Source organism: Burkholderia sp. AU16741 (assembly GCF_002223345.1).
Taxonomy (GTDB): Bacteria; Pseudomonadota; Gammaproteobacteria; order Burkholderiales; family Burkholderiaceae; genus Burkholderia; species Burkholderia sola.
In genome coordinates this window covers 797,743-907,445 of sequence record NZ_NKEZ01000011.1, presented here as the reverse complement: position 1 = coordinate 907,445, position 109,703 = coordinate 797,743, and the positions used below count along the sequence as shown (strand labels likewise).

Here is a 109,703-nt window from a genome sequence, read left to right as displayed (position 1 = left end):
GCCGCGACCTGCGCCCGCACGCTCGTCAACGTGCGCGTCGCGTCGAGATCGGCGATGAACGATTCGCGGCCGGCCGCATAGAGACGATGCGTTTCGGCGGCGGAATTGCGGGCCGATTCGTACGCGGTGCGCAGCGCATCCGTGCGCTGCACGTCGGCCGCGTAAGTCGCGAGGCTCGACTGCGTTTCGCGCAGCGCATTCAGCACGACGCCGTCGAAGTGTGCGAGCGCGCCGCCGGTTGCGGCTTCGGCTTCGCGTACGCGCGCACGCTGGCCGTTGACGGGGAACGACCAGCTGATCAGCGGTCCGAACGACCAGCGATTCGTGGTGGACGAGAACAGGTCGGTGGCGACGCCGACCGAACCGGCCGACGCACCGATGCTGACGGACGGGTACAGCGCGGCGGTCGCCACGCCGATCCGAGCGGTCGCGGCGGCGAGCTGACGTTCGGCTTCGCGCACGTCGGGCCGGCGGCGCAGTAGCGCGGCGCCGTCGCCGATCGGAATCGGCTGACGCAGCCTCGGCAGGCGTTCGCATTCGGCAGCGGCTTTCGGCAGATCGGCCGGCGCGCGGGCGAGCAGCGCGGCGAGCTGGTACTGCGCGACCTTGCGGCGGCCTTCGAAGCGCGGGATGTCGGCGGAGAGCGTGCGCACCTGCGTCACGCCGCGCGTCACGTCGGTCTGGTTGCCGCGCCCCGCATCGCGCAGCCGCTGCGACAGCGCGACGCGCTGCTGCTGCAGCGCGAGCGACTGCTTCGCGATCGCCAGTTCGTCGCCGGCCGAGCACGCTTCGACATACGCGCGTACGACGTCGGCCACGACCGTGATGCGCGCGAGGTCGCCGGCCGCCTTGACGGCCTCGCTGTCCGCGCGTGCGGCTTCGACGCCGCGCCGCAGCTTGCCGAACAGGTCGAGCTCGTACGACACGTTGATGCCGACCGCGCCTTCGTTGACCACCGGCAGCTTGTTTTCGAGCAGGTATTGCTCGGCCGATTCCTGTGCGCGCTGCACGCCCGCGTCCGCTTTGCCCGAGAAGCCGCCCTGTTCGTTCGCGACCACCAGCGCCGCGCGCGAGCGCGCGAGGTTCGCCGCGGCGACGCGCAGGTCGGTGTTCGACTTCAGCGCATCGCGCACGAGCCCATTGAGTACCGGGTCGTCATACAGCTGCCACCAGTTGCCGGGCACCGCGTCGCGCGACACCAGTGCGCCGTTCGCGTCGTCGAGCGCATGGTTCGCGAGCGGCGCATTGACGTACGCCTGTTGCGGCAGTTTGTAGTCGGGGCCCACCGACTTGCACGCAGCGAGTGCGAGCGCAAGCGGGGCGAGCGTCGCCGCGACGCGCAGACCGGGCCGCTTCATTGCGATGCTCCCGTGGCGCTGGCGGGCGTACCGGACGTCGCCGAAACCGGCGCGGCCGCCGATGCGGTGCTTGCGCCAGCCGGTTTCGCGTCGTCGTTGCGGCGCGTGTCGGCGCCGCGCATCGACACGGTCGCGGTACGGCCCGCGATCATCCGGAAATCGTCGGGCACCTCGTCGAGCACGACGCGCACCGGTACGCGCTGCGCGAGCCGCACCCAGCTGAACGCCGGGTTCACGTTCGGCAGCAGGTTCGCGCCTTGCGTGCGGTCGCGGTCCTCGATCGCGGCGACGATGCTCTGCACGTGGCCGCGCAACGCATGCGGCTCGCCCATCACGATGATGTCGACCGGCTGACCGATATGGATGCCGCGCAGCTTGGTTTCCTCGAAGTAGCCGTCGACGCGGAACGAGTTGCGGTCGACGACCGACAGCACCGCGCGGCCGGCCGGTACATATTCGCCGACCCGCGGGGCGCGGTCGTTCAGGTAGCCGTCCACGGGACTCACGATCGTCGTGCGCTGCAGGTTCAGCTTCGCGGTATCGAGCGACACCTGCGCATCGGCGACGCTGGCTTCGTCCTGCTCGACGCGCGTGCGGCTTTCCTCGACCTGTTCGCTCGCGACCAGGTTGCCGAGCTGCAGGTTGCGCGCGTATTCGCGCTTCGCCTGCGCCAGCGTCGCGCGTCGCTGCGCGAGCGTCGCTTCGGCGAGCCGTTCCGCGAGCGCGTAGCGCGCCTGGTCGATCACGAACAGCACCTGGCCGCGCTTGACCTCCTGGTTGTCGGCGACCTGCACCGACGTGATGAGGCCCGACACGTCCGGCGCGACCTGGATCACGTCGGCGCGCACGTGCCCGTCGCGCGTCCACGGCGAGAACATGTAGTAGTTGATGATGCGCCACAGCACGAGGCCGGCCACGACGACGACGATCAGGGTGAGCAGGACTTGCCCTGCCGAGAGCCAGGTTTTTTTCACGTTAGGTAGCCACGAGTTGGTGGGACACGATCACGACGGCGGCCAGCACGAACACGTAGATGCCGAGGTCGAAGATCGAACGGTGCCAGACGAGGCGGTAGAAGCCGATGCGTTCGAGCACCGCGCGCACGACGATGTTGATCAGGTAGGCGATCAGCATCAGTACGAGCGGGGCCGGCACGAACACGCCGAAGATATCGATTTCGCCGATCATGGTCGCGGTTGGAGGGACAAGGTGGAAAGCCGGTTCATGCGCGCGCTCCGTCCGGCGCCCGCGGCGCTTGCGCGGCCGCGGCCGGATACAGCGACAGACGCATGCCGACGAGCGCATGCAGCGTGTCGCGCAGCCGGCGGTGCGTGGCCGGCGTCTCGGGCGTGGCTGCGCCGTCGGCCGGCGCGGCGGCCGGCAGGTTGCGGCTGGCCACGCGCCGCAGCGCGTCGTCGATCGTCGCGAGCAGTGCGGGCGGCGCGGGCTGGCGCGCGTTCGCGGCCGCGCAGCGCGCGTAGTGATCGGTCACGCCGGCCAGCACGCGATCGATCGCGTCGGGCACGTCACCCGACAGCCGGCGCCGCGAGCGGCGCAGGTCGAGCGCGTTCAGCGCGATGCGCAGGTCGCGAAAGCTTTCGATCGACGGGTGGCGATGATCGTCGGACGCGCCGAGGCGCGGCAGCAGTTGCGTGACGCGATCGAGCATCCGCGACGCGTGGTTGCGCTGATCGTCGAGCGGCTGCGTCGACGCCGAGCGCGCGACGTCTTCCCAGCCCGAGCGCAGCAGGCGCCGTACCGCGAGTTCCGCGCCGAACGGCCGCGTCGCGCGCGTCCACACGTACGCGAACAGCAGCCCGGCGACGCCCGCGAGATTACTGTTCAGGAACACGAAGAAATCGGCTTCGTATGCGCTCTGGATGCTGATGAAGGTGGCCGTGTTCACCGCGACGAGCATCGTCACCATGTTGAACTGCGGGCGCGGCAGCAGCGTGCCGATCAAGATGAACGGGCCCGCGAACATCAGCACGAGCATTGCGAAATCGTGCACGTGCGGCAGCACGACGAACAGGTACAGGCCGGCGAACACGACGCTCGCGGCGGTCGACAGGAAGAACTTGAACACCAGCGGCGCGGGCTCGTCGAGCGCGGCGAAGAAGCTGCACGACACGGCCACGAGCGTGACGGCGGCCGCGCCGTCGTGCCAGCCGGACGAGATCCACAGCCAGCACGCGAACACGATCGCGAACACGACGGTCAGCGTCGAGAACAGCATCATCCCGCGATCGAAGAAGCGCTCGGTGCCGCCGAGCCGCCAGTGCCGGTAGCGCGGCTGCCACACGCCCGACTCGTTCGCGATCAGCGCGCGCAGCGAGCGGCAGTCCTGCCAGATGTCGATGACCTGGCGCAGCCGCCACAGCGCGTTCGACAGCAGCGCGCCGTCCCAGCTCGCCAGCGCGCTGTCGGGCGGCTGCAGCAGGGCGATGCGTTCGCGCAGGTCGTCCGCGACCGGATCGTGGGCCATGTCGCCGTCGGAGCCGGTCTTCACGGCCGGCAGCGGCGCGTCGAACCATTTCGCGGCGTCGGCCAGCAGCGCGTCGAGCGCGGGCGGACGCACGTGCAGGTCGCGCATCAGCGCGATCAGCGGATCGGCGAGCGACGACATCAGCGGCAGGAACAGTTGCATCCGGCCCGCGAGCGCCTGCGCGCGAGCGAGGACGCGCGGATGCGCATGGTCGTAGCCCAGCTGGCTCAGCAGGAATTCGAGGCCGGTGATCGTCGCGGCAAGCCGCTGCCGGCACGCGGACAGCGCCTTGCCGGCCAGGTGCCCGGACAGCGTTTCGCGGCCGTAGAACGCGGCGTCCTTGAACCACGCGTCGGTGCGCTCGATCAGCGTCGGCGCGAGCCGGTTCGGGAACACCGTGCTGCCGACCACGCTCGCGCACACGATGCCGAGCACGATCTCCTCGGTGCGCGCGATCGCGACGTCGAACACGGTGGACGGATCGGTGACGGTCGGCAGCGCGATCAGCGGCATCGTGTAGCCGGCGAGCATGAAGACGTAGCTGCGCGCGGTGCGGTCGGAGATCGCGAGGTACAGCAGCGTGCCGCACCAGGTCGCGACGATGATGCTGAACAGGAGCGGCGTCTCGACGAAAGGCGGCACGAAGAAGATCGCGGCGGCCGCGCCGAGCGCGGTGCCGAGCGCGCGGTACAGCGCCTTCGAGCGCGTCGCACCGACGAACGGGTTCGACACGATGTAGACGCTCGCCATCGCCCAGTACGGGCGCGGCAACTGGAAATACAGGCCGAGGTACAGCGCCAGCATCGACGCGGCGAACGTCTTGCCCGAAAACAGCCAGTCGCGAAGGCTCGGATAGGTCATGTCGCGGAATCGGCGCTGTGGGACGGGTGCGGCGCAGGAGGCTGCGCGTCGGCTGCGTTGAACGCGTTCAGCACGCGCAGCGTCGCTTCGAGATCCGCGCGCGACACGCCCTTGAGCACCTGGGCGCGCAGCGCGCGAAGGTCTTCTTCCATCTTCGCGGTGACCGCGCGGCCGGCGGCCGTCAACGAGATCGTCTTCGCGCGGCGATCGTGCGGATCCTCGTCGCGGCGCGCGAGGCCGGCCGCGCACAGCTGGTCGAGCAGGCGCACGAGCGACGGCCCTTCGATGCCCACGTGTTCGGCGAGCGTGCCTTGCCGCACGCCTTCGCCGAGGCGCCCGGCGATCAAGAGCGGCGTCGCGCAGGCCTCGGAGACGTTGTATGCGGTCAGCACACCGTCGCTGGTGCGGCGCCACTTGCGCGCGGTGAGCACGAGCAGGCTGCTGACGGCGAGGCGGAGGTCGTGCAGGTTGGTCATGGACGAGATGATAGGGGCAAAAATATTCGATAGCAAACTATCGTTTTTGTCGCCCGGATGACACGTCGCATGTCGCGCGGCCGGCCGTGTGAAGCAATCCAGGTGGCGTGTCGGCTGTGATCAAGTTGTAAGGCTGGCGAACCGAATGCTCAGCGTATGACGTGGCGACTATATTGAATAGTCAGACGAGAGCGGGCCGGCGGCACGAAGCGCGGCCGCATGCGTCAGGGCAAATTCGAAGCCCGCGCGGCGTATTCCGCGCGGGTAGTGCTTGCGACGCCCCTCGAACGATAAAGGTGTGCGGGCCCGTTTCTGTTTGGGCACGCCGATTGCACAGTCCGATTCGCCCAGGAACGTCCTGCTTTCGCGCACGGTTGCGCCGGGACAATATTTTCCGGGTGCCTTTCCGCTCGACCGTGCGCAAGCCATGACGGAGACCCATGTGCGTGTCCGGTCTCCATGTCGGTTCGTCGGCTGGATATTCACTAGACGCACGGGTTATCGGAATTTGGGAAACGCTTGAGCGGGGGCCAACGGACCCGGTTCGAGCGGGACGAAGAAGCGTAAGGGCGTCGATTGTGTTCGAAGCGGACATTCGCAGTGCGGTTCGGCCGGGAACCCTTAGTCCGGTGGTAGCACCAATGCCCCGCACCCGGTATCTGCAACGAATGTCGCAAGCAATCGTGCCGGGCGCGCCGGATCGGGATTCTCGGCGAACAGGTGCAGTGCGCGCGGTGGCTCGAACCACGTTTGTCCACTCGCATAGTCGACTGGCGCTCCGCCCTCCAGTTGAGAGCGGATGGTTCCTTCCAGCACGACCGCCACGACCGAACCCGGGTGACGATGCGCGGGCGTAAAGCCGAGTGGCGGAAAGTCGACGACGGCCGTCGTCACCGACTTGCCTGGAGCGTTAGGCAGGGATTCGCACGACAGAACCTTGACGGTGGAAGCGGGCCGGTTCGTGGCGCCGGCATTCGGCGATGCAGTGGATAGCAGCCGCTCGCCGCCGCTACCGCAGATGTCCGTCAGCCAGTCGACGGCTGAACGGGGCGTCGCCGGGCCGAGCGTCAGCGCCGCCGCCGCCAGCGCGGCAAGCATCGTGGGCTTGCCGGCCAGGCGACGCCGGCGCGCCGGAAACGGCCATGCACGCGGGTTCATGCGTGCGTCGCCGATCGCATGTCCGGCGACCAACCGAGCTCACGCTTCGCCTTGGCGCTGCTCACCTCGGCGTCGTCCTGCGCGATGTTGAATACGCCTGCCGCGTCTCGTTGAAGCGCAAGCAACGCCGCATACGCAGCGGCTTCGACGTGCAGCGGGCTTGAGCCAGTGGGGGCATCTGCACCCGTGCCCGGCCCGTAGATCTGTCCGTACCTGAGTGCCGTACCCGTCAGCGGCGCCGTCGTCAGCACGTGCCGCTCCAGCGCGGCGACACCCCGTACGCTTGTCCCGCGCGGGCCTTGCGCATCGAGGTCGAGCGGGCAGTTTTCGTCGTAGGGCGTCACGCCTGGCCGATACGCCCACGCAATGCTTTGCGCGATCATCCGTTTGCTGCCGGCTGAAATGGCCGCTGCGACCAGGTTGCGTGTTCCCTCGTCGCGTATGCGGGCGTTCGCCGCCACCGCCCGGGCCATGAGGGCGGGGTCGAGTCCGGAGGGCAGGTCGGTCAATTGATGAATCACGCTGTGCGGGGCGATGCGAACCAGCGCGTCGCGGAGCGCGGCCGCATCGAATACATCGACGACGACCGGCGTGCCCCCTGCGTCTTCAAGCTTTCTTACGCGGTCCGCGCGCCGGGTGCTACCGAACACCGTATAGCCCGCGGCGATCAGCAGCGGCACGAGCGCGGTGCCGATGGCGCCGCTCGCGCCGGCTACAAAAACCCTGTGTGTCATTTCTTTCTCCTCGCTGCGATGGCGAGCGCTTGCAACGGTATGGCGCGCTTGCGACGAGGAGCAGGGTAAGGCTGTTAATGGTCTCGAAAAAGGTCCATTATTGCGATATTGACTGAGCCAATTTGAAAAGGTGACGATGCGTCGAGCCGAGCAGATCGAACTTGCACTGGCGCCGCGACCGCCCGGTACGTCGCTGCAACGCTGGCTCTATGACGAACTGCGCTCGGCGATCTTGACGGGCCGGTTGTCGCCCGGCGCGCGCCTGCCTTCGTCGCGTGATCTCGCGGCACGATTTGCGTTGTCACGCGGAACAGTCCTCAGCGTGTTCTCGCAACTCGATGCCGAAGGCTATTTGACGGCCGCCACCGGCCGAGGGAGCTTCGTCGCGCCCGAACTGCCGGACCGACGTATCGACAGCAACGATCGGGTATCGGCCAAAAAGCACGATGGACGATCGCGTGCGCAGGCGCGGGACGGCGATCACGATGGCGTTGCGCGAGCGCGTGGCATCGCGCTCTCGAGCCGGGGCCGTCTGCTTGCGCACACCCCTTTTCAGGTGAACGGCCGTGCTAGTCCGGCGCGGGCTTTTCGTGCCAGTCAACCTGACCTCGATGCGTTTCCGTTTGAACTGTGGGGCCGGCTGGCGGCGAAGCGCGTGCGTCGCACACGTCGAGATCTGCTTGGCGACGGCGAGGCGCAAGGTTATCGTCCACTGCGCGAGGCTATCGCCGCGTATGTCGGAATGTCGCGCGGTATTACCTGCACGGCGGATAACGTCGTGGTGCTCGGCAGTGTCCAGCAGGCTATCGATCTCGGCGCGCGTCTATTCCTCGATCCGCGAGACGCGGCATGGATCGAAGATCCGGGCTATCCTGGCGCGCGCTTCGTGCTCGAAGCCGCGGGCGCCAGGGTCGTCGGTGTGCCTGTCGATGCTGGCGGCGTCGACGTGGACTGGGCGCGGCGGCACGTCCCAGACGCGCGTCTCGCGTATGTCACGGCCGGGCGGCAAGCGCCGCTGGGGCCTCCGCTCGCGCTGGAAAGGCGGTTGTCGCTGCTCGAATGGGCACGGGATCGAGGCGCCGTGATCATCGAGGACGACTATGACAGCGAATTCCGCTTCGAGGGCCATCCGCTGGCCGCAATGAAGAGCCTCGACCACGATGGACACGTGATTTACTGCGGCACGTTCAGCAAATTGATGTTTCCGGCGTTGCGTACCGCGTATGCGATCTTGCCCGACCGGTTGGTCGATCCCTTCGTGGCCGCGTTGTCGTTGACGGCTCGGCATGTGCCACTGGATCAGCAGTCGGTGCTGCATGAATTCATCGCGGAGGGTCATTTTGGCAGGCACATCCGGCGCATGCGCATGCTGTACGGAGAGCGCGCCGAAGCGCTGAAGATGGCTGCCGCCCGGCATCTTTCCGGGCTGCTGGAGGTTCCGCGAATCATCGCGGGGCTCGATGCGGCGGCCTTCTTGCCATCCAACGTCGACGACGCCGACGTCGCGCGCCGTCTGGCGAGCGAGGGCATCGAGACACGACCGCTGTCGCTCTATGCGATCGACCGTCCAGGGCCCTCGGGGCTGGTGTTGGGTTTTGCAGCCGTCGGCAGTGACGCGATCCAATCGGGAGTGGTCACACTTGCGCGTGTGCTGGCGCGTTGACGGGGCTGAATCGTAGCCATCGTCAACGCGGGCACGTGTGCGACGTGTTGACTGCCCGCGCAGGCCGCAGCCGGCTCGCCGCAGCGCCGACCGGCGAACGGCGGTAAGCTGCGCGCTGCCACGCCGGAATCCCCGGACCTTGCCGCGCGTGGCGTCCCTTTTTTCACCCATCCTCAGGAGCGCATATCGTGGCGACCTACATCGTTTTTACACGGGAAAGCACGCAGGACCAGCATGAACTCGACCTCTACTCGAGCCAGGTCGGTGCGACCCTCGCCGGCCATCCGGTGAAGGTGCTCGCCGCCTATGGGCCGCAGGAAATCCTCGAGGGTGAAGGCCCGGAAGGCGTCGTGATCGTCGAGTTCCCGTCGAAGGAGGCCGCGCACGCGTGGTACCACGGCCCCGAATACCAGGCGGTCGTCCAGCACCGCTTCAAGGGCGCCCGCTATCGCGCGGTGCTGGTCGAGGGCGTCTGAACGCGGCGGCGCGCGCCCGTTACCGCACGTGCGGGAGCAGCGCGCGCAGCCAGTACGACACGGCCACCGCACCGCCATCCGGCGTGCCGATCGCGCGCTCGCCGAGATAGCTGGCCCGTCCCGCGCGCGGCGTCATGCGCGCCGTTTCCTCCGCGCCTCGCTCGGCCGCGTCGACAGCCGCCGCCCAGGCGCTCGCGGGCTCGCGATCGTCGTCGAGCGCGCGGGCGAATGCGTCGGCGGCCGGCACGAGCGCATCGAGCATCGTCCGGTCGCCCGCCTGGGCGCCGCCGAGTTCGCTGATGGCATCCACTGCCGCGTGGAACGCCGCGGCCCAGTCGCGCGGCGACGGCTCGGCGCGATCGGCGACATCGGCCAGCCGGCGCGACGCGCGCAGCAGCGCGGTCGCATAGAACGGCCCGGAACTGCCGGCGATCGCGCGCCGCAACGCGGCGCCGAGCCCCGCGAGCGCACCGGACGGCGTGCCGTACGCGGTGTCGGGCAATTCGAGGATCGCCTGCGCGGCGCGCCGCATGCTCGCGCCGAGATCGCCGTCGCCGGCTGCCGCATCGAGATCCGTCAGCGTCTGCTCGTGATCGATCAGCGTCTGCGCGACCGCGTGCAGCGCCGGTTGCAGGCGCGCGGCCCACGCGCGCCCGGCCGCATCGAGCGGTGGCATCGGCGCATCCTGCGACGCGTTCGCCGCCACGCGAATCCGCGTGTTCACGATGCCGCCGCCCGGCCATGCGCGCGCCTGCGTCGGCGCGTCGAGCAGCGCCGCACGCTCGTCGTTCAGCCGCAGCACCGAAATCGAGCAGCCCGGCATGTTCAGCGCGGACAGGAACGTGCCGGCCCACGCGCGCGCGACGACGATGCCGCGCCGGCTCAGGTTGTCGAACGCGGCGCGCAGCACGATCGCGAGCTCCATGTCCGGCGTCGCGCCGAGGCCGTTGACGAACAGCGCGACGCGTTCGTCGCGGTCGAGCACGAGATCGGCGACGATGCTCGACAGCAGTGTGTCGGCCAGCGCGTCGGCCGGCAGCGGCGCGCGGCGCTCGACGCCTTTCTCGCCGTGGATCCCGAGGCCGAGCTCGATTTCGTGATCGGCGAGGCTGAAGCCCGACTTGTCGGCGCCGGGGATCGTGCAGCCGTCGAGCGCGACGCCCATCGTGCCGAGTTCGGCCGCCGCGTCGCGCGCGATGCTCGCGACGCGGGCAAGCGGCAGCCCGCGCGCGGCCGCCGCGCCCGCGAGCTTGTGGATCAGCACGGTGCCCGCGATCCCGCGTCGCTGGCCGCGCTCGACGCGGCCGCGCAACGACACGTCGTCGGCGACGATGACGGTTTCGACCGGAATGCCTTCCGCGCGCGCAAGCTCGGCGGCGAGCCCGAAATTGAGCCGGTCGCCCGTGTAGTTCTTCACGATCAGCAGCGCGCCGTTCGGGCCGGCGCTTGCGCGGATCGCGGCGAGCACGGCATCGGTCGACGGCGACGTGAACACTTCGCCGCACACGGCCGCGCTCAGCATCCCTTCGCCGACATAGCCGCCGTGCGCGGGCTCGTGGCCGCTGCCGCCGCCTGACAGGATCGCGACCGGCCGCTGCGACGGCTCGGGCAGCGGCTGGCGGACGAGCACGTGCTCGTCGCCGAGGATCGCGAGATGCGGCGATTGCCGCGCGATGCCTTCCAGCATTTCTCGCACGACGTCGGACGGGCGGTTCACAAGCTTTTTCATGGCGACGGGTTCCGGACGGGTGAACGGGGCTCGGCCGGACGCGCACGGGCGCCGGACGGCTTTCGTGTTGCGGAGGATCGTGCGTGGCCTGTTGCCGGTCGCGGCCGGTCGCATCACGGCGACCGGATGCGGGGCGGGCAACGAAGCGTACGCTTCGCGCCACGATACATCAGGTTCGGACGTCGCGACACGGATCGCGGCGCGATGGCGCGATGGCGTCGGGGCGGAACGGCGGCGTGCGCCGGAGGCGGTTATTTCAGCGCGGTGATGGCCTTCGCGCGAATCAGCCGCGCGCGCAGCACGTTGCGGCTGATGCCGAGCAACTGCGCGGCCCGGATCTGGTTGCGATGGCTGAATTCGAACGCGACGCGCATCACGGTGTCCTCGATGTGTTCGAAGAGATTGCCGTGCCCGCCGTCGAACAGGTCGCGCAGCGCGTGTTCGAGCGCCGCCTGTGCATCGGCGGACGAATCGGCCACGGGTGCGGAAACGGCCGGCAGACACGGCGGCGCGATGGGCAGGTCGGTGTCCTGCAGCGCGTCGTGGCGGCTCACGAGCAGCGCGTGATGGATCACGTTTTCCAGTTCGCGGATATTGCCGGGCCAGCCGTGCGCCTCAAGCCGGCGCTCGGCGCGCGGATCGATGCGGCTCGGCCCGCCGCCGAGCCGGTCGCGGTACATGTCGAAGAAGTGATGCGCGAGCGGCAGGATGTCGCCCGGGCGGTCGCGCAGCGGCGGGACCGCGAGCTGCACGACGTTGAGCCGGTAGAACAGGTCGCCGCGAAAATGCCCGGCCGCGACGGCCTGCTGCAAGTCGACGTTGGTCGCCGCGACCACGCGCACGTCGACCGGAATGCCCGTGCGCGAACCGAGCCGCACGACCTCGCGCTCCTGCAGCACCCGCAGCAGCTTGACTTGCATCGCAAGCGGCAGGTCGCCGATTTCGTCGAGAAACAGCGTGCCGCCGTGCGCGGCCTCGAACCAGCCGGGCTTCGCGCTGAGTGCGCCGGTAAACGCGCCTTTCTCGTGGCCGAACAGTTCGCTGTCGACGAGCGTTTCGGAGAGCGCGCCGCAGTTCACCGCGACCAACGGTCCGTCGCGGCGGGCGCCGAGCTCGTGAACGTGGCGTGCGATCAGCTCCTTGCCGGTGCCCGTCTCGCCGACGATCAGCACGTTCGCGTCGCTTGGGGCGACGCGGCGAACCTGTTCGAGCAGCGCGAGCGAACGCGGATCGGCGAACACCTGCGCATGCGCGCGGGACGGCGCGTGACGTTCGGGCTGCGTGAGCACGGGCGCCGCGGCCTGAAGCCCGGCCGGGTCGCGGGAAGCGGTGACGACACGAAGATTGAGCGGGCGCGGCGATGCGGAAAGGGAAGTCATGGCGATGAACCGTTGGATGGCCGGGCAATGCGGGCCGGCGGCTGCTTGATCAGCAAAGTGTTGAACGTTTCGCCGCGCGCGAAAAGCATCGATTTCTGATAACCAAAGCGCGATTGCTGCGGAACCCGCAATGGCGCGGAAGAGGGGCGGGGCAGTGATGTCGCGGCATCAAATTCAGCGCTATCGCGTGCGATGCGCTGCTGCCTGACCAGCAGCGCATCAGCAGACCCGCTGCCCCGGATTCATCGCGTGACGGAATATCGATGTGACGCGCGAACGGGAACGCTTGTCGTTGTCGCGCATTAGGCCGAGCGCCCTTTCCGGCGGGCGATGGCGAAAAGGTTCGTGATGCAGAAGACTGTTCCGACACGCACCTGCACCAATGGCACGCTCCTTGCTGACCCGAACCGGTATCGCCGCGCCGCACGCGGCTCCATCACGGGAACGCATTGCATGAGCCACACCCTCAACGTCGTCGCGATATCGGGCAGCCTGCAGCGGCCGTCGCGCACGCTGGCGCTGACCGAAGCGATCGTCACGGCGCTCGGCGCCGCGCTGCCGATCGATACGCGGCTGATCGAACTCGGCGAGATCGGCAGCCGGCTGGCCGGCGCACTCACGCGCGCACAGGTGCCGGCCGATCTCGATGCGCTGATCCGCGCGATCGAGACGGCAGACGCGCTCGTCGTCGCGAGCCCGGTGTATCGCGCGTCGTACACGGGCCTCTTCAAGCACCTGTTCGACCTCGTGCGCCACGACGCGCTCGTCGACGTGCCCGTGCTGCTCGCGGCCACCGGCGGCAGTGAGCGTCATGCGCTCGTGATCGATCATCAGCTGCGCCCGCTGTTCAGCTTCTTCCAGGCGCGCACGCTGCCGATCGGCGTGTATGCGTCCGAAAGCGATTTCGATCGGTACCGGATCGCGAACCCGGCGTTGCGCGAGCGCATCGCGCGCGCCGTGGAGCGTGCGGTGCCGCAACTGCGCCCGCACGCGCTTTCCACCGCGGCCGCCTAAGCCGCTTTTTCATTTCCCCTTCGACCAGGACACCTTCATGAGCCTTCCCGACCCTTCCGCCGACGGCGTCAAATTCGCGTACTGGGTGCCGAACGTCAGCGGCGGCCTCGTCGTCAGCACGATCGAGCAACGCACCGACTGGAGCCTCGAATACAACCAGACGCTCGCGCGCACGGCCGAGGCGGCCGGCTTCGACTACGCGCTGAGCCAGATTCGCTTCACGGCCGGCTATGGCGCCGAATACCAGCACGAGTCGGTGTCGTTCAGCCAGGCGCTGCTGCATGCGACGACGAAGCTCAAGGTGCTTGCCGCGATCCTGCCGGGGCCGTGGCATCCGGCCGTGGTCGCGAAGCAGCTCGCGACGATCGACCACATCTCGAACGGGCGCATCGCGATCAACGTCGTGAGCGGCTGGTTCAAGGGCGAATTCACCGCGATCGGCGAGCCGTGGCTCGAGCACGACGAACGCTATCGGCGCTCGAAGGAATTCATCCAGGCGCTCAAGGGCATCTGGACGCAGGACAACTTCACGTTCAAGGGCGACTTCTACCGCTTCAACGATTACACGCTGAGCCCGAAGCCGGTGCAGAAGCCGCATCCGGAAATCTTCCAGGGCGGCAGTTCGCGGGCGGCGCGCGACAACGCGGCGAGCGTGTCGGACTGGTATTTCACGAACGGCAACACGCCGGAGAACCTGAAGGCGCAGATCGACGACATCCGCGCGAAGGCGGCCGCGAACGACCATCGCGTGCGGATCGGCGTCAATGCGTTCGTGATCGCGCGCGACACCGAGGAAGAAGCGAAGGCCGTGCTCGACGACATCATCCGGCACGCGCACGTCGAGGCCGTGCACGCGTTCGGCGATGCGGTGAAGCAGGCCGGCAACGCGTCGCCCGAAGGCGAGGGCAATTGGGCGAAATCGACGTTCGAGGATCTCGTGCAGTACAACGACGGCTTCCGCACGAACCTGATCGGCACGCCGCAGCAGATCGCCGAGCGGATCGTCGCGCTGAAGGCGATCGGCGTCGACCTCGTGCTGGCCGGATTCCTGCATTTCATCGAGGAAGTCGAGTACTTCGGCAAGCGCGTGCTGCCGCTCGTGCGCGAACTCGAGGCGCAGCGGCAGGCCATTGCCGCGTGACGCCGACCCGCCGCTCGCGCGCGGCCCGCGATCGTGCGGGCCCGCGCGGCGGCACGACGCTTACGCGATGCCCGCCATTTTCGATGCGTCGATCATCATCTCCACGCCGAGGCCGCCGAGCACCGCGCCCATGGCCCAGCGCTGCGCGAGCAGCAGCGTCGGACGACCGTGCAGGAACGTCGCGAGGCTACTCGAACAGATCGCCACCATCCCGTTGGCCGACGCGAACGCGGCAATCAGCAGCGAGCCGAGAAACAGCGACTGGCCGAACACGCTGCCTTGCCCGTAGTCGATGAACTGCGGCAGCAGCGACACGAACAACATCGCGAGCTTCGGGTTCAGCACGCTGGTCGTCGCGCCCATCGCGAGCAGCCGCAGCGGCTGCTCGTTCGGCAGCGTCTTCACCTCGAACGGCGAGCGGCCGCCCGGCCGCACCGCCTGCCAGGCGAGGTACAGCAGATAGGTCGCGCCGACCGCGCCCAGCACGCTGCCCGCGTAGGGCACGCTCATGAACAGCGTCGTGATGCCGAACGCCGCGGCGAACATGTAGAACAGGTAGCCGAGCATCACGCCGGCGAGCGAAACGAGCCCGGCCGCCCGCCCTTGCGCGATCGAGCGCGACATCACGTAGACCATGTTCGGCCCCGGCGTGACCGCGAGCATGCCGCCGATGACGAGAAACCCGTAGAGCGATCCGGACGTGTGCATGTTTTCCGCTTCCTGCGTCGAATGAGTGCTGACGGCGTTCATTGTCCGGCGCTGGAGGGGAACAGTAAAACGGGATAAACTGAATCGATTGATCAGTTTTTCTGAATAGAAATGAAGAAGCTCGACCTCGATGTGCTCGCGATGGTGGTGGCCGTCGCGGAATCCGGATCGTTCGCGCAGGGCGCGCAGATCGTGCACCGGTCGCCGTCGGCGGTGAGCATGCAGATCAAGACGCTGGAAGACGCGCTCGGCAAGCCGCTGTTCATTCGCGACACGCGCAACGTGACGGCGACCGACGACGGCAGGAGGCTGGCTGACTACGGCCGCCGGATGCTCGCGATGCGCGACGAGGCGTGGGCGTCGGTCGTGCGTCCTGAGATCCGCGGCCGCGTGACGATCGGCGTGCCCGACGATTACATCTCGTCGCTGCTGCCGCAGGTGCTCGGCAAGTTCGCCGCGATGCATCCGCGCGTGGAAGTGCGCGTGATCGGCCAGCCGAGCAACGCGCTCGTGCCGATGCTCAAGGACAACACGGTCGACCTCGCCTGCCTGACCCGCGTCAAGGGCGTGTCCGGCGAGCTGATCCGGCTCGAGCCGATCGTCTGGACGGGATCGCCGAAACGGAACGTGTGGGAGGAGCGGCCGCTGCCGGTTGCGCTGTTCTCGCACGGCAGCACGGCGCGCGATCATGCGATCAAGGCGCTGAACCGGCGGAAGATCCCGTACCGGATGTCATACGAAAGCCCGAGCTTTCTCGGGCTGCTCAGCATGGTCGAGGCCGGCCTCGCCATCGCGCCGCTCGCGCGCTGCTGCGTGCCCGATCACCTGCTGCAGTTGTCGGAGAGCCACGGGTTGCCGTCGCTCGGTGAACTCGAAGTCGTGCTCGCGCGCAGCGCGCAGTCGGCGCGGCCGCCGTGCGACTACCTCGCCGAGCAGATTCTCGGCCAATGGCGTGCGTGAAGCCCGCCTGCTCGCAGCGCGTCAGCACGACGCCAGCAGCCATTCGCGGAAGGCGACCAGCGATGGCAGCGTGTCGTTGCCCGGCGGGTAGACGAGGTAATAGCTGCGCTGGCTGGTAATCGCTTCGCCGATCGACACGAGTTCGCCGCGGCTCAATTCGTCCTCCACGAGCATCTTCGGCACCAGCCCGATTCCCATTCCCGCGCGCACGGCCTGGATCAGGTGCGACGTCAATTCGAAGCTCGGGCCGACGCGCATCTGGCGATGGTCGAGCCGATAGTGCGAGAACCACTCGGCCCAGGCCTGCTGATTGCTCGTCACGCCCAGCAGCGTCTGCTTCGCGGCCCAGGCCGGCCTGCGCGCGTCGGCCTTGCGGCCACGGCCGGTATTGGGCGGGGCGATCGCGACCAGGAACTCGTTGTACAGCCGATGCGCGTGCAGGCCCGGCCAGTCGCCCGCGCCGACGGTGATCGCCGCGTCGAGATCGTCGTTGAGGAAATCGATCGCGCCGATCCGTGAATGCAGGTGGACGGTCATGCCCGGATGCGCGGCGTAGAACCCGTGCAGGTGCGGCAGCAGCCATTTCGAGCCGAAGGTCGGCAGGGTCGCCAGCCGCAGCGAGCCGGCGCCCGCCTGATGCGACATCGCCTGCAGCGTCGCGCCGCGAATGCGCCCCAGCGCGCCGCTCAGCTCGGCGAAGTAACGACGGCCGACTTCGGTCAGCTTGACCGAGCGGCCCTCGCGCCGGAACAGCGGCACGCCGAGCTGATCCTCGAGCGTCTGCACCTGCCGGCTGATCGCACTCTGGCTCAGCGACAGCTCGTCGGCCGCGCGTGTGTAGCTTTCATGCCGCGCGGCGGCCTCGAATACGAGCAGCAGCGACATCGACGGGGTGAGGCGGCGGTAATTCATGAGTTTTATGCAAGTTTCGCCGGTCGAGAATTCGTTTGTTTCTGGTGGAATATCGAAAGATACTGGAAATCCCGGTTGCGCGGAAACTTGCCAAAAAATCATGTTTTGGCGCGCGAACCGGCCGGCTCCACCCCATTGCGTTTTTGCCCCATGTCGATCGTCCCGTTGCCTCGTCCAGCCAGCCCGTCCGCGAACGTCTATCGCGATTTTCTCGCCGCGCTGCAGGCGGCCGGCTTTGCCGGCGAAATCCATGCGGACCACGCGAACCGGACCGTGCAGGCCACCGACAACTCGATCTACCAGCGCCTGCCGCAGGCGGTGGTCTGCCCCGCGCATGCGGAGGACGTCCAGCTGCTGGCCCGGCTGCTCGCCGAGCCCGCGCATCGCGACGTCGCGGTCGCCGCGCGCGGCGGCGGCACCGGCACCAACGGGCAGTCGCTGACCGACGGCATCGTCGTCGACCTGTCGCGGAACATGAACCGGATCCTCGACATCGACGTCTCGCAGCGCCGGGTGCGTGTCGAGGCGGGTGTCGTCAAGGATCAGCTCAATGCGGCGCTGAAGCCGCACGGGCTGTTCTTCGCGCCGGAGCTGTCCACGTCGAACCGGGCGACCATCGGCGGGATGATCAACACCGATGCGAGCGGGCAGGGCAGCTGTACCTACGGCAAGACGCGCGACCACGTGCTCGAACTCGATGTCGTGCTGATGGGCGGCGAGCGGCTGCACAGCGACGCGCTCGACAATGAAGAACTGGAACGCCGCTGCGCGCGGCAGGACCGCGTCGGCAAGGTCTATCGCACCGCGCGGCGCATCAGCGACGACAAGGCCGCGCTGATCGACGCGAAGTTTCCGAAGCTCAACCGCTGCGTGACCGGCTACGACCTCGCGCACCTGCGCGAAGCGGACGGCCGCTTCAACCTGAACAGCGTGCTGTGCGGCGCGGAAGGCTCGCTCGGCTTCGTCGTCGAGGCGACGCTCAACGTGCTGCCGATCCCGACGTTTTCGGTGCTGGTCAACGTGCGTTACGCGGGCTTCATGGACGCGCTGCGCGACGCGCGCGCGCTGCTCGAACTCAAGCCGCTGTCGATCGAGACGGTCGACTCGAAGGTGCTGATGCTCGCGATGAAGGACTTCGTGTGGAGCAGCGTGGCCGAGTATTTCCCGCAGGACGACGCGCGTCCGACGCTCGGCATCAACCTGATCGAATTCAGCGGCGACGACGAACGCGACGTCGATGCGCGCGTGCGCGCGTTCGTCGAGCATCTGCGCACCGATACGAGCGTGGAGCGCCTCGGCCACACGCTTGCCGCCGGCGACGAGGCGGTGAAGCGCGTGTATGCGATGCGCAAGCGGGCGGTCGGGCTACTCGGCAACGTGCGTGGCGAGGCGCGTCCGCAGCCGTTCGTCGAGGACACCGCGGTGCCGCCTGAGAACCTCGCCGCGTACATCGCCGAATTCCGCGCACTGCTCGACGGCCACGGGCTGCAGTACGGGATGTTCGGCCACGTCGACGCGGGCGTGCTGCACGTGCGCCCGGCGCTCGACATGAAGGACCCGAAGCAGGCGGCGCTGGTGCGGCCCGTGTCGGACGCGGTGGCCGAACTCACACGGCGGCATGGTGGCCTTTTATGGGGCGAGCACGGCAAGGGCGTGCGCTCCGAATATGCGCCGGCGTTTTTCGGCGAGCTGTATCCGTCGCTGCAGCAACTGAAGGCCGCGTTCGATCCGCACAACCAGTTCAACCCGGGCAAGATCGCGACGCCGCCAGACTCGACGCTGCGGCTGCTGAAGATCGACGAGGTGCTCACGCGCGGCGACCACGACCGTCAGATCGACGAGCGCGTGTGGCAAAGCTACGGCACCGCGATGCATTGCAACGGCAACGGCGCGTGCTACAACTTCGATCCGGACGACGCGATGTGCCCGTCGTGGAAGGCGACGCGCGAACGCGTGCAGTCGCCGAAGGGGCGCGCGTCGCTGCTGCGCGAATGGTTGCGTCTGCAAGGGCTGGCCGGCGTCGACGTCGTCGCGGCGGCGCGTGCGCGGCAACCGTTGCTGCGCGGGCTGGTCGAGCGCTGGCGCAACAGCCGCAACGCGCGTCGTGGCGACGCGGATTTCTCGCACGAGGTGTACGACGCGATGGCCGGCTGCCTCGCATGCAAGTCATGCGCCGGACAGTGCCCGGTCAAGGTGAACGTGCCCGAGTTCCGCTCGCGCTTTCTCGAGCTGTATCACCAGCGTTATATGCGGCCGCTGCGCGACTACCTGATCGGTTCGCTCGAATTCACGATGCCGTGGATGGCGCGCGTACCCGCGCTGTACAACGGGCTGATGGGTGCCCGCTGGGTGCGGACGCTGCTCGAGCGCCGGGTCGGCATGGTCGACAGCCCGCTGCTGAGCCGCTTCGATCTCGCGGCCGTGATCCGCGCGTGGTGCGTGAAGCCGGCCGACCCGCACGCGCTTGCCGCGCTGAGCGATGCGCGGCGCGCGCGCAGCGTCGTCATCGTGCAGGACACGTTCACGCGCTATTTCGATACCGAGCAGCTCGCGACGCTGATCGAGCTGGCGGCGCGGCTGGGCTTTCAGGTGTGGCTTGCGCCGCTTGCGCCCAACGGCAAGGCGCTGCACGTGCAGGGGTTTCTTCGCGCATTCGAACAGGCCGCGATCCGCAACGCGACGCAACTGGCCGCGCTGGCGCGCTCGGGTGTCGCGCTGGTCGGCCTCGATCCGGCGATGACGCTCACGTATCGGCAGGAATACCTGAAGGTGACGGAGCTCGCCGACGTGCCGAAAGTCGCGCTGCCGCAGGAATGGCTGCTGGATGCGCTGCCGGAAGCCGGAGCGGGCGGGCCGACGGTTTCGTATCGGCTGCTGCCGCACTGCACCGAGAAAACCAACGCGCCGGACAGCGGCAGGCAATGGGCGCAGGTGTTCGCGCGTCGCGGGCTGCGCTTGCAGGTTCAGGCGACCGGGTGCTGCGGGATGTCGGGCACGTACGGGCACGAGGCGCGCAATCTCGCGACGTCGAAGACGATCTATGCGCAGTCGTGGGCCGCGCACGTCGACGGGGCGGACGCGGAAGGCGAGGCGCTGGCGACCGGGTATTCGTGTCGCAGCCAGGTGAAGCGCCTGTCGGCGAAGCAGGTGCGTCATCCGTTGCAGGCGCTGCTCGATCACGTGCGGGCGGTGGGGTGAGAACAGGGCGGTGCGGAGCGCATGGCCGGCAACGGGGCGTCGATCGCGTGTCGAGCGGCCATCCCCGTGCCGCTATCGACCTTCGCCGGCGCGGGTCAGGCGTCGGCTTTCGCCGCTTTCCGCGCGCGCGGTTTTTCGGCCGCGGGAAACACGCCGACACCGCGCGGCCGTTTCGGCTCGATCCGCATTTGCCGGATCACGCGCCGGAAGTCGATCTCGTGCGCGGCCAGCGTGCCGATCAGTTTCGCGATGACCGCGAGATGGGAAGGGACGGTGCCCTTGCTCGAATAGTTGGTGATCGAATTCTCGTTCATCCGGATCAGGCGGGCGAACTCGCGCGCCGTCAACTGCGCCTTCTTCAACTCCTGTTGGAATTCCGCATACGCCATTGCACACATGATGCTTCGTCTCCGTGAATCTGAAATCGGCCCGCGCGGCGCCGGCGCCGACGAGTGGCGTTCCCGTCGTGCCGGCGCCGCGTCGGGTTACATCTTCACCTGGTCGAGGAGGGTCTTCTTGCCGCTCTTGTAGCCGTAGATCGAGATGATCCCGTGCGTCAGGTCGCCCTTCGCGTCGAACGTCGTCGTGCCGATCACGCCGTCGTACTTCGTCGCGGGCATCGCCGCGAGAATCTTCGCCGGGTCGGTGGAGTTCGCGCGCTTCATCGCGTCGACCGCGATGTAGACCGCGTCATACGCGAACGGCGCGTCGAACTTGATGCCCTGGTTGAAACGCTTCTGGTACTTCGCGAGGAAGTCCGCACCGCCCGGCATCTTCTCGAGCGCAGCGCCTGCCTGCGAGCACAGCACGTTGTCGGCCGCCGGGCCGGCCAGTTGGGCCAGCGAGTCGGTGCACACGCCGTCGCCGGACAGGATCCTCGCGCGCAGGCCGAGCTGTTTCGCCTGCTTCGCGAGCGGGCCGCCGGTGGCGTCCATGCCGCCGTACATGATCGCGTCGGGGTTCTCGCCCTTGATCTTCGTCAGGATCGCGCGGAAGTCGACCGCCTTGTCGTTGGTCGCGTCATGCGACAGCACCTTCAGGCCGAGCGCCTTCGCCTTCTTCTCGAACTCGTTCGCGAGGCCCTGGCCGTACGCGGTCGAATCGTCGATCACCGCGACGCTTTTCACGCCCTTCGACTGCGCATAGCTCGCGAGCGCCGGGCCCTGCTGCGCGTCGGTCGCGACCACGCGGTAGGTCGTCTTGAAGCCTTGCTGCGTGTAGGTCGGGTTGGTCGCCGACGGCGAGATCTGCACGATGCCCGCGTCGCTGTAGATCTTCGACGCCGGAATCGACGTGCCCGAGTTCAGGTGGCCGATGACCGCGACGACCTTGTCGTCGACCAGCTTCTGCGCAACCTGCGTCGCCTGGCGCGGGTCGGCCGCGTCATCCTGCGCGTCGAGTTGCAGCGTGATCTTCTTGCCGCCGATCGTCAGGCCCTTCGCGTTGATTTCCTCGACCGCGAGGCGCGCGCCGTTTTCATTGTCCTTGCCGAGGTGCGAGATGCCACCCGTCGTCGGTTCGACGCTGCCGATCTTCACGACCTGGTCGGCCATCGCGCTCGACGCGGCCGCGAACGCGGCGGCAGCCAGTGCAACGGTGATCAGGGGTTTGCAGCGCATGCCGACAGTGCTTCGTTCCATCTGCCATCTCCGAATTGAATGTCTTTCTATTGGCGTCTCAGCCGGCCGGGGCCGGGCGGTCGGACGATTTTTACTACCCGCCATGGGCGTCGCTTGCAGGGCGTCCGGATACAGGAAATCGTGCGCGGCGGCGGCCCGCGGATTGCGGTTCGCTGTCGTCGGCCTTACGGCCGCATCCATTATTCGGCCGGTCGACACGGCGAAGCCATGGACACTGACTGGCGGTCAATCCGGAAGTGTTTGGTCGATTTGTCTGCACAGTTTGGTCGATTGCGCATCGTGTATCCGGTTTCATGGCCGCGCTTCATCGAGCGTGATTGAGGTTGTTATGCAACTAACGGTCAATTTCGGCAGCGCCAATGAAGGGGTGCCGATCGCACGGGCCGGATCGCGCATCCGGATCGGCAAAGACCGGGGGCGTTCCGGGACCGGCGTCGGTTCTGCCTTCGGATCGTCGCGTCGGCCACGCAATTCGCCGCCGTCTCGACCTACGACCGTCCGCGCAACGCGACGACGATCACCCCTGCAATCGCCAGCAGGCCGCCGCACGCCGTCGCGATGCCGGGCCGCTCGCCCGTCAGCATCACCGACAGCAGCGTCGCGACTGCCGGCGTCAGGTAGAGAAAGCTGGCCGCACGCGCCGCGCCGAAGTAGCCGAGCGCGAAGGTCCAGGTCGCGTACCCGAGCGCGGCCGGAAAGACGCCGAGCACCACGACGGCCAACGTCGTGTCGCGCGACCCGCCGCCGAGCGACACGAGCGCGCCGGGCAGCCACGGCGAGAGCAGCACCGCGCCGGCCAGCAGCGTGTACGCGGTGCACGGCAGTGCGCCGTACACGGGAATCAGCCGCCGCTGCAACACGAAATAGCTGGCCGAACACAGCGCCGCGCCGAGGATCAGCGTGCTCCCCGAGCCGAGGACGAGGCCGCCGGGCTGACCTCGTGCGATCACCGCGATGCCGGCCAGGCTGACCAGCGACCCGAGCCAGCCCCAGCGATTGAAGCGCTCGCGCAGAAACACGGCGGCCAGCAACGCGGTGAAGATCGGCAGCGTGTTCACGATGAAGCTCGCCGCGCCGGCCGACACGGTTTGTTCGCCGGTATTGAGCAGCGCGTTGTAGAGCGCGATGCCGAGCAGGCCGCATGCGAGAAAGCGCCACGCGTCGGCTTTCGTCGGCAGCGGCGGTCGCCGCCATGCGAGCCACGCGATCACGAGCAACGCGGCGGTCGCGAAGCGTGCGGCCGCGAGCTGCAGCGGCGCGAGGCCGTGCAGGCCGATCCGGATGAACGGGAACGCGGACGCCCACGAGACGATCGTGAACGCGACCGCCGCTGCCGCGACGAGCGGTTGTCGCGCGCGGCGCGACGTCGATGACGAAAGTGTATTCATGCAGCCATGGTGCGGTGTCGCAAGATGCTAAGCTAGCGCACAGATCAATACCCGGATATGAAAATGGCTCACAGCTCGGGGGCGCGACAGGCCGACGGTCCGGCGCATGTGCGCCCGGTAGCCGCCACGCCAATGCCGGCCCCGCGGCCGCCGCTCGCGAGCCTGGAGACGGTCTGCACGGTGGCGCGCGAGGGTTCGTTTCTCGCGGCCGCCGACGTCTCCGGCGTCACGCACGGCGCGATCAGCCGACGGGTGGCCGCCGTGGAAAACTGGCTCGGGATGGCGCTGTTCGAACGGCATGCGCGCGGCGTGCGCCTGACCCCGGACGGGCAGCGCTTCGTCGGCCGGATCGAGCAGGCGTTCGCGATCATCGACGGCGCGGCCGATCAGTGGCGCTCGCCGCGCACGCCGCGGCTGGTCCGGATGAGCGTGGTGCCCGCGTTCGCGCAGCTGTGGCTGCTGGAGCGGCAGCAGGCGCTGGAGAGCGAAGCGCCCGCGTTGCGCATCGAGCTCGGCATCGAACTGCGCAACGTGGATATCGCCGGCGGCGAAGCCGATCTGTCGATCCGGTACGGGCGCGGCAACTGGCGCCAGCTCGAAACCCGGCCGTTCATGCCGGAACGGCTGTATCCGGTCGCCCATCCGCGGCTCGCCGCGCAACTGGCCAGGATGCGCCGCGCAACGGGCGATGCCGCGCTGCTCGACCTGCCGTTGCTGCACGATTCCGACGTGACCGGCTGGCGCACGTGGTTCGATGCGCTCGGCATTCCGTTCAAGCCGCGTGCGCAGGATCGCCGGTTCGAGGATTACAACCTCGTGCTGGCGGCGGCCGAAGCGGGGCTGGGCGTGGCGCTTGCGCGAACGCCGCTTGCGGATGCGTATCTGCAGCGCAGCGCGCTCGTGCGCGTGAGCCGTCACGAGGTCGATTCGCTGCTCAGCTACCACTTCGTGCATGCGAAGGGCGAGAATCGGCCGGAGGTCCTCGCGTTGATGGAGCGGATGGTGAAGGCGCTGGGGTAGCGCGCATCCCGCTGTTCGCGCAGGCGAGCTCGTCGGCACGCGGGGCATGCGGGCAACGGGCCGCCCGTCCCCTTCGTCCGGCCTGAGCCGCCGAATCGTTACAATGCAGCCGCGGAATACGGCGAGATCGCCGAAGTGAGGCAGAATCGCGCCTTTGGCCTGCGGATGGGCCACTCTCCAACCATGACAGTACGGGTTCAAATTTGCAGAAAAGGGAACCGATGAACAGACCAGACAAATCGTCGAAAGCGCGTGCGGCGCTGGATCAGCTTTTTTCCGGCCTGGCGCCCACGGATGCGAAGCGCGAATCGCCGCGTCCGGGCAATCCGTTCGCAACGGACGACGAGGTGTCGAGCGCATCCGGCGGTCGCGGCGGGGTGGAAGTCACGCTGTCGACCCGCATCCAACTGCGCGGTTATCCGAGTGCCGACGCGTTCATGAAGCGCATGGCGCAAGCGTGGGGCCTCGAGTGGGGCACCTACGACAGCGTCCGCGCGGTAGCGACGCTGCCTGCGGGATGGCGCTCGCGCCGGCTTCCGGAAGTCACGCAGATCGTCGACGAACGCGACGTGCTGCGCGCCGAGAGCAGTCTGCAGGGCGGCGAGATGTCGTATCTGAAGGTGCACCCGCGCTACTACATCGATGCGCGCAAGCGTTTCGGGTGGAGCAAGTCGTCGAAGGCGTCCGACGATCCGGATCTCGACGGCCCCGACTGGAACTGCTTCGTGATCGATCGGGAAAAGTCCGTCGAAGTGCACGAACTGACGACGTCGTCGTTGAAGGCCGACATGGACAACGCCCGCGCGACGCTGTTGAAATGGCTGGACGAGCACTATCCGAAACATCGCGACCCGTTTGCGTACTGGTCGGACTGCGAAGGGGCGTAGTACGCCGGTTTGCACGGCGGTTCGCTTGATGCATCGATCGGCCCGCCATGAGGACGAGCATTGAAACGAGCGCATGTGGTGTCGATTCTCTGGGCTGCGTTTGGCGCGGCAGTCGCGTCGACCGTCGTCGAGTTGCTGCTCTGGGCAATCGCCGGCGATGACGCCGCCCGGAATCTGTTCCGCGACGCGCGCCTCACGGCCGCGATCGTGATGGGGCGAAGCGTGCTCGGTGCGTCCGGCGGCTTCGATCCGCTGGTGATGGGCGTGGCGACGCTCGTGCATGCGATGCTTTCGCTCGTCTATGCGGCCGTGCTGGCACGGCTGGTCCGCAGTCTGTCGGGCGCGGTCGCGCTGTTCGCCGGCGGCGCGTTCGGGCTCCTGCTGTACGGCGTGAACCTGTACGGGTTCACGGCGATCTTTCCCTGGTTCATCCCCGTTCGCGGCGCGATCACGCTGGTTGCTCATCTGATCTTCGGGATCACGGCAGCGGCTGTCTATTACGTCGCCCGGCGCGACGCTAGCCGCTAACACCCTGTACAGGCACGCATGCGGTGCGCGCCTGCCATGACGATCGTCGTGCGACGTGACGATCAGAACTTGTGGCGAATGCCGACGATCGCGAGTTCCTGCGTATCGGTGCCCGAGTTCACGCCGTACGAGCCGACCGACGCGGCCGCTTTCACGGTCGCCCCGCTCGCGTCGAGCGTGTTGCCGCTCGCCTTCTGATAGCCGAACAGCGCATACAGGTCGGTGCGCTTCGACAGCGCGTAATCCGCGCCGAGGTTGACCTGGTTGTAGTGCGCGGAAGCCGGGCCGGTCAGCGACGTGTAGTTGTAGCCGACACCGGCGCGCAGTGGCGGCGAGAACTGCCAGTTGAAGAACGCGGAGCCGTTGTTGAACTTCGCGTTCCGGTTGACGCCGACAGCGTGTCCGCGCCGTATTGCGTGTTCGAATATGCGAGGCCGAAGGTCGCCGGCCCGGCCACGTACTGACCGGCAACGCGCACGATCTGGATCGTCTTCGCGCTCGAGAAGCCCTGGTTGATCACGGTGTTGAACAGCGTGTCGGAGCTGCTCGACCACGTGTGCACGCCGTTCGCGTAGCTCGCGCCAAAGCTGTACGTGCGGCCGCTGCCGGCCGCGCCCGCGACGCCGCCGAAGCCGTACAGCGCCGCGAACTGGAAGCCCGCGATCAGCGGGCTCGTGTACTTCACCGAGTTGCTCACGCGCAGGCTGTTGTCGTAGTTTTCGAGATCGCCCGGTGTCGCGAACACGCCGCCGAAGTAGTTGTTCTGCGTGAGGCCCTGTACGAGATCGACGACCGGATCGTACTGGCGGCCGAGCGTCACGGTGCCGTAGGTGCTGCTCGCGAGGCCGACGACGGCGTTGCGGCCGAATTCGCGCTGGCCCGTCAAGGAAACCAATAAATTGTCGGATCGTTATGTGGCGGCGCGGTGATGGATGCGTACGCAACGAATCGACGGTCGCTGCGCGGCTCGCTCCTGCATCGTGGCCGGCGTGCCGTGCGCTTGCGGTATGCCGGTCAGCGGCGGCCGTCGCGCGATGCGAACAGGCGCGGCTGCGCGGCGTTCAATGCGTCGTCCGCTTCCGGCTGCCACGGAAAAATTCCGTTGCGGTCGGGCCACAGCAACTGCACGCACGGGAAGTCGTCGTTGCCGTAGAACCAGCGGTTCCAGCCGAGATGGGCTTCGTAGTGTTCCTTCTCGACCGGCATCAACAGTGCGTTCGCGTTGCCGTAGACCGCGGCCGTGACTTCCCCCAGCGGCGGCGGCGTGCCGGCCGCAACTTTCCGGTACACATCCCATAGCACGTCATGGACGATGCGCGCCGGCAACGAGAATACGATGATTTCCGGAAAACCGTGATTGACCCACAACCCGGTCGTGAACGAGAAGCCCGGTTCGTCGCCTTCCGCGAATATCTCCGTGCGGAACCATCCGTGCTGGCGAATCTGATGCACGAAGCGCTGCTCGTCTTCCTCGAGCACCGAATCGGGCGCGTCGAGTGCGGTGGCGATATCCGGCCGTGTTGTCATGCGGGTTCCTTGATTCCGTGTCGGGCGGCAGGGAGCAGGGCGATGGCGTCCTGCCGGCGGGAAAGCGATCGTCGTGCAACGCGCGTGCGATCGCCGTCCGCCATGTTGCCACGACGGTCCCGCTTACTGCGCGATGCTTTCCGCGTCCGCCGTTTCGCCGAGGAACCCGCCGCTCTGGTGCGCCCACAGCGCCGCGTAGATGCCGCCCGCCTGCAGCAACTGCTGGTGCGTGCCTTCCTCGACGATGCGCCCTTCGTCGAGCACGATCAGCCGGTCCATCGCGGCGATCGTCGACAGCCGGTGCGCGATCGCGATCACCGTCTTGCCGGTCATCAGGCTGTCGAGGCTGCGCTGGATCGCGACTTCGACCTCGGAATCGAGCGCGCTGGTCGCCTCATCCAGCACGAGGATCGGCGCGTCCTTGAGCATCACGCGGGCAATCGCGACGCGCTGCCGCTGGCCGCCCGACAGCTTCACGCCGCGCTCGCCGACTTCGACGTCGTAGCCGCTGCGGCCGTGGCGGTCGCGCAGCCGGTCGATGAACTCGGCCGCTTCCGCACGCACGGCCGCGTCCTGCATGTCGCGCTCGGTCGCGTCGGGGCGGCCGTACAGCAGGTTCTCGCGCATCGTCCGGTGCAGCAGCGACGTATCCTGCGTCACCATCCCGATCGCGGCGCGCAGGCTGTCCTGCGTCACGTGCGCGATGTCCTGCCCGTCGATCCGGATCGCGCCGCCGCCCACGTCGTAGAAGCGCAGCAGCAAGTTCACGAGCGTCGACTTGCCGGCGCCCGAGCGGCCGATCAGGCCGATCCGCTCGCCCGGCCGGATCGTCAGGTTCAGCCCGTCGAATACCGCGCGATCGTTGTCCTCGTGCGCGAACTGCACGTTGTCGAACACGATTTCGCCGCGCTGCACCGCAAGCGGTTTCGCATCGGGCGCGTCGACCACGCTGCGCACCTTCGTCAGCGTATTGATGCCGTCCTGGATCGTGCCGACGTTCTCGAACAGCTCGGTCATTTCCCACATGATCCAGTGCGAGTAGCTCGACAGGCGCAGCGCCATCGCGATCACGGCCGCGACGACGCCCGCGCTCGCCTCGCCGTGCATCCACAGATAGAGCGCGAGCCCCGCCGAGCCGACCAGCAGCAGCGTCGACAGCAGGTGGTTGACGATCTCGAACGCGCTGACGAGCCGCATCTGCGCGTCGCCGGTCGCCTTGAACGCTTCCATCGCGCGCCGCGCGTGGTCGGCTTCGCGCCGCGTATGCGAGAACAGCTTGACGGTCGTGATGTTCGAATACGCGTCGGTGATGCGGCCCGTCATCAGCGCGCGCGCGTCGGCCTGCCGGCTGCCGACGGCGCCCAGGCGCGGCACGAAATACGCACACGCCGCGCCGTAGCCGAGCGCCCACAGCACGAGCGGAATCATCAACCGCCAGTCGAAGCTGGCGGCGAGCGCGAGGATGCCGATCAGGTAGGCGGTAACGCCGATCACGACGTCGACCGACATGAATAGCGCGTCGCGCACCGCCAGCGCGGTCTGCATGATCTTGGTCGTCACGCGGCCCGCGAATTCGTTCGCGTAGAACGACAGGCTCTGGTCGAGCATCAGCCGGTGGAATACCCAGCGCAACCGCATCGGGAAGTTGATCGCGAGCACCTGGTGCTTGACCATCGTATGCAGCACGATCAGCAGCGCACTGCCGACGAGGATCGCCGCGAAACCGGCGAGCGTGCCGAAGTGGCGGCCGCCGAATCCGGCCGGCGTCGACGACGACAGCCAGTCAACCACGTGCCCCATCATCGCGAACAGCGCGGCTTCGTACGCGGCCAGCGCGGCCGACGTCAGCGCGATCATCAGGATCCAGCCGCGCGCGCCTTTCGTGCACGCCCAGACGAACGAGAAGAATCCCTTCGGCGGCGTGACGGGATCTTCGAGCGGGAAAGTCGGCAGGCGCCGTTCAAACCACGAATACATCGACTTGTTCTCCTTGTGCGGCCCGACGCGGCGGGCGGGCCGATGATGCCGGGCCGGACGCGATACGGTCATCGTGTGCCGGCCCATCCGTCCAGCCGCTGGACGTTGCGCCGCGATGAGCTTGGGCCGGCGTCAAGTGTCGCATCGATTCGATCGGGCTGCAGGCCGGTTGTAAGTCGCGCTGGCCGGGCGAATGGCGCCGCGTTTGCGCAGCGGGCTTGCAGACAAGATCATCACGCCCTTAAAAAACCTCTTGACTATCTATCTATGAGTAGATAAAGTTCGGTCCATGGAAACGAAACCGACCGTCCGCGAACAGATTCTCGACCACGCGATCACGCTGATGATGCAGCGCGGTTACAACGGCTTCAGCTATCGAGACCTGTCCGACCTGGTGGGCGTGAAGACGTCGAGCATTCATTACTACTTCCCGTCGAAGGACGATCTCGTGCTGGAAGCGGTGGCGGGCTACAGCGACGAAGTCCTCGCGGCCGTGCGGGCGATCGATCCGGCGTTGCCGGCCGACGTGAAGCTGAGCCTGTACACGAAGATGTTCGGCCGCACGCTCGGCGACGGCAACCTGATCTGCCTGTGCGGGATGCTCGCGGCCGACATCGAAACGCTGCCGGAGAACGTGCGGCAGGCGGTGCAGGCGTTCTTCAAGGCCAACGAAAGCTGGCTTGCGGAATTGCTCGCGCAAGGCGCGAAGGAAGGCACGCTGCAGTTCAGCGGCGCGCCCGAAACCGCGGCGCGCACGTTGTACGCGGCGTTCCAGGGCAGCGTGCTCGCCAGCCGGTTGTTTCACACTCGAGCGCGTCTCGAGGACGTCGAGGCCGTCTGGAAAACACGGTCCTGACGGCCGGCTCAAGCAGTGAGGCGGTTCGCCGCCTTTTTATTGAATGTCGCAATCTATCATGTAGTAGATAGATGTTTTGGCGCAGACGGATCATCTGTCTGCATTTTTTGGGAACGTTTGTCTATCTATGAGTAGATAAACCGATGCGGCGCCGATGCGGAAACCGCCGGCTCGCAGTCCCCGGTTCGAAGGTCGTTTCATTCATTTATTGAAAAGGAGTCTGTCATGTCGATCGAAAAAGTGCTGTACCGCGCCCATGCAAAAGCCACCGGCGGCCGCGACGGCCGTGCGACGGTGCCCGAGAGCGGCCTCGACCTGAAGCTGACCACGCCGCGCGAGCTCGGCGGCGCGGGCGGCGCGGGCGCGAACCCCGAGCAACTGTTCGCCGCCGGCTACAGCGCGTGTTTCATCGGCGCGATGAAGTTCGTCGCGGCACGCGACAAGATCGCGATCCCCGCGGACGCCGCGATCGACGGCAGCGTCGGCATCGGCGCGATCCCGAACGGCTTCGGCATCGAAGTCGAACTGAAGATCTCGTTGCCGGGCCTCGATCGCGACGTCGCGCAAACGCTGATCGACCGTGCGCACGTCGTCTGCCCGTACTCGAACGCGACGCGCGGCAACATCGACGTCACGCTTACGCTCGTCTGATCGGTCGCACTGCAAACCATTCATCGCCATTCGAAGATTCGACCAAGGAGTCGCACCATGAAGATCGTCAAGCCGCTGCTGATCGCCGCCGCCGTTGCAGCCGCACTGTCCACCGCACCTGCCGCGTTTGCCGCGGGCGCCGACGTCGTTGGCCCCGATGCGAAGACGAGCGCATTCCTCGCCGCGCTGAACGGCCAGAAGGGCCCGGGCCTCGAAACGCTGAGCCCCGCCAAAGCGCGCCAGGTGCTGGTCGACGCGCAGAACGGCGTGAAGGTCGATCTGTCCGGCATCGACGTGTCGAACCGCACGATCGAACAGGACGGCCTGTCGGTGCCGGTCACGATCGTGCGCCCGCAAGGCGTGACGGGCACGCCGCCGGTATTCGTGTTCATCCACGGCGGCGGCTGGGTGCTCGGCGATTTCCCGACGCACGAGCGCCTCGTGCGCGATCTCGTCGTGCAGTCGGGCGCCGTCGCGGTGTTCGTGAACTACACGCCGTCGCCGGAAGCGCGTTACCCGGTCGCGATCAACCAGGCGTATGCGGCGACGAAGTGGATCGCCGCGCACGGCGCGGAGATCGGCGTCGACGGCAGCCGCCTCGCGGTGGTCGGCAACAGCGTCGGCGGGAACATGTCGGCTGTCGTCGCGCTGATGGCGAAGGACAAGGGCGGTCCCGCGATCCGCTTCCAGGGGCTGATGTGGCCGGTCACGGACCACAACTTCAACACGGGTTCGTACAACGCGTATCAGCAAGGCCATTTCCTGACGCGGCCGATGATGAAGTGGTTCTGGGACGCCTATACGAAGAACGAAGCGCAACGCAACGAGATCTACGCATCGCCGCTGCGCGCGAGCGTCGCGGAGTTGAAGGGGCTGCCGCCCGCGCTGATCCAGGTCGCGCAGTTCGACGTGCTGCGTGACGAAGGCGAAGCGTACGGCCGCAAGCTCGACGCGGCCGGTGTGGACGCGACGACCACGCGCTACGACGGCACGATCCATGATTTCGGGCTGCTGAACGCGCTGGCCGACGATGCGCCGACGAAGGCCGCGACGAAGGCGATGGCCAATGAAATCGCGACGCGGCTGAAGTAACGCGATCGGTGGTCGTTCGAACCGGAACGACAGGACGGCGGGCATCTGCCCGCCGTTTTCGCATGCGGGCATTTCGTTCATGTCCCGGCAGCGTGCCGCGCAAAACGGTTGAAACGGTTGAACGGCCCTCGCGCCGTCGCACGATCGCGCCCGCGCCGGCGGCATTGTTGGTACGATCGGCCGTATCGTTCACGCCGGCGTCGCAAACAGCCGGCTCATCGGCCGCGCGGTTGCACGGTCGCGCGGCCACGTTCGGGAGAAGCGGTTCATGTTGCAGGCGTTCGCGGTCTTGCTGATCTTCCAGTGTCTCGGGGAAGGCGTGTCCTATCTGTTCGGCCTGCCGGTGCCGGGCCCCGTGATCGGCATGCTGCTGCTGTTCGGCTTCGTGATGCTGCGTCCGCAGGCGGCCAATGCGATCGAGCCGACCGCACTCGACCTGCTGCGTCACCTGTCGCTGCTGTTCGTGCCGGCCGGCGTCGGCATCATGGTGTCGGCCGACCGCGTGCGCGGCGACGCGGTCGCGGTCGTCGTCGCGCTGGCCGTCAGCACCACGCTCGCGATCGCGGTGACGGCGCTCGTCACGCGCGCGCTGCTGCGGCGCCAGCGCCGCGCGGGCGGCACCGCGGAGGGCGCGCGATGACGGCCTTCCCGAAGCTCGGCGCGATCTGGGTCTATCTCGCCGCGAGCCCGCTGCTCGGCCTGACCATCACGCTGGTCGCGTATCTGTTCGCGCAAGCCGTCTATGCACGGGCGCGTTTCAACCCGCTCGCGAATCCGGTGCTGATCGCGGTCGCGATGATCGTCGTGCTGCTGACGCTCACGCATACGCCATATCCGACGTATTTCGAGGGCGCGCAGTTCGTCCACTTCCTGCTCGGCCCCGCGACGGTCGCGCTCGCGCTGCCGCTGTACCGCCAGTGGTCGAAGCTGCGGCGCAGCGCGCTGCCGCTGCTCGCCGGCCTGCTCGCGGGTTCGCTGACCGCGATCGGGTCGGCGGTCGGCATCGCCGCGCTGTTCGGCGCGTCGCACCAGACGATCGCATCGCTCGCGCCGAAATCGGCGACGACGCCGATCGCGATGGCCGTCGCCGCCGAGATCGGCGGCATTCCGTCGCTCACCGCCGTGCTCGTGATCTCGACCGGGGTCTTCGGCGCGGTGTGCGCGCGCGGCATCCTCAATCTGTTGCGGGTCGACGAGGCGGCCGTGCGCGGTTTCGCGCTCGGCGTCGCGTCGCACGGGATCGGCACCGCGCGCGCGTTCCAGGTGAGCGAGGAAGCCGGCGCGTTCGCCGGGCTCGGGATGGGGTTGAACGGCGTGCTGACGGCGTTCGTCGTGCCGGTCCTGCTGCCGGTGCTGTCGCGCTGGATCTGAGCGCCGGCCCGCGCGCCCCGGGTAGCGGTTTCCCTGATGGCGCGCACGGCAGGCCGAAACGACCGCGCCCCCGGCGCACATGTATCGTTGACGTTATCAGGACAATTCAGGAACGCACACGGACATTTGCGCGCCGATCGGCTAACGTTGCATCGGCGCCGTTGTCGCAAGCCGTCGCGTGCACGCCGGTGTCCGACCCACACTCAACAATCGACAAGGAGATCGGCCATGAAGCAGTCTCGCGTGGTTTCGGTGGCAGTAGCAGTAGCGGCGTCGTTCGGTCTGTTGTTGACCGCCGCGCCGGCGGCATACGCGCAGGACGCGGCGTCGTCCGCGCCGACGCAGAAGCCGCTCGACAAGGCGCAGAAGAAGGCGGCGCGCAAGGCGGCCCGCGCGCGGCACGCGTCGGACCTGAAGGCGATCGGCACCGGCAGCGGCTACCGGTTGACCAACGACCAGAGCAACTATCCGCAGAACGCCGTGCAGAAGGCGCCCGCGACGAAGGCGGCGCCGGCCGCGCCGGCGTCGGGCCAGTAACGGTCTAACGTGTGGCACAGGACGAACGGCGCCGGTCGACCCGGCGCCGTTCGTTTATCCGCGCAACGGCGGGACAGCGGGCCCGCAGGCCCGCGAAGCCGCCGCGTTACGACGCGAGCTTGCTCGCGAGTTCCGCCACGTGCTTGCCCTGGTAGCGCGCGATGTCGAGCTCGTTCGCGCTCGGCTGGCGGCTGCCGTCCGCGCCCGCGAGCGTGGTCGCGCCGTACGGCGTGCCGCCGGTGATTTCGTTCATGTTGACGAGCCCGCTGCACGCATACGGCACGCCCACGATCACCATCCCGTGATGCAGCAGCGTCGTGTGGAACGACGTGATCGTCGTTTCCTGGCCGCCGTGCTGCGTGCCGGTCGACGCGAACACGCTGCCGATCTTGCCGACGAGCGCGCCTTTCATCCACAGGCCGCCGGTCTGGTCGAGGAACGTGCGCATCTGGCCGGCCATGTTGCCGAAGCGGGTCGGCGTGCCGAAGATGATCGCATCGTAGTCGGCGAGTTCGTCCACCGTGGCGACCGGCGCGGCCTGGTCGACCTTCACGCCGATCGCGCGGGCCTGGTCGACGGGGATCGTTTCCGGCACGCGCTTGAGCGTGACCTCGACGCCGGGCACCGATTTCGCGCCCTCCGCGATATGCTGCGCCATCGTTTCGACGTGCCCGTAGGACGAGTAGTAAAGAACCAGAACCTTGGCCATGTTGCGAATCTCCGATTAAAAGGGCCCCGCTCGGCGGGGCCCGGTTTCCCGAACGGGCGTCACGCCCATTCGGCCGTTACTTCGACCGGACGCAGATCGAACACCAGCACCTCGGCATCCTTGCCGGCGGCGATCGTCAGCGCGTGTTCGCCGCGGATGCGTGCGCCGTCGCCTTCGCCGAGCGTCACGCCGTTGACCGTCACGCTGCCGCGCGCCACGTGCACATAGGCAAAGCGGTTCGGATCAAGTTCCAGCGTCGCGCTTTCGTCGCCGTCGAACAGGCCCGCGTAAATCCGGGTGTCCTGCCGGATCTTCAGCGACCCGGCGTCGCCGTTCGGCGACACGACGAGGGCGAGCTTGCCGCGCTTGTCTTCGGCCGCGACGTTCGTCTGCTGATAACGCGGCTCGGCACCCTTTTCGGCCGGCCCGACCCAGATCTGCAGGAAGTGGACCGGCGTATCCGGCGAGTGGTTGAACTCGCTGTGGCGCACGCCCGTACCCGCGCTCATCAGCTGCACGTCGCCCGGCACGATCACCGAACCGGTGCCCATCGAGTCCTTGTGTTCCAGCGCGCCGTCGAGCACGTACGACAGGATTTCCATGTCGCGGTGCGGGTGCGTGCCGAAGCCGCGGCCCGGGGCGACGCGGTCGTCGTTGATCACGAGCAGGTCGGAGAAGCCGACTTGCTTCGGATCGTAGTAATTCGCGAACGAAAACGTATGACGGGAGCTGAGCCAGCCATGCTCCGCACGGCCACGTTGGTTTGCTGCACGGATATCGATCATGATTTTTGTCCTTGAAGTCGCCGGGCCTCGGAAGTGGGCTCGGCCGTTCGTTGAGATGAATCTTAGGTCAATCGATTTGACAAATAAATCGCTGTAGAGATAATGACTGTCGCTCTGGGGTGGACAATATGGAACTCAACGACCTGAGGATCTTCGTCGCGACCGTCGACGCAGGCAGTTTCACGGCGGCGGCCGATCAACTGATGCTGTCCAAGCAGTTCGTCAGCCGGCGCACGATGGCGCTGGAGGCATCGCTCGGCGTGCGGCTGCTGCACCGCAATACCCGAAATCTCGCGGTGACCGAATCGGGGCAGGAGTTTTATGCGCGCGCACAGCGGATCCTCGCGGAGATCGCCGACGCAGAACAGGCGATGTCGGTGCGCAGCACCGAGCTGCATGGTTCGCTGAAGATCAGCGCGCCGCTGTCGTTCGGGATCACGCACGTGTCGCCGCTGATCGCCGAATTCCTGTCCGCGCACCCGGCCGTGCGGCTGAACCTCGACCTGACCGATCGGCGCGTCGACCTGATCGGCGAGGGCTTCGACCTCGTGCTGCGGATCGGCTCGCTCGAGGATTCGACGCTGATCGCGCGTCCGCTCGGCGCGTGGCGGATGATCGCGTGCGCGAGCCCCGCCTACCTGAAGCGGCACGGCACGCCGCAGACGCCGGCCCATCTCGCCGGCCATACGTGCCTGCTGTACGGGCGCGAGCGGCGGGTTGGCTGGGAATTCCGCGTCGACGGCGCGGCGCGCACGTTCGACGTGCAGGGGCCGCTCGTCGCGAACAACGGCGAAGTGGTGCGTGACGCGGCGATCGCGGGGCTCGGCATCGCGCTGCTGCCGCACTTCATCGTCGGCGCGGCGCTCGACAGCGGTGCGCTCGTGCCGGTGCTCGACGCGTACGTGCCGCCGCCGATCACGCTCAACGCGGTGTTTCCGCAGCACCGGGAAGGCTTCGTCACGCTGCGCACGTTCATCGGGTTTCTCGCGGAACGGCTCGGGGAGCCGGCGGGCCGGGTGCGGTAGCCGGCTGTTTGCGGTGAATGAGGCGATTAATCTCCGCATAATTTGCGGAAATTATTGAGTCATGCGGAGAACGGGCGGATAATCTCCGCATGATGAGCGGAGATTGCACCTTTATCTGGGAATCGGCCGACTGGCCGGCATGGCGCTTCGACCTTCCGGCCCTCGCCGCGCCGCTCGCCGACGTCAGCCGTGCGCAAGGCATGCTGGTCGGCCGGCTGGCGGATGTCGGCCTGACGTTGCGCGACGAGGCGAGTCTGGCCGCGCTGACGGAGGACGTCGTCAAGACCAGCGCGATCGAGGGCGAGAGCCTGAATGTCGCATCGGTGCGGTCGTCGATCGCGCGCCGGCTCGGGGTCGACATCGGCGCGCTCGCGCCGGTCGATCGCCACGTTGAAGGCGTCGTCGACATGGTGCTGGATGCGACGACCCATTCGGGCGCACCGGTCACCGAAGCGCGGCTGTTCGGGTGGCATGCCGCGCTGTTCCCGACCGGCTATTCGGGGCTGTCGCGGATCACGATCGGCGGATGGCGCACGGATGCGAGCGGGCCGATGCAGGTGGTCTCCGGGCCGATCGGCCGGCAGCGCGTGCACTTCGAGGCGCCGCCGGCCCCCCGCCTGACCCACGAGATCGGGCGCTTTCTCGCGTGGCTCAATGCGCCGCCGGCCGAGCCGTTGCTGATCCGGGCCGGCCTCGCCCATCTGTGGTTCGTCACGCTCCACCCATTCGACGACGGCAACGGTCGTATCGCGCGCGCGCTCGGGGATCTGGTTCTGGCGCGCGCCGATCGAAGCCCGCAGCGTTTCTACAGCCTGTCCGCGCAGATCCAGCGCGAGCGCAACGCGTATTACGACGTGCTGGAGCGCACGCAGCGCGGCTCGCTCGACGTCACCGAGTGGCTCGCGTGGTTTCTGAACACGCTGGGCCGGGCCATCGATCATGCGCACACGACGCTCGATGCGGTGCTGATCAAGGCGCGCTTCTGGCAGCGATGCGCGGGCGTCGCGATGAACGCACGCCAGGTCAAGGTCATGAATCGCCTGCTCGACGGCTTCGAAGGGAAGCTGACGACCACCAAGTGGGCCGCGCTCGCGAAATGCTCGCAAGACACGGCGCTGCGCGACATCACGGAGCTCGTCGAACGGGGCATGCTGCGGCGCTCGGCGTCCGGCGGCCGGAGCACGAGTTACGAACTGGTGCCGTTCGACGGCTGACGTCATCGCCGGCTCGGCTCGTCCTGCGCGCGAAACGCGTCGTGTGCATGGCCGATGCAGCGGGCGCGATTGCCACGCGCGTGTGGCAGGGCGGCGCGCAGCGCATCGGGTTCTCGTCGATGGAAGACGACGGGTCGATCGGGTTTGACGGCGCTCGCGCGATCGTGTTCATCGGGACCATCGGTCGCGCGACGAACGCTGCCTGACGTGACGGTATCGTGCGCTGTGGCGCGGCCGCCGAGATGGTTGCGATGACATCGAACGTCGATTGATCGGCGTCGCGCAATCGGGTTACGCTTCGGCGGGCGGCGCCATGCGTCGCATGCCAGGCCGGGCGTTTTTACCTCGAATGTCGCGTGCAGGTAGCTTCTACGGGTGCGCGACCCAGCGACGATCAAGCCGATGACAACGAAAACCCAGAACCGATCGAATGCGCGCGAGCACGCCGCACGTTGCACAAGTGGCAAGCGGAGTACGTACCTGTCATCCGTCACGGCGGCCGTGCTGCTGATGTGGGTGCCGCCCGTCGCGCATGCGGCCGGCTTCGACTGCGCGAAGGCCGCGTCGCCGCCCGAGAAAACGATCTGTGCGGACACCGCGCTGTCGAAGCTCGACGGCAATCTGTCGGCGGCGTGGAAGCGGGCGCTCGCGAAGGGCGGCGATACGGCCGCGCTGAAGGCGGCGCAATTGAAGTGGCTCAAGCAGCGCGACCAGTGCGGCAGCGATGCGTCGTGCCTGGGCGACCGCTACCGCGAACGGCTCGCGAGCCTGAACGGCGCGCCGCTCGCCGCCGATCGCTGGCAGCAGACGTGGTATCTCGACAGCGACAACCCGTCGTTCGGCGGTGTGCTGAGGTTCACCGGCACGGTGCCACGCCTGCATTTCGAGCTGAGCGCCAACAACGGCGCGCATGACGGTGGGCTCGACGGCAACATCGTGCTGCACGGCGACGGCGGAACCTATCGCAAGGACACGTGCCGGCTCGATTTCGATCGCAAGGGCGGCCGCATCCACGTCACGCAACATGGCGCGGATTTCGATTGCGTCGCAGGTATGGGTGTCATGTACGAGGGCGACTACGTGACTGCCGCGCAGTTCCAGGCCAAACCGCCGGCCGATCTGCTGAGCCTCCGGGTTGTCACCGACGCGCAGCAGAACGCGGTCGCGCACAAGCTGCTCGGCGCCGACTATCAGACGCTCGTCGACATGGTCAACTCCAGCGCCGACGAAAAGGATCTCGACGGCCTCAACGCACACGTGACGTCGTACTGGGTGCTCGGCATCGCGCCGACGAACGCGGCGATCGTGATGCGTCGCGGCACCGATCTGTGGATCGGGCTACTCGTGTTCGATGCGAAGAACAACGTCCGGATGCGTTACTACTCGAACGTGCCGGCGTGGAAGAAAACGGTGCCGAAGACGATCAACGCGTGGCACGACAATCTCGACAAGACGCTGCCGATCGACGTGATGCAGTAAGCAGGTGCTGCCCCGCTATGTCTTGCTCTTGCGCGCCGGCGCCGCCGCCGATTCCCGTATGCGCAACTCGGGCTGGACCGCATGGCCGGGCCCCGTGGCGCCGTTCTCGAGCGCGTCGAGCAACGCATGCGCGGCCTGACGCCCGATTGCGTCGGTGTCGACCCACATCGTCGTCAGCGGCGGCTGGATCTCGCGCGCAAGCGCGACGTCGTCGAAGCCGGTGATCGACAGCTGCGCGGGCACGTCGATGCCGAGCGCCTGCGCTTCGAGCAACGCGCCGAGCGCGAGCGCGTCGTTGCCGCAGATCACGGCGGTCGGCCGCGTCGCCGCGTCGCCGTCGGCGATCGCGCGCAGGCTCGCCCGCCCGAACGCGATCGTGGCCGCGCCTTCGTGCTGATGCACGGGGCGCACCGCGAGCCCGTGCGCGGCCAGCGTGTCGTGAATGCCGCGCAGGCGGGCCTGCACGCGGTCGTTGTCCGTCGACGGCTGCATGATGATCGCGAAATCGCGATGACCGAGGTCGAGCAGGTGCGTGGTGAGCCGCGCGAACGCCGCGCGGTTGTCGAAGCCGATGCAGCAGTGCGGGCTGTCGTCGCGGTACGCATACGTGACGACGTACGGCACGCGATGCATCGCAAGGAGTTCGAACAGTTCCGGCGGATACGCTTCGCCGACCAGCGACACGGCTTCCACGCCGCGCGACAGCATCGCGCGCACCTGCGCGAGCGCCTGCGCGGGGTCGTAGTTCGAGCAGCCGAGGAACAGCGTGATGCCGTGCTCGGCCATGACCGTCTGCATGCCGGCGACCTGTGATGCAAACACCTGATCGTCGAGGGTCGGGATGATCGCGCCGGTGATATGGGTGCGCGTGGACGCCAGCGCGCGGCCGGCCGCATTCGGGATCCAGTTCAGTGCGCGCGCGGCGTCGCGCACGCGCTGCTGCACGTCGGCCGACACCTTGCCCGGATCGTTGTAGACGCGCGAGACGGTCGCGGTCGACACGCCGGCCAGTTTCGCGACGTCGCCGAGCACCGAGCGGCCGCTGCCGCGGCGGGCCCGCGGCGTGCTCATCGGCCGTCTCCGGGCAGGGCGGCCATGCCGCTGCCGTGTGTCGTCAAAAGCGTCATTGTTTACCCTCGATTCGTGATGCCCCCGCTTGCATTCTCCCCCAAGCCTGCGAGAATGTAAGCGCTATCTTTTTGCTGCTTCCCTATTATGTCAGACACTTGCGCGATCCGTATGGTGAAATTTTCCGAGATGATGACCATTCCGGTCATTTTGTCGACCGCGAATGTAAGCGGTTACATAAAGCAATGAGCGGCCTTAGGTCCCCGCGTATCGCCGTCGTCGGCAGCGTCAACATCGATCTCGTCACGCGTGCGCCGCGCCTGCCGGTGCCGGGCGAAACGCTGCTCGGCACGACGTTCGAGACCGTTCACGGCGGCAAGGGCGCGAACCAGGCGGTGGCGGCCGCGCGCCTGGGCGCGTCGGTCGCGATGATCGGCTGCGTCGGCGACGACGCGTTCGGTGCGCGCCTGCACGCGGCGCTCGCGGCGGAGCGCATCGACGTGACGCACCTGCACCGGATCGGCGGCACGGCGACCGGGGTCGCGACGATCACGGTCGACGACGCCGGTGCGAACAGCATCGTCGTCGTGCCGGGCGCGAATGCATGCGTCGATGCCGACCGGATCGACGCGGCGTGCGACGCGATCGCCGGGGCCGCGCTGCTCGTGTGCCAGCTCGAAGTGCCGGTCGCCACCGTGGCGCGCGCGATTGCCTGTGCCAGCGCGCACCGCACGCCGGTGCTGCTCAATCCCGCACCCGCGCAACCGCTCTTCGATGCGTTGCTGGCGCGGGTCGACTATCTCGTCGTCAACGAAACCGAGGCCGAGTCGCTGACCGGCATCGCTGTCGGCGACGACGCGTCGGCCGTGCGCGCCGCCGATGCGCTGTGCGCGAAGGGCGCCGGCAACGTGCTAGTCACGCTCGGCGCGCGCGGCGTCTGCTGGCGCGGCAGCGCGGGGAGCGGCCGCCATCGGGCGATCGCGGTGGCGGCCGTCGATACGACGGCGGCGGGCGACACGTTCGTCGGCGGGTTTGCAGCCGCGCGGGCCGGCGGCGCGTCGATGGACGATGCAATCGGTTTCGGCCAGCGTGCGGCCGCGATCAGCGTCACGCGCCACGGCGCGCAGACGTCGATTCCGACGCGCGACGAGGTCGGACGGTCGGACACCTGAATTCCGCATGCGACGGAACGGCCGAACCCGGCCCCTATCAGTGACATGGAGACAATCGACATGAACGACAACCAACCTGTTCCACACGCGCCGCCCCGGATTCGGCGCGGTCAACGCATCGCGCTCGCGCTGTTGATGGCGAGCGGGATCGTCAACTATCTCGATCGCGGCACGCTGGCCGTCGCGAGTTCGGCGATCCGCGGCGATCTCGGCTTGTCGCTCGCGCAGATGGGGCTGCTGCTGTCGGCCTTCTCATGGAGCTATGCGCTGTGCCAGTTTCCGGTCGGCGGGCTGGTCGACCGCATCGGCCCGCGCCGGCTGCTCGGCATCGGGCTGATCGTCTGGTCGTTCGCGCAGGCGTCGGGTGGCCTCGTGTCCACGTTCGGCTGGTTCATCGTCGCACGCATCGTGCTCGGCATCGGCGAGGCGCCGCAATTCCCATCGGCCGCGCGCGTGGTGAGCAACTGGTTTCCGCTGCGTGCGCGCGGCACGCCGACCGGCATTTTCAATGCCGCGTCGCCGCTCGGTACCGCGCTTGCGCCGCTGCTGCTGTCGGTTCTCGTGGCGTCGTTCAACTGGCGCTGGGCGTTCGTCGTGACCGGGGCGCTCGGCCTCGTCGTCGCCGTCGTGTGGTTCGCGCTGTATCGCGATCCGGTGCGCGCGCAACTATCCGCCGCCGAACGCAATTATCTCGATGCCGATGCACAAAGCGTCGCCGCGGCGCCGAAGCTGACCTTCGCCGAATGGCGCAGCCTGTTCTCGCACGGCACGACGTGGGGGATGTTGATCGGCTTCTTCGGCTCCGTGTACCTGAACTGGGTGTATCTCACCTGGCTGCCGGGCTACCTGACGATGGAGCGGCACATGAGCCTGATCCGCACCGGGTTCGCCGCCTCGGTGCCGTTCCTGTGCGGATTCGTCGGTTCGCTGGTCGCCGGCTGGCTGTCGGATTTCGTCACGCGCCGCAGCCGGTCGCCGGTCGTGAGCCGGCGCAACGCGGTGGTGGCCGCGATGCTCGGGATGGTCGCGTTCACGATTCCGGCCGCGCTCGTGCAGAGCAATACGGTTGCGCTCGCATGCATTTCGGTCGTGATCTTTCTCGCCAACGCGGCGTCGGCGTGCTCGTGGGCGCTCGCGACGGCGGCCGCACCGCCGAGCCGCATCGCGTCGCTCGGCGCGATCCAGAATTTCGGCGGCTTCATCGGCGGCGCGCTTGCCCCGATCCTGACCGGCATCATTGCGCAGAAGTGGTCGTTCGTGCCCGCGCTGCTCACGGCGGCGGCGATCGCGTTCGCCGGGGCGATGGCCTATCTGCTGCTCGTGCGCAAGCCGATTCCCGAACAGGCCGCGAACGCCGCGCCCGGACCGTTGCCGGCGTGATCGTGCAGCCTGCATTCGCATTCACTGAAGGAAGGAGAAACCGATGCAACATCCGCAGCAATCGAACGTGACCATCGAGGGGATCGTGCCGGTGATGCTGACGCCGTTCGACGACGCCGGCGCGATCGACTACGCCGGGCTCGAGCGGCTCATCGAATGGTATCTGGCGCACGGCTCGGATGCGTTGTTCGCGGTCGCGCAATCGAGCGAGATGCAGTTCCTGAGCCTGGCCGAACGCGCGGCGCTCGCGCGTTTCGTGGTCGAGCGCGTGGCGGGGCGCGTGCCGGTCGTCGCGTCGGGCCACATCAGCGACGATCTCGACGCGCAGGCTGCCGAACTGTGCGCGGCGGCCGAATCGGGCGCGCAGGGCGTCGTGCTCGTGACCAACCGGCTCGATCCGCAACGCAAGGGCAGCGCCGCGTTGCTCGACCATCTGCACCGGCTGCTCGCGCGGCTGCCATCGGATCTTCCGCTCGGCCTGTACGAATGTCCGGCGCCTTACCGACGGCTTCTGTCGGATGACGAACTGCGTGCGTGTATCGACACGGGCCGGTTCGTGATGCTCAAGGACGTGAGCTGCGATCTCGAGACGGTGAAGCGGCGCGTCGCGCTTGCCGAGGGGTCGCCGCTGAAGATCCTGAACGCAAACGCCGCGATCGCGTGGGACGCGATGAAGGCCGGGTCCGCCGGCTTCAACGGCGTGTTCACGAACTTCCATCCCGATCTTTACCGGTGGCTGCGCACGCAAGGCGAGTCGAATCCGGCGCTCGCCGACGAACTGTCGACGTTCCTCGTCGTCTCGGCGGTATCGGAGGCGCTGGGCTACCCGGCGCTCGCGAAGCTGTATCACCAGCGGATCGGCACGTTCGGATCGATCAAATGCCGTGCGATCGACTACGACGTGCGCGAACGCTTCTGGGCGCTCGACGCGGTGCTCGACAAGATCGTGGCCGGCACCGAACATTTCCGTCGGCGGATCGCCGCGTTATAACGGGGCACGCGCGCCGCGCCGGATCGCCGAGCAGATGCTGGTAATCGACGGCCTGAGGGAGTTCAGCCGAAAAAAATGACCATCCCGACGGGCCCGCGCGAGGCGCTGGAAGTCCTGACTCGGCGGCTATGACTTCGTGCACGATCAACTGGTGGAGGGTCGGGGTTGAAGATGCTATGCGCGATCGATGAATACACCCGCGAATGCTTAGCGATCGAGGTTGGCGCCAGCCTGCGGCCGCAGGACGTAAGCTTGACGCTATCGCGACTCATGCGGCTGTACGGCAAGCCCGCGTTCGTTCGGTCGGACTACGGCGCAGAATTTACCGCTGCCAAGGTCATGCGTTGGCTGCGAGACGCTGCAATCGGTCCGGCCTTCATTGCGCCTGGCAGTCCCTGCAAAACGGATTCGTCGAAAGCTTCAACGGCGAACTGCGAGACGAATTGCTAAACCGCGAATGGTTCCGCAGCCGCGCCGAGGCCAAGGTGCTCATCGAACGCTGGCGTCATTTCTATAACCGGCGCCGGCCCCACGGCGCTCACCACTACCAACCTCCGGCCACGGTCCGTCGAGTCTGGCTGGATTCCGATAATATCGACGCGAGGCTCACTGCCTGATTGGTCACAGAATTCCGCCGCGGGTCAGTCAAAAAGATAACGATTATTGTCCGCACTACACTGCACCGAGTCCCTGTCGACGGTCAGTATCCACCATGCCTGCTACCGCCCTGCAATTCGCGCTTCTCGCCAAGCATCAGGAAATCGCGTCTCTGCGCCACTTGGCCGAGCAGATCGAATTGGTTGACCTGCTCGGCCGCCTGATCCATGCGCTGCAGCGCGAGCGAGGCGCCACCAGCATCTATCTGGCGTCGAGCGGCAAGCGCTTTGTCGCCGAACGCGCGGCTTCGCGCGGCGAATCGGCGCCGCTCGTCGCGCAGTTGCGCGAACGCCTGGATCTGGAGTTGACGCCCGCGCGCGGCTCGACGTCGCGCCTGCTGTCGCTGATCGCCTGGGTGCTGCTCGACCTGGAATCGCTGGATGTGCTGCGCGAACAGATCGACCATCTTGCGCTGTCGGCGCCGGATTCCGTCCAGGCGTTCAGTACCGTGATCGGCGGCCTGGTGGAACTGATTTTCCAGTTTGCCGACAGTGGGGCGGATCCGTCGGTGTCGCGCATGCTGATTGCCCTCGTCCACGTCGTCGAGGGCAAGCAGGAAGCGGGGCAGGAACGCGCCGTCGGCGCGCACATGTTCGCGGCGGGCACGTTTTCGGCGGACCAGCAGCAGCGCCTGCTGTATCTGATAGCGGCGCAGGAGCGCAGTCTCGAAGTCTTCGCGAGCTTCGCAAGCACGGCGCAAAGCGCATGGTGGGAGACCCGCATGACGGAGCCGCACATGGCGGCGCTCGAGAAGCTGCGCCGCGTACTGTGCACGGCGCACGCCGGCGATGCGCTCGATGCCGTCCTGAGCGAAGCATGGTTCGACGCCGCGAGTGCCCGCATCGATGATCTCTGGCACCTTCAGATTGCGCTGACGCTGCAGGTGCAGGAAATGTGCAACGCACGAATCGACGACGCGCACCGAACGCTGCGCGACTCCGAGCGCCTGATGGCGCAGTTGCGGAACAATCCGCCCCCGCATACCCAGGCGCTCGCCCAGTTCTTCGCCGACGGTCCGTTGTCGGCGCGCGCGGCGGTTCACGAACTGCCGGGACGCCTCTCCGGCTCCGACCTGGGGACGCTTGCCAGCCTGAAATCCCTGCTGGAGTCGCAATCGGCGCGACTGGCCGGCGCGGAGGTCGAGCTCGACGCGGCACGTCGCACGCTCTACGAACGAAAGCTCGTGCAGCGCGCGAAAAATACGTTGATGACGCGCTTCGGCCTGCGGGAGGACGAAGCGTATCGGATGCTGCAGAAGGCGTCGATGGACGGCAACCGGCCGCTTGCCGATATCGCGGAAGACGCGCTGACGTCGCCCGAGCGATTCGTCGACGAGCACGCGCAGCCTTCCGCGCGACGCCGTACGCAGCGAAGCGCGCAGGAACCACCGCACGACGACGGCACGACCTGACCGGAACGCACCGCACCGCGCTTCACGCACCGCGCTTCACGCACCGCGGCGGCGCCCGAAGCGCATGCACGAAGTGCAGTTTGCACCGCGCGAGTGCGATTTGCTGCGATCGGCTACGGCCTTCTCTGCCGGCATTTCGCGTCCGTCCGGCCTGCATCGCGATATTCCCGTCACTGGTATAAAAATTGCGAACCTCTCGCTCGTCGGGCTAATGGCGGCCTGACGATCACGCCATGTCGAACCGTGGCGGCCGATCACGTGGATAACAGCGTCCGCGCCAGGCACTCGCATGTCGAGCGAGTGCCTGGCGCGTTTTTTTTGCCCGTCCAACTTTACGAGCGCATACCATGGCCTACCTCACGCCCAACGAATTCGTCACCAGGATGGTCGACGCCGGTGAATCGAAGCTGTCGATGTCGACCCGCGATACGCTGATTCGCGCGTACATGGCGGGCGCGATCCTCGCGCTCGCAGCCGCCTTCGCGGTCAGCATCACGATCAACACCGGCAACGCACTGGCCGGTTCGCTGCTGTTTCCGGTGGGATTCTGCATGCTGTACCTGCTCGGCTTCGATCTGCTCACCGGCGTCTTCACGCTCGCGCCGCTCGCGGTGATCGATCGCCGGCCCGGCGCGACCTGGGGTGGCGTGTTCCGCAACTGGACGCTGGTGTTCTTCGGCAATTTCGCGGGCGCGCTGACGGTCGCGCTGTTCATGGCGATCATCTTCACATTCGGCTTTTCGGAAGCGCCGAACGCAATCGGACAGAAGATCGGCGGCATCGGCGAAGCACGCACGCTCGGTTATGCGGCGCACGGCGCCGCCGGCATGCTCACGCTGTTCGTGCGCGGCGTGATGTGCAACTGGATGGTGTCGACCGGCGTGGTCGCCGCGATGATGTCGACGTCCGTACCCGGCAAGGTGATCGCGATGTGGATGCCGATCCTCGTGTTCTTCTACATGGGCTTCGAGCACTCGGTCGTGAACATGTTCCTGTTCCCGTCCGGCCTGATGCTCGGCGCCCACTTCACGATCGTCGACTATCTGCTGTGGAACGAGATCCCGACGGTACTCGGCAACCTGGTCGGCGGGCTGGTGTTCGTCGGCGCGGCGCTGTACAGCACGCACTACAAGACCGCGCCGAAACGCGCGCCCGCTTCGCCGGTGGGTGTCGTCGCGCGTAAGGCCTGATCGCGCTGCGCAAGCCGCAACCGAACGCCGGCGAGGCGCTGAAACGCGCACCGGGTGTTGGCGTTCGAAGTTTCTGCTAACAGTGACCACAGATACTGCTCATGGGAAAACTCGTGAAAGCGCCGGCTGCAAAGTCCGAGAGCCACGTTCTGTTCGTGTCCGCACGCGTTGCGCCGGTGCAGCAGTGATAGGGGCGCTGCGAAGATTCGGCTAATACGCCTTCGAGAGCTTGCGATCCAAGCACGAGAGCGTGGCATGCCGGGGTAAGCGCTTACCTTGCTCATGCCCGGATCGCGCTCGCGTGGTTGCTCGCGAAGCCGTATGTCACGAGCGTCATCATCGGCGCCAAACGGGTCGAACAGCTGGACGACAATCTCGGCGCGGCGGGCGTCGTGCCGACCGGCGACGAGCTTGCGCGTCTGGATGCCGTGAGTGCGTTGCCGCCGAGCTATCCCGGCTGGATGATCGCTGGTCAGGAGGCGGGCGGCCGCAGCCTTTTACGGGCGCCGCGTCGATCCAGCAGCGGTGACGTCGGGCCCCGCGCGCTCGCGATTCGATACGCGGCAGCGCGAAGCGTCAAAGCGATGCGCCGCCGCACATGACGATCTGCTGCCCGGTGATCGCGCTTGCGTCCGCGCTCAGCAGGAACGCGGTCAGCGCGGCGACTTCGTCGGGCGTGATGAATCGCCCAATCGGCGGCAGCTTCGGCGGTGTGGCCGCACGCGCCGGATCGCGCAGGAACGGCGTGTCGGTCGCGCCCGGTGCGACGACATTCACGGTAATGCCGTGCGGCGCGAGTTCCGCGGCCCACGATCGCGCGAGACCGACGAGCGCGGATTTGGTCGCCGCATACTGGCTGCGCGTGGCCGCGCCGTTCGCGGTGCGGCTGCCCAGCAGCACGATGCGTCCGCCGACCGGCATCCGCGGCACCAGGCGATCGGCGAGAAACGTCGCGGCTTCGACGTGCAGCCGCCACATCGCCGCGCCGTCGTCGTGCGACAGCTGACCGAGCGGCGCGGTACGCATGAAGCCGGCCGCATGCACGAGCGCGTCGGCCGCGCCCAGCGCGTCGCACACGGGCGCGAGCGCCGCAAAGTCGGTGACGTCGACCGGCACGATCGTCAGCGAATCGTGCGCCGTTTCGACGTGCGACCGGCACAGTCCGGTGACGCGCCAGCCGTCGGCGAGAAGACGCGCGACGATCGCGCGGCCGATCCCCGACGACGCACCGGTGACGACGGCATGACGTGAACCCGAACCCGAACCCGAACCCGATTGCTCCCGTTGCGCCACGATTTCTCCCTGTTACGTGTGAACCTGCGGTGAACCGCCGGATGCGGTCGTCGCGTTCGTGCTGACTGCATGAACCGTGATCCGCGCCTGCGCATGAAACGGTTCGAGCTGCTCGTGCAGCGCGCCGTCATCCGTCACGAGCGTCCAGTCGCGTTCGAGCGGCGTCCAGTGCTGCTGGCTCGCGCGCCCGAGCTTGTCGGCGGTCACGAGCACGAACACCTCGGCGGCCTGCCGCATCACGCATTCCTTCAGATACGACTGCTCGCTGCTCGCCTCGCACAATCCCAGCTCGGCGACCACGCCGTCGGCGCCGAGAAATGCCTTGTCGACGCTGAGCCGGCTCAGCGCGATCTGCGCGAGCGGCCCGAGCGTGCTCATGCTGGACGACCGCACGTCGCCGCCGATCACCGTCACGGGCACGCCCGACGACACGAGCGGGCTCACGACCAGCAGGTTGTTGGTGACCACGTGTATGTCGGTCCGGCCGGCGAGAAGGCGCGCGAGTGCCGCCGTCGTGGTGCCGCCGTCGAGAAACACGGTGTCGCCGTCCTCGACGAACGAACTCGCCGCGTGCGCGATCGCTTCCTTCTGTTCCTGCGAACTGACGCGCCGCTCCTCGAGCGACGGTTCCGGCTCATGGCCGCCGACCGCGGCGGCGCCGCCGTACGTGCGCAGGATGCGGCGGTCGCTCGCCAGCGCTCGCAGGTCGCGGCGCACCGTCGCCTCGGACATCCCGAAGTGCTCGCACAACGTCGCAACGTCCGTCATGCCGCCGAGCACGGCCTGCAGCATCGCCTCCCGGCGCCTGGTCACTTTCATGTGCGTGATTTCCTGGTCTGATCGCATCGGCGCGCGATCGCGCGCATCTCGATCGACAAGTTTATCGAATTGCCGCACTGACCGGCCAGTTGTCGCGGCGAGCGTCATCGGCCGCGAACCCACGCTTCGTCGACGCGCACGTACTTGATCTTCTGGCGGAACCACGTGAACGCGATGTGCAATGCGCCGTCCTGCGACTGCACGATCGACGGATACGAGTATTCGCGGTTGCGCTGGTCCGCCGAGTTGTTCGTCATGCAGTACCCGTCGCCGATTTCGAGGTTGCGGCGGCGCCGCCACGTCCTGCCGCCGTCCTCCGAGATGGCCAGCGACATCGGCGCGCGCGGCGCGCCCCAGAACGCGGTGCCGCGCACGGATGCCTTCTGGTCGCGCAGCTCGCCGCTGTCCTCCGAATCCTCGATGTCGTCGTACAGCGACGCACGGCGCGCCTTGCTGTGCGACGCGTCGCTTTCGTTGAACACGAGCGCGAGGTGGCCGTTCTGCAGCACCGTGAACTGGATCGACGAATTGTTGTTCGGCACGTCGGTGCGCTCGGGCGCGCTCCACGTGCGGCCGTCCGTCGAGCGGCTCGCGTAGACGAAGTCGGCCCAGCGGCTGCGGTAGAGCGCCAGCAGCGTCCCGTCGTGCAGCATGTGAACGTTCATGTGCACGCACCCGACGCTGTCCGGCACCTCGTGCAGCGTCCACGTGCGACCCTGGTCGTCGGACACCATGACCGCGCTGACGTCGTCGTTGCCGACCCAGCGCTCGCCGGGTTCCGTGCGGCACAGGAAGATCGGGCAGATCCACGTGCCGCTGTCGAGGGCGACGATCGGCTGGCGCACGAACGTCCCCGGCCGGTCGAACAGCGTTTCGACGGGGCCCCACGTGACGCCGCCGTCCGTCGACACGCGGCGGCGCACGATCGCGGTGTTCTGATGGCCGGACAGCTGTGCGGTGTAGATCAGCCACAGGCGGCCGTCGGGTGCGGTGAACAACACCGGGTTCTGTTCGGAGCGGGTCGGGTCGTCCGACAGCTTGCGCGGCGCCGACCATTCGTTCGTTCCGGCCGCAAGCCGCGACAGGTAGATCGACACGTCGGGAATGCCTTCCTGCGTACCGCCGAACCATACGCACAGCAGGTCGCCGTTGTCGAGGCAGTGCAGGTTGGCCGCATGGTTCTGCACGCACGCGGTGGGCAGAAACGCCTCTTGACGCTCCGCGTCGGCATAGGCCGTGCGAACGCAATGATCCGACGCGGCGCGCGCCGCTTCAACGAAATTCGTGCTCATGAAATCTCTCTGGGTGGGCGACGTCAGTGCGATTCGCGATGCGCGAGCCGCTTGTCGTGGAGGTCGGCGCCCTCGCTATGGAACAGCAGCTTGCCGAGCACCAGCACGATGGCCGGCGTCACGAGTGCGACGTACATGTTGTCGATGCCGAACGGGTTGCCGAGCAAGTACCAAAGCGTGGTGGCGATCGTGGCGACGATCAGGGCCCACACGGCGCCGCGCTTGCCGCTGAAGAACGGGAGGTAGATCCCGATCAGCGCGACGATCGACACGGACAGCCGCAGCGCGCGGCTGAAGAACGACAGCGCGAGAATCTGCGGGACGAACAACACGAAGATCAGCGGCAGGAAGCCGACGACCAGCGAGATCCAGCGCGTCATTCTGAGTTCGACGTCGGGCGTCGGATTGAAGCGCGGCACATAGAAATCCTTCACGATCAGCGACGCGATGGCCAGCGCGACGGTACACACGCTGACGAAGATCGATGCAACGAGCGACGTCGTGACGACGCCGGCCAGGATCGGGTTCATGTGCTGCAGGAACACCGGCAGCGCGTACAGGCTCTTGACGCCGGGATACAGATACTTGGCCGCCACGCCGATGAAGCCCAGCGCGAGCGCGATGGGCACGCACAGGAACGCGGCGATCAGCGACGACGCACGCGCGCCCTCGGGGCTGCGAGTGGCCGAAATCGCCTGGATGATGAACTGCGTCGAGAAGATCGCACCGGCCGTGCCGATGATCCATGCGCCGATCGTGCCGCCCGACAACGCGCCGGTCCACGTGAAGTAGTGTGCGGGCATGCTCCGTGCCATCGGCGCGATGCCGCCCGACAGCTTCCACGCGACGCCGACCAGAATGGCGATGCCGAGCAGCTTCACGGCGCTGTGCACGACCGTCAGGTATGCGACGCTCTTGAGGCCGCCCCATACGAAATAGATGGTGCTGACGATCGCGGTGATGACGGCGGCCGTCGGCAGGTTGATGCGCATCACCGTCGAGATCGCCGCCGCGCCGCTCACGTAGTTGCCGACGTTCACGACGAACAGCGCGTAGATCATGATCGCGGAGACCGCGAGCTTCGCGCCGTGCCCGTATCGCTGCGCGATGAATCCGGAGATGGTGAATTCACCGGATGCATACAGGCGCTTTGCCATGAAGAGACCGAAGAGGAGAAAGCCGATGGCGGCCGCGAGCACCGACCACGATGCGGCGATGCCGGCCGAGAACGCCTCCTGCGACGTGCCGACGGTCGATTTCGCGCCGATGAATTCCGACATCAGCAGGATCGCGACCACCAGCGCGGGCATCGAACGCCCCGCCACCATGAATTGTTCGGAATTGCGGCTGCGTAGCCTGATGCTGACCACACTCGTAATGACGATGTAGGCGATCACCATCCCGATGATGGTGGCGGTATCCCAATAACTGAAGGTGGCCATCGCTTGTCTCCACGTTACCTTCGGTTGATGTGCGTTCGATGCGTCGGGCAATCCGGCCTGTGCCGGCCGGTATCGCTCGACGGTGCTGCGTGTCGTTGCGTGCGGACCGCTTACGCGACGCGTGCGACCGGCGACGGCTCGTTGCGCCGCGTCGCGAGATCCACGGCCTGGCGGAACGCTTCGAGCAGGCTGCGTTCGTCGGCGATGCCCTTGCCCGCGATGTCGAACGCGGTGCCGTGATCGACGGACGTGCGGATCACGGGCAGGCCGACCGTCACGTTCACGCCGGCTTCGAGGCCCATCACCTTGACCGGCCCGTGTCCCTGGTCGTGATACATCGCGACGACCACGTCGAAGTCGCCGCGGCCCGCGCGGAAGAACAGCGTATCGGCCGGCAGCGGACCCTCCACGTCCCAGCCGCGCGCCTGCAGGACTTCGACCGCCGGTACGATCTTCTCTTCCTCTTCGCCGTAGCCGAACAGGCCGTTCTCGCCGGCATGCGGGTTGATCCCGCACACGCCGATGCGCGGATTCGCGATGCCGGCGCGCACCAGCGTGTCGTGTGCGCGTTCGATCGTGCGTTGCACGAGGCCCGGTTCGATCTTGCGAATCGCGTCGAGCAGGCCGATGTGCGTCGTCACGTGGATCACGCGAAGATTGGGTGCGACCAGCATCATCGACACTTCGTCGATGCCGGTCAGATGCGCGAGCATTTCCGTGTGGCCGGGGAAGATATGGCCGCCGGCATGCAGCGCCTCCTTGTTCAGCGGCGCGGTGCAGATCGCGTCGAGCTCGCCTTTCGAGGTCAGCTCGACGGTGCGCGCGATGTATTGGTACGCGGCGTCCCCCGCGATCGCCGACAGCTTTCCATACGGCAGGTCGGCTGGAATCAGCGCGAGGTCGATGCAATCGACGACGCCCACACGGAACGCGCCTTCGGACGGCCGGCCGACCGCGCGCACCTGGAGGTCGACACCGGCTCTGCGGCCTGCATCGCGCAGGCGCGCGGCGTCGCCGACGACCACGGGCCGGCACTGCTCGTACACGGATGCATGCGCGAGGCTTTTCATGATGATTTCCGGTCCGACGCCGGCCGCGTCACCCATGGTGATGCCGATGATGGGACGGTTGTCCATGGCGATTCCCTTCACAAATTGGTTTGAGCCGTATCGGCCGGGTTGCCTGTGTTCGCAAGCCGGCGCCAGGCGTGATAAATCGATTCGGGTCGGCCGAAGCCGCCCGCCTTGGTCACGACGGGCAGTGCGCTATCGTGCAGCCGGCATTCGAGCAGCGGCATGCCGTCTTCGATTTCGTCGACCACGCGCAGCGCGCTCGCGCCGGCCGCGGTGAGCAATGCGCGCGCCGTTTCGCCGCCGGTCGCGAAGATTGCGCCGGCGTGGCGCACGGCAGGCGCGAGCAACGCGGCGAGCCGCGTGCAGAACAGCAGCCCGTCGTCGACGTCGCCGCGTTGCGCCTGGCTCAACGAGACGACAACATGGCGGCCGCGACGCAGCGCGTCGCTTACCACGGTCGTGACGTCGCCTTGCGAGTCATCCAGCGCCGACACGGCGACTTCGAGTGCAACGAGATTGGGCCCCGCGTTCGACTTGAGGCAGTCCAGTTGCGCGTGCGAAATGCTCGACATGCTGCCGACGACCGTCAGCACGGGCCGTTGCGGAGGCGGATGGCCGATCGCCGTGCCGCTCGTCCTGCGCGGCAGATCCAGGGCTTCGATGACGGCGGGCGCCAGCCCGGCCGAGCCGACCCAGAACACATCGCCGAGCGCCGCGGACGCGCGGGCGATGCACTGCAGGTCGCCGTCGGATTCCGCGTCGCACACGACGGCTTGCACGCGGTCGGATTGCAGGTTGCGCAGATGCGCGGCGAGTGCATCTGTGTTGCCGTGCACCGTGGCGATTGCCGCGCAGGCGACACGCAGATCCTCGGCAGACAGCAATGCAACGAGGTCGGCCTCGCCCGTGATGTGTTCGTTGCGCCAGTATTCGCTCGCTTCCACGGGCACGCCGCGTACCCATTGGCGGCCGTCCATGGTCGTGCGTCCCGAGGCCGGGTAGGCTGGGCACACGATCGCCATGCCGACGCGTGAGGCCAGCGCGGCGACTTCCGCCGCGAAGTTGCCGCGCAGCGTCGAGTCCATCTTCTTGTAGACCCGCGTGCCGGTGCCCGACAGCGACGCGACGGCGTCGACGGTGCGCCGGGCGGCCACGTCCTTCGGTGCGCGGCGCGAGTCCACGTCGATCGACAGGATGTCGACGCCGTGCGACTGCGTCGCCGCGTGCGTGGCGTCGAGCACGACCATTGCCGTCAGGCCGTGACGCAACCCGGCGACCGCGCAGTCGGCCGCGCCCGACATGTCGTCGGCGACGATCAGGAGCCGTGCCGCGGGCTGTGCGGGTGCGTTCACGGCAGCAGGCGCCGGTAGATGGACTTCATGTCGTCGAGCGTCAGCGCCTTCGGATTGTTGCCGAGCAGGCGCTTGACCTTCGACGCGGCGACCGCGAGCGCATCGAGATGCTCGTCGGACACGCCGAACTTGCGCAGATCCTGAGGAATGTCGACGGCGGCGGTCCATTCCTCCATCTTGTCGATCAGCGTGCGGGCCGCGACCGCGTCCGTGTCGGCGTTCGATGCGAGATCGAGTGCGCGCGCGACGTTCGACAAGCGGCCTTCGATCGCGTCGAGATTGAACGCCATCACGTGCGGCAGCAGCATCGCGTTCGCGACGCCGTGCGTGACGTTGAACATTCCGCCGAGCGGGTACGCGAGCGCGTGCACGGCCGCGGTGCCGGCCGCGGTGAGCGCGAGGCCGCCATACATCGAGCCGAGCATCATCGCTTCGCGCGCCTTCAGCGACTGGCCGTTTTCATAGGCTTCGACGATGTTCGCGCCGATCAGCCGCATCGACTCCATCGCGTACATGTCGCTGATCGGGTTCGCCTTCGTCGAGATGTACGATTCGAGCGCGTGCACGAACGCATCCATGCCGGTCGCGGCCGTGATCGGCTTCGGCAGGCCGAGCGTCAGCTCCGCATCGAGAATGACGATTTGCGGCAGCAGGTGACGGCTGACGATCCCGACCTTCAACGATTCGTCCGGCAGCGTCACGATCGCGTTCGGCGTGACCTCGGAGCCGGTACCGGCTGTCGTCGGCACCAGGATCATCGGCACGCCGGGGCGCTTGATCAGGTCGATGCCGAGCCAGTTCCGCAGCGGCTCGTCGTTGGTCAGACGGACTGCGAACAGTTTCGCCGCATCGAGCACGCTGCCGCCGCCGATCGACAGGATCGCCTGCGGCGCGAACGGCTCGATCTGCTCGTTGAACACGGCCTCGACGTTGCCGATCGTCGGCTCCGGCTCGACGCCGCGAATGACGCGCACGTCGACGTCCTTCGCGTTGAGCGATTCGATCACGCGATCGACGATGCCGAGCGCTTCCATCGACGGTTGCGTGATCAGCGCGATACGCTCGACCGGCGTATCGAGCAGCGCGAGCTTGTCGGGAAGCGTCGCGAGGCTGCCGGCGCCGTGAACGATGTGCTTGACTGTCTGGAAGTGGTGAGTCGTCATGCTGGGACCTGTTTCAGTGGCCGCGCGCGGTGTCGCGGTAGACGGAGAGCGCTTGCGCGAGGCGCTCGCGGGCGTGGTCGTCGAGCGGCTGCGCGGGCGCGCGCGCGGGGCCGGCCGGCATCCCGAGCATCTGCGCGGCGGTTTTCAGCACGACGGGCATCGTGCCCAGTGCGAACGCGTCGCGCAGCGCGCGCAGCGATTCCTGCGCGGCGCGCGCGCCGGCGATATCGCCGGCGTGGAACTTGTTCCAGATCGACATCACGACATCCGGGACGGCGTTGGTCGTCGCGGCGACCGCGCCGTCGCCGCCGGCGATCAGCGTCCAGAGGATCATCGAATCGGTGCCCGTGAAGACCGAGAAGTCGTCGCGCCGCAGGTTGATCAGTTGCAGCAAGCGGTCGAAATCGCCGCCGCTGTCCTTGATGCCGCGGATGTTCGGAATCTCCGCAAGACGGCGCACCGTATCGACGGTCAGCGTGATGCCGGCTTTCGCCGGAATCGTGTACAGCATGACCGGCAGCGGCGTCGCGTCGGCGATCTTCTTGTAGTGCGCGTAGAGCTCCGGCTGCGTCGCACCGTTGAAATACGGCGTGATGACAGACACCGCGTCGACGCCGGCATCGGCCATCTTCCGGTTCAGGTCGATCACGTCACGCGTTGCATACGCGCCGGTGCCCGCGATGACCGGGACGCGCGAACGCGCCTGGCTGACCGCGATCCGCGCGATGCGCAGCTTCTCTTCTTCATTCAGCGCGATGAATTCGCCATTGGTGCCGAGCACGAAGAGCCCGTGTACTCCGGCCTCGATCAGCCGCTCGACCAGCGCACGCAGACCGTCTTCATCGACGTTCTCGTTCGCCGTCATCGGCGTGATCAGCGCGGGAACGATTCCCCTGAACGAAATTGACATGCAGGCTCCATCGCGGAAGGGACGGCGGACGGAATCGCCGTCTCGTGGGTTGTGTCTCGTGTCGATAGCGGCTCGGAGCGCGCGCTTGCGGTCGCGACCGCGCCACTCCGTACTCCAGCCGGCGCAATTCGTATGACGAAACGGGGTGGCCGGTACGTTCGCCGGCTCAAATGCTCGATTCGATCAATTGGATTGCTCGGTGTGTGCATTTTAGCCGATATCATGATCGGATCAGTCAATGAAAACCCTGATATGACTAATTCAGTCATTTTTGGTCGCCGCGGCGCCCCAAAATGCGCGAACGGTTCAGTTTCGGCCGCCGGTGCTATCTGGTGCGCGCAAGCGGCCGGTGCGGCGGTGGCCCGGCGGACGGCCCGCATGACGGCGGGTTACGGTGGGGGGAGTGTCGACGTGCCAGTGCGCAGCCGGTTACGCAAATACTGCTTGCCCGAACCGGCTTAAGCTGCCTCCATGTTCGCGCAGATTTCTGAGCAGAAATCCAGGAAGGCCTCGACCGCTGCAGGCGCCAGCCGGCGCGAGGGGCGGGTGACGTACAACGGGTAGGTTTCGCCTGGCCACTCCGGGAACAACTCGATCAACGCCCCGTCGGCGATCAGATGCGCGACATTGAGGGCGAGCACCTGAGCAATGCCGGCGCCGTTCACACAGGCTTGGACCATGAAATCCACATCGGTCGTAGTCAAATGGCCGCGGGTATCGACCGGCAGTACTTCCCGACCGCGATGGAATTCCCATGAGAACGGCTTGCCACGACGCGGATCGATGTATTGGATGCACTCGTGATCGAGGAGCTTTTCCGGTCGCTTGGGCCGGCCACGCCGCGCCAGATATTCCGGCGACGCCACCGTCAGTACGCGCGTCTGGAGCAGCAGTCGTGACGTCATGGTTGACGGCGGCTGCGGTCCGAACCGCACTGCGACATCGATGCCCTCGGTCACCAAATCGCCCACGTCCGGTTGCTGCACGATCGTCAGCTCGAGACTCGGATGGCGTTCGCGCAGGAGGGGGAGTTTCGGCGCCAGGACATAGCGGGCAAAGATCGGGTTCAAGCCGACCCGCAATGCTCCGCGCACCGAGATGGCGGCACCGGAAACATAGCTGGCCGCCTCCTCGATGCCCTCGAGGTGCGGCACAGCGCGTTCATACAGGCTCTTGCCCTCGCTCGTGAGGTGCAGCGTGCGCGTCGTGCGGTTCAGCAAACGCACGCCGAGCCTTTCCTCCAGCCGGTCTATCGATCGGCTCACGCCAGAGGCCGACAGCCCCAACACTTCGCCTGCGCGGCTGAAACTGCCGGCCTCGACTACCGCGGCCAGCACACTCATTCCCGACAGCAATCGTCCGTCGAAATTCATCACGCCTCCATCTTTGAGTTTTAGCAAAAATAATGTGAATGAATCTACCTTTATCAAAGATGGCGCGCAACCTATCGTGTGAACCGTGACGTTACGAACCGCGGTTTTCCTTGGGGCGACACCCACCGAGCGGACCTCGTGGCGACCGGTCCACCGCAACTTCCAAGGAGCATTCCATGACGACGCAGCGCACTCTTTTCAAAGGCGGCACCATCCTGACGCTGGATGCCAAGGTTCCCAATCTCGCCGTGGGCGACGTCCTGGTCCAGGACGGTCGCATCGCCGCGGTCGGCGCTGCCTTGCAGGCGGACGACGCCCAGGTCATCGACGCGGCGGGTCATATCGTCATGCCGGGTCTGGTCGATGCCCATCATCACATGTGGCTCGGCGTGATGCGCCGCATGATGCCGAACGTGGACGATCTGTTCGCCTACATCGATGTGGTCGCCGAGCAGTTGGGCGCCCACTATCGCCCGCGGGACATGTACCTGAGCACGAAGCTCACGGCCGCCGCCTCGCTGGATGCCGGCATCACCACGATCATCGATGCCAGCCACAATTCGCGCAGCCCGGAACACACCGACGCCGCGCTCGATGCCCTCGAAACGACCGGCATCCGTGCATTGCACATGGTCGGCGCGGCGATGGACAAGAAAGCCTTCGCCGCGCACTTGCCGGGCGACCTGCAGCGGCTCGCGCACAATTGGAACAACGCAGGCAGCCTCGTGCGCGTGGGCCTGTTCGGCCAGCTCAATCTCGACTGGTGGAAGGTCGCACGCGAGCTGGATATGCGCATCCTGACCGAGTTCATCGGTGATCTGGCGAAGCTTGGCCCGGAATTCGCCAAGCCGGGCGTGCTGGGCACGCACAACATCTTCAATCACTGCACGCGCGTGCCGCAGGAGACATGGAAGCTGCTGGCCGATGCAGGCGTGAACGTTACGGTCAACCCGCGCTCGGACGCGCTGTTCGGCTTCGACGACGAAACCTTCGCCTATCAGCAGGCCGTGGACCACGGCCTGACCCCGGCGCTGGGTATCGATCTGGATACGGCATTCGGCAGCGACATGTTCGGAGAGATGCACGCGCTGTTCGGACAACAGCGTTCGGCCATGCGCTACCGGCGTTTCCGCGGCGAAGCCGCCGCGCCCGCTCCGATCTCCGTCGAAGCGGTGCTGAAGGCCGCAACGGTCAATGGCGCTCGCGCGGCCGGGCTCGAAGACCAGATCGGCACCCTGACGCCGGGCAAGCAGGCCGACATCATCATGGTCCGTACCAACGGGGTGGCCGTTTTCCCGGTGACCCACGCAATCGGGACGGTTGTGCAGGCTGTCGAGCGGGCTGACGTGGACACCGTGATGGTGGCCGGCCAACTGCGCAAGCGTGCAGGCCAACTGATCGGCGTCGACCTGGCCAAGCTCAACGCAGATGTCACGGCCTCGCGCGACTACCTGATCGAAGCCAGCGGCTATCGCACGGATCTCTTCACCACGGCCTGACGACGGAGGGGCCCGGCGCGCCGGGCCGTTCTGCCGCATTTTCATGCGCATCTCACTGGAGGCTTTCATGCAAGCTTTCGCCAACAAGCAGGCGGTGCAGGCCGACACCGCACCTGTACTCCTGTCGCGCCCGGCAACGGGCATCATTGCCGCGCTGTTTTGCGGCTACCTGGCAGTCGGCCTGCCATTGCCGGTGATTCCGCTGTTCGTTCACGGCCACCTTGGCTTCAACAACGTGGTTGTGGGCCTGGTGATCGGCATTCAGTTTCTCGCGACCGTGCTTACTCGCGGCTACTCCGGACGGGTGGTCGACCATCAAGGCGGCAAGCGTTCCGCACTACAAGGCGCTGTCATTTCCGCGTTGGCGGGGGGCTTGTATCTGGTGGCGTCCGTGCCCGGCTTGTCGTCCACCACTAGCCTGGGCATCGTGGTGGCCGGCCGTCTCATGGCCGGCTTCGGTGAAAGCCAGTTCGTCACGGGTTGCGTGTCCTGGGCGATCGCGTCGGTTGGGCCTCAGCGCGCCGGCATGTCGATGTCCTGGACCGGCATCGCGATGTTCGCCGCCCTGTCCATCGGTGCACCCGTGGGCATGGCGCTGTATCAAAGGCATGGCTTGGCGGCCGCGATGATCGCCTGCATCGTGGCGCCGGTTCTTGCCGCGCTGATCACATTGCGCTCAACCGCGTATCTGTCCCCCGGCGGTGTGCGACTGCCGTTCTATCGCGTGGTCAATCGCATCTGGCGGGAAGGGCTTGGACTGATGTTGCAGGGTGTAGGACTGTCCGGTCTCACGGCGTTCGCCTCGTTGTACTTCGCGGCACGCCACTGGGGCAATGCAGGGCTGGTGATGACGGCATTCGGCATCGGCTTCATCTTTGTTCGAGTCGTGCTGGGGCATCTGCCTGACCGCATGGGTGGCTATCGCGTCGCGGCGTGGTCGCTGGCGGGCGAAGCCATCGGACAGGCGATGTTGTGGCTTGGGCCGAATGAGTGGACCGCGCTTGCCGGCGCATTGGTGACGGGCCTCGGTTGCGCGCTGGTTTTCCCGGCCTTGGGTGTCGAAGCGCTCAAGCGCGTACCGCCGGCCAACCGTGGCAGCGCGATGGGCGCCTTCGTGGCCTTTCTCGACATCGCCTACGGCATTTCAGGGCCAGCCGCCGGCCTGATTGCCGGGCAATTCGGTTATGCCGCCGTCTACTTGTTCGGCGCTGCCTGCGCGCTGCTGGGCGTCCTGCTCGTGGCCGCTGCTCGCGGCCAGCAAACTTGAACTTCAATCAGCGCCGCATGGGCAGCGCCCAGCGGCTCATTTCGGGAGAAACAACATGTCTCGCGTCTTCATTTCCGGTTCGTCCACTGGCCTCGGCCTGATGGCCGCCGAACTGCTGGTACAACAAGGGCACGCGGTCGTGCTGCACGCGCGCAATGCCAACCGCGCAGAAGACACACGGCGCGCATTGCCCCAAGCGGAGGCGGTCGTTGTCGGTGATGTGGAAACGATTGCTGGCGCCAAAAACGTCGCGGAGCAGGTCAACGCCTTGGGTCACTTCGACGCCGTAATCCATAACGCCGCGGTCGGTTACCGTGAAGGGCATCGCGTCACGAGCGACGGCCTGCCGCACGTCTTCGCGATCAACACGCTGTCAGCCTACATACTCACTGCGCTGATCGAACCTCCGCGGCGTCTCGTCTATTTGAGTTCAGGCATGCATCACCATGCGCAGGCCAATCTCGACGATATTCTTTGGCGCAAGCGTCGTTGGAACGGCTCAGAAGCCTATGCGGAGAGCAAGCTGCACGACGCGATGCTGGCGTTCGCCGTTGCGCGCCGCTGGCCGGAAGTCCGCGTCAACAGTTTGGAGCCCGGCTGGGTTCCCACGAAGATGGGCGGGCCGGGCGCGCCGGACGACATGGATCAGGCGCATCGAACGCAGGTCTGGCTTGCCGCTGGTGACGATCCTCGCGCAAATGTGACCGGCGAATACTTCTATCATATGAAACGCATGGCAGCGAATCCTCAAGCGCGCGATGCTGCCTTGCAGGACCCACTCCTGCGCATATGCGAAGAGCTGTCGGGCATCGCGCTTCCGCGATGATGAGCGATCGACCGATGCTCGCGTGCATCGGTCGATCGTGGCACCGTCGACGTGCCAGCAACGCCTCATGTCCTGGCCGGACGCGAGCCGCGATGGCGGTGTGACTTATGACCGGCCGATGCGGAAACCTTATTCCTACAGAAGTCCGCAAAGGCTCGAAACGCGGCTGAAGGAAGACGCTGCCGTGGATAGTACAGGGCGTGCCCCTCGAATGGCGGCGTCCACTTCTCCAAAACCCGGACCAAGCTGCCGTTGCCGAGAAATGATTCAGCCTCGCGTGCCTCGACGAAGGCCAGACCCGCACCACCGGCCGCAGCCTTGGCGGCGAGTTGCGTGGTGCCGATCGTCAATCTTCCCGCCGTTTTTATCCACGTTTCCCCGGAGCCTTTGGCAAGCTCCCAGCGCATCAGCGATCCACTCGGCAGGCGCGCCTGTATACATGCGTGGTTAACCAGATCTCCAGGCGTTTTCGGCGTGCCGTATTTCTTGAGATAGTCCGGGGAACCAACGATTACCAACGCCTCGTCAATCTCGAGGGGCAGAGCGATCATGTCTTCCGGCACGAGCGAAGCAAGACGTAATCCGGCATCGAATCCCTCACCGACAATATCCACCAGGCGTCCCTCGGTAACGAGGTCGATCCGCACGTCCGGGTATTGCTCCATGAACTCAAGAACGAAGGGCAGTATTCGGTCGGCTGCCCACGTCGAGGCATTGAGACGAATCAAGCCGGCAGGATGATCACGCAACTGGTGGACGCCTTCCACCGCCTCGGTAATTTCCTTCAATGCCGGCCGCACCTTCGCAAGAAAGGTCTCGCCTGCCTCGGTCAAAGACTGTTCGCCGTCTTCGAGGGCGCGTCGGACGATGCGATTCGGCGGCAGTTCGACGTGAACGTTTTTGGCCCGATGGATGTCGTTCGTGCCATCCTGCCGCATTTCCGCGCGAATGGTGCGGGCACCATTATCAATGTCAGTTCGGGCGCTGGCGCTATCGGATTCCCGATGGCCTCGATCTATAGCGCGTCGAAGTTCGCCCTGGAAGGATGGTCGGAAGGTCTGTCCTATGAACTCTCTGCCCTCGGGATCAAGGTGAAGCTCGTTGAGCCGGGCGGTGCACCTCAGACTAACTTCATGAGCCGCATGGGCGCGGAAGCTGCCGGTGTGCAGGCAATCGACGCCTATGAGCCGTTCCTCCAGCACGTGGGGCAACTTTACGGAGGCATGGCCAGCACCGCGCAGCCGGACGCCGTCGAGAAGGTTGTCGGCGCAATCTACGCAGCCGCTACCGATGGCTCCGATCGACTCCGCTCTGCGCCGACCGAGGACATCCATCCGTTGCTGAACGCTCGCCGCAGTAGCTCGGAAGACGACTATCGTGCGCTCACGCTGAGTCTGTTCGCCCCAAGGCTCGAGGAAGACTAACCAATGTCGAACCTTCAACGCACCTGGTTGATCACCGGTGTCGGCAGCGGCCTCGGCCGAGCGCTGGCGGAACAGTTGCTTGCGTGCGGAGACCAGGCGGCCGGCACGCTTCGCACGCCCGGCGCACCGGCTGATCTGAAAGCCAACTATGGCGACCGTCTTTGGCGGGCGCAGCTGGATGCTACGGACACCATCGCCATCAGGGAAGTGACTGCCCACGCCTTCGCAGATCTCGGCCGGATCGATGTCGTCGTGAACAATGCCGGCTATGGCGTCCTTGGCGCCGCCGAGGAATTAACCGACGAGCAAATCGATCGTCTGATCGCAACCAACCTTGTTGGCTCGATGCAGGTTGCCCGCGCCGTCGCTTTTTTCGGGTGACGGAGCGTTCGGTGGCGTGCCGAGGCACGGCGTACAGCGCACCGGCTCGTGGCCGGAATCCACGTCGCGGATCACGCATTGCGTGGAGCCGTGGGCCGGCGCGAAATGGGCGAAGAACGGGGCGCATGTTCGAGACCGGATGCGAGTCAGTAGACCGAAGCGTTGCGCGGCGATCGTTCCTGCCATCCAAGAGGCTCGATAATACGTTCGTTTCCTGTGATTTATCGCCACCATGCCAAACCCATTCCCGTCGACCCCGCGCAATACCATCCTGCTCATCGGCGCCTCCGGCCTGCTCGGCCGCGCGGTTGCGACCTGCCTGGCTCGCGAACCGTCGCTGACGCCGCTGGCCACCATCCGGAACCCGCAAACCGCCGGCGCGAAACTTCTCGCGCTGCCGCCGGAAAACGTCGCCGAGCTCGACGTCCTCGACCAGCCGTCCCTCGAACGCGTCTTTGAAACTCACCGACCGGCGGCGGTGATTCTTTGCGCGGCCGAACGCCGCCCCGACGTCTGCGAACGCGACCCGGCCGCGGCCCGCGCCATCAACGTTGTCGCGCCGGCCCGCGTCGGCGCGCTTGCCGCGCGATACGGCGCATGGACGCTCGGCATTTCGACCGACTACGTCTTCGACGGCAAGGCCGCCCCCTACGGCGAGGACGCCACCCCGAATCCGCTGAACATCTACGGCCGCACCAAACTGGAAGGCGAGGCTGCGCTCCTGGCCGCGTCGCCGCTGTCGTGCGTGCTGCGCCTGCCGCTGCTCTTCGGCCCGATCGCCGACTGGAGCGAATCGGCCGTCACGACCCTCGTGCCGGCCGTCGTCGCGTCGGCGCGGCCGGGCGCGGACGCGGTCGGCATGGACGCATGGGCGATCCGTTACCCGACCTACACGCCGGACGTCGCGCAAGTCATCCGCGACCTGACGCTGCGTCATCTCGCGGGTGAATCCGTCACGGGCATTCGCCATTGGTCGGGCGAGGAGCCGATGACGAAGTACGACATCGCGCAGCGCATCGCGGCCGCGCTCGGCATCGACGCGTCGCTCGCGCCGATCACCCAGCCGACCGACACGACGCCGCGCCCGTACGACTGTCATCTGGATGCGGCGCGCGTGCGCGCGCTCGGGATCGATCACGCGACGCCGTTCGATACCGCGTTGCGGGCCGTGCTGCGCGATGCGCCGCAGGCGCGGTAGCCCGCCGACATCCATTCGCGAATCCGCCGCGGGTCGTGCAGCGGCTCAATCCCTCTCCGGGAGTCACGCGTGCTGCCGCCCGATCTTCATTGACCCAACGCGGCCCCCGCGCCGCTGACGATGGTGGGCCGCTCGACCCCGATGCAGAGGCCGTATTGCGCGTCGCCATCCCATTCGGCCACGCGCAGCACCCGCGAGCCGCCATTCCTCAGACATGTTTCGTGGTCGAGCGGGCGTGCGATCGAATTCAAAATTTGTCTAGTCATCCGTGAGATTCGATCACTCGAATTGCACCAAACATGTGCCGGGATTCCCCGCAACGATGCACGCTAGGCCCTTGAAATTAGGGGATTTCCCGCGTTTACCCGGTTTTTATTGACCACGACTTGCTACGCCGTTTTTGTTCTTGCATGCTTGTATAGACAAATTCCTGAGGCGGCTTGCTGCACCGAAGGGATGGCGAACCTCAACGCAAGGAGAAATCTCGTGAACGGCAAGCGCATCAAGTGGGCAATCAGGACGATCGGCGTCATCGCGGCTGCGGCGGCAACGCTCGCGGCGCCGGTCCAGGCCAAGGAATGGAAGACGGTGACGGTCGCGCTCGAAGGCGGCTACGCGCCGTGGAACCTCACGCTGCCGGGCGGCAAGCTGGGCGGTTTCGAACCGGAGCTGCTCGCCAACGTGTGCGAGCGGATCAAGGTGCAGTGCAACATGGTCGCGCAGGATTGGGACGGGATGATTCCCGGCCTGCAGGCCGGCAAGTTCGATGTCCTGATGGATGCGATTTCCATCACGCCCGATCGCGAAAAGATCCTGCTGTTCTCGCGTCCGTATGCGGCGACGCCGGCGACGTTCGCCGTCACCGATACGAAGATTCTGCCGAAGGCCGCGCCCGGCGCACCGATCGTCAAGCTCACGGGTGACGCCAACGCGGACAAGCCCACCGTCGACATGCTGCGCAAGCAGCTGAAGGGCAAGACGATCGGTATCCAGTCGGGCACCGTCTACACGAAATTCATCAACGACAGCTTCAAGGACATCGCGTCGATTCGCGTGTACAAGACGTCGCCCGAACGCGATCTCGATCTGGTCGCGGGGCGCATCGATGCGTCGTTCGACGACGTCACGTACTACGCGGCGAACAACGCGAAGAAGGACAACGCATCGATCGTGCTCGCGGGGCCGAAGCTCGGCGGCCCGATCTGGGGGCCGGGCGAGGGGCTCGCGTTTCGCAAGCAGGATGCCGACCTGAAGACGAAGTTCGATACGGCGATCGCCGCGGCGCTCGCGGACGGCACCGTGAAGAAGCTCGCCGACAAGTGGTTCAAGACCGACGTCACGCCGTAAGCGCGCGTTCGGCCGCCGCCGCGTAAGGTCGTCGAACGACGCGCGGCGGCACGCATCCAGCGGATTCATTCAACGCATGCAGGGAGGCACGCATGGAGATTCTTGAAATGCTCGGCTTCGGTACCGAAGGCTGGGGCGGTGTGCTGCTTCTCGCCGCATTGATGACGGTCGCGCTGACGCTCGCGGCGCTCGCGGTCGGCGCCGTGATCGGTGCGGCGATCGCGGCCGCGAAGCTGTCGCGCTACCGCAGCCTGCGCCTGCTCGGCGATCTGTATACGACGGTATTTCGCGGCGTGCCCGAACTGCTCGTCATCTATCTGTTCTACTTCGGCGGCTCGACGCTCGTGACGGCCGTCGGCCAGTGGTTCGGCGCAGAAGGCTTCATCGGCGTGCCGCCGTTCGTGATCGGTGCGCTCGCGGTCGGGATGATCTCGGGCGCCTATCAGGCAGAGGTCTATCGCGCGGCTGTGCTCGCGGTGTCGAAAGGCGAGCTCGAAGCGGCGCGCTCGATCGGCATGCCGCGCGGCATGGTGCTGCGGCGCATCCTGGTGCCGCAGGTGCTGCGCTTCGCGCTGCCCGGTATCGGCAACGTGTGGCAACTGAGCCTGAAGGATTCCGCACTGATCTCGGTTACCGGTCTCGCCGAGTTGCTCCGCACGAGCCAGATCGCCGCCAATTCGACGCACCAGTACTTCGTGTTCTTCGTCGCGGGCGGTGCGCTGTATCTGCTGATGACGGGCTTGTCGAACCGCGTGTTCAACCGGGCGGAAGCGATCGTCGGCCGGTCGTTCCGCCGCAATTTCGCGCGCAACTGACGGAGAACGGGCATGTCCATCGATTTCGCTTTTCTCGTCGATACGCTGCGCCAGCTGCTCGCGGCCGTACCGACCACGCTCGGCCTGTTCTTCGCATCGCTGGTGCTCGGCGGCCTGCTGTCGCTCGTGATCGTCACGATGCGCGTGTCGCCGCGCTGGCTGCCGAACCGCTTCGCGCGTGCGTATATCCTCGTATTCCGCGGCTCGCCGCTGCTGATCCAGATGTTCCTCGTGTATTACGGGCTCGGCCAGTTCGGCGTGATCCGCGAGAGCTTCATGTGGCCGCTGCTGCGCGAACCGTACGTCTGCGCGGTGCTGTCGCTTGCGCTGTGCACCGCCGGCTACACGGCCGAAATCCTGCGCGGCGGGTTGATGGCCGTACCGGTCGGGCAGATCGAGGCCGGCTATTCGATCGGCCTGTCGGGCTTCGCGCTGCTGCGGCGCGTGATCGGCCCGATCGCGCTGCGCCAGTGCCTGCCCGCGTATTCGACCGAGGCCGTGCTGCTCGTCAAGTCGACCGCGCTGGCGAGCCTCGTCACGGTGTGGGAAGTGACGGGCGTCGCGCAGCAGATCATTCAGCAAACCTACCGGACGACCGAGGTGTTCGTCTGTGCGGCTCTGATCTATCTGGGCCTGAACTTCATCGTCGTGCGCCTGCTCGGCGCGCTCGAATGGCGGCTCTCCGGGCACCTGCGTGCGCCGAAGCCGTCCGGTGCGCCCGCCGCGGCGGCGCGCAATCCTCAGCGCGCCGCCTCCTGAGCGTCCCCGTCCTTTCAAAGAGAATCCGATGAACACCACTGCTCCCGTTGCGCTGTCGGTCAGAAACATCCACAAGTCGTTCGGCGATCATCACGTGTTGAAGGGCATTTCGCTCGACGCGCACGAGGGGGACGTCATCTCGATCCTCGGCGCGAGCGGATCGGGCAAGAGCACGTTCCTGCGCTGCCTGAACCTGCTCGAGACGCCCGACGACGGCTCCGTCGCGCTCGCGGGCGAAGAACTGGCGATGAAGCGCGCGCGCGACGGCAAGCTGCATCCGAGCGACCGGCGCCAGGTCGACCGGATCCGCTCGCAGCTCGGGATGGTGTTTCAGAACTTCAACCTGTGGTCGCACATGACGGTGCTCGACAACCTCGTCGAGGGGCCGCTGCGCGTGCAGAAGCGCAGTCGCGCGGAAGCGGTGGAGGAGGCCGAGGCGCTGCTCGCACGCGTCGGTCTCGCGGACAAGCGCGGCTACTATCCCGCGCACCTGTCGGGCGGCCAGCAGCAACGCGTCGCGATTGCCCGCGCGCTGGCGATGCATCCGAAGGTGATGCTGTTCGACGAACCGACGTCGGCGCTCGACCCGGAGCTGGTCGGCGAGGTGCTGCGCGTGATGCGCTCGCTGGCGGAGGAGGGGCGCACGATGCTGGTCGTCACGCATGAAATGGGTTTTGCACGCCACGTGTCGAATCGCGTGATGTTCCTGCATCAGGGCGAGGTCGATACGGACGGTACGCCCGACGAAGTGTTCGGCGGGCAGACCTCCGAGCGCTTCCGGCAATTCGTGTCGAGCCACCACGACCGCACCGCGAACTGAGGCTGCCATGACCGTATTCCGTGCGGCGCAGCCGCTCGACTGGCGGCAGGTTGCGGCGGTGGCGGCCGGCGAGCCGCTGGCGTTGGCCGACGATGCGCGCGCGCGCGTCGCGGCCGCTCGCGAACTCGTCGACGAGATCGTTGCGCGCGGGATTCGCGCCTATGGCGTCAATACCGGCGTCGGCGCGCTGTGCGACGTGATCGTATCGCCGGCCCAGCAGAGCACGCTGTCGCACAACATCCTGATGAGCCATGCGGTGGGCGTCGGCCTGCCGCTCGGCGCGGCCGAAACGCGCGCGATCATCGCGGCCGCGATCAACAACTATGCGCACGGGCATTCGGGCGTCCGGGCCGACGTCGTCGAACAGCTCGTCGCGCTGCTCGAGCACGATTGCCTGCCCGAAGTGCCGGCCCACGGCTCGGTCGGGTACCTGACGCACATGGCGCACGTCGCGCTCGTCTGCGTCGGGCACGGCCATGCGCGCCTGCGAGGCGAACGCATGCGCGGCGACGAGGCGCTGCGGCGCATCGGCCGCGCACCGCTCGTTCTCGGCGCGAAGGAGGGGTTGAGCCTGGTCAACGGGACGCCGTGCGTCACGGGGCTGGCGGCATTCGCGCTGGCGCGCGCCGAGCGGTTGCTCGACTGGGCCGACTGGATCGCGGCGATGAGCTTCGAGAATCTCGGCGGGCAACTCGCCGCATTCGATCCGGCTTCGCTCGCGTTGCGGATTTCGCCCGGTATCGGTCAGGTCGGCGGCCGTTTGCGTGCGCTGCTGGCGGACAGCGGCATGCTGGCCGCGGCGAGCGGCCGGCATACGCAGGATCCGCTCAGCCTGCGCACGATTCCGCACGTGCACGGCGCGGCGCGCGACGTGTTCGACGTCACGGCGGAGGTCGTCGATCGCGAACTCGCGTCCGTCACCGACAATCCGATCGTCGCCGGCACGCGGGAGGCGCCGGCCGTGCATTCGCAGGCGCATGCGGTCGGCGCCGGCATCGCACTCGCGATGGACAGCCTCGCGGCGGCGATGGCCCAGGTCGCGGCGATTGCCGAACGGCGTCTCGACCGGCTCGTGAATCCGCTCGTCAGCGGGTTGCCGGCGTTTCTTGCCGCACCGGGAGGCAGTTGTTCGGGTTTCATGATCGCGCAGTACACGGCGGTCGCGCTGGTCGCGCAGAATCAGCGGCTTGCCGCGCCGGCGAGCCTCGACGGCGGCATCACGTCGGGGCTGCAGGAAGATCACCTGTGTCACGCGACGCCGGCCGCGCTGAAGGCGCTCGACATCATCGAGAATACGACGCGCGTGCTCGCGATCGAACTGCTGGCGGCCGCGCAGGCGTACGACCTGCAGCCGGCCGGAACGGCGCGGGCCGCGTCGACCGACGCGCTGTGGCGGCATGTGCGCGAACGCGTGCCGGCGTATCACGACGACCGGCCGCTCGCGGACGATATCGCGATCGCGGCCGGCATCGTCGCCGGTGCGGCGCCGTCGTTGCAGTGACGACGGTCAAGGACGGGCCGATTGCCCCACATTCATCCGGTCGAGGGCGCATGAGCGAAACGGAACGCAAACTTTCCGCACGGCAGGCGTCGGCATCGGCCGACACCGTACCGGCGCGGGCGCTGCCGGCCTATCAGCAGATCAAGCGCTACGTCGTCGAGCGGATCGCGAAGGGCGACTGGAAGCCCGGCGCCGCGATCCCGACCGAGGCGGAACTGGTCAAGGAATTCGGCGTGGCCCGGATGACGGTGTCGCGCGCGCTGCGCGAACTGACGGCCGAGCGCGTGCTGACCCGCATCCAGGGTGCCGGCACGTTCGTCGAGCGCCGGCATTACGAGTCGACGGTGCTGGAGATCCGCAACATCGCGGACGAGATCGCCGAGCGCGGCCATCGGCACAGTGCGCGCGTGCTGATGATCGAGCGCAGCGTCGACCCGGACGGGATCGACGCGCTCGGACTGCGCGCCGGGCCGGTGTTTCATTCGCGGATCGTGCATTACGAGGAGGACGAACCGATCCAGTTCGAGGATCGCTACGTCAATCCGGCGTTGTTTCCCGCGTATCTGGAGCAGGACTTCACGCTCGAGACGCCGAATCATTACATGGTGCGACTGGCGCCGATCCAGCGTGCGGAGTTCCAGATCTACGCGGAGAAGCCCAATGCGCAGGTGCGCCGGCATCTCGTGATGGAAATCGGTGAGCCGTGTTTGCTGTTGCGACGCCGGACGTGGGTGGGCGAGCAGGTCGCCACGTCGGTCAGGCTGTGGCATCCGGCGTCGCGGTTTCATCTGGCGGGAAACATGTAGGGAAGCAGGGGCCTGGGCGGAGCGGGCCGTTTGCCGCATCGGCCGGGAGCGTCGGGGAACCGGGCGGGCGCAGCGCGCCGCCGCCGCGCATCGCGCATCGTCCGGCTCGATTTGACACCTGGCGTCGTCGCCGCTTAAAGTCGCGACGCGGGGCGGTGGGTCAAGCACACCCCCGGAACAGGCAGTCGATGTTCCAGGACCACGGGGCTACCCCGTGGATCAGATCGATACGCCGATGCGTCGCAAGCGCGCATGTTGCGCGTTGCGCAACGACGGCGCTCGCAGCACCAGCCACGTTGGCTCATCGTCCCGCCCGGCTCCGTCCATGTACTCATCCCTGCGCGACACCATCCGAACGATTGCCGAGGCGATGCTCGCCGGTTCGCCCGAGCGCGCCGGCGTCGTCGCGCGGATGGCGGCCGTGCTCGGCGACGCGCCGCCGTGGACGCACGAATGCGCGGATCTTGCGCTCGTCCGCTTCGCCGCGAACTGGGCCGATACCGACACCGACGCGCTCGCGGCGGTCCTCGCCGACGCGCCCGCGTTCGTGCGTGCATGGTATGGCGACCGTCGGCCGGTGACGATCCGCGTCGTGCGCCGGCCGCTGGTCCAGCGACCGCCGCCCGCGCCGCTCGCCGGCTGCGACGTGCCGCAATGGCCGACGCCCGGCGATCTCGCCGGCTGGCTCGGCATCGGCACACCGGAACTCGACTGGCTGTCCGATCACTGGCGCGTCGATGCGCGCGGCAGCGCCACGCCGCTGCATCACTACACGTACGTCCCGGTCGACAAGCGCAGCGGCGGGTGCCGCCTCGTCGAAATCCCGAAGGGACGGCTGCGCGAAGCGCAGCGCCGCATCCTGCACGGGCTGCTCGATCGCATCGCGCCGCACGGCGCGGTGCACGGTTTTCGGAAGGGGCACGGGATCGTGTCGTTCGCGGCGCCGCATGCGGATCGCGACGTCGTCGTGCGCTTCGACCTCGCGGATTTCTTCGTGTCCGTGCGCGCCGCGCGCGTCCATGCGCTGTTCGCGACGCTCGGGTATCCGGCCGAAGTCGCGCGCACGCTCGCCGGGCTGTGCACCAATCGCGTGCCGTCGGCGCGGCTGCTCGCGCCGGACCTGCGCGACCGGCTCGACTGGCTCGGCCGCCAGCGCTATCGCGAACGGCATCTGCCGCAAGGTGCGCCGACGTCGCCGGCGCTCGCGAACCTGTGCGCGTTCCGGTTCGACATGCGGCTCGCCGCGCTCGCGCGTTCGCTCGATGCGACTTACACGCGCTATGCGGACGATCTCGCGTTTTCCGGTGGCGGGGCGCTCGCGCGCGACATCGAGCGGCTGCAAATCCGGGTTGCCGCGATCGCGCTCGAGGAAGGCTTCGCGCTGCAATGGCGCAAGACGCGGGTGATGCGGCGCGGCACGCGGCAGCAACTGGCCGGCGTGGTCGTCAACCGTCATCCGAACCTCGCGCGCGACACGTTCGATCGCCTGAAGGCGATCCTGACCAACTGCATCCGGCACGGCCCGGCGTCGCAGAATCGCGACGCGCATCCGGATTTCCGCGCGCACCTGGCCGGCCGCGTCGCGCACGCGACGGCGCTGAATGCGGCGCGTGGCGCGAAGCTGCGCGCGCTGTTCGACCGGATTGCATGGGAGGCCGGCAGCGAAGACCGCTGAACCGCCGGGCCCGCATCGACTCCGATCGGCGACTTCTGCAACACGGCGCCGCGCACTGCTATCATTCGCGCCATGCCGCGCCCTGTCAGGTGCGGCGAATCACTTGCCGCCGCCGTTCGTCCCGTGCAGGCGTACGCGGCGTGCCACCCGTTGCCGGCCTGGTCCTGCCTGTCAGTGACGCACGACGTCGTTTGGTGCACATCGCGCAAATCATGCCGGCTCAGGTGGACGATTCACCGATTTGACAGCCCCTATTGGCGGAACTTCGTGGTAGGTTCGGCCATCGGAGCTTTTTGCAAAAACATGCCCAAAGAGGATGAATACATGACCCAGGCCCTGCAGGAACTCGAAGCACAACTTCGGGACCTGAACATCAAGCTGTCAGAGGCGAAGCAGAAGGAGAAGCAAGCCGCGCTCGCGGCCTTCAAGGAACAGGTCGAGCTGTTGGGAATTTCGCAGCAGGAAGTGCTGAGCGCGCTCGGCTACATCGTCCAGCGCAAGCGCAAGGCGCCCGCCAAGTACTACGATCCGTCGACCGGCCGCTCGTGGTCGGGGCGCGGCCCGCGGCCGAAATGGCTCGAAGGCAAGGATCTCGACACGCTCGCCGTCGACCGCGAGGCCAGGACCTGGTGGCCCGGGGACGATCAGGGCTGACGCCCACCGTGCCGCAAGGCCGTCCGGCGCCGTCCGGTTCGCTAGGGCGGGCCGGACGGCGATTCCCCGCCGGCCCGCTGTCGTTCATTCGGTGTCCGGCCTGATCGCGACATCGCCGGCCGCGCCGCCGCACCGGATCGACGTTTTCCTTTCCCGCTTCCTTGCCGTTTTCCGCGCATTACCCACCGTTTTCCGCCGATCTCACCCGCCAGCCGGCCCCGCCCGGCTGAAGCGCTGCTCGACCACCTCGGTTCCCCACTGCGTGCCCGCGGACTCGCTCGTCAGCGCAAAGCCGAACGACTCGTACAGATGGCGTGCGGCATCGAGCCCCTTGAACGTCCACAGGTAGGTTTCGCGAAACCGGTGTTCGTCGACGAAACGCATCGCCAGCGTCATCAACTGACGCCCGACGCCCGAGCCGCGCAACGCGTCGTTGACGATGAACCAGCGCAGGTGCGCGACGCCCGTCGCCGGGTCGCCGTCGATCGCGAGCGACGCGAGCGTCCGGCCGTCTTCCTCGCACAGCCACAGCGCCTTGCCGTCGGCCGGCAGCGCGCCCGCGAAAGCGGCCAGCTCGGTCGCCACCCGCTGTTCGAAGAACGCGCCGAAACCCCAGTGCTCCGCATAGAAGCGTGCATGCAGGCTCGCGATGTCGCCGATGCAGCCCGGCTGATAGCCGTCGCGAATCGACGGCGCATCGGCGGCCGCGACGGGCGGCCTGGCCGCGTTGTCCTGCGCGAGCGCATCGGCATACAGCGCCAGTGAACGCAGCAGCGCCTGCTGGTCGGCCGGAATCATGCGGCGCAGCGCATTCGACACCTGGTCGGTCGCGAACGTGTCGATTCTATTCCGGAGCTTTTTGCCTTCGGGGCTCAGGTACAGCTCGATCGCGCGCGCATCCTCGCTCGACACGCGCCGTTCGACGATACCCGCCGCTTCGAGCCGTGCGAGTTGCCGGCTCGTGTTCGATTTGTCGAGCCGCAGGATGGCGCCGAGATCCTTCGCGTTGATGCCGGGCGCCATCCCGATCTCGAGGATTGCATGCACCGCCGACGGCGCCCAGTCGCTGTCGGCCAGCGTCGCACGCATGAAGCCGAGCTCGCGCACCAGTTTGCGCGAGAAGTCGCGCAGCTCGAGGATCGTCGCGTCGCGCGGCTTGGCTGGTGCGTCGATGAGGTCCATGGCTTGCTCCCGAACGGTTGCGTATCGCAATCAATAATAGTTGCGAGTCGCAACTCGAGCAAGGCGGATTTTCACGAGGAGCGGTTGCGGGAGGGGGCTTTCGTGCTGCCGGTGGCCGAATGGGCGAAGCGCGGGGAGCTGGCTCGGACAGCGGTGTCGCGACGGGTATTGAAGCGGATGGCCGCGCGCGGCGAAGTGGTCGCATACTGGTCGGTGTTGCCCGACCTGCCAGCAGGGCGCCGATCGACCGTCGATCGACGGCTACGAGCCCCGGAGATCATGATGAACAAGCTGCTGCCGATGACGATCGCATTGTTTGCCGGGAGCGGCATCGGGGCGGCGCCGCTCCATGCGGCCGGCACCCTGGATGCGCCGCCGTGCAGCGCCGCGCATGCGGCGGACCCCGGCGGCGGGAACGGCGCGACGCCGGGCACGTCGGTCCGCAGCTTATCGAGCGCCGGTTGTTCGGGCGCCGTGCTGCAGGGCGACCGGGCCACCGCGACGGTCAACGGCGACCGGGTCGAATTGCGCGACGGCGCCGTCTATGTGAACGGCCGGTCCTATGGCGCGGTCACGCCCGCGCAGACGGTCGAATACGAGGCCGCGCGCGACCGGCGCACGTTGAAGGTCGACGGAAAAATCCGCACGCCGCTGCGCTGATGCGTACCGATTCGGCAGGCGGCAGCCGCTGCGCGCGATGCGGTTGCCGGATCGCCGAGCCGGCGCGCGCCCTATTCGACGAGCGTCAGCCGGCCGTCGCTGAGCCGCACTTCGTGCCCGACCCACGCCGCATCGACGCGCGGGAGCACGGCCGACGGCTTGCGCAGTTCGCGCAGCAGCGTCGCGCCGTGCGACAGCCGGCCGCCCATGCGCGCGATCACCGCGCGGGCGGCCTGGTACTGCGCGTGCCGGCCCGGGTCGAGCGTGTCTTCGAGCAGGATGTCGCGACCGAGCACGCCTTGCATGTCACCCGGATAGATCATGAAGCCGGCGGCCTCGTCGGTGCCTTCGCTGCCGTCCTGCCAGAAGCTGTCGTTGCGATCGCGGCGCTCGGGGTGAGGCGCGAACCACGTGTCGCGGTCGGCGGCCGGCATCGCGTGATGCAGGCGGAAGAACACGCGCATCAGGTTGTCGCGATACCACTCGCGCACTTGCAGATACCAGCCGCGCATGCCGGGCGCGCCGAGCGCGTGCAGTACGCGGACCGGCAGCGGCCAGTCGGGAAACGCCTGCAGCGGCAGGTCGGCGGCCGCGGGCCGCGCGGTGCCCGGATCGGTTTCCCACGGCAGGCGGTGCGGGCTGTCGTCGAGCTGACCGTACGCGGTCGGCGGACGCCCCCACAGGGTGCCGCCGCTGCTCGCCAGCGATGACGCGATGCACAGGTTGCCCTGCACGACGAACACGTAGAAGCGCGTGAACCAGTCGGCCAGTTGCTGGCCGTCGGCGCGCCGTTCGACGAGCGTCGCCAGCTCCCGGTCGAAGCGTTCCAGGCCGCGCGCGAGCGTCGTCAGATGCCCGCGCGCGACGCGCAGCATGCGCCAGAACACCGGCAACGCGCGCAGCAGGCGCAGCGGTCGCCAGCGCAGCGGCGGTGTCGCGCCGCCGATCTCGCCGCTGTAGTGGGCGGCCGATACGCCCCAGTCCGCGAGACGCGCGAGGAACAGGTCGTTGTTGATGTACGACGCGCCGCCATAGAGCGCGGTGAACGGTTCGTTGTCGCGCAGCACGCGCGCATCCCAGCGCGCCATGATGGCCGGGATGCTGCCGGCCGCCCGCCGTTGCGCATATTCGACGAGCCGGCTCGGCTGCGGCGGCAGGATCTCGGCGATGTTCGCGGCGGTCAGGTGGCGATGCCAGCCGTAGGTGCTGATCGGACGGTACTGCAGCAGCCACAGCTGCGCGCCGTCCCACGCCCATTCGACGTCGCCCGGCACGTAATGGAACGCGCGCAGCACGCGTTGCAGAAAGTCCCACAGCTGCCGCGCGCTCAGGCCGTGCGCGGTCGGGAACGTGCCGCGCTGCCACGGCTCGCCGAGCCGCGACAGAATCGCGCGCTGCGGGCTGGCCTGCCCGTCGGCGAGCGTTTCGAGGTGGCCTTCGACCCATTCGACTTCGACCGCGAGATGGCGCACGAACGCGATACCCGACAGCACGGGCGTGATGAAGCGCTGCACGACGGCTTCCTCGAGGCCGCCATCGAGCAGTTCGGCCACGCGCGCGGCGGCTTGCGATGCCGGTACGCGCAGGAACGTCGTATGCAGGCCGGCGTTCGCCGCGTCGGCCTGGTCCTCGCCATGGCTCGACGAGCGGATCGCCCACCCGGCGTCCGGACGGCTCGCGAGAAAGCCGGGCAGGCGCGGATCGTCGGCGGCAGTCAGCGACAGCGCGGGCGGCACCGGCAGCCCGGCCATCGCGGCCAGCGCGAGGCGCCCGCCTTTGGTATGCGCGACGAAGCCCGTGTCGCCTCCTTCGAGCCACCGCGCGAACGCCGCCGGCGCATCGATCCACGGATAGTGTCCCCAGCCGGGCTGCAGCGTCACGCTCAGGTCGGCGCGCGCGAGGATCGCCGACCACGCGGCGGCCTGACGGACGCCGAGCACGGCGTCCTGGTCGCCCCACACGAGTTCGATGCGATCGGCGACCCACTCGAGCAGCGGCAGCGCGGTATCGGCGCGCACGAGATCCCAGTGCGGCAGGAACGCGCGGCAACGGGCATAGCCGGCGCCCATGCGGCGATACTGCGCGGGCGTCCAGGTCCGGTTCGAGAACTGGCGGGCGAACAGCGCGGGGTAGTGCGCGAGCAGCCAGTGGATGGTCTTGCGCAGCGGCTTCGGCGCCATCAGTTTCGGCAGGCGCCGCTCCCACAGGAACGCGCCGACCGGGGCAAGCAGCACGCTGCGGCCGAAGTGGCCGGGGCGCCGCTGCAACGCATGCAGGACCACCAGCGCATTCACGCCGACCGCCATGATCGCGTGCCCGGGTTCGGTCGCGTCGAGCAGCGCCTGCGCATACGCGGCGAGATCCTCGCATGGCGGCGCGGGATGATCGCCGAAGCCCGGCAGTTCGAGCGGCACGGGGCGATAGCGCCGGAAGTGGGGCAGCGCGTCGTCCCACCAGTCGGCAGCGCTGCCGTTGCCGGCGAGGAGGTACAGGATCGGTTGGCTCATGAAGGCTTCGTCGGTCGACGATCGTCGCGATTGCCGCGGTTTTTGTGGGTATTGTCCGGTGCGAGTGGAATGGAAGCGTGGCCCCGCTCGGATGGATGGTCGGGCATTCTACGCGAGTCGATTTACTTCGATTTACCGCGTGTTCCGGTCTCGGTTTTTTCGATGCGCGAGCCGATTGAACATTTGCATCGCAGGCATACAGGGGCCGCAAGCGTAGAACGTAGAATCATGTCGCCGACATTCATCAGACGAGGATTCGACGGAAGAACATGAAAGGCGAAGGGCGGCCTGGGTAAAAATTGATTCGAACCACGAATCAGTGAAAAAATCCTTCATGGCGACGGGCGGTTCGCAAGCCGTCCCGAATGCGACAGCCGCGGCGTGACCGGTTCGGACTACGGGTTATTCCGCTACGAACGGCTCGCGCAGGCCGGTGTATCGGCTCGACGACATCGTCGAGCGGTCGCCGGGCTCGCGACGCATGGCTTGACGGAGCCGCACCGGGTGCGCGACGCCGGGCTCGCGCGCTTTCGGGCATCATGCGATGGCGCCGGCCCGTCGGGCAGCAGGGTCGGCAATCCATTGCGTCCGCAACCGATCCGGAGAACCGACCGCCATGCATTCGAACCCGTTCCGCCTGCGCAGCGCGCGCCTGCTCGCCGCGCTGGCCCTCGCCACGACGACCGTCGCCGTGCATGCCGCCGACTGGATCGTGTCCGGCAACGACGGCAAGTACCAGCGCGTCGAGGGCCGCGACACCTATCTGCCTTCCCCGCCCGCCGACACGCTGACGCTGCTCGACGCCAGCACGTTCCCCCCGAAGGTCGCGTTGCAGGTCGACGTCGAGAACGGCATCCAGGGGCCGCCGCAGGCCGTCGCGATCACGCCCGATGCGAAGCTCGCGCTGGTCGGCGCGCCGACGCGCTACGACACGGCCGCGAAGCAGCTCGTATTCGACACGTTCCTGCAGGTCGTGAATCTCGACAGCGCGCCGCCCGCGATCACGCGCATCGAGCTCGGCACGCATCCGCAAGGGATCGCGATCGATCGCTCGGGCCGGCTCGCGCTCGTCGCCAACGTCGACGGCAGCGTGTCGATTCTGCGCATCGACGGCACGCAGGTGACGCTCGACGGCAACCTGAAAATCGGCAAGAAGCGGCTGGCCGGGATCAGCTTCACGCACGACGGCAAGCATGCGCTCGTGTCGCTGCGCGACGAGCAGGGCATCGCGGTGCTGAACGTCGACGACGGCAAGGTGACCGACAGCGGCACGCGGTTGAGCACGGGCGTCGCGCCTTACACGATCGACGTGTCGAGCGACAACCGCTGGGCCGTGGTCAGCAACGTCGGGCTCGCCGGGCTGCCGGGCTATACCGGCACGCTCGCGGGCGACGCCGATTCGGTCGCGCTGATCGACGTGTCGCGCGTGCCGTTCCGCACGGTCCAGTATTTGACGGTGCCGTCGCTGCCGGAAGGCGTCGCGATTTCGCCGAACGGGAAGTGGATCGCGGTGCAGGCGATGGACGGCTCGAACCTGACGGCCGACAACCCGGGCCGCCACAAGTGCGGCAAGGTGCTGCTGTTCGAAATTCGCGACGGGCAGGCCGTGAAGGTGAACGAGGTGCCGGGCGGCGAAGCCGCGCAAGGCATCGCGTTTACCGCCGACAGCCGGCACGTGATCGTGCAGTTCAACGTCGAACGGCAGCTTGCGCTGTATGCGGTCGAAGGCGGCAGGCTGCGCGACACGGGCAAGCGGATCGCGCTGACGGGCGGCCCGTCTTCGTTGAGGACGTTGCCGCGCTGACGCGTGTGGCGGGTCTTGTCGGCGGCTTGCGGCTCAGCCGTGAGATAGCGGAAAACATCATCGCGCGACTCGACGAAGCGTGGTCGATCGCGCAAGCCGGCGGCGCGGATCACGACGGAACTGTGCGGGCCGTTCGGTCGTGAGCGGCATGCGCTCCTTCAAGGGTCGAAGGGGTGGGCGGACCGGCGACGCGCACATGAGGATGCGTGCGGAAAGGCGCGCGGTGCGACCACACCGGGCCGCGCGACCGCCGTTACGGACGCAGCAGATCGAACCCGCCGAAAACCACGACGCCGCTGAGCGCGATCATCGCGACGGAGTGCTGGCCGAAGTAGAGAATCGCGGCGGCGAGCCACGTCGTGATGCAGAAGGCGCCGATGCGGGCCATCGTGTGTTCCTCGAATGCGTGATGAAGTGAATGCGTGCCGCACGGCGTTCGCCGCTCGGTCGGTGAGCGGAGCACGCATGCAGGCGGACGGAAAAGGCGACTCGGGAAGTTGCGAGGGCGTCGTCGGCATACGTTGCATGCCGCGCCTCGACAGTCCGCGAGCCGGAGCCGGCGGCATCGCGCGATCGGGCCTCGACAAGGCGTCCGATGCGTGCTTCCAGCCGGCGAAGCGGCGATTTTACCAGCGCCGTCATGCCGCCAATCTGGCCCTTTCGCGATCAATTGCGTTTATCGCCGGGCAATTCACCCGACCCCGATATTCAAGTTTCGTGTGACGAATGCCGTAAACGAGGGGAGGCGATTTTCGCCCCCTTGTCACTTCGTTTACCGATACACGGACCGACACGATGCAGATCGATTTCTCCACGACCACGCGATCGCCGCTCGCGGACAGCGGTGTGGCCGCGAACCCGACCGCCGCGACGTCGTCCAGGGGCGGCGCGACGGATGCCGCGAGCACGACGGGCACGACCGGCGTCGCCAGTGCGACCGGCGCTACCAGCACCAACGGCACCACTAGCACCACCGGCACGAAGGATTCCACCGGCGTCACGGGTGCCACGTCCGGCGCAACGGACGCATCGCCGGAAGACCCGGCGGTCGCCCAGTTGAAGGCGCTGATCGAGCGGCTGCAGAAGCAGCTCGCGACCTTGGAGCGGCAGATGGCGACCGCGGCCCAGCGTGCAAAGGACGACCCGGCCGCGGCCGTCGAGCAGCAGTCGCTGAACGCGGAAGCCAGCGCGATTTCAGCCGCGCTCGCGACGGCGATCTCGCAACTTGCCGCGGCGCTCGAAAAATCCGGCGCCTCGCAGTCGGGCGGGCTGGTGTCGACGCAGGCCTGAGCGGCCGTGGCCGCATCGGCTGCACGCATTACAATCGCCAGTTCGTCTCCCTCTCAAGGACGGCTGAACGATGAATGCGGAACTCGACGACGACGAACTCGTTCGCTTCGACGTACACGGCGGCACGCCGCTGCCGGCAGCCGACGTCGAAGGATGGCTCGAGCATGACGGCGCGCGCATCTGGCACGCGTCGTTCGGCCAGGGGCCGGCGGTCGTGCTGCTGCACGGCGGCCTCGGCCACGGCGGCAACTGGGGCAACCAGGTGCCGGCGCTGCGCGCGGCCGGCTACCGCGCGATCGTGATCGACAGCCGCGGGCACGGCCGCAGCACCCGCGACGACCGACCCTATTCGTACGAACGCATGGCATCGGACGTGCTGGCCGTTCTCGACGTGCTGCACGTCGACCGTGCACGCTTCGTCGGCTGGAGCGACGGCGCCTGCATCGCGCTCGTGCTGGCCGCCCGCGCGCCGGAACGCGCGGCCGGCGTGTTCTTCTTCGCCTGCAACATGGATCCCGGCGGCACGAAGGAGATCGTGCCGAGCCCGCTGATCGACCGCTGTTTCGCGCGGCATCGGAAGGACTATGCGCGACTGTCCGCGACACCGGACCAGTTCGACGCGTTCGTCGCGGCCGTCAGCGAAATGATGCGCACGCAACCGAATTACACCGTGCAGGACCTCGCGGCGATCGCCGTGCCGGTTGCGGTCGTGCAGGGCGAGCACGACGAATTCATCCGGCCGGAACATGCGGCGTACCTCGCGCGGACGATCCCGGGCGCGACGCTGACGATGCTGCCCGGCGTGAGCCATTTCGCGCCGTTGCAGCGACCCGCGCGGTTCAACGCGGCGATGCTGGCGTTTCTCGAGCGGCTGCCGGGGTGATACGCGGGCAGGACGCACGGCCCGCCGGCGAGCGGGCGCGTGCGTCGGCCATGCTCAGACCATCGCGTTGTCGGCGCCGGGAATCTCGTGCGCCTTGATCTGTTTGCGCTGCAGCTTGTAGCGCAGCTTCCCGAGCATGCCGTCCTCGTGGCTGACACGCGTGATGGTGCGCACGTATTCGTCGTCCGGCGCGATGGCCTGCGCCCCCATGATCCAGCGCACGCTTTCGCGATAGTCGTACAGCGACTTGTCGTTGATGTCGGCAAGGAAGAACGACAGTGCGGCCATCGCGGCCGGGTGGCCCCCTTCGGCATGCCGGCGCAGCTCGTCGACGTAGCGATGGCGCGACGGATAATCTTCGATGTCGCCGATGAACATCAGCATGCACTCGAGGCCGTCGGTATGCCCCATCTCGTGCGCCTTGCGCGCGGCTTCGACGGCCTCGACCTGCATGCGCGCGCGTTCCGCCCGGTCCGTGCTCGTCTGCCCGATCTGATGGTACGTGTAGCCGAGCCGGTACGCGGCCATGTTGCCGCCGGCTTCCATCGACTCGCGGAAGTAGTGGGCGGCGCGGTACGGGTCGGCCTCGACATGCGTGCCGTCCTTGTAGAAGCATCCGAGCAGGTAGCCGCACGAATCGCCGCCCGCCTCGTAGCCGAGCTCGCAGATGGCGAAGGCATCGGCGGGGCGCCGGTTGTCGTACTCCAGCGCGCTGGCGATCTGGTTCCATGCGAGCGAGCCAGGCTCGTTCAGGCGCGCGGCCTCGAGCCATGCGTCGCCGCGCGCGGGATCCTGCACGAAACCGAACGTGCCGGTGCGATGGGCATAGCCGCGCAGGATCATCGCCGACGTGCACGCGCGAGCGTCCGATGCACGTTCGACCGCGCGGGTCAGCCAGTCGCCATGTGGATCGAGCCGGAGCGCCAGTCGCAAACCCATCCCCATCGCGCGGTTGTCGTCGATCGGCGTGCTGCGTTCGGCTTCCTGCAGCCGCGCGTAGGCCTGTTCGTACTCGCCGCGCTCGAAATGGCTGTGCGCGAGCCAGCGCAGTGTCTCCGAGCGGTGATAGGGATGCAGCGCGGCCTGCGCGCGCGCGAGCGTCGCGGTCATCGCGTGGCGCGCATGGTCGTCGTCGTCATCCGCATCGAGCGTGTTGCCGGCGTAGTCGTCGCGCCAGATCTCGTGCAGCAGCCGGTCCTTCTCGACCGCATCGAGGTGCGCGCACGCATCGGACGCGACGAACGCGCGGACGTGATCGTGCGAGCCGCCCCAGCGCGGCTGCATGTACCAGATGAACGTGCGCATCGGGAAGAACGGCTTCGGATGGATGTGCAGCGTCGCTTCCATCCAGTACCACTTTTCCTTGCGCAGCTTCTTGCCCTGCACGGGGCCGGGCAGCGCGTCCGGAAATTCCGGCGGGCAGGCGACCGGCACGTCGGGATTCAACCCGGAACGCGCGAACATGTGCTGCAGTTCGGCGCGCGTGGCTTCGTCTTCGGCGCCGGCGTTCAGGTGCAGTTCGGTGACGGGCCAGCGGCGCTCGCGCACGAGCTGCGCGAGCCACTCGGGTTCGCCGAACGACGACACGCTCGTGAAGATCACCATCGGCGCGCTCCACATCGTCGGCGCGAGCACCAGCGCGCGCAGCGCGGCGACGAGCGTCAGCGTCGCGCACGCATGCGCGCCGATCCATCCGGCTTCGGTCACCGTTTCGGCCCAGCCGCTGCCGCGGTATTCGTAGGCCCAGTGGTGCCAGTAGTGGGCTTCGCACAGCCACGCGTGCGCGGAGCGCGGGTTCGCGGCCTGCCATGCGCGCAGGCGCGCGAGGCCTTCGGCGCCGGCGTCGATGCACGGCTGCACGTCGGCCGGCAGCGCGTCGACGTACCGCGCCTCGGCGGTGCGATCGGCGAAGCTCGCGGCGAGCGCGGCATCGAGTTGCGCGTCGAGCGCGGCATGGTCGCCGGCGCGCAACAGCGCGTCGACGTCGCAAATGAACCAGCGGGATGTCGCGGGCGGAATCAGATCGGCGCAAGCGGAGGACATGTCGGTATCGGCGGTCATGACGAAACGGGTTGGGGATCGAAGATGCGGTAGCGCTTCCACGGCAGCGAAAGCCAGTTTCCGGACGGATTGCGCAGGTACTCGCGTACTTCCTGCGTGGCGCGCGACGACGCGGGGCCGTCCTGGCCGCTGCCGCGCAGCCACTGCTGGCGCGCCCGCGCATACGCGAGCCCGAAGTCCTCCCAGCTGTCGAAGCTGTCCTGCGCGCGCTGCGCGTTGAGCAGCAGCACGATCCACGCGTGCTGTTCGGACGCCCAGCCGAGCAGCGCGATGCAGCGCACGAGAAACGCGGTGCGCGCGCAATCGAACGCGAGTGCGTCGCGCACGCGCCCGACGGCGGCGAGCTGTTCGTAGAAGCCGTCGTGCGAGCGGCCGACGCCGCGAATCCAGCCCGCGAGGATCGACGGCACGCGTTGCACGATCTGCCACTCGGGCAGGTCGGCCGGCAGGTCGAGTTCGCGCCGCACCTGGCGCGCGAGCTGTTCGCGCTGCGCGTCGGGCAGCGCATGGACGAGGTCGTCGCAATCGCAGCGCAGTCCGTTGCGGATCAGCAGGATGTCGGCCAGCGCGAGCGCCCAGCGGCGGCGGTTCGGCGGCGCCTGCTCGGCCTGCGCATGCGCGAGCCTGACGGCCGTGGTCTGCCGCACCGGCACCGTGCTGTCGGCGCCCGCGGCCTGATCGGCGTCGACTTCGCGCACCATCCGTGCGGCGACCCGCAACGAGCGCCACACGTACCACACGAGCCACAGCACGGCCGCGCCAAGCAGCAGTGTCAGCATGACGCGCTCCCGTCCGTCGGCGCGGGCAACGCGAACGCCGCGCACAGCGCGGGATCGATCGCAATGCCTTCGATCTCGAATGCGGCTGCCGCGGGCGGCGCGTCGGGTAGGTGCGCGGCCGGCAGCGCATCGGCCGGCAACGCATGGCGCGCGGCCGCCGCGACGGCCGGATCGATCTGGCGCAACTGGCCGAGCGCATAGGGCGCGTTGCGCAGCAGCAGCCATTGCAGCACGGCCGGCGGTTGCTCGAAATGCTCGATCAGGTGGAAGTTCTCGCTCATCACGCTCAGCAGATGGTCGGACGAGCGCACGTCGGTGACGAAGGTCCACGCGCCGGTGGCCGCCCCCGGCGCATCCGGTTCGAAGACGAGGCCCATGCCCTCGCAATCGGGATGACGCTCGCCGCGCGGCGCGAGCGCGCGCAGGAACTGGCGGACGTCGTCCGCATAGCGGCGCACCGGATGGCGATTCTGCTTGCCCTTGATCTGGTCGATGCGCAGGCCGTCGCCGCTCGCCTGCAGGCTGATCGTCACGTGCGGCTGGTTGCCTGCGCCGCGCAGCGTGAAGAGGCGCAGCCGGCCGTCCCGTGCGGCTTGCGCGTACTGCTCGCCGTAGCCGCCGCGCAGCCGGCGGCGATCCGCGAACTGGCCGAGACAGTGCTGCATGTAGTACGACTCGTACGCGAGTTCCTCGTGCAGCGCCGCATGATCGCCGACGAATTCGAACACGATCCCGTTCGGCGTGCGCAGCACCTCGCGCAGCGCGAGGCCGCTGCTCGGCACCCAGCCCTTGTCGCGGCGCGCCTGCATCCGCTGGTGCTCGCGTTCCCACATGTCGAGCGCCATCGCGCAGGTGATGCGTTGCAGTTTCTGCGCGAGCCGCGTGCCGGCGCGCGAGCGCAGGAATTCGACCAGCACGCGTTCGCGGTCGATCAGCAGCATGTGCTCAGGATCGATGAAGTAGAGCGACGCCTTCTCCGCGGCGGGCGTCGGTGCCGCGGCGGGCGTCGGGCCGGATGCCGGAGATGTCTCGGACGGCGCGGACGCCGATTGCCCGCGGAACCGGCGCACGAGCCACTCGGGCGCCGGCCGGTCGGCGCCGGCGAGGGCGCGGTAATCGGAGAGCGATGCGAGCGGCCGAGCCTGCTCGAATGCGCCGACGACCCAGCGGAAGAAATGGTTGCCGAGCCACGCGCGGATCTCGGCCGGATCGCCGCGCTCGGCGCTGCGGCGTGCGATGGCCGCCTTGATGTCGGGCGCATTGACGACATCGCGCGGCCGATAGGCCGACGCGGCCACGGTTTCGGTCACGGGCTCGCTCTCCGGTCGGGCCGGGTAGGCGCGGACGGTGCGCGCTCACCCTGGCGATTCTTCTGGCTCAACGACGAAACGGCGAACGTGCGCGCGCAGAAACGCGGCGGCGTCGCGTATTTCGGTTCAGGTCGGTCGGTGCGTGAAAATCACGCGACCACGCGGGAGCCAACGACGCGGAAGCGGGCGATCGGGAAATGGCGATTCATTGTTTCTCTCAGGTCGGATTTTATTTTTGGCTTCCGCGAGTCTACTTCGATCCGGGCGGATGAATCAATCGCGCCGCCAGCCGCGCGCGTGGATCTGACCAGACTTATCTCTTTTTCGTCGATTTTCGATACGGCGCCATTCGGCCAGCGGGTTCGATGCTGTAGAAACCGGCGGGTTTTCCTGAAAAATGGGCATGCGGCTCCGAGGGGCGCGGCCCCCACCCCCATCCCGCATGTTGCGTATCTCATAAGTTTTTCTTTCGGCTCGCGCAACATATCGTCGATTGTTGGCAGCCGGGCGGTAGCGGATAGTCCTGCTTCGACAGGACGGCCGACGCGCGCGGCGCGGCGCGGCCGGATCTGTTGTCCATGCAACCATCGGAAATCGAAAGGAACCGCACCCATGCGATTCAACGCGACACGCTTTGCCGCGACCCTGTTCGTCGCCGCATGCGCGACCGCCACGGCCGGTCGCGCGGCCGCCGTCACGCAGGACGCGCTCCACGACACCGTCACGCGCCAGGTCGCGCCGCTGATGAAGCAGTACGCGATTCCCGGCATGGCGATCGGCATCGTCGCCGACGGCAAGCCGTACGTGTTCGACTACGGCGTGATGTCGAAGCAGACCGGCAAGCCGGTGACGGGCGACACGCTGTTCGAGATCGGCTCGGTCAGCAAGACGCTGACCGCGACGCTCGCTGCGGACGCGCAGGAGCGCGGCGAACTGTCGCTCGCGGACCCCGTGGCCCAATATCTGCCCGAGCTGCAAGGCAGGCCGTTCGGCGTCGTGACGCTGCTCCAGCTCGGCACGCACACGCCCGGCGGGACGCCGCTGCAGGTGCCGGACAGCATCCGCGACGACGCGGGCCTGATCCGCTATCTCGACGCGTGGCGGCCGGCGTATGCGCCGGGCACGCATCGCAAGTATTCGAACGTCGCGATCGGCATGCTCGGCTGGCTAACCGCGAAGGCGGCGCACGAGGACTTCGCGACGCTGATGGCGCAGCGGCTCTTTCCCGCGCTCGGGATGACGCACACGTACATCGACATGCCCGACGCGCGCATGGCCGACTATGCGCAGGGCTACACGAAGGACGGCAAGCCGGTCCGGATGACGGAGGGCATGCTGTGGCAGCCGGCGTACGGCGTGCGGACCACGGCGGCCGACCTGTTGCGCTTCGTGCAGGCGAACATGGGGATGATCCCGACGGCGCCGCGCCTGCAGCGCGCGATCGAACGCACGCACACGGGCTATTTCCGCGCGGGGCCGCTGACGCAGGATCTGATCTGGGAACAGTATCCGTACCCGGTCGCGCTGCCGACGCTGCTCGCGGGCAACGCGCCGAAGATGCTGTTCGACGCGGTGCCGGCGAGCGCGATCCAGCCGCCGCTCGCGCCGAACCCCGCGACCTGGATCAACAAGACGGGGTCGACCGGTGGCTTCAGTACGTACGTCGCGTTCGTTCCCGCGAAGCGGATCGGAATCGTGATGCTCGCGAACGGCAACGTGCCGATCGAGGACCGCGTGAAGGCCGCATACCGGATTCTCGGCGCGCTCGGCGACGCGCGGTAACGTCGCCACGCTCGCCCGTCGGGAAATGCTTATGATGGGCGGGCAATCCGGTGCGCGGCGAGCGAGGCACCGGGCGACGGAGGACAGCCGATTGAGCATCGCATGGGACGGAATCACGGGCGCGAACGTGCTCGACGACGCGCAGCTGGCGAGCCGGCATGCGCTGGCCGACGCGGCGCGCGACGGCGCATGGGCGACGCTGCTTGAACGCCTGGCGCAACAGCCCGCGCTCGTCAACGCGACGCGGCCGGGCGGCACGTCGCTTTACGCGCCGCTGCATCAGGCCGCGTATGGCGGCGCACCGCGGGAGGTCGTCGGTGAACTGCTGCGGCTCGGTGCATGGCGCACGCTGCGCGATGCGCGCCGCGAGCGCCCGGTCGATATCGCCGCGCGGCGCGGACATCGGCATCTGGTCGAGCTGTTGACGCCACAGCCGCGGCGTTTCGTGCCCGACGGCACGCTGTGCGCCATTCAACGCCATTTCCACGACATGATCGTCGGCCGCATCGCGCACCTGCGGCTCGACGCGCTACGTTTGCCCGAACTCGAACCGCTGCTCGAATACGACGCGCAGGCCGACCGCATGTGGTTCGTGGTGCCCGGCATGTACGGCGGCTTCGACTACGCGCTGCGCACGGACGGCGCCGCCGCCGTGCTCGTATCCGCGAGCTGGAGCCGCGTGGTCGGCGGCTCGGGCCAGCGGCACGAGATCACGGCCGACGGCTGCACGCTGGTCGAAGAAGGCTTCGTCTGACACGGTCGATCATCCCGCCGCGCGCAAAACTGTTTTAGTGATTCATGCCTTCCGCCGCCGGCGCCGGCCGTCGATACTGCGACGCACGACATCTCGCCGGACGCGTGCCGCATGGCCCGTCTCGCGCCCGGAGCAACGGATGAAAGGCCTCAGGATGTTCGTGACGGGCGCGGCCGGCTACATCGGCGGATCGGTGGCCGCGCGGCTCGTCGCGGCCGGGCACGTCGTCACCGGACTGGTGCGCGACGGCGACCGGGGCGGCGTTCGGCGCGCCCTGCGCGACGGCGTTTTCGCGCACGCGCTTTTCCGCGGCAAGGATCGCGGCCGGATACTGGTTGTGATCCAGCGCCGGGGTGTAGCCGACCGCCGCGAGGCGGGCCATCTCGGCCTTCACTTCGGCGCGGGTCGGTGGATGGCCGGCTTGTTGCGCGAACGACAGCGCCGGTGCTGAAAGGAGCAGGGCGGCGAGGGTGGAGGAAACGCGCGTTTTCATCATGGGTACCTGTGGGGTGGAGTCAGCCGCAATCCACGTCGACCACGTCGATGTCGTTGCCAGTGCACCCAATATAGGTATCGCGGCGGCCGGGAAAAATGGCCGCCCGGCCAAGTCATTTTTGAGCCTGAGTCATGAATCAAACGTGAATTCGCTCGGTAGCCTTGCCTGCCGGGCAGTTCGCCCGAACAGCGCGCCGGCGCCACGGATCGAAACAGGCCGCCAATCGCCGCATCAGACCTCGCGGGACTCAACTATGTCGAATTCCGTCTTGGACAGACTTAACCCGCGTCCCTAGACTGAACTCGCTTTCCATCCTCCCTGGAGAAAAATCGTGAGTCTCAAAGACAAGCTGCCCGGCAACAAGATCCTCGGTTTCGGTACCGCCCCGCTCGGCAACATGTTTCGCAATATCCCCGACGCGGAAGCCGCGGCCACCGTCGAAGCCGCGTGGCAACACGGCATGCGTTATTTCGATTCGGCCCCGTTCTACGGCGCCGGTCTTGCGGAAATCCGCCTCGGCGACGCGCTGGCGAACCATCCGCGCGACGAATACGTGCTGAGCACGAAGGTCGGCCGCGTGATCCTCGACGAAATCGAGGACGTGTCGGCGCGCGATCTCGGCGAGAAGGGCGGCCTGTTCGAGCACGGCCGGCCGAACCGCATCGTCAACGACTATTCGGCCGATGCGACGCTGCGCTCGATCGAGGACAGCCTGAAGCGCCTGCGCACCGACCGCCTCGATATCGTGTGGGTGCACGACATCGCGCAGGACTTCTACGGCGACGAATGGCTCGCGCAATTCGAAGTGGCGCGCAAGGGCGCGTTCCGCGTGCTGGGCAAGCTGCGCGAAGAAGGCGTGATCAACGCATGGGGCCTCGGCGTGAACCGCGTCGAACCGATCGAACTGGTGCTCGACCTCGCCGAACCGCAACCGGACGGCATGCTGCTGGCCGGCCGCTACACGCTGCTCGACCACGAGCGCGCGCTGCAACGCGTGATGCCGGCGGCGGCCGCGCGGAACGTCGGGATCGTCGTCGGCGGCCCGTACAGCTCGGGCGTGCTCGCGGGCGGCACGCACTTCGAATACCAGAAGGCTTCGCCGGACATCCTCGCGAAGGTCGACCGGATCAAGGCGATCGCCGCGCGTTACGACGTACCGATCAAGGCCGCCGCGTTGCAGTTCTCGATGTCGCATCCGGCCACCGTCGCGGTGATCCCGGGCGCGAGCCGTCCGGAGCGGATCGCGGAAGACCAGGCGGCGCTGAACGTGGCGATTCCGGCCGACTTCTGGCGCGAGATGCGCGAACAAGGCCTGATCGCGGCCAATGCACCGCTGCCGGCCGATCGTTGATCCGCAAAGCTCGACGCACGCGCGACCGGCGCACAAGGCGTTGCAACGCCGCCCCGCGCTTTCGTCGAGTTATTTGCCGACTGTCGCGACGGCGTCCTCGCCGGTCAGGATCTCGCGAAAGATGCCGACCAGCGGCCGCAGGTTGACCTTGTGCCACGCCGCCCACAGCGGCGTGCGATAGCTGAACCACGGCAGCTCGCGCAGCACGACGCCTTCCGGCACCTGGTGACGCAGGCTCTGCTGGATCATCGTCACGCCGAGCCCGGCGGCGACGAGGCCGAGCGCGGCGAGCGGCTCGGTTGCCTCCACCGAAATGTCCGGCGAGAAGCCGGCCTTCGCGCAGGCCGCGACGAACGCACCGTGACGCGGCGCACTGTCCTGCTGCGTGACGCCGATCCATGCCTGCGCGGCGAGATCGCCGGCGACGAGCGTCTTTTTCTTCGCGAGCGGATGCCCGTCGGGCATCGCGAGCAGCATCGGATCGTCCAGCACCTTCGTCGATTCGAGCTCGGGATCGTCCGGCGCGGGCGGCTCGGTGACGAGCGCGATGTCGAGGCTGCGCTCGCGCAAGCCTTCGAGCTGCGCGGCCGATTGATAGTTATACAAAGCGATATGAACGGACGGGCGTTCGGCGCGCAGCGTTTTCAGCGCGCGCGGCAGCACGCCCGAGTGCGTGGCCGTTTCGAGGTAGCCGATGCACAGCCCGCCTTCGTCGCCGCGACCGAGCCGGCGCGCGAGCGATTCGAGCCGGTTCGCATGGCGCAGGAATGCGTGCGCTTCGCTGAGGAACGTGCGCCCGTCGCGCGTCAGGCGAATGCGCTGCTGGCTGCGTTCGAACAGCGTGAGGCCGAGCTTTTCCTCGAGCTGCGCGATCTGGCGGCTGAGCGGCGATTGCGAAATATGCAGACGCTCGGCGGCGCGGCCGACGTGTTCTTCTTCCGCGACCGCGATGAAGTACTGAAGCTGGCGGATGTCGAGCATGTCAGACCTTATCGGACTCAAGATAGATGGATTATGTCCAGAAAGGACTTATCCGCGCAATCTCGAGACGGCTGACGCGGCGCGGCACCCGCCGAGCGCTGCACGACGCGGCGCTCGCATGAGCGGCACGGGCGAAGTCGAACCGAACCCGTCATCGCCGTCAATTCCCGTACATGTCGAAGTCGAAGTATTTCGACTGGATCTTGTTGTACGTGCCGTCGCTGCGAATCTGCGCGATGGCGCGATTGAGTGCGTCGCGCAGGTCGACGTCGGCCTTGCGCACGCCGGCCGCGTCGCCGTTGCCCATGATCTTCGCGTCGTATACCACGCCGCCCGCGAACGAGAAGCCCTTGCCGCGCGGCGTCGCGAGGAACCCGAGCTGGCCTTGCACGGCATCCATCAGCACGCCGTCGACGCGCCCGGTGACGAGATCCGCATATGCCTGGTCGTAGCTCGGGTACGGCACGACCTCGACCTTCGCGGCCGCCCACTTCTCGCGCGCATAGGTTTCCTGGATCGTGCCCTGTTCGACCGCGATGCGCTTGCCGGCGAGCTTCGCCGCATCCGGCAGCAGCCCCGATCCGGTGCGCGCGATCAATCGCGTCTGGTTGCGATACAGGCGATCGGTGAAGTCGATCTGCTGGCGCCGCTGTTCGGTCGCGGCCATCGACGACAGGATCACGTCGAACTTGCGCGCCTGCAGCCCCGGAATCAGTCCGTCGAAACTGCTCGACACCCACACGCATTTCGCATTCAGCTTCGCGCACAGCGCGTTGCCGAGATCGATGTCGAAACCCTTCACGCTACCGTCGGTCGCGGTCGACTCGAACGGCGGGTAGGTCGGATCGACGCCGATGCGGATGGTCGTCCATTCCTTCGCCGACGCCGGCGACGCGAAGGCCATCGCGGCGGCGGAAAGGAGAATCGTGATGCGCGTCTTCATGGTCAGGCTCCGTTCGGGTGGGGAAGCGTAGGCGTACGCGTCAGCTCGGAAACTCGCCGCGCTGAAAATCGTTCGACAGTTCGAGCGCGTCGGCCATCTCGCCGACGGTCACCGGCTTGATCGGCGCGCGGATCCGGTAGTGACCGACGTCGCCGACGCTGCGCTGCTGCACGTCGGCGATCAGTTCGCCGACCGTCGTGCCGCACCAGCGTCCCTGGCACGGACCCATCCCGCAGCGCGTCAACGCCTTCATCTGGTTCGGCCCCTGGCAGCCGAGCGCCGCGAGCTGGCGGATCTCGCCGGCCGTGACTTCCTCGCAGCGGCAGACGATCGTGCCGTCATCGGGGCGGCGCAGCGCGGCGGGCGGCGTGTACAGCGCGTCGAGCAGCGGGCGCACCGCGAGATGGCGGCGCAACGCGTGCAGCACCGGGCGTTCGCGTGCGGCCTGCCGTTGCACGTCGAGCGCACCGAGTCGCGCGGCGACGTCGAGCGCCGACACTTCGCCGGCCAGCGCCGCCGCCCGCGCGCCGCCGATGCCCGCGCCGTCGCCCGCGATCCACACGTGCGGCACGCTGCTGCGGCCGCGCGCGTCGCACCGCGGCCGCCAGCATGCCGACGATTCGTCCCATTCGTGCGCACAGCCGAGCGAACGCGCGAGCTGCGTCGACGGAACGACACCCTGATGCAGCAGCACGAGCGACGTGTCGAGCGTTTGCACGACGCCTTGCGCGTCGCGAAAGCGGATGCGTTCGGCGCGGTCGTCGCCGTCGATGCGGATATCGGTCGCGCCGCGATAGACCGGAATGCCGGCGTCGCGCACCGCGCGCAACATGCGCCAGCCCTTGAGCAGATAGTCGGCGCCGCGCAGCGCCGGCAGCGCATGCGGGAGCGCGCGGCGCCACGCGTCGCGCGGTGTCGTGTCGACCAGCGCGCGCACGCGCCGGCCGGCATTCAGCAATTGCGCGGCGAACAACCACAGCAGCGGGCCGCTACCCGCGAGCACGGCGTCGGCCGATGGTGCGAGCCCCGACGCTTTCAGCAGCGTCTGCGCGGCGCCGACGCCCATCACGGCGGGTAAGGTCCAGCCCGGCACCGGCCACGGCCGCTCCTGCGCGCCGGTCGCGATCAGCACCGCGCGTGCGCCGATTTCGAGCGTGCCGCGCGACGGGCCGCTTTGCGTGAGCATCGCGACGGGTTCCGGCTCGAACGCGATTTGCCACACGACACTGCGCGGCAGGTAATGCGCGTCGCTGGCGAGCAGGCCGTCGACGAGCGGGCGCCCTGCCGTGTAGTCGGCGCCGAGCCATTGCGCGAGCGGCGCCGGCGCGTCGGCCACGTTGCGATAGATCTGGCCGCCGGGCGCGCGGCCTTCGTCGGCGACGACGACCGACAAGCCGGCCGCACACGCGGCAGTCGCCGCCGCCATCCCGGCCGGCCCGGCGCCGACGATCAGCAGGTCGCACTGGCGGCGCGTCATGCGAGCCTCGCCTTGCCGCGCATCGTGCGCACCTGCATGCCGTCGGCGACGGGCGTCATGCAGCCTTGCACGTTCGGCACGCCGTCGATGTCGACGAGGCAGTCGAAGCACACGCCCATCATGCAGAACGGGCCGCGCGGCGCGCCGCTCACCGCGCTCGTGCGGCACGCGGCCGAACCGGCGGCGAGCATCGCGGCCGCGACGCTGTATTGCGCGGGCACGTCGTGCGGCGTGCCGTCGATATGGATGCGCACGCGTTCGAGCATCGCGGCGGCGGGAACGAGGGATTCAAACATGCCGGGCTTCCGTGGGCGCGGCGAAGCGCGCGGTGGTAAAGGCGGACAGGTCGGCCGGCGCGGCGCCGCCGGCGATCCACGGCGCGACGAGATCGGCGTGGGTCGCCGCGAGCGTCACGCCGCTGTGGCAGATCGCGATGAACGCGCCGGGGTACGTGGCCGACGCCTCGTAGACGGGCAGGCCGTCGGGCGTCATGATGCGCAGCGCACCCCATGCGCGCACGATGCGTGCATGCGCGAGCACGGGGAATGCGGTACGGGCGCGGCGCGCGATGTCGACCATCGCCTGGCGCGTCTGCCCGTCGTCGAAGCCGACGTCTTCGGCCGAGTCGCCGAGCAACACCGACCCTTCCGATGTCTGGCGCACGACGAGCGTCGGATAGTCGAGAAACGGCGCGAGGCGCTCGGTGACCATGATCTGGCCGCGCAGCGGCGAGATCGGCGCGCGCAGGTCGACCATCGGCGCGAGCCGCGCGTTGTCGAGGCCGGCCGCGAGCACCACGCGCCCGGTTTCGAGCCGCGTGTGACGCGTGTCGATCTCGAAGCGCCCGGCGCGCGGGCGGATCTCCGTGACTTCGCTGCGCGGCAGATAGACGCCGCCGCACTGCTGGAACGCGTGCAACATCGCGCGCAATGTGTAGAGCGGATTCGCGTGACCGTCGTTCGGCGACCACAGCGCGCCGGCCAGCGATGCCGACGCCGCGGGAATGCGTCGGCGCAGCGCCGCCGGATCGAGCACCTCGTACGACAGCGCGGCGTCCTGGCGGTGCAGCGATTCGAGCAGGCCAGTTGCGCTATCGAGTTCCGCTCGCTGCTCGAACAACTCGATGCCGCCCGGGCGGTCGAACGCGCAGTCCACGCCCGTTTCGCGCTGCAACTGCGCGGCGAACGCGCGCCAGCGCGCCGACGATTCGCACGACCAGCGCGCATACGGCAGGCAGCGGCCGCCTTTGCCCTGCACCCATACGAGCCCGAAATTGCCGCGCGCCGCGCGAAACGCGATGTCGTCGCCGTCGCACACCGCGACGCGCTGGCCGAGACGCGCGATGCCCCACGCGATGGCCATGCCCACGAGACCGCCGCCGGCCACGACGACGTCGAAGCGGCGCACGGTCATGCGCGGCTCCGGTGTCGCGGGTGAGGCGGTTGCGTGTTATATCCCATGGCGGCACGGCTCCTTGCTTTCAGTACGTTGCGGAACCGATGTTCGGACAGGCAAAATGGGCTGTCCAATACAGCTTGATCAACAACTCATAATCCAGTGTTATGACCACGCCCTCGCTCAGGATTCGCCAGATCGAAGCGTTTCGCGCGGTGATGCAGCGCCATACCGTCACGCGCGCGGCGCGCGATCTGCATATCTCGCAGCCGGCCGTGAGCCGGCTGATCGCCGATCTCGAGGCGCGGATCGGCTTCGTGCTGTTCGAGCGGCAGCAGGGGCGCTTCACGCCGACCGCGCAAGCGCGCGTGTTGTACGAAGAGGTCGAACGCGCGTTCGTCGGCCTCGACCGCGTCGCGCAGGCCGCCGAACAGATCCGCGCGATGCGGCGCGGCACGCTGCGCGTGGCGGGTTCGCCGGCCGTCGCGCTCGACCTGCTGCCGGAAATCGTCACGCGTTTTTCGCTCGCGCATCCGGGCGTCGACATCACGCTGCTCGCGCACAGTGCGTCCACCGTCGTCGACAAGGTCGCGTCGGGGCAATGCGACGTCGGGCTGATCGCCGAACCCGTCCCGCATCCGGCCGTGCGCGGCGAGCGGCTCGCGGAAAGCGCGATGTGCTGCATCGTGCCGCGCGGGCATCGGCTTGCGCGCAAGCGCGTCGTGCACCCGGCCGACCTGCGCGACGAATCGTTCATCTCGTTTCCGCCGAGTTTCGAGGCGCGCAGCGCGATCGACCGCGTATTCGTCGAAGCCGGCGTGTCGCGCGTGCTGTCGATCGAGGCGCAGTTGTCGCGGACGATCGTCGCGTTCGTCGCGAACGGCGCCGGTGTCGCGCTGATCGATCCGGTGACGGCCGCGTACGCGGGCGAGCGTGTGGTCGTCAAGCCGTTCGAGCCGGCCGTGCCCGATCACTTCTACCTGGTGACGTCCGCGTCGCAGCCGCTGTCGATGATCGGCGATGCGTTTTGCGCGGATTTGCGCGATGCGTTCGCGAGGATGCGCGCGCCCGGTTCGACACGGGCAGCTTCGCCACTGCCCGTGCCGAAGCGCGGATGAAGTGCCGCCGGTCCTATTGCGCCGCGTCGCTCGTCGTCGCGCATCGGCGCAACCTTTCGCCGCGTGGGCGGGCTGTCATGGACTGGACCGGGGGCGTATTGAAGCCGTACCTCGATTAGCGGAGGAGTGGACCGGTTCGACGTACCGGCGGAGGCGATCGCTTTGCGTCACGCAAACTTGCCGAAATCCACGGCTTCCTTGCTGAATCTGCCGGTCGCGAGCAGCGCCCGCTCGATGTCCGCGACGATGGCCCGGTTGTTCACCGGCGCGGTGACACACCAGCCCCAGATATCGTCGTCGATTTCATAGTGGCCGCGATCGTACGTCCAATAGCTGAAATAGCGGTCCTGCGACAAGGCGACGTGCGGGTCGTCGAGGCCGTCCGGATGCGGGAGCCGGACGGCATGCAGCGCATCCCGGAGAATCCCGGCGAGATCTGGAAAATCGGCCGCGCGGTGGTCGTCGAGTATTTCGACCAGCAGATCGCTACCGTGATAAACAGGCCGAACCCGGAATCGAATCAGGTGCGTCATCGCGCGTTTTTCCGTTGCGAAAGTGCAGGGTGATCCATCCCGCCGCCGGTCGATTCCCGAACGAATGCCGAAATGGCTTCCACCACCCCGCTGGCCAAAGGAAGATCCGGGTTCGAGTACGCGGCAAGGTTTTCGTCCCGCGCGTCCGTGTGAACGGTTTTGAGCACGTGATTGGCATTCGCGACGATCGTCAGTCGGGCGCGTGGATTCGCGTCCTTCAACCGCTGCGCATCCTGCACGCCAACCTGAATATCCCGCGCACCCTGCACGATCAGGACCGGCTTCGTATAGCCGGTGAGAAGGGCCGCCGGGTCGATGGCCAGTTCGCTCATCAGGAACCGCTGAACCTGTGGCCTGAACAACGGCATCAGCGCGGGATCGATGCCGGCCGCGTCGACCGTCTTCCCGGCTTCGAGCGATTCGAGTATCGACATCGCGTTGCGCAGGACACCGGCATTCGCGGGGGTCGACTGCAGTTGCCGCGCCAATACCTGGCCGAGCGGCCGTCCCGGTGTGGCTACGAGGATCAGGCCGCCAATATCGGCCGTCTGCCGCGCCGCCGACAACGCGACCCATCCTCCTTCGCTATGTCCGAGCACCCATACGCGGCGCGCACCGGTCCGCGCCCGGATGGCGGCCACCCACGCGCGGACGTCCGCCGCGTAATCGTCGATCGTGACGTCGTCCGCATCCGCGATCGCCGACGCACTACCGTACATGCCGCGCTTGTCGATGCGAACCGACGCGATACCTTGACCGAGCAATCATTCAGCCAGCAAACGATAGATCGATGCCTGAATGCCGTAGGGATTGTTGCCGTTCCGGTCGGTCGGGCCCGATCCCGGCACGATCAGCACCACCGGGACATCGCCCGTCGCAGGAGACAACAGCGTGCCGCGCAGCGGGCCGGCAGGCCCCGGGGCTTCGATATCGGTTTGCATCATCCGTAAAGGGCTTTCCTGATTCGTACCGCGATGAACGACGGGGGCAGCCTCAACCGGCCCCACCTTGCGCCTCGCCCACCACCCACTCCGCAAACGCCCGCACCGGCGCCGCGCTCAATTCGATCGGCTCGGGCAGCACGAGGCAGAAATTTTTCGTCACCGCTTTGCCGTCGGGCCAGGGCGCGACCAGACGCCCCTGCTCGAGCTCGGCCCCGATGTAAAGGCGCGGCACCAGCGCGACGCCGAGGCCGGCCAGCGCGGCCTCGATCAGCATCGAATGCAGATCGTATCGCGGGCCGACCGCCGAATTGGTCAGCACGATGCCGGCCTCTTCCGCGTAGACCTGCCACGCATCCGGATTCTGCCGCCGATGAAGGCGCGGCAGCGCATCCAGCGACGGATTGGCGCCAGCGCCTTCGACAAGCGCCGGACTGCAAACGGGCACCAGCACCTCTTCCAGCAGCGGATGCAGATGCATGCCGGCCCAGGCCGGATGCGCGAAATGAATGGCCGCGTCGAAGCCGCTGCCGGCCAGCAGGAACGGCTCCATCCGTTCGGCGATGTGCACGGTGACGTTCGGATGGCGCGCCTGAAAGCGCTTCAGCCGCGGGATCAGCCAGCGGGTCGCGAAAGTCGGAATCGCGGCGATGTCGATGCTCGCGCCTTTGACGGGCTGCCCCATCAGATACAGGCTGTCCCGTTCCAGCCGATCCAGAATCTCGCGCACCTGTACCGCGTATCGCGTGCCGTTGGGCGCCAGCCGCACCCGGTTGCCGACGCGCTCGAACAGCGTCACGCCAAGGAACGCCTCGAGCCGGCCGATCTGCCGACTGACCGCGCCCTCGGTGCGCGCCAGTTCGTCGGCGGCGCGGGCGAAGCTGCCGTGCCGGGCCGCGGCCTCGAAGGCCAGGAGCGCGGAATTGCTCGGGATCTTGCGTCGCATCGGGGTCTCGCCGGTCGGAGCGCGTTCGACCCGCAGCTTGATCAAATATCACTGAAGGCTGACTTTAAGTCGATATCTACGCGGGAAACCGCAGATTAGCATTACGTCACTGCACTGAATATCCGTCAATCGACGCAGAGGACGAACCGATGATCTACACCGTGGAATGCAGCTTCGCCGACCCGGCCAGCGAAGCCGAATGGAACGATTTCTACAGCCTCGACAAGCTGCCGGCCCTCATCTCGGTGGCCGGTTTTCACACGTCGCAGCGTTTCAGGGCGATCAGCGACGGTTGCCCCGTGTATCTGGCCGTTCACACGATCGACGGCCTCGACGTGCTGACCGGCGATGACTATCGGCAGAAGGGCGGCGGCAATTTCGCGCGGTGGCAGCAACACATCACCGACTGGCACCGCAACCTCTATGGCGATATCGGTCGTGCGCCGGCGGTCAATGCCGACGAACTGCTCGCGCTGAGTGCCCGAGGGCCCGACTCGCTGATCGAACTCGGCCTCGAGCCGCTGGCCATGCAGGCCGTCGCACTGGAGCAGTGTCCGGCGCGCCGCTGGCTCGCGGTCCTGCCGCGCCGCGATGCGCCGCTGGCCGGGAGCGTGCCGGCCGGGCTTCACCTTTACGCACCGATGACCGAACAACTGACGAAGGCCGCCCGCGATGCCTAACGTGACGTTCCATATCGATGCGGAGCGCATGCCGCCCGACGCGCGCCTCGCCGAACTGTCCGGCGACTGCATCGAACTCTGTACGGATGTCCTTCAGGCGGAACCGACGAACGTCCACGTCATTTACGTGGCGGTTCGGCACGGCTGCGGGCACCCCGTTTTCGCGGAAATCCGGTATCGCGCGGCGTCGTCTCGCCCGCCCGCGGTCATGAACGCGTTCATGGAGGCGCTGGATCACGCGATCGTTCGCCGCACGGGGCTGACGGCGCGCATCCGTTGCTTCGGTCATGCCGCGCCGGACCTTCACGCCCGAAACTAGCCACTGCGGAGAAGCACGATGTCCAACGTTACGTTTCCCGGCCGGCGTGTCGGGGATTTCACGATCACCGCGATCAGCGACGGCTACCTCACGGCGAGCCTCGATTTCCTGTCGAATATCGACGCGACCGACGCGGCCGGGATGCAGCGTGCGGCCGGGCAGCAGGAGCCGTCCGCCGTGCATATCAACTGCTACGTGGTGCGCGGCGCGGGCCGCACGATTCTCATCGATGCCGGAGCCGGCGGTATCAAGGAATGGGGCGGCCGCCTGATGGACAATTTGCGGCTCGCCGGCATCGAGCCTGCCGCGATCGACGCCGTCCTGCTCACCCACGCGCATCCCGACCACGTCGGCGGGCTGGTGAATGCGGCCGGACACGTGGCGTTCCCGAATGCGGAGCTGGTCGCGCATCGACGCGAGGTCGAATTCTGGCGCGACGACGGCAACCTGAGCCGCGCCAGCGAACGCGCCCGCGGCAATTTCCGGATCGCGCGCCGGGCATTCGACGCTTACGGCGACGCGCTGCGGACCTTCGATGAAGGCGACGTGCTGCCCGGAATCGCAGCCATACCGCTACCGGGGCATACCGACGGACATACCGGCTATGTCCTCGAATCCGGCGATCAGGGCCTGCTCGTGTGGGGCGACATCGTGCATTTTCCGCATATCCAGATCAAGCGGCCGGACGTGTCGATTGCGTTCGATCAGGATGCGCCGCAGGCGGCGACCACGCGTTCGCGGCTGCTGGACCGGGTCAGCGCGGAAGGGCTGCTGATCGCCGGCATGCATCTGGGCGAACCGGGCTTCGCGCGCATCAGGCGAACGAACGGCGAATACGGCCTGTTTTACGAGACCGACGCGTGACCCGATGCCGGCGTTCCTGTACGTGGACGTCGAGGACACCGATTCCACCTATCGACGCACGCTCGCGGCGCAAGCTATCCCGCTGGAATCGCCTGCCGACATGCCGTACGGCGACCGGCGGGCGATGGTGAAGGGCGCGTGGGGAAACGTTTGGCAGATCGCCACGCACCAGCGCGACCTTTCGCCCGAAGCGATTCGCTCCAGGCCCGGCGACGGCCGGTAATCGCGCTGCTTTCGCGTTCCGCTGTCGCAATTGTCAAGATTCACGTCGCGTGCGGATAAAAGCCGCCCGTTCCCTGCGCCGTTAACCCGTACGCAGCCCCCGCGCCGCGTATTGCGTGACGGCGCGCGTCGTTCGTGTTCCGGAATTCACATCCGCCGCTGGCCATGCCCGGCCGGCTCAAGGGAACGTCATGCGAAAACAACTCACTATCCGTGGTGGCCTCGTCGCGACCATCGCCGGCTATACCGTGCTGCTCGTGCTGGTGGTCGGCGCCTGCATCGCGGCGCTTTACGTCGGCAACGGCTCGCTCGAGGCGATGTACCGCGACGATACCGCGTCGCTGCTGCATCTGAAGACCAGTTCCGAGCGGATGCTGGTGCTGCGCGAACGCATGAGCGACGTCGCGCAGATCATCAGCGCGGGCCAGCCCGCGAAAGAGGAAGTCGCGCAACTTCACACGCTGCTCAAGCAGAGCAACGACGAACTGGACGCGTACACGCGTCTGCATGCGCGCGACGCCGGCGAGCAGGCGCTGTTCGACACGCTGCAGAACCACCGTCGCGCGCTGCTCGACCGCGTGTTCCTGAAGGCGCTGTCGCAACTCGACGGCGACGACGCGTTCAACTTCCTCGACACGCAGCGCACCGCGCCGCCCGCATTGTTCGCCGCGTACCAGGCGGCGATCGACGCGCTCGAATCGTTCCAGGTCACGCGCCAGAAGGCGCGCTACGAGGCGGCCGGCGTCAATTTCCACCGGATCGTGTGGGGGATGGGGGCGGTCGCGGGGCTGGCGCTCGTCGTCGGGTTCCTGGCGCAGCGCGTGCTCGCGAAGGCGATCATCGAGCCGATCAATCTCGCGGTCGACCAGTTCGAGAAAATCTCGAAAGGCGACCTGACCGGCGCGGTCGTCGTCCCCGGCGAGAACGAGATGGCGTATCTGCTGAATGCGCTGAAGCGGATGCAGGACGGCCTCGTCGAAACCGTGAGCCAGGTGCGCGCGAGCACCGAGACGATCGTCGGCGACGTGCGCACGATCGCGAGCGGCAACGTCGACCTGTCCGCGCGTACCGAGCAGCAGGCCGTGTCGTTGCAGCAGGCGGCCGCGAGCGTCGAGCAACTGACGGCGGCCGTGCGCCAGAACGCGGACAACGCGCGCGATGCGCGCACGTACGTCGAGGGCGCGGCCGGCATCGCGTCGCGCGGCGGCGAAGCGATGCAGCGCGTCGTCGAGACGATGTCGGAAATTTCGACCAGCTCCACGCGCATCTCCGGCATCGTCGGCGTGATCGAGAGCATCGCGTTTCAGACGAACATCCTCGCGTTGAACGCCGCCGTCGAAGCCGCGCGCGCGGGCGAGCAGGGGCGCGGGTTCGCGGTCGTCGCGACCGAGGTGCGCGGGCTCGCGCAGCGCTGTGCCGCGGCGGCGAAGGAAATTCGCGAGCTGATCGGCCATTCCGCGCGAAGCGTGGAAGACGGCAGCGGGCTCGTCGCGCGGGCCGGCTCGGCGATGACCGAGCTCGTCGCGGCGGTCGAGCGCGTCAACGCGATCATGGGTGAAACCAGCCAGGCATTCGACGAACAGTCGTCGGGCATCGAGCAGGTGAATGCCGCGGTGATCCAGATGGAGCAGACGATGCAGCGCAATGCCGCGCTGGTCGAGGAGGCGGCGGCCGCGGCGCTGTCGCTCGACGAACAGGGCGCGCGGCTGAGCGCGGCGGTCGCGCAGTTCAGGCTGCACGAAGCGGCGCACGCGTGACGTGCGCGCTTATTGCGGTGCGTCCGGCAACGTGTAGTCGAAGCGGTATGCGTGCTGGCCGTGGTCGAGATCGATGCGCATCGTGCCGGAGAGGCCGACCAATTCGTCCGTGCCGGAATCGGGCACGACCGTGATCGACTGCGTCGGCTGCCCGCGCGTCATGGTGGAGCTGTGCTGCAGCACGAAGCTGCCCTTGCGTCCGCCGAGCACGCCTTTGACGGTTTCCATCGCGACGTAGCCGGCCGAACCCTGGATGCTGCTGCGAAACGCGAGCATTTCTCCCTGGCTGACGGCTTCGAGGTCGCCGTGAAAATGCTTGTCCAGCGACATGCGGCCGAGCCCGCTGCTTTCCGCAACGTGACTCAGCGGTTCCGGATTCAGCTTCACCTCGAATGGACCGCTGGCCTGCAGTTTCATGGTTGTTCTCCTCGTCGAATGGGCAACCGGCACTATAAGCCAACGCTGTCGACGGCAAGCCGATCGCATATACGCGACATGATCGTCCTGTTCGATTCGCGACGTCTCCCGCCCGCCGTGCCGCCGCACTCCGACAGGTTCCTCTACTCGTTGGCTTGACCTTGAAGTTGACTTGAAGCTTAGAGTGCTTGCCGACGACAGCGAATCGGGAGGCTTCCTATCTCGCCTGCCGCTGCTCGACCATCGACGGGAGACAACGAACATGGACAGGCGTTTTACACAGGTCGAATTCGGGCCGCATATGGTCGACGTGCCAGAGGGCGGGTACTACGACCGATTCCGGATGAATCCGGACCTGGACGCGGTGGCGCGCGATCCCGCCGCGGGGAACATCGATTTTTTCCGGCGGATTCCGAAGCGTCAGATGATGTCGCGAGTGGGGCCGACCTGGGCGCCGAACTTCTACTATCGTTCCAGCAGCATTCAACTGCTGTTTCTTGCGCCGCTCGAACGCCTGCGCACCATGCTGCCGGTTCCGCTCGAACCGCTGCGGGCATTGCCCGGATACGGGCTCGTCGCATTGACGTTCTTTTCGTACGCGGTGTGCGACAACGATCCGTATGACGAAGTATCGGTCGCGGTGGTGATCCGCCGGCCCGGCGCGAAAGGCTCGCACGCGCTCGAGCTGATCGACTCGATGCGGCGTCGAAGTTTCTTCGCGCACGTGCTGGCGCTGCCGGTCACGACGGAAATCGCGCGGGTGCGCGGCGTGCACGGCTACCAACTGCCCAAGTGGCTTGCGGATATCGACGTGAACATCGGCGCCACGGCGCGCGCGGGTATCGCGGGCCCGGGCGGGCGGCCGGATCTGAGCCTGAGCGTGCCGCTGCCCGCGCTGACCAGCGTGCCGTCGCAATCGCACATGGGCACGACGACGATGGTCAACCGCATCGACGGCGCGTGGCATCAGGCGTCGGTGCAGACCAACATGCTGTCGTTCGCGCAGCGCCTGTTGCCGCGCAACGTCGAGCTCGTGCGGCACGGTGGGCCGCTCAGCCAGTTGCTCGACGGGCTCGGCGCATCCACAATCATGCGTCTCGACGTGGTCAAGGATGCGCAACTGGTGCTGAATCTGCCCACGCCCTTGACGGCCTTCGATGAACCCGGAAAGCCACGCTAACGATACGGATGCGTGCGACGTGCGCGCACCGAAGGAGTCGTCCATGCCCCAACCGACCTACGATCTCGTCGTATTCGGCGCCACCAGTTTCGTCGGGCAGATCCTGGCCCGCTATCTGTCCGATTATCTGGCGGACGCCGGTGCGGGCGAGACGCTGCGCTGGGCGATCGCAGGCCGATCCGATGCGAAGCTCAGGCAGGTCAGGGATGCGCTCGGCGCGGCCGGGCAACAGGTGCCGATCATCGTCGCCGACGCGGCCGACGAAACCCAGCTTCGGGCGCTGTGCGCGCAAACGCGGGTGGTCGTATCCACCGTCGGCCCTTACGCGCTATACGGCGAGCCGCTGGTCCGCGTCTGCGCGCAGACCGGCACCGACTACTGCGATCTCACCGGCGAGACGCAATGGATCAAACGGATGATCGACAAGTACGAGCCCGCGGCCCGGCAATCGGGCGCGCGCCTCGTGCATTGCTGCGGCTTCGATTCGGTGCCGTCCGACATGGGCGTTTTCTTCCTGCAACAACAGGCGCGGCAGCAGTGGGGCGTGCCGGCCGCTCGCGTGAAGATGCGCGTGAAAACGCTGAAGGGCGGTGCGTCGGGCGGCACCGTGGCCAGCGTGATCAACCTGGTGCGCGAAGCGGCGGCCGATCCCGCATTGCGCAGGGAGCTGCTCGATCCTTATTCGTTGTGCCCGCAACGGCATGGCTTCACGGTGCGGCAGCATGCGGTTCGATCGGCCGAATTCGATCGCGACTGCCAAGCGTGGATCGCGCCGTTCGTGATGGCGGCGATCAACGAGCGCGTCGTGCACCGCTCCAATGCGCTGGCGGGCAACGCGTACGGCAGCCGCTTTACCTATGACGAAGCCGTGATGACCGGCGCGGGCCTGAAGGGGCGCTTGGCCGCGCTGACGATGGTGGCGGGCCTCGGTGCGTTCATGATGGGTGTCCTCATCGCGCCGGTGCGCGGCCTGATGGAGCGCTTCCTGCTGCCGAAGCCCGGCGAAGGCCCGAGCGTCGAAGCCCAGCAGGCTGGCCGCTACGATTTGCGCTTCTTCGGCCGCGCCGACGACGGCCGAACCTTGCGCGTGAAAGTCACCGGCGATCGCGATCCGGGCTATGGCTCCACCGGCAAGATGCTCGGCCAGGCCGCGATCGGTCTCGCGATCGATTGCAGTCGCGACGGCGTGAAGACCGGGCGCGGCGGCGGGTTCTGGACGCCCGCGACGATGTTCGACGAACGCTACATCGAACGCCTGGTTCGCCATGCCGGGTTGCGCTTCGAGGTGGTTTGAACGTCGTCCCCGCCGGCGATTCGAGTCCGGCGAAGTGCCATGCTTGCGCCGGCAATACGCACGCGGGCGCTACCGCTACATCCGACTGCGTTTGCCCGCGCCCGTGCGGGCAGCCGTCTCGTCCAGAATCGTCGCGGCGAATTCGACGGCGGCCGGCATTCGCGCGTCGTGCATCATCACGAACTCCATCTCCGGCAGTTCGGGCAAACCTTCGGGCGACCCCAATTCGCGAAGCGTGTCGTCGATCACGCTACGCGGCACCGGTGCGATCGCGATGCCGGCTCGTGCGAAGGCGCGGATGCCGGTCACGCTGGGGCTTTCGCACGCGATCCGGTAGCGCATGCCGGCCCGCGCGAGCGCCGTGATGGCGGCGCCCCGGTATGGGCACGGATCGGGGAAACACGCGAGCGGCACGTCGCCTTCCGGAAGCGGCTCGTGGCGCGCGAACGCCCAGGCGAGCGGCTCTTGCCACAACGTCGCGCCGTGGCCCGCGTGGGAGCATCGGCTGCCGATCACGACATCGAATTCGCCGTTGGCGTGCCGGCGAAACAGGCTGTCGCCGATGTCGACGACCAGATCCAGCCGCAGCCCGCGCCGCGCGGCGCCATGGCGGCGCATCAGGTCCGGCAGCCAGCCGCCTGCAAAGTCCTCCGACACGCCGATCCGCAGCTTGACGTCGGTGGCGTCACCCGTTCCCAGCCTGGCGCGCGCTTCCTCGCTCAGATTGAGCATCGCGCGTGCGTAGCCGAGCAGCGTCTCGCCATGCCCGGTGAGCGTGACGCTACGCGTGTTGCGCACGAGCAGTGCGTGGCCGACCTGTTCCTCGAGACGCAGGATCTGCGCGCTGACCGCGGACTGGCTGAGGTTCAGCCGACGCCCGGCGCCGGTGAAGCTGCGCACGTCGGCAACCGCAACGAAGGTATGAAGCAGCGCCGTGTCGAGGGGAGTATTCATCCATCACCAATTCAGGTTAATTCGATCAATTAATATCGTTTCCGGATTATAGGCCGACCCGATAGGCTTGGAAGCGAAGTGGGCGAGCGCGCATCCCGCGCGCCGTCGTCACTCTTGGCAAGGACTGGCGCGATGACACGCGTGCTCTATATCGAAGGCTCACCCAACAAGGGCTATTCGGCGTCGATCGAGGTGTGCAATGCATTTCTCGACGCGTACCGGCAGGCTCATCCCGATCACGAGATCCGGAAGATCGATATCTGGGATCTGCCGATGCCCGAATTCGACGCCGCGGCGCTGGCCGCGAAATATGCCGGATTGAGCGGCACGGCATTGACGCCGGAGCAGGCGGCGGCGTGGCAGCAGATCGAGCGGCTCGCGGCGCCGTTCCACGAAGCGGACAAATTCCTGTTCGGCGTGCCGCTGTGGAATTTCAGCATTCCGTACAAGCTCAAGCACCTGATCGACGTGATTTCGCAGAAGGACGTGTTGTTCACGTTCGACGGAACGGGGTTCGCCGGCAAGCTGGCCGGGAAAAAGGCGGCAGTGGTCTACGCACGCGGTCTCGCCTATCAGTCGCCGGGGTCGTTTACGCCGGCCGCCGAATTCGATCTGCAGCGCCCTTACATGGAAACGTGGCTCAAGTTCGTGGGCGTGACGGACATCACGGGGATCGTCGTCGAGCGCACGTTGTTCGGCCCGGACGGGAAGGCCGACCGGAGCCGGGCGCTCGACGAAGCACGGGCGATCGCACCGACGTTCTGACGTTGCCGGCGCCGGCGTCCGGCGCCGCCGCGCATCCGGCGCGGGTCGCGTGTCAGCGCCCGCCGCGTGCGATGGCGAGCGCGACGCCGAAGCCCACCAGCAGGCATCCGAACGTGCGATCGATCCGGTGCCGCAGCGACAGCAGGCGATCGCGGACCGCCGTGGCCGAGAAACAGATCGCCACGAGGCTGAACCAGCCGGCATGGGCGGCCGCGATGAAGGCGCCGTAGCCGATCTGCACGGTCAACGGCGTGTCGGGCCGCACTGCCTGCATGAACAGGCTGACGATGAACACCGTGGTTTTGGGGTTCAGCGCATTGGTCAGGAAGCCCGTGCGCAGCGCCGCGAGATCGGACAGCGGCGTCACGCTGGCGTCGTTTTGCGCGTTGCCGGCTTTCGTCGTGAGCATCTTTGCGCCGAGGTAGATCAGGTAGATCGCGCCGATCAGCTTGACGGCATTGAATAGCCACGGCGACTGACGGATCAGGAGCCCGACGCCCAGCAGCGTGTAGCTCACGTGGACCGTTACGCCGAGCCCGATCCCGCATGCGGTGAGCACACCGGAACGACGCGACAGCATCAGGCTGTTGCGCGTGACCATCGCGAAGTCCGGCCCCGGGCTGACGACGGCGAGCAGCGTAATGGTGACTACGACTATCAGTTCGGTCATGGCGTTGTTCCTGGCACGGATATGTTGATGGCACAATCCTATCGATCGTGCTTCATCAGGAAAAACGATGATTTCTGACCAGAATGGTGAGTCTGAATCACAATTGATTCGGGCGAACCTGCCGTCGCTGATGGCGCTGCGCTGTTTCGACGCGGCGGCGCGTCACGAGAATTTCAGTCGCGCGGCCGACGAGCTGTGCCTGACCCATGGCGCGGTCAGCCGCGCGGTGCGCTTGCTCGAGGACGATCTGGGCGTGGCGCTGTTCGAGCGGCGCAGCCGGCGCGTGTTCCTGACCGATGCGGGCCGCACGCTCGCTCGGGCTGTCCATGACGGTCTGGGCCTGATGCGTCACGCCGCCCACGCGTTGCGCAGCGAAGCCGCCCGTGCGCGGCGTTCGGTGCTGTCGTGCGAGCCGACGCTCCTGATGCGCTGGCTGATCCCGCGCTGGCCGGATTTCCAGGCGCGGCATGCGGGCGTCGACATCCATCTGGCCGCCGCGGGCGGGCCGTTCTCGTTCGACAGCGGGGTCGACATGGCGATTCGTCGCAACGATTTCGCGTGGCAGGCGGGATGTCACGCCGAGCATCTGTTCGCCGAACGGGTGGGGCCGGTTTGCCGGCCGGACAAGGTCGGTGCGTGGTTTGCGTCGCGTCGCGGCGGCCGCACGTTGAAGCCCGACGCCGCGCTGCTGCATACGCGGACCCGGCCGGACGCATGGAACACGTGGGCGGGGGCGGCGAATCAGCCGGCCGCGCGCGGGCGCGGGCAGAAGTTCGATCATTTCTATTTCAGTCTGCAAGCAGCCGTCGCGGGGCTCGGCGTGGCGATCGGGCCGTGGCATCTGGTGCGCGACGACATCGAAAGCGGTGTGCTGGTTGCGCCGATGGGGTTCGTCGAGGATGGATCGGATTACTACCTGTTGACGCCGGCGCCGGTGGTGGACGGGAGTGCGCAGGCGGCGCTGCTGGAGTGGTTGAGGGGGAGGGTTTGACGGGACCGGTACTTCGTCGACGCGCGCTGTCGATATCGACGTCCAAGACAATATCGTCGCTTATTGGGCAGGCGAAACCTCGAAACGAAATAACGAATGAATGCATCATGCCGATGCTTGCTCGCGCCAGCCTGCGAACGCAAAATGCGTCGATCGAGACACGTTCGCAAGCCCGTCCTTCGCGTGAACGGGCCTTGGCCCGGTGCTGCATAGGGCGCAGGATGTCGATCGGCTTTTATCGAAATGATGTGCTCCGGCGCACGCGCGTCGCTAAAAGAAAGCCGATGCGCGCTTTATCGCCGCAACGAATCGGCGCCGGCGAAGGCGCCGTCATTCTTCATCTTTTTGATACGGTTTTTAACGATGCAGGCGCAAACCTGGGCGACGTCAGGCTGCAGCGACTATTTTCCCGTCGCGTTTAATTCCGCATCCTTTACCCGAAGATCCACGACGAGGCGAAGCCATGCAACTTCAAACCGGTAATTTATTCAGCGTCGAAGGGCGGCGCGGGGGCGACGAGCGAATCGACATGCTCGTCGCGGGTTCGCGCGTGAACGTCGAGCGAATCGTATCGATGGGGCATGCGAGCCCTGCGGGGTTCTGGTATGACGACCCGCGGGCCGAATGGGTCGTGCTGCTATCAGGCGCGGCCGTGCTCGAATTCGAAGAGGATGCGACGCGGCTCGATATGCGCGCCGGCGATTACGTGCTGATCGAGCCGCATTGCCGTCATCGTGTCGCGTGGACGCATGACGAATTGCAAAGCGTGTGGCTTGCGATCTATTACGAACGCTGAAGAAAGGGTTGGCGTGCGGCAGGATCGATGGACGGACCCGTGCGCGACACGCCGATCGGGCAAAACCTCGTCAACCGGAGCGGCCATGGAATACCGCCGGTATCGATGCCTTCAATGCGTCAATCAATGCCCCGAATGGCCGGACAGCGCGTTGAATCGCGCGCCGGCCCAAGCGGGAAATCTTATTCCTGGATCAGGAATCGATTGCGATTCTTCGCGTCCTTGATCCATGCGGGTGCGCGACCGCGGCCCGACCAGGTGGCCCCGGTCTTCGGATCGCGGTATTTGGCCTGCACGGGGGCGCCCGCCTGTTTGGCCGGCCGACCGCGGCGCGTACCGAAAATGTCCTTTTCGGTAATGCCGTATTCCGCGACTTTGGTGCGGATGTCGTCGACGATCGCCTGGAATTCAGCGGCGCGCGCTGCTTCGGCTTTCTCGGCCAAAGCATCCATTTGGGCTTTCAGTTCCTTGTAAGTTGCCATATATCACTCTTCAGGTTGTGTCCATACATGATAGCGGTTTCAACCGAAAATGACGAAGAAAATTGCTTCGACTACGAATTCCATTGTCGATATCGCAACGAATGACTGCTTCGAACACCTGAGAAGTGGCTTGGCAGGATCGTTTGTGTCCGATCTTCTCGTGCGAGACAAGCTTCGGAGACTCAATTATTCTTTATCTTTTTTCAGAGGGATCGGGGAATTCACTGATGAACAGGGATGAAAAGCTGAAACAAGTCGCAGCCGAATTCGGATTCGATCCGGACGAAACGATTAGGATCGGCGGAAAGTACACGCCCGTGCTGGTCGACGGAACGACGGCGTACGTCGCCGGCCAGGTTCCGCGAATCGGGGAAGTCGTGCATTTCGTCGGCATCGTGGGCGAATCCGTTTCGCTGGAAGACGGCCGCCGCGCGGCCGGCATTTCCGCGCTGCGTGCGCTGGCGCTGATCCGCAAGCAGTGCGGCACGCTCGATGCGATCGCAACGGTCCCGCGCATGACCGTGTACGTGCGAAGCGCGCCCGGCTTCACGATGCAAAGCGAAGTGGCCGACGGCGCGTCGGACGTGTTGGTCGCGGTGCTCGGCGACGCCGGCGTCCATACG

108 protein-coding genes and 5 pseudogenes (2 of these 113 only partly in view) are annotated in these 109,703 nt (G+C 67.3%); 61 read left to right on the top strand and 52 right to left on the bottom strand.

All coding sequences use genetic code 11. The features are described from left to right. The 7 genes from CFB89_RS33185 to CFB89_RS33155 all read right to left on the bottom strand — a co-directional run. Window positions 1-1,358 carry the 5' portion of an efflux transporter outer membrane subunit gene (locus CFB89_RS33185; protein ID WP_089471643.1) on the bottom strand. It extends 139 nt beyond the left edge of the window, so only the first 1,358 of its 1,497 coding nucleotides appear in the window; it begins with the start codon at window positions 1,356-1,358; its stop codon lies beyond the left edge, outside the window. Next, window positions 1,355-2,332 carry an HlyD family secretion protein gene (locus tag CFB89_RS33180; protein WP_089471642.1) on the bottom strand — a complete coding sequence of 326 codons (978 nt, stop codon included), beginning with the start codon at window positions 2,330-2,332 and terminating at the stop codon, window positions 1,355-1,357. Before CFB89_RS33180 ends, CFB89_RS33185 begins: the two co-directional genes overlap by 4 nt. 1 nt (window position 2,333) lies before the next feature. After that, window positions 2,334-2,546 (bottom strand): DUF1656 domain-containing protein, encoded by a 213-nt coding sequence (locus CFB89_RS33175; protein WP_089471641.1) that lies wholly within the window; start codon window positions 2,544-2,546, stop codon window positions 2,334-2,336. Window positions 2,547-2,580: 34 nt separating this feature from the next. Continuing rightward, window positions 2,581-4,704 carry an FUSC family protein gene (locus CFB89_RS33170; RefSeq protein ID WP_089471640.1) on the bottom strand — a complete coding sequence of 708 codons (2,124 nt, stop codon included), beginning with the start codon at window positions 4,702-4,704 and terminating at the stop codon, window positions 2,581-2,583. Then, complete coding sequence (locus CFB89_RS33165) at window positions 4,701-5,180, bottom strand: MarR family winged helix-turn-helix transcriptional regulator (protein WP_089471639.1); 480 nt, start codon at window positions 5,178-5,180, stop codon at window positions 4,701-4,703. Before CFB89_RS33165 ends, CFB89_RS33170 begins: the two co-directional genes overlap by 4 nt. Window positions 5,181-5,801: 621 nt before the next feature. Next, on the bottom strand, window positions 5,802-6,338 hold the full coding sequence (locus CFB89_RS33160; protein ID WP_256979834.1) for a cupin domain-containing protein: 537 nt from the start codon (window positions 6,336-6,338) through the stop codon (window positions 5,802-5,804). After that, complete coding sequence (locus tag CFB89_RS33155) at window positions 6,335-7,072, bottom strand: NAD(P)-dependent oxidoreductase (protein WP_089471637.1); 738 nt, start codon at window positions 7,070-7,072, stop codon at window positions 6,335-6,337. The genes CFB89_RS33160 and CFB89_RS33155 overlap by 4 nt, the downstream gene beginning before the upstream one ends. Window positions 7,073-7,208: 136 nt before the next feature. On the opposite strand from CFB89_RS33155, the gene CFB89_RS33150 reads away from it, so the two are divergent. Next, window positions 7,209-8,735, top strand: coding sequence for a PLP-dependent aminotransferase family protein (locus CFB89_RS33150; protein ID WP_089471636.1), 1,527 nt, complete (start codon window positions 7,209-7,211; stop codon window positions 8,733-8,735). Between the two features lie 188 nt (window positions 8,736-8,923). Then, window positions 8,924-9,211, top strand: a complete 288-nt coding sequence (locus tag CFB89_RS33145) for a DUF1330 domain-containing protein (RefSeq protein WP_089438098.1) — start codon at window positions 8,924-8,926, stop codon at window positions 9,209-9,211. Between the two features lie 19 nt (window positions 9,212-9,230). Here the strand turns inward: CFB89_RS33145 and dhaL are convergent, their stop codons facing one another. Together dhaL and CFB89_RS33135 are read right to left on the bottom strand one after the other, a co-directional pair. Beyond that, the gene (gene dhaL, locus CFB89_RS33140) at window positions 9,231-10,940 is read right to left on the bottom strand and encodes a dihydroxyacetone kinase subunit DhaL (protein ID WP_089471635.1); all 1,710 of its coding nucleotides are present in this window, start codon (window positions 10,938-10,940) and stop codon (window positions 9,231-9,233) included. A gap of 251 nt (window positions 10,941-11,191) precedes the next feature. Further along, entirely contained in the window at window positions 11,192-12,319 is a 1,128-nt protein-coding gene (locus CFB89_RS33135; protein ID WP_089471634.1) for a sigma-54-dependent Fis family transcriptional regulator, read from the bottom strand. 453 nt (window positions 12,320-12,772) lie between these two features. Here CFB89_RS33135 and msuE point away from each other — a divergent pair, with 453 nt between their 5' ends. Further along, on the top strand, window positions 12,773-13,333 hold the full coding sequence (gene msuE, locus CFB89_RS33125; protein ID WP_089471633.1) for an FMN reductase: 561 nt from the start codon (window positions 12,773-12,775) through the stop codon (window positions 13,331-13,333). Between the two features lie 37 nt (window positions 13,334-13,370). Continuing rightward, entirely contained in the window at window positions 13,371-14,474 is a 1,104-nt protein-coding gene (gene sfnG / locus CFB89_RS33120; protein ID WP_089471632.1) for a dimethylsulfone monooxygenase SfnG, read from the top strand. A 60-nt stretch (window positions 14,475-14,534) separates the two neighbouring features. On the opposite strand, the gene CFB89_RS33115 is transcribed toward sfnG, so the two are convergent. Further along, entirely contained in the window at window positions 14,535-15,182 is a 648-nt protein-coding gene (locus CFB89_RS33115) for a LysE family translocator (protein ID WP_089471745.1), read from the bottom strand. 111 nt (window positions 15,183-15,293) lie between these two features. Here CFB89_RS33115 and CFB89_RS33110 point away from each other — a divergent pair, with 111 nt between their 5' ends. Further along, window positions 15,294-16,142 carry a LysR substrate-binding domain-containing protein gene (locus tag CFB89_RS33110; protein WP_089471631.1) on the top strand — a complete coding sequence of 283 codons (849 nt, stop codon included), beginning with the start codon at window positions 15,294-15,296 and terminating at the stop codon, window positions 16,140-16,142. Between the two features lie 21 nt (window positions 16,143-16,163). Here CFB89_RS33110 and CFB89_RS33105 read toward each other — a convergent pair whose 3' ends face one another. After that, the gene (locus CFB89_RS33105; RefSeq protein WP_089471630.1) at window positions 16,164-17,054 is read right to left on the bottom strand and encodes a LysR substrate-binding domain-containing protein; all 891 of its coding nucleotides are present in this window, start codon (window positions 17,052-17,054) and stop codon (window positions 16,164-16,166) included. 150 nt (window positions 17,055-17,204) lie between these two features. Between CFB89_RS33105 and CFB89_RS33100 the strand changes: the two genes are divergently transcribed. Further along, window positions 17,205-20,252 (top strand): FAD-binding and (Fe-S)-binding domain-containing protein, encoded by a 3,048-nt coding sequence (locus CFB89_RS33100; protein WP_089471629.1) that lies wholly within the window; start codon window positions 17,205-17,207, stop codon window positions 20,250-20,252. A 95-nt stretch (window positions 20,253-20,347) separates the two neighbouring features. On the opposite strand, the gene CFB89_RS33095 is transcribed toward CFB89_RS33100, so the two are convergent. The 3 genes from CFB89_RS33095 to CFB89_RS33085 form a co-directional block, all read right to left on the bottom strand. Next, entirely contained in the window at window positions 20,348-20,650 is a 303-nt protein-coding gene (locus tag CFB89_RS33095) for a DNA-binding protein (RefSeq protein ID WP_089471628.1), read from the bottom strand. Between the two features lie 87 nt (window positions 20,651-20,737). Continuing rightward, the gene (locus CFB89_RS33090) at window positions 20,738-21,892 is read right to left on the bottom strand and encodes a branched-chain amino acid ABC transporter substrate-binding protein (protein ID WP_089471627.1); all 1,155 of its coding nucleotides are present in this window, start codon (window positions 21,890-21,892) and stop codon (window positions 20,738-20,740) included. Window positions 21,893-22,380: 488 nt separating this feature from the next. Then, window positions 22,381-23,280, bottom strand: coding sequence for a DMT family transporter (locus CFB89_RS33085; RefSeq protein ID WP_089471626.1), 900 nt, complete (start codon window positions 23,278-23,280; stop codon window positions 22,381-22,383). 57 nt (window positions 23,281-23,337) lie between these two features. Between CFB89_RS33085 and CFB89_RS33080 the strand changes: the two genes are divergently transcribed. From CFB89_RS33080 to CFB89_RS33070, 3 genes are all read left to right on the top strand, one after another. Beyond that, window positions 23,338-24,300 (top strand): LysR substrate-binding domain-containing protein, encoded by a 963-nt coding sequence (locus CFB89_RS33080; RefSeq protein WP_089471625.1) that lies wholly within the window; start codon window positions 23,338-23,340, stop codon window positions 24,298-24,300. A 221-nt stretch (window positions 24,301-24,521) separates the two neighbouring features. Then, the gene (locus tag CFB89_RS33075) at window positions 24,522-25,187 is read left to right on the top strand and encodes a nitroreductase (protein WP_089471624.1); all 666 of its coding nucleotides are present in this window, start codon (window positions 24,522-24,524) and stop codon (window positions 25,185-25,187) included. A gap of 60 nt (window positions 25,188-25,247) precedes the next feature. Further along, window positions 25,248-25,715 (top strand): sodium:proline symporter, encoded by a 468-nt coding sequence (locus CFB89_RS33070; protein ID WP_089471623.1) that lies wholly within the window; start codon window positions 25,248-25,250, stop codon window positions 25,713-25,715. Between the two features lie 62 nt (window positions 25,716-25,777). Here the strand turns inward: CFB89_RS33070 and CFB89_RS33065 are convergent. From CFB89_RS33065 to CFB89_RS33055, 3 genes and pseudogenes are all read right to left on the bottom strand, one after another. Next, window positions 25,778-26,595, bottom strand: a pseudogene (locus CFB89_RS33065) (porin); the annotation flags it as partial. A 134-nt stretch (window positions 26,596-26,729) separates the two neighbouring features. Continuing rightward, window positions 26,730-27,242, bottom strand: a complete 513-nt coding sequence (locus CFB89_RS33060) for a DUF4262 domain-containing protein (protein ID WP_089471622.1) — start codon at window positions 27,240-27,242, stop codon at window positions 26,730-26,732. Window positions 27,243-27,365: 123 nt separating this feature from the next. Beyond that, window positions 27,366-29,219, bottom strand: a complete 1,854-nt coding sequence (locus CFB89_RS33055) for an ABC transporter ATP-binding protein (RefSeq protein ID WP_089471744.1) — start codon at window positions 29,217-29,219, stop codon at window positions 27,366-27,368. Window positions 29,220-29,508: 289 nt separating this feature from the next. On the opposite strand from CFB89_RS33055, the gene CFB89_RS33050 reads away from it, so the two are divergent. From CFB89_RS33050 to CFB89_RS33025, 6 genes are all read left to right on the top strand, one after another. After that, on the top strand, window positions 29,509-30,075 hold the full coding sequence (locus CFB89_RS33050) for a TetR/AcrR family transcriptional regulator (protein ID WP_089471621.1): 567 nt from the start codon (window positions 29,509-29,511) through the stop codon (window positions 30,073-30,075). A gap of 225 nt (window positions 30,076-30,300) precedes the next feature. Beyond that, window positions 30,301-30,726 (top strand): organic hydroperoxide resistance protein, encoded by a 426-nt coding sequence (locus CFB89_RS33045; RefSeq protein ID WP_089471620.1) that lies wholly within the window; start codon window positions 30,301-30,303, stop codon window positions 30,724-30,726. 57 nt (window positions 30,727-30,783) lie between these two features. Further along, a complete protein-coding gene (locus CFB89_RS33040; protein ID WP_089471619.1) occupies window positions 30,784-31,818 on the top strand; it encodes an alpha/beta hydrolase in 1,035 nt (344 codons plus the stop codon). A 268-nt stretch (window positions 31,819-32,086) separates the two neighbouring features. After that, window positions 32,087-32,458, top strand: a complete 372-nt coding sequence (locus tag CFB89_RS33035) for a CidA/LrgA family protein (RefSeq protein ID WP_089471618.1) — start codon at window positions 32,087-32,089, stop codon at window positions 32,456-32,458. After that, window positions 32,455-33,189 (top strand): LrgB family protein, encoded by a 735-nt coding sequence (locus CFB89_RS33030; protein WP_089471617.1) that lies wholly within the window; start codon window positions 32,455-32,457, stop codon window positions 33,187-33,189. Before CFB89_RS33035 ends, CFB89_RS33030 begins: the two co-directional genes overlap by 4 nt. A gap of 228 nt (window positions 33,190-33,417) precedes the next feature. Beyond that, window positions 33,418-33,726, top strand: a complete 309-nt coding sequence (locus CFB89_RS33025; RefSeq protein WP_089471616.1) for a hypothetical protein — start codon at window positions 33,418-33,420, stop codon at window positions 33,724-33,726. A gap of 106 nt (window positions 33,727-33,832) precedes the next feature. Here CFB89_RS33025 and wrbA read toward each other — a convergent pair whose 3' ends face one another. Both wrbA and CFB89_RS33015 read right to left on the bottom strand, forming a co-directional pair. Further along, window positions 33,833-34,435 (bottom strand): NAD(P)H:quinone oxidoreductase, encoded by a 603-nt coding sequence (wrbA, locus tag CFB89_RS33020; protein WP_089471615.1) that lies wholly within the window; start codon window positions 34,433-34,435, stop codon window positions 33,833-33,835. 59 nt (window positions 34,436-34,494) lie between these two features. After that, a complete protein-coding gene (locus CFB89_RS33015; protein ID WP_089471614.1) occupies window positions 34,495-35,220 on the bottom strand; it encodes a pirin family protein in 726 nt (241 codons plus the stop codon). A gap of 128 nt (window positions 35,221-35,348) precedes the next feature. Here CFB89_RS33015 and CFB89_RS33010 point away from each other — a divergent pair, with 128 nt between their 5' ends. The 4 genes from CFB89_RS33010 (at window position 35,349) to CFB89_RS33000 (ending at window position 38,938) form a co-directional block, all read left to right on the top strand. Beyond that, complete coding sequence (locus CFB89_RS33010; RefSeq protein WP_089471613.1) at window positions 35,349-36,245, top strand: LysR family transcriptional regulator; 897 nt, start codon at window positions 35,349-35,351, stop codon at window positions 36,243-36,245. Window positions 36,246-36,334: 89 nt separating this feature from the next. Continuing rightward, window positions 36,335-37,459, top strand: a complete 1,125-nt coding sequence (locus CFB89_RS33005; protein WP_089471612.1) for a Fic family protein — start codon at window positions 36,335-36,337, stop codon at window positions 37,457-37,459. 47 nt (window positions 37,460-37,506) lie between these two features. After that, window positions 37,507-37,665, top strand: coding sequence for a hypothetical protein (locus CFB89_RS35150; RefSeq protein ID WP_179233578.1), 159 nt, complete (start codon window positions 37,507-37,509; stop codon window positions 37,663-37,665). A 304-nt stretch (window positions 37,666-37,969) separates the two neighbouring features. Next, window positions 37,970-38,938, top strand: a complete 969-nt coding sequence (locus CFB89_RS33000; RefSeq protein WP_256979842.1) for a lysozyme inhibitor LprI family protein — start codon at window positions 37,970-37,972, stop codon at window positions 38,936-38,938. A 15-nt stretch (window positions 38,939-38,953) separates the two neighbouring features. On the opposite strand, the gene CFB89_RS32995 is transcribed toward CFB89_RS33000, so the two are convergent. Next, window positions 38,954-40,009 carry a LacI family DNA-binding transcriptional regulator gene (locus CFB89_RS32995; protein ID WP_089471611.1) on the bottom strand — a complete coding sequence of 352 codons (1,056 nt, stop codon included), beginning with the start codon at window positions 40,007-40,009 and terminating at the stop codon, window positions 38,954-38,956. Window positions 40,010-40,251: 242 nt separating this feature from the next. On the opposite strand from CFB89_RS32995, the gene rbsK reads away from it, so the two are divergent. The 7 genes and pseudogenes from rbsK to CFB89_RS32960 form a co-directional block, all read left to right on the top strand. Further along, window positions 40,252-41,178: a ribokinase gene (rbsK, locus tag CFB89_RS32990; RefSeq protein WP_089471610.1), complete on the top strand. Its 927-nt coding sequence runs from the start codon at window positions 40,252-40,254 to the stop codon at window positions 41,176-41,178. Between the two features lie 60 nt (window positions 41,179-41,238). Further along, window positions 41,239-42,558 (top strand): MFS transporter, encoded by a 1,320-nt coding sequence (locus tag CFB89_RS32985; RefSeq protein WP_089471609.1) that lies wholly within the window; start codon window positions 41,239-41,241, stop codon window positions 42,556-42,558. Window positions 42,559-42,601: 43 nt separating this feature from the next. Next, window positions 42,602-43,549 (top strand): dihydrodipicolinate synthase family protein, encoded by a 948-nt coding sequence (locus CFB89_RS32980; RefSeq protein WP_089471608.1) that lies wholly within the window; start codon window positions 42,602-42,604, stop codon window positions 43,547-43,549. Between the two features lie 127 nt (window positions 43,550-43,676). Further along, window positions 43,677-44,166, top strand: a pseudogene (locus tag CFB89_RS32975) (integrase core domain-containing protein); the annotation flags it as partial. Between the two features lie 95 nt (window positions 44,167-44,261). Next, complete coding sequence (locus CFB89_RS32970) at window positions 44,262-45,617, top strand: nitrate regulatory protein (RefSeq protein WP_089471607.1); 1,356 nt, start codon at window positions 44,262-44,264, stop codon at window positions 45,615-45,617. Between the two features lie 347 nt (window positions 45,618-45,964). Continuing rightward, a complete protein-coding gene (locus CFB89_RS32965; protein ID WP_034204814.1) occupies window positions 45,965-46,807 on the top strand; it encodes a formate/nitrite transporter family protein in 843 nt (280 codons plus the stop codon). 284 nt (window positions 46,808-47,091) lie between these two features. Further along, window positions 47,092-47,409, top strand: a pseudogene (locus CFB89_RS32960) (aldo/keto reductase); the annotation flags it as partial. On the opposite strand, the gene CFB89_RS32955 reads toward CFB89_RS32960, so the two are convergent. From CFB89_RS32955 to CFB89_RS32915, 9 genes are all read right to left on the bottom strand, one after another. Then, window positions 47,384-48,100, bottom strand: a complete 717-nt coding sequence (locus tag CFB89_RS32955; RefSeq protein ID WP_089471606.1) for an SDR family NAD(P)-dependent oxidoreductase — start codon at window positions 48,098-48,100, stop codon at window positions 47,384-47,386. The pseudogene CFB89_RS32960 and the gene CFB89_RS32955 overlap by 26 nt on opposite strands. A gap of 12 nt (window positions 48,101-48,112) precedes the next feature. After that, entirely contained in the window at window positions 48,113-48,919 is an 807-nt protein-coding gene (locus CFB89_RS32950) for a DeoR/GlpR family DNA-binding transcription regulator (RefSeq protein WP_089471605.1), read from the bottom strand. Between the two features lie 104 nt (window positions 48,920-49,023). Beyond that, the gene (locus tag CFB89_RS32945) at window positions 49,024-50,211 is read right to left on the bottom strand and encodes an exo-alpha-sialidase (protein WP_089471604.1); all 1,188 of its coding nucleotides are present in this window, start codon (window positions 50,209-50,211) and stop codon (window positions 49,024-49,026) included. Between the two features lie 23 nt (window positions 50,212-50,234). Then, complete coding sequence (locus CFB89_RS32940) at window positions 50,235-51,653, bottom strand: sodium:solute symporter family protein (RefSeq protein ID WP_089471603.1); 1,419 nt, start codon at window positions 51,651-51,653, stop codon at window positions 50,235-50,237. Between the two features lie 110 nt (window positions 51,654-51,763). Continuing rightward, window positions 51,764-52,789: a 4-hydroxythreonine-4-phosphate dehydrogenase PdxA gene (gene pdxA, locus CFB89_RS32935; RefSeq protein WP_089471602.1), complete on the bottom strand. Its 1,026-nt coding sequence runs from the start codon at window positions 52,787-52,789 to the stop codon at window positions 51,764-51,766. An 11-nt stretch (window positions 52,790-52,800) separates the two neighbouring features. Beyond that, window positions 52,801-54,078, bottom strand: a complete 1,278-nt coding sequence (locus CFB89_RS32930) for a four-carbon acid sugar kinase family protein (protein WP_089471601.1) — start codon at window positions 54,076-54,078, stop codon at window positions 52,801-52,803. Next, window positions 54,075-55,241 carry an iron-containing alcohol dehydrogenase gene (locus CFB89_RS32925; protein ID WP_089471600.1) on the bottom strand — a complete coding sequence of 389 codons (1,167 nt, stop codon included), beginning with the start codon at window positions 55,239-55,241 and terminating at the stop codon, window positions 54,075-54,077. The genes CFB89_RS32930 and CFB89_RS32925 overlap by 4 nt, the downstream gene beginning before the upstream one ends. Window positions 55,242-55,254: 13 nt before the next feature. Then, the gene (gene dapA, locus CFB89_RS32920; protein ID WP_089471599.1) at window positions 55,255-56,151 is read right to left on the bottom strand and encodes a 4-hydroxy-tetrahydrodipicolinate synthase; all 897 of its coding nucleotides are present in this window, start codon (window positions 56,149-56,151) and stop codon (window positions 55,255-55,257) included. A gap of 458 nt (window positions 56,152-56,609) precedes the next feature. After that, window positions 56,610-57,524 carry a LysR family transcriptional regulator gene (locus CFB89_RS32915; protein WP_089471598.1) on the bottom strand — a complete coding sequence of 305 codons (915 nt, stop codon included), beginning with the start codon at window positions 57,522-57,524 and terminating at the stop codon, window positions 56,610-56,612. Window positions 57,525-57,700: 176 nt separating this feature from the next. Between CFB89_RS32915 and CFB89_RS32910 the strand changes: the two genes are divergently transcribed. From CFB89_RS32910 to CFB89_RS32900, 3 genes are all read left to right on the top strand, one after another. Further along, on the top strand, window positions 57,701-59,023 hold the full coding sequence (locus tag CFB89_RS32910) for an amidohydrolase family protein (RefSeq protein WP_089471597.1): 1,323 nt from the start codon (window positions 57,701-57,703) through the stop codon (window positions 59,021-59,023). 67 nt (window positions 59,024-59,090) lie between these two features. Next, window positions 59,091-60,290, top strand: coding sequence for an arabinose transporter (locus CFB89_RS32905; protein ID WP_179233577.1), 1,200 nt, complete (start codon window positions 59,091-59,093; stop codon window positions 60,288-60,290). 55 nt (window positions 60,291-60,345) lie between these two features. Beyond that, on the top strand, window positions 60,346-61,116 hold the full coding sequence (locus CFB89_RS32900; RefSeq protein WP_089471595.1) for an SDR family NAD(P)-dependent oxidoreductase: 771 nt from the start codon (window positions 60,346-60,348) through the stop codon (window positions 61,114-61,116). Window positions 61,117-61,181: 65 nt separating this feature from the next. Here the strand turns inward: CFB89_RS32900 and CFB89_RS32895 are convergent, their stop codons facing one another. Further along, window positions 61,182-61,904, bottom strand: a complete 723-nt coding sequence (locus CFB89_RS32895; protein ID WP_179233576.1) for a LysR substrate-binding domain-containing protein — start codon at window positions 61,902-61,904, stop codon at window positions 61,182-61,184. On the opposite strand from CFB89_RS32895, the gene CFB89_RS32890 reads away from it, so the two are divergent. The 3 genes from CFB89_RS32890 (at window position 61,854) to CFB89_RS32880 (ending at window position 64,119) form a co-directional block, all read left to right on the top strand. Beyond that, window positions 61,854-62,540, top strand: coding sequence for an SDR family NAD(P)-dependent oxidoreductase (locus CFB89_RS32890; RefSeq protein WP_089471594.1), 687 nt, complete (start codon window positions 61,854-61,856; stop codon window positions 62,538-62,540). The genes CFB89_RS32895 and CFB89_RS32890 overlap by 51 nt on opposite strands. A 3-nt stretch (window positions 62,541-62,543) precedes the next feature. Then, on the top strand, window positions 62,544-62,921 hold the full coding sequence (locus CFB89_RS32885) for an SDR family NAD(P)-dependent oxidoreductase (protein ID WP_089471593.1): 378 nt from the start codon (window positions 62,544-62,546) through the stop codon (window positions 62,919-62,921). 232 nt (window positions 62,922-63,153) lie between these two features. Next, entirely contained in the window at window positions 63,154-64,119 is a 966-nt protein-coding gene (locus tag CFB89_RS32880; RefSeq protein WP_089471592.1) for an SDR family oxidoreductase, read from the top strand. Window positions 64,120-64,205: 86 nt separating this feature from the next. On the opposite strand, the gene CFB89_RS32875 is transcribed toward CFB89_RS32880, so the two are convergent. After that, entirely contained in the window at window positions 64,206-64,385 is a 180-nt protein-coding gene (locus tag CFB89_RS32875) for a hypothetical protein (protein WP_089471591.1), read from the bottom strand. A 220-nt stretch (window positions 64,386-64,605) separates the two neighbouring features. Here CFB89_RS32875 and CFB89_RS32870 point away from each other — a divergent pair, with 220 nt between their 5' ends. The 8 genes from CFB89_RS32870 to CFB89_RS32830 all read left to right on the top strand — a co-directional run bounded on the left by CFB89_RS32870 (window position 64,606) and on the right by CFB89_RS32830 (window position 72,496). Further along, window positions 64,606-65,466 carry a transporter substrate-binding domain-containing protein gene (locus CFB89_RS32870; protein ID WP_089471741.1) on the top strand — a complete coding sequence of 287 codons (861 nt, stop codon included), beginning with the start codon at window positions 64,606-64,608 and terminating at the stop codon, window positions 65,464-65,466. 92 nt (window positions 65,467-65,558) lie between these two features. Continuing rightward, complete coding sequence (locus CFB89_RS32865) at window positions 65,559-66,281, top strand: ABC transporter permease (RefSeq protein WP_089471590.1); 723 nt, start codon at window positions 65,559-65,561, stop codon at window positions 66,279-66,281. 12 nt (window positions 66,282-66,293) lie between these two features. After that, window positions 66,294-67,040 (top strand): ABC transporter permease, encoded by a 747-nt coding sequence (locus CFB89_RS32860; RefSeq protein WP_089471589.1) that lies wholly within the window; start codon window positions 66,294-66,296, stop codon window positions 67,038-67,040. A 28-nt stretch (window positions 67,041-67,068) separates the two neighbouring features. Then, window positions 67,069-67,860: an ABC transporter ATP-binding protein gene (locus CFB89_RS32855; protein WP_089471588.1), complete on the top strand. Its 792-nt coding sequence runs from the start codon at window positions 67,069-67,071 to the stop codon at window positions 67,858-67,860. Between the two features lie 7 nt (window positions 67,861-67,867). Continuing rightward, window positions 67,868-69,361: an aromatic amino acid ammonia-lyase gene (locus CFB89_RS32850; RefSeq protein WP_089471587.1), complete on the top strand. Its 1,494-nt coding sequence runs from the start codon at window positions 67,868-67,870 to the stop codon at window positions 69,359-69,361. 50 nt (window positions 69,362-69,411) lie between these two features. Beyond that, window positions 69,412-70,167, top strand: a complete 756-nt coding sequence (gene hutC, locus CFB89_RS32845; protein WP_089471586.1) for a histidine utilization repressor — start codon at window positions 69,412-69,414, stop codon at window positions 70,165-70,167. Window positions 70,168-70,492: 325 nt separating this feature from the next. Beyond that, on the top strand, window positions 70,493-71,842 hold the full coding sequence (locus tag CFB89_RS32840) for a reverse transcriptase family protein (RefSeq protein WP_089471585.1): 1,350 nt from the start codon (window positions 70,493-70,495) through the stop codon (window positions 71,840-71,842). A 324-nt stretch (window positions 71,843-72,166) separates the two neighbouring features. Beyond that, on the top strand, window positions 72,167-72,496 hold the full coding sequence (locus tag CFB89_RS32830; RefSeq protein ID WP_050016590.1) for an H-NS family nucleoid-associated regulatory protein: 330 nt from the start codon (window positions 72,167-72,169) through the stop codon (window positions 72,494-72,496). A 201-nt stretch (window positions 72,497-72,697) separates the two neighbouring features. Here CFB89_RS32830 and CFB89_RS32825 read toward each other — a convergent pair whose 3' ends face one another. Continuing rightward, window positions 72,698-73,678, bottom strand: coding sequence for a helix-turn-helix domain-containing GNAT family N-acetyltransferase (locus tag CFB89_RS32825; RefSeq protein WP_089471584.1), 981 nt, complete (start codon window positions 73,676-73,678; stop codon window positions 72,698-72,700). Between the two features lie 3 nt (window positions 73,679-73,681). Here CFB89_RS32825 and CFB89_RS35615 point away from each other — a divergent pair, with 3 nt between their 5' ends. Further along, window positions 73,682-74,338 carry a hypothetical protein gene (locus CFB89_RS35615; protein WP_256979833.1) on the top strand — a complete coding sequence of 219 codons (657 nt, stop codon included), beginning with the start codon at window positions 73,682-73,684 and terminating at the stop codon, window positions 74,336-74,338. Window positions 74,339-74,409: 71 nt separating this feature from the next. Here CFB89_RS35615 and CFB89_RS32815 read toward each other — a convergent pair whose 3' ends face one another. Beyond that, entirely contained in the window at window positions 74,410-76,845 is a 2,436-nt protein-coding gene (locus tag CFB89_RS32815; RefSeq protein ID WP_089471583.1) for a PEP-utilizing enzyme, read from the bottom strand. A 616-nt stretch (window positions 76,846-77,461) separates the two neighbouring features. Here CFB89_RS32815 and CFB89_RS32810 point away from each other — a divergent pair. Next, on the top strand, window positions 77,462-78,649 hold the full coding sequence (locus CFB89_RS32810) for a YncE family protein (RefSeq protein ID WP_089471582.1): 1,188 nt from the start codon (window positions 77,462-77,464) through the stop codon (window positions 78,647-78,649). A 253-nt stretch (window positions 78,650-78,902) separates the two neighbouring features. Here the strand turns inward: CFB89_RS32810 and CFB89_RS35610 are convergent, their stop codons facing one another. Beyond that, on the bottom strand, window positions 78,903-79,037 hold the full coding sequence (locus tag CFB89_RS35610) for a hypothetical protein (protein WP_006405345.1): 135 nt from the start codon (window positions 79,035-79,037) through the stop codon (window positions 78,903-78,905). Between the two features lie 407 nt (window positions 79,038-79,444). Here CFB89_RS35610 and CFB89_RS32800 point away from each other — a divergent pair, with 407 nt between their 5' ends. Both CFB89_RS32800 and CFB89_RS32795 read left to right on the top strand, forming a co-directional pair. Beyond that, a complete protein-coding gene (locus CFB89_RS32800) occupies window positions 79,445-79,939 on the top strand; it encodes a hypothetical protein (RefSeq protein ID WP_089471581.1) in 495 nt (164 codons plus the stop codon). Between the two features lie 70 nt (window positions 79,940-80,009). Continuing rightward, window positions 80,010-80,822: an alpha/beta fold hydrolase gene (locus tag CFB89_RS32795; protein ID WP_089471580.1), complete on the top strand. Its 813-nt coding sequence runs from the start codon at window positions 80,010-80,012 to the stop codon at window positions 80,820-80,822. Window positions 80,823-80,876: 54 nt separating this feature from the next. On the opposite strand, the gene CFB89_RS32790 is transcribed toward CFB89_RS32795, so the two are convergent. The 4 genes from CFB89_RS32790 to CFB89_RS35145 all read right to left on the bottom strand — a co-directional run bounded on the left by CFB89_RS32790 (window position 80,877) and on the right by CFB89_RS35145 (window position 85,586). After that, on the bottom strand, window positions 80,877-82,865 hold the full coding sequence (locus CFB89_RS32790) for a DUF4034 domain-containing protein (RefSeq protein ID WP_256979832.1): 1,989 nt from the start codon (window positions 82,863-82,865) through the stop codon (window positions 80,877-80,879). 14 nt (window positions 82,866-82,879) lie between these two features. After that, window positions 82,880-83,662, bottom strand: a complete 783-nt coding sequence (locus tag CFB89_RS32785) for a DUF1266 domain-containing protein (protein ID WP_089471739.1) — start codon at window positions 83,660-83,662, stop codon at window positions 82,880-82,882. Next, window positions 83,656-84,972 (bottom strand): hypothetical protein, encoded by a 1,317-nt coding sequence (locus CFB89_RS32780; RefSeq protein WP_089471578.1) that lies wholly within the window; start codon window positions 84,970-84,972, stop codon window positions 83,656-83,658. The genes CFB89_RS32785 and CFB89_RS32780 overlap by 7 nt, the downstream gene beginning before the upstream one ends. Window positions 84,973-85,121: 149 nt before the next feature. After that, complete coding sequence (locus CFB89_RS35145; RefSeq protein WP_179233558.1) at window positions 85,122-85,586, bottom strand: hypothetical protein; 465 nt, start codon at window positions 85,584-85,586, stop codon at window positions 85,122-85,124. Here CFB89_RS35145 and ampC point away from each other — a divergent pair. From ampC to CFB89_RS35605, 3 genes and pseudogenes are all read left to right on the top strand, one after another. After that, window positions 85,585-86,754 carry a class C beta-lactamase gene (gene ampC, locus CFB89_RS32775; RefSeq protein ID WP_089471577.1) on the top strand — a complete coding sequence of 390 codons (1,170 nt, stop codon included), beginning with the start codon at window positions 85,585-85,587 and terminating at the stop codon, window positions 86,752-86,754. The genes CFB89_RS35145 and ampC overlap by 2 nt on opposite strands. A gap of 91 nt (window positions 86,755-86,845) precedes the next feature. Continuing rightward, window positions 86,846-87,508 (top strand): ankyrin repeat domain-containing protein, encoded by a 663-nt coding sequence (locus CFB89_RS32770; protein ID WP_089471576.1) that lies wholly within the window; start codon window positions 86,846-86,848, stop codon window positions 87,506-87,508. A gap of 139 nt (window positions 87,509-87,647) precedes the next feature. Then, window positions 87,648-87,758: pseudogene (locus tag CFB89_RS35605) on the top strand (NAD-dependent epimerase/dehydratase family protein); the annotation flags it as partial. A gap of 135 nt (window positions 87,759-87,893) precedes the next feature. On the opposite strand, the pseudogene CFB89_RS35825 reads toward CFB89_RS35605, so the two are convergent. Then, a pseudogene (locus tag CFB89_RS35825) lies at window positions 87,894-88,001 on the bottom strand (DUF4148 domain-containing protein); the annotation flags it as partial. A gap of 334 nt (window positions 88,002-88,335) precedes the next feature. Here CFB89_RS35825 and CFB89_RS32760 point away from each other — a divergent pair. After that, window positions 88,336-89,355 carry an aldo/keto reductase gene (locus CFB89_RS32760; RefSeq protein WP_089471575.1) on the top strand — a complete coding sequence of 340 codons (1,020 nt, stop codon included), beginning with the start codon at window positions 88,336-88,338 and terminating at the stop codon, window positions 89,353-89,355. A gap of 69 nt (window positions 89,356-89,424) precedes the next feature. On the opposite strand, the gene CFB89_RS32755 is transcribed toward CFB89_RS32760, so the two are convergent. From CFB89_RS32755 to CFB89_RS32735, 5 genes are all read right to left on the bottom strand, one after another. Beyond that, window positions 89,425-90,336 (bottom strand): LysR family transcriptional regulator, encoded by a 912-nt coding sequence (locus CFB89_RS32755; protein ID WP_089471574.1) that lies wholly within the window; start codon window positions 90,334-90,336, stop codon window positions 89,425-89,427. A gap of 160 nt (window positions 90,337-90,496) precedes the next feature. After that, entirely contained in the window at window positions 90,497-91,279 is a 783-nt protein-coding gene (locus tag CFB89_RS32750; protein WP_089471573.1) for an ABC transporter substrate-binding protein, read from the bottom strand. 40 nt (window positions 91,280-91,319) lie between these two features. Beyond that, window positions 91,320-92,756, bottom strand: a complete 1,437-nt coding sequence (locus tag CFB89_RS32745) for an NAD(P)/FAD-dependent oxidoreductase (protein ID WP_089471572.1) — start codon at window positions 92,754-92,756, stop codon at window positions 91,320-91,322. Beyond that, window positions 92,753-93,052, bottom strand: a complete 300-nt coding sequence (locus tag CFB89_RS32740; RefSeq protein WP_089471571.1) for a (2Fe-2S)-binding protein — start codon at window positions 93,050-93,052, stop codon at window positions 92,753-92,755. The genes CFB89_RS32745 and CFB89_RS32740 overlap by 4 nt, the downstream gene beginning before the upstream one ends. Beyond that, a complete protein-coding gene (locus CFB89_RS32735) occupies window positions 93,045-94,169 on the bottom strand; it encodes an FAD-binding oxidoreductase (RefSeq protein ID WP_089471570.1) in 1,125 nt (374 codons plus the stop codon). Before CFB89_RS32735 ends, CFB89_RS32740 begins: the two co-directional genes overlap by 8 nt. A gap of 149 nt (window positions 94,170-94,318) precedes the next feature. On the opposite strand from CFB89_RS32735, the gene CFB89_RS32730 reads away from it, so the two are divergent. Beyond that, window positions 94,319-95,269 (top strand): LysR substrate-binding domain-containing protein, encoded by a 951-nt coding sequence (locus CFB89_RS32730; protein ID WP_089471569.1) that lies wholly within the window; start codon window positions 94,319-94,321, stop codon window positions 95,267-95,269. A gap of 167 nt (window positions 95,270-95,436) precedes the next feature. On the opposite strand, the gene CFB89_RS32725 is transcribed toward CFB89_RS32730, so the two are convergent. From CFB89_RS32725 to CFB89_RS32715, 4 genes are read right to left on the bottom strand one after another with little or no spacing between them, the layout of a single operon-like run. Continuing rightward, window positions 95,437-95,802: a hypothetical protein gene (locus CFB89_RS32725; protein ID WP_089471568.1), complete on the bottom strand. Its 366-nt coding sequence runs from the start codon at window positions 95,800-95,802 to the stop codon at window positions 95,437-95,439. Further along, window positions 95,799-96,566: an alpha/beta hydrolase gene (locus CFB89_RS32720; protein ID WP_256979831.1), complete on the bottom strand. Its 768-nt coding sequence runs from the start codon at window positions 96,564-96,566 to the stop codon at window positions 95,799-95,801. The genes CFB89_RS32725 and CFB89_RS32720 overlap by 4 nt, the downstream gene beginning before the upstream one ends. Next, complete coding sequence (locus tag CFB89_RS35600) at window positions 96,567-96,746, bottom strand: hypothetical protein (RefSeq protein ID WP_256979830.1); 180 nt, start codon at window positions 96,744-96,746, stop codon at window positions 96,567-96,569. Between the two features lie 49 nt (window positions 96,747-96,795). Then, the gene (locus CFB89_RS32715) at window positions 96,796-97,689 is read right to left on the bottom strand and encodes a LysR substrate-binding domain-containing protein (protein ID WP_089471738.1); all 894 of its coding nucleotides are present in this window, start codon (window positions 97,687-97,689) and stop codon (window positions 96,796-96,798) included. A gap of 149 nt (window positions 97,690-97,838) precedes the next feature. Here CFB89_RS32715 and CFB89_RS32710 point away from each other — a divergent pair, with 149 nt between their 5' ends. From CFB89_RS32710 to CFB89_RS32690, 5 genes are all read left to right on the top strand, one after another. Further along, window positions 97,839-98,369, top strand: a complete 531-nt coding sequence (locus tag CFB89_RS32710; protein ID WP_089471567.1) for a sugar ABC transporter — start codon at window positions 97,839-97,841, stop codon at window positions 98,367-98,369. Continuing rightward, a complete protein-coding gene (locus CFB89_RS32705) occupies window positions 98,362-98,688 on the top strand; it encodes a hypothetical protein (protein WP_089471566.1) in 327 nt (108 codons plus the stop codon). Before CFB89_RS32710 ends, CFB89_RS32705 begins: the two co-directional genes overlap by 8 nt. Window positions 98,689-98,706: 18 nt before the next feature. Next, complete coding sequence (locus CFB89_RS32700; RefSeq protein ID WP_089471565.1) at window positions 98,707-99,552, top strand: MBL fold metallo-hydrolase; 846 nt, start codon at window positions 98,707-98,709, stop codon at window positions 99,550-99,552. 4 nt (window positions 99,553-99,556) lie between these two features. Then, window positions 99,557-99,775: a glyoxalase gene (locus CFB89_RS32695; RefSeq protein ID WP_089471564.1), complete on the top strand. Its 219-nt coding sequence runs from the start codon at window positions 99,557-99,559 to the stop codon at window positions 99,773-99,775. A gap of 190 nt (window positions 99,776-99,965) precedes the next feature. Further along, window positions 99,966-101,531 (top strand): methyl-accepting chemotaxis protein, encoded by a 1,566-nt coding sequence (locus CFB89_RS32690; protein ID WP_089471563.1) that lies wholly within the window; start codon window positions 99,966-99,968, stop codon window positions 101,529-101,531. 9 nt (window positions 101,532-101,540) lie between these two features. Here CFB89_RS32690 and CFB89_RS32685 read toward each other — a convergent pair whose 3' ends face one another. Next, window positions 101,541-101,948 (bottom strand): DUF3224 domain-containing protein, encoded by a 408-nt coding sequence (locus CFB89_RS32685; RefSeq protein ID WP_089471562.1) that lies wholly within the window; start codon window positions 101,946-101,948, stop codon window positions 101,541-101,543. Window positions 101,949-102,210: 262 nt separating this feature from the next. Here CFB89_RS32685 and CFB89_RS32680 point away from each other — a divergent pair, with 262 nt between their 5' ends. Beyond that, on the top strand, window positions 102,211-103,128 hold the full coding sequence (locus CFB89_RS32680; RefSeq protein WP_089471561.1) for an acetoacetate decarboxylase family protein: 918 nt from the start codon (window positions 102,211-102,213) through the stop codon (window positions 103,126-103,128). A 43-nt stretch (window positions 103,129-103,171) separates the two neighbouring features. Beyond that, a complete protein-coding gene (locus tag CFB89_RS32675) occupies window positions 103,172-104,422 on the top strand; it encodes a trans-acting enoyl reductase family protein (protein ID WP_089471560.1) in 1,251 nt (416 codons plus the stop codon). 75 nt (window positions 104,423-104,497) lie between these two features. Here the strand turns inward: CFB89_RS32675 and CFB89_RS32670 are convergent, their stop codons facing one another. Continuing rightward, window positions 104,498-105,376 (bottom strand): LysR substrate-binding domain-containing protein, encoded by an 879-nt coding sequence (locus CFB89_RS32670; protein WP_089471559.1) that lies wholly within the window; start codon window positions 105,374-105,376, stop codon window positions 104,498-104,500. Window positions 105,377-105,508: 132 nt separating this feature from the next. On the opposite strand from CFB89_RS32670, the gene CFB89_RS32665 reads away from it, so the two are divergent. Next, window positions 105,509-106,141: an FMN-dependent NADH-azoreductase gene (locus CFB89_RS32665; RefSeq protein WP_089471558.1), complete on the top strand. Its 633-nt coding sequence runs from the start codon at window positions 105,509-105,511 to the stop codon at window positions 106,139-106,141. 52 nt (window positions 106,142-106,193) lie between these two features. Here CFB89_RS32665 and CFB89_RS32660 read toward each other — a convergent pair whose 3' ends face one another. Next, on the bottom strand, window positions 106,194-106,811 hold the full coding sequence (locus CFB89_RS32660) for a LysE family translocator (protein ID WP_089471557.1): 618 nt from the start codon (window positions 106,809-106,811) through the stop codon (window positions 106,194-106,196). Window positions 106,812-106,878: 67 nt separating this feature from the next. Between CFB89_RS32660 and CFB89_RS32655 the strand changes: the two genes are divergently transcribed. The 3 genes from CFB89_RS32655 to CFB89_RS32650 all read left to right on the top strand — a co-directional run bounded on the left by CFB89_RS32655 (window position 106,879) and on the right by CFB89_RS32650 (window position 108,598). Further along, entirely contained in the window at window positions 106,879-107,802 is a 924-nt protein-coding gene (locus CFB89_RS32655; RefSeq protein WP_089471556.1) for a LysR family transcriptional regulator, read from the top strand. Between the two features lie 107 nt (window positions 107,803-107,909). Next, a complete protein-coding gene (locus CFB89_RS34660; protein WP_144030187.1) occupies window positions 107,910-108,224 on the top strand; it encodes a hypothetical protein in 315 nt (104 codons plus the stop codon). A gap of 41 nt (window positions 108,225-108,265) precedes the next feature. Beyond that, window positions 108,266-108,598: a cupin domain-containing protein gene (locus CFB89_RS32650; RefSeq protein ID WP_089471555.1), complete on the top strand. Its 333-nt coding sequence runs from the start codon at window positions 108,266-108,268 to the stop codon at window positions 108,596-108,598. A gap of 182 nt (window positions 108,599-108,780) precedes the next feature. Here CFB89_RS32650 and CFB89_RS32645 read toward each other — a convergent pair whose 3' ends face one another. After that, window positions 108,781-109,080, bottom strand: a complete 300-nt coding sequence (locus CFB89_RS32645; RefSeq protein ID WP_050013598.1) for an H-NS family nucleoid-associated regulatory protein — start codon at window positions 109,078-109,080, stop codon at window positions 108,781-108,783. A gap of 227 nt (window positions 109,081-109,307) precedes the next feature. Here CFB89_RS32645 and CFB89_RS32640 point away from each other — a divergent pair, with 227 nt between their 5' ends. Then, a protein-coding gene (locus CFB89_RS32640) for a RidA family protein (RefSeq protein WP_089471554.1) crosses the window boundary here: on the top strand, window positions 109,308-109,703 show its 5' portion. 93 nt of this gene lie beyond the right edge of the window; only the first 396 of its 489 coding nucleotides appear in the window; it begins with the start codon at window positions 109,308-109,310; the stop codon falls past the right edge of the window.

What these genes read in the sequence shown, in the direction of transcription:
- CFB89_RS33175 (WP_089471641.1), bottom strand. Translation starts at nt 2,546, where the DNA reads ATGATCGGCGAAATCGATATCTTCGGCGTGTTCGTGCCGGCCCCGCTC.
- CFB89_RS33170 (WP_089471640.1), bottom strand. Translation starts at nt 4,704, where the DNA reads ATGACCTATCCGAGCCTTCGCGACTGGCTGTTTTCGGGCAAGACGTTC.
- CFB89_RS33165 (WP_089471639.1), bottom strand. Translation starts at nt 5,180, where the DNA reads ATGACCAACCTGCACGACCTCCGCCTCGCCGTCAGCAGCCTGCTCGTG.
- CFB89_RS33160 (WP_256979834.1), bottom strand. Translation starts at nt 6,338, where the DNA reads ATGAACCCGCGTGCATGGCCGTTTCCGGCGCGCCGGCGTCGCCTGGCC.
- CFB89_RS33155 (WP_089471637.1), bottom strand. Translation starts at nt 7,072, where the DNA reads ATGACACACAGGGTTTTTGTAGCCGGCGCGAGCGGCGCCATCGGCACC.
- CFB89_RS33150 (WP_089471636.1), top strand. Translation starts at nt 7,209, where the DNA reads ATGCGTCGAGCCGAGCAGATCGAACTTGCACTGGCGCCGCGACCGCCC.
- dhaL (WP_089471635.1), bottom strand. Translation starts at nt 10,940, where the DNA reads ATGAAAAAGCTTGTGAACCGCCCGTCCGACGTCGTGCGAGAAATGCTG.
- CFB89_RS33135 (WP_089471634.1), bottom strand. Translation starts at nt 12,319, where the DNA reads ATGACTTCCCTTTCCGCATCGCCGCGCCCGCTCAATCTTCGTGTCGTC.
- msuE (WP_089471633.1), top strand. Translation starts at nt 12,773, where the DNA reads ATGAGCCACACCCTCAACGTCGTCGCGATATCGGGCAGCCTGCAGCGG.
- sfnG (WP_089471632.1), top strand. Translation starts at nt 13,371, where the DNA reads ATGAGCCTTCCCGACCCTTCCGCCGACGGCGTCAAATTCGCGTACTGG.
- CFB89_RS33115 (WP_089471745.1), bottom strand. Translation starts at nt 15,182, where the DNA reads ATGCACACGTCCGGATCGCTCTACGGGTTTCTCGTCATCGGCGGCATG.
- CFB89_RS33110 (WP_089471631.1), top strand. Translation starts at nt 15,294, where the DNA reads ATGAAGAAGCTCGACCTCGATGTGCTCGCGATGGTGGTGGCCGTCGCG.
- CFB89_RS33105 (WP_089471630.1), bottom strand. Translation starts at nt 17,054, where the DNA reads ATGAATTACCGCCGCCTCACCCCGTCGATGTCGCTGCTGCTCGTATTC.
- CFB89_RS33100 (WP_089471629.1), top strand. Translation starts at nt 17,205, where the DNA reads ATGTCGATCGTCCCGTTGCCTCGTCCAGCCAGCCCGTCCGCGAACGTC.
- CFB89_RS33095 (WP_089471628.1), bottom strand. Translation starts at nt 20,650, where the DNA reads ATGTGTGCAATGGCGTATGCGGAATTCCAACAGGAGTTGAAGAAGGCG.
- CFB89_RS33090 (WP_089471627.1), bottom strand. Translation starts at nt 21,892, where the DNA reads ATGGAACGAAGCACTGTCGGCATGCGCTGCAAACCCCTGATCACCGTT.
- CFB89_RS33085 (WP_089471626.1), bottom strand. Translation starts at nt 23,280, where the DNA reads ATGAATACACTTTCGTCATCGACGTCGCGCCGCGCGCGACAACCGCTC.
- CFB89_RS33080 (WP_089471625.1), top strand. Translation starts at nt 23,338, where the DNA reads ATGAAAATGGCTCACAGCTCGGGGGCGCGACAGGCCGACGGTCCGGCG.
- CFB89_RS33075 (WP_089471624.1), top strand. Translation starts at nt 24,522, where the DNA reads ATGAACAGACCAGACAAATCGTCGAAAGCGCGTGCGGCGCTGGATCAG.
- CFB89_RS33060 (WP_089471622.1), bottom strand. Translation starts at nt 27,242, where the DNA reads ATGACAACACGGCCGGATATCGCCACCGCACTCGACGCGCCCGATTCG.
- CFB89_RS33055 (WP_089471744.1), bottom strand. Translation starts at nt 29,219, where the DNA reads ATGTATTCGTGGTTTGAACGGCGCCTGCCGACTTTCCCGCTCGAAGAT.
- CFB89_RS33050 (WP_089471621.1), top strand. Translation starts at nt 29,509, where the DNA reads ATGGAAACGAAACCGACCGTCCGCGAACAGATTCTCGACCACGCGATC.
- CFB89_RS33045 (WP_089471620.1), top strand. Translation starts at nt 30,301, where the DNA reads ATGTCGATCGAAAAAGTGCTGTACCGCGCCCATGCAAAAGCCACCGGC.
- CFB89_RS33040 (WP_089471619.1), top strand. Translation starts at nt 30,784, where the DNA reads ATGAAGATCGTCAAGCCGCTGCTGATCGCCGCCGCCGTTGCAGCCGCA.
- CFB89_RS33035 (WP_089471618.1), top strand. Translation starts at nt 32,087, where the DNA reads ATGTTGCAGGCGTTCGCGGTCTTGCTGATCTTCCAGTGTCTCGGGGAA.
- CFB89_RS33030 (WP_089471617.1), top strand. Translation starts at nt 32,455, where the DNA reads ATGACGGCCTTCCCGAAGCTCGGCGCGATCTGGGTCTATCTCGCCGCG.
- CFB89_RS33025 (WP_089471616.1), top strand. Translation starts at nt 33,418, where the DNA reads ATGAAGCAGTCTCGCGTGGTTTCGGTGGCAGTAGCAGTAGCGGCGTCG.
- wrbA (WP_089471615.1), bottom strand. Translation starts at nt 34,435, where the DNA reads ATGGCCAAGGTTCTGGTTCTTTACTACTCGTCCTACGGGCACGTCGAA.
- CFB89_RS33015 (WP_089471614.1), bottom strand. Translation starts at nt 35,220, where the DNA reads ATGATCGATATCCGTGCAGCAAACCAACGTGGCCGTGCGGAGCATGGC.
- CFB89_RS33010 (WP_089471613.1), top strand. Translation starts at nt 35,349, where the DNA reads ATGGAACTCAACGACCTGAGGATCTTCGTCGCGACCGTCGACGCAGGC.
- CFB89_RS33005 (WP_089471612.1), top strand. Translation starts at nt 36,335, where the DNA reads ATGATGAGCGGAGATTGCACCTTTATCTGGGAATCGGCCGACTGGCCG.
- CFB89_RS35150 (WP_179233578.1), top strand. Translation starts at nt 37,507, where the DNA reads ATGGCCGATGCAGCGGGCGCGATTGCCACGCGCGTGTGGCAGGGCGGC.
- CFB89_RS33000 (WP_256979842.1), top strand. Translation starts at nt 37,970, where the DNA reads ATGTGGGTGCCGCCCGTCGCGCATGCGGCCGGCTTCGACTGCGCGAAG.
- CFB89_RS32995 (WP_089471611.1), bottom strand. Translation starts at nt 40,009, where the DNA reads ATGAGCACGCCGCGGGCCCGCCGCGGCAGCGGCCGCTCGGTGCTCGGC.
- rbsK (WP_089471610.1), top strand. Translation starts at nt 40,252, where the DNA reads ATGAGCGGCCTTAGGTCCCCGCGTATCGCCGTCGTCGGCAGCGTCAAC.
- CFB89_RS32985 (WP_089471609.1), top strand. Translation starts at nt 41,239, where the DNA reads ATGAACGACAACCAACCTGTTCCACACGCGCCGCCCCGGATTCGGCGC.
- CFB89_RS32980 (WP_089471608.1), top strand. Translation starts at nt 42,602, where the DNA reads ATGCAACATCCGCAGCAATCGAACGTGACCATCGAGGGGATCGTGCCG.
- CFB89_RS32970 (WP_089471607.1), top strand. Translation starts at nt 44,262, where the DNA reads ATGCCTGCTACCGCCCTGCAATTCGCGCTTCTCGCCAAGCATCAGGAA.
- CFB89_RS32965 (WP_034204814.1), top strand. Translation starts at nt 45,965, where the DNA reads ATGGCCTACCTCACGCCCAACGAATTCGTCACCAGGATGGTCGACGCC.
- CFB89_RS32950 (WP_089471605.1), bottom strand. Translation starts at nt 48,919, where the DNA reads ATGAAAGTGACCAGGCGCCGGGAGGCGATGCTGCAGGCCGTGCTCGGC.
- CFB89_RS32945 (WP_089471604.1), bottom strand. Translation starts at nt 50,211, where the DNA reads ATGAGCACGAATTTCGTTGAAGCGGCGCGCGCCGCGTCGGATCATTGC.
- CFB89_RS32940 (WP_089471603.1), bottom strand. Translation starts at nt 51,653, where the DNA reads ATGGCCACCTTCAGTTATTGGGATACCGCCACCATCATCGGGATGGTG.
- pdxA (WP_089471602.1), bottom strand. Translation starts at nt 52,789, where the DNA reads ATGGACAACCGTCCCATCATCGGCATCACCATGGGTGACGCGGCCGGC.
- CFB89_RS32925 (WP_089471600.1), bottom strand. Translation starts at nt 55,241, where the DNA reads ATGACGACTCACCACTTCCAGACAGTCAAGCACATCGTTCACGGCGCC.
- dapA (WP_089471599.1), bottom strand. Translation starts at nt 56,151, where the DNA reads ATGTCAATTTCGTTCAGGGGAATCGTTCCCGCGCTGATCACGCCGATG.
- CFB89_RS32915 (WP_089471598.1), bottom strand. Translation starts at nt 57,524, where the DNA reads ATGAATTTCGACGGACGATTGCTGTCGGGAATGAGTGTGCTGGCCGCG.
- CFB89_RS32910 (WP_089471597.1), top strand. Translation starts at nt 57,701, where the DNA reads ATGACGACGCAGCGCACTCTTTTCAAAGGCGGCACCATCCTGACGCTG.
- CFB89_RS32905 (WP_179233577.1), top strand. Translation starts at nt 59,091, where the DNA reads ATGCAAGCTTTCGCCAACAAGCAGGCGGTGCAGGCCGACACCGCACCT.
- CFB89_RS32900 (WP_089471595.1), top strand. Translation starts at nt 60,346, where the DNA reads ATGTCTCGCGTCTTCATTTCCGGTTCGTCCACTGGCCTCGGCCTGATG.
- CFB89_RS32890 (WP_089471594.1), top strand. Translation starts at nt 61,854, where the DNA reads ATGATCACGCAACTGGTGGACGCCTTCCACCGCCTCGGTAATTTCCTT.
- CFB89_RS32885 (WP_089471593.1), top strand. Translation starts at nt 62,544, where the DNA reads ATGTCGAACCTTCAACGCACCTGGTTGATCACCGGTGTCGGCAGCGGC.
- CFB89_RS32880 (WP_089471592.1), top strand. Translation starts at nt 63,154, where the DNA reads ATGCCAAACCCATTCCCGTCGACCCCGCGCAATACCATCCTGCTCATC.
- CFB89_RS32875 (WP_089471591.1), bottom strand. Translation starts at nt 64,385, where the DNA reads ATGACTAGACAAATTTTGAATTCGATCGCACGCCCGCTCGACCACGAA.
- CFB89_RS32865 (WP_089471590.1), top strand. Translation starts at nt 65,559, where the DNA reads ATGGAGATTCTTGAAATGCTCGGCTTCGGTACCGAAGGCTGGGGCGGT.
- CFB89_RS32860 (WP_089471589.1), top strand. Translation starts at nt 66,294, where the DNA reads ATGTCCATCGATTTCGCTTTTCTCGTCGATACGCTGCGCCAGCTGCTC.
- CFB89_RS32855 (WP_089471588.1), top strand. Translation starts at nt 67,069, where the DNA reads ATGAACACCACTGCTCCCGTTGCGCTGTCGGTCAGAAACATCCACAAG.
- CFB89_RS32850 (WP_089471587.1), top strand. Translation starts at nt 67,868, where the DNA reads ATGACCGTATTCCGTGCGGCGCAGCCGCTCGACTGGCGGCAGGTTGCG.
- hutC (WP_089471586.1), top strand. Translation starts at nt 69,412, where the DNA reads ATGAGCGAAACGGAACGCAAACTTTCCGCACGGCAGGCGTCGGCATCG.
- CFB89_RS32840 (WP_089471585.1), top strand. Translation starts at nt 70,493, where the DNA reads ATGTACTCATCCCTGCGCGACACCATCCGAACGATTGCCGAGGCGATG.
- CFB89_RS32830 (WP_050016590.1), top strand. Translation starts at nt 72,167, where the DNA reads ATGACCCAGGCCCTGCAGGAACTCGAAGCACAACTTCGGGACCTGAAC.
- CFB89_RS32825 (WP_089471584.1), bottom strand. Translation starts at nt 73,678, where the DNA reads ATGGACCTCATCGACGCACCAGCCAAGCCGCGCGACGCGACGATCCTC.
- CFB89_RS32815 (WP_089471583.1), bottom strand. Translation starts at nt 76,845, where the DNA reads ATGAGCCAACCGATCCTGTACCTCCTCGCCGGCAACGGCAGCGCTGCC.
- CFB89_RS32810 (WP_089471582.1), top strand. Translation starts at nt 77,462, where the DNA reads ATGCATTCGAACCCGTTCCGCCTGCGCAGCGCGCGCCTGCTCGCCGCG.
- CFB89_RS35610 (WP_006405345.1), bottom strand. Translation starts at nt 79,037, where the DNA reads ATGGCCCGCATCGGCGCCTTCTGCATCACGACGTGGCTCGCCGCCGCG.
- CFB89_RS32800 (WP_089471581.1), top strand. Translation starts at nt 79,445, where the DNA reads ATGCAGATCGATTTCTCCACGACCACGCGATCGCCGCTCGCGGACAGC.
- CFB89_RS32795 (WP_089471580.1), top strand. Translation starts at nt 80,010, where the DNA reads ATGAATGCGGAACTCGACGACGACGAACTCGTTCGCTTCGACGTACAC.
- CFB89_RS32790 (WP_256979832.1), bottom strand. Translation starts at nt 82,865, where the DNA reads ATGTCCTCCGCTTGCGCCGATCTGATTCCGCCCGCGACATCCCGCTGG.
- CFB89_RS32785 (WP_089471739.1), bottom strand. Translation starts at nt 83,662, where the DNA reads ATGCTGACACTGCTGCTTGGCGCGGCCGTGCTGTGGCTCGTGTGGTAC.
- ampC (WP_089471577.1), top strand. Translation starts at nt 85,585, where the DNA reads ATGCGATTCAACGCGACACGCTTTGCCGCGACCCTGTTCGTCGCCGCA.
- CFB89_RS35145 (WP_179233558.1), bottom strand. Translation starts at nt 85,586, where the DNA reads ATGGGTGCGGTTCCTTTCGATTTCCGATGGTTGCATGGACAACAGATC.
- CFB89_RS32755 (WP_089471574.1), bottom strand. Translation starts at nt 90,336, where the DNA reads ATGCTCGACATCCGCCAGCTTCAGTACTTCATCGCGGTCGCGGAAGAA.
- CFB89_RS32750 (WP_089471573.1), bottom strand. Translation starts at nt 91,279, where the DNA reads ATGAAGACGCGCATCACGATTCTCCTTTCCGCCGCCGCGATGGCCTTC.
- CFB89_RS32745 (WP_089471572.1), bottom strand. Translation starts at nt 92,756, where the DNA reads ATGACGCGCCGCCAGTGCGACCTGCTGATCGTCGGCGCCGGGCCGGCC.
- CFB89_RS32740 (WP_089471571.1), bottom strand. Translation starts at nt 93,052, where the DNA reads ATGTTTGAATCCCTCGTTCCCGCCGCCGCGATGCTCGAACGCGTGCGC.
- CFB89_RS32735 (WP_089471570.1), bottom strand. Translation starts at nt 94,169, where the DNA reads ATGACCGTGCGCCGCTTCGACGTCGTCGTGGCCGGCGGCGGTCTCGTG.
- CFB89_RS32730 (WP_089471569.1), top strand. Translation starts at nt 94,319, where the DNA reads ATGACCACGCCCTCGCTCAGGATTCGCCAGATCGAAGCGTTTCGCGCG.
- CFB89_RS32725 (WP_089471568.1), bottom strand. Translation starts at nt 95,802, where the DNA reads ATGACGCACCTGATTCGATTCCGGGTTCGGCCTGTTTATCACGGTAGC.
- CFB89_RS35600 (WP_256979830.1), bottom strand. Translation starts at nt 96,746, where the DNA reads ATGATGCAAACCGATATCGAAGCCCCGGGGCCTGCCGGCCCGCTGCGC.
- CFB89_RS32715 (WP_089471738.1), bottom strand. Translation starts at nt 97,689, where the DNA reads ATGCGACGCAAGATCCCGAGCAATTCCGCGCTCCTGGCCTTCGAGGCC.
- CFB89_RS32710 (WP_089471567.1), top strand. Translation starts at nt 97,839, where the DNA reads ATGATCTACACCGTGGAATGCAGCTTCGCCGACCCGGCCAGCGAAGCC.
- CFB89_RS32705 (WP_089471566.1), top strand. Translation starts at nt 98,362, where the DNA reads ATGCCTAACGTGACGTTCCATATCGATGCGGAGCGCATGCCGCCCGAC.
- CFB89_RS32700 (WP_089471565.1), top strand. Translation starts at nt 98,707, where the DNA reads ATGTCCAACGTTACGTTTCCCGGCCGGCGTGTCGGGGATTTCACGATC.
- CFB89_RS32695 (WP_089471564.1), top strand. Translation starts at nt 99,557, where the DNA reads ATGCCGGCGTTCCTGTACGTGGACGTCGAGGACACCGATTCCACCTAT.
- CFB89_RS32690 (WP_089471563.1), top strand. Translation starts at nt 99,966, where the DNA reads ATGCGAAAACAACTCACTATCCGTGGTGGCCTCGTCGCGACCATCGCC.
- CFB89_RS32685 (WP_089471562.1), bottom strand. Translation starts at nt 101,948, where the DNA reads ATGAAACTGCAGGCCAGCGGTCCATTCGAGGTGAAGCTGAATCCGGAA.
- CFB89_RS32680 (WP_089471561.1), top strand. Translation starts at nt 102,211, where the DNA reads ATGGACAGGCGTTTTACACAGGTCGAATTCGGGCCGCATATGGTCGAC.
- CFB89_RS32675 (WP_089471560.1), top strand. Translation starts at nt 103,172, where the DNA reads ATGCCCCAACCGACCTACGATCTCGTCGTATTCGGCGCCACCAGTTTC.
- CFB89_RS32670 (WP_089471559.1), bottom strand. Translation starts at nt 105,376, where the DNA reads ATGAATACTCCCCTCGACACGGCGCTGCTTCATACCTTCGTTGCGGTT.
- CFB89_RS32665 (WP_089471558.1), top strand. Translation starts at nt 105,509, where the DNA reads ATGACACGCGTGCTCTATATCGAAGGCTCACCCAACAAGGGCTATTCG.
- CFB89_RS32660 (WP_089471557.1), bottom strand. Translation starts at nt 106,811, where the DNA reads ATGACCGAACTGATAGTCGTAGTCACCATTACGCTGCTCGCCGTCGTC.
- CFB89_RS32655 (WP_089471556.1), top strand. Translation starts at nt 106,879, where the DNA reads ATGATTTCTGACCAGAATGGTGAGTCTGAATCACAATTGATTCGGGCG.
- CFB89_RS34660 (WP_144030187.1), top strand. Translation starts at nt 107,910, where the DNA reads ATGCCGATGCTTGCTCGCGCCAGCCTGCGAACGCAAAATGCGTCGATC.
- CFB89_RS32650 (WP_089471555.1), top strand. Translation starts at nt 108,266, where the DNA reads ATGCAACTTCAAACCGGTAATTTATTCAGCGTCGAAGGGCGGCGCGGG.
- CFB89_RS32645 (WP_050013598.1), bottom strand. Translation starts at nt 109,080, where the DNA reads ATGGCAACTTACAAGGAACTGAAAGCCCAAATGGATGCTTTGGCCGAG.